This window comes from Denitratisoma sp. agr-D3, from assembly GCF_054658675.1.
Map to the genome: position 1 here is coordinate 1 of NZ_BAAGIA010000004.1, position 107,821 is coordinate 107,821.

Here is a 107,821-nt window from a genome sequence, read left to right on the forward strand (position 1 = left end):
CGCCGCAGCTGTACATCGCCGTGGGGATTTCCGGGGCGATCCAGCACTTGGCCGGGATGAAGGATTCGAAGGTGATCGTCGCCATCAACAAGGACCCGGACGCCCCCATCTTCCAGGTGGCCGACTATGGCCTGGTGGGCGATCTGTTTGACCTCGTGCCGCAATTGACCGCGGCGATCTAACGCAACGAACAGGAGAAGCGAGCAATGACCGTCTATGTCGCCCCGGTGAAGGACATGATGTTTGTGCTGGAGGAAGTGGCCGGCCTCGACGAGGTGGCTGCCCTGCCGGGTTGCGACGAGGTCGGTGCCGACCTGGTGGCCGCCGTGCTGGAAGAGGCCGGGCGCTTGGCCGAGGAGGTCATCGCTCCCCTCAACAAGACGGCGGACCAGCAAGGCGCCACCTTCGCCGACCACGCGGTGAAAACGGCGCCGGGCTTCAAGGACGCCTACCGGCAGTTCGCCGAGGGCGGTTGGGTGGGGCTGACCTGTGACCCCGACTATGGCGGCCAGGGCCTGCCCTATCTGCTCAGCATTCCCGTCAGCGAAATCTGGAACTCCGCCAGCACGGCCTTCGCCCTCTGTCCCATGCTCACCAGCGGCGCCATCGAGGCCCTGACCCATCACGCCTCCGCCGAGTTGAAGGCGATCTATCTGCCCAAGATGATCTCCGGCGAATGGACCGGCACCATGAACCTGACGGAGCCCAATGCCGGCTCCGATCTGGCGGCGGTGCGGACCAAGGCCGTGCCCAATGGTGATCATTACCTGATCAGCGGCACCAAGATCTTCATCACCTATGGCGAGCACGATTACACCGACAACATCGTCCATCTGGTGCTGGCCCGTCTGCCCGACGCACCGGCCGGGGTGAAGGGGATTTCCCTGTTCGTGGTGCCCAAGTTCCTGGTGAATGGCGATGGTTCCCTGGGCAAGCGCAACGACGCCAAGTGCGTGTCCATCGAACACAAGATGGGCATCCACGGCAGTCCCACCGCCGTCATGGCCTTCGGTGAGGAAGGCGGCGCAGTGGGTTATCTGGTGGGCGAGGCCAATCGCGGCCTGGAGTACATGTTCACCATGATGAACCACGCCCGCCTGGCGGTCGGCCTGGAGGGGGTGGGCATCGCCGAGCGCGCCTACCAGCAGGCCCTGGCCTATGCCCTGGAGCGCATCCAGGGCCGCGTGGTGGGACGTGAGGGCAATCTGCCCATCGCCTACCATCCCGACGTGCGCCGCATGTTGATGACCATGCGCGCCCAAACCGAAGCCATGCGCGCCTTGTCCTTCATCGCCGCCGCTGCCATGGACAAGGCGGGCCGCGTCGCCGACGGCGAGCAGCGCAAGATCCACCAGGCCCGCATTGATTTATTGATTCCCGTGGTCAAGGCCTGGTGCACCGAATTGGCCAACGAGGTGGCCTATGCCGGCGTGCAGGTACACGGCGGCATGGGCTTCATTGAGGAAACCGGGGCCGCCCAGCACCAACGGGACGCCCGCATCACCACCATCTACGAAGGCACCACCGGCATTCAGGCCAACGACCTGATGGGGCGCAAGGTGGCCCGGGATGGCGGTGCCGCGGCCTATGCCCTGCTGGCGGAAATGGATGCGGATGCCGCCAAGGCCGCCGGGCTGGCGTCGTTGTCCGTCCTGGGGCAGGCGCTGACGGCTGGCGTGGCCGACCTGAAGGCGGCCACGGATTGGATCGTGGCCCATTACGCCGGCGACACGCCGGGGACTTTGGTCGGTGCAGTGCACTACCTCAAGCTGTTCGGCACCGTGGCCGGTGCCTGGAGCCTGGTGCGTAGCGCCGTGGCCGCCCAGACCAAGCTGGACGGTGGTAGTGGTGACGCCGGTTTCTGCCGGCAAAAGATCGCCACGGCGAATTTCTACGCCGACCAGGTGCTGCCCTTGAGCGCTTCCTTGCTGACCATGATCCGTCGCGGTCCCGCCAGCCTGGCGGCGGCCGATGTCGCCTTGGGGTAATGGGGGCGCGCTAAGCTGATCCCGGTAAGATCGCGCTTTGCTCCTATTCTTCTTTTGTGCAAGGGAAAACCATGAATCCGCAGAACGGCTACGACATCGAGGACCTCAGCGTCGGCATGAGCGCCGAAATCGGCAAGACCATCACGGACGCGGACATCATCCTGTTCTCCGGGGTGTCCACCGACGTCAATGCGGTGCATCTGAACGAGGAATTCGCCAAGACGACGATGTTCGGCGGCCGCATCGCCCACGGCATGCTGACCGCCGGCCTGATTTCCGCCGTGCTGGGCAACCGCCTGCCGGGGCCGGGCTGCATCTACGTCAGCCAGAGCCTCAAGTTCAAGGCGCCGGTACGGCCCGGCGACACGGTGACGGCCAAGGTCACGGTGAAGGAAGTGCTGCTGGATAAGGGCCGGGTGGTACTGGACACGGTGTGCACCGTCGGCGGCAAGGTGGTCATCGAGGGCGAGGCGATGATGATGCCCACCTCCCGTAGCCGCCGCGAAGCCGGGAAATAAGCCGGACTGTTCTTGTCGCCCGTTGACGGTCGCCGTCAACGGGCGTTTTCTGGTCAACGATTCAGGGCGCGGCTTGCCGCGTATGGACCAGTTGCGTCGTGTCGAATCCCAGGGCCCGCGCCTTTTCCAGGAGTGCCTGTTGGCGCTGATCGTCCAGTTGGGGCGTGCGGGACAGCAGCCAGAGATAGCGGCGGTCCGGCGTGCCGATCAGGGAGGTGCCGTAGTCCGGTGCCAGGTCGATGATCCAGTAATCCCCCCAGACGAAGGGCAGGAAGCCCAGCCATGCCGGGGCGAAACGGACCTCCAGACGGCCCGGTTGGCTCGGCCCCTCGGCTTGTCGCGCTACCCCCTTGGCGTCGATGGTGCTGCCATCGCCCTTGCGGCAGGCATTCAGCACCTCGATCTTTCCATCCGGCAGAAGGGCGTAGGTGGCGGTGACTTCGCCGGCGCAGCGCTCTTGAAAGCGATTGGGCAAACGGAAAATTTCGAACCAGCGTCCGGCATAGCGCCCGACATCCAGTGTCGTCACGGTGGGCAGGGGATCGGCCGCCGACAGGGGCATGGCGAGACTGAGCAGGCAGAGCAGGGTGGCGATTTGTTTCATGGTGGGGGTGCGGGTGAATCGATGGCAATGGGTGGAAAGGATAGTGTGGGTCGGGATTGGCGGAAATGAAAAATTTTATTGCCGGTTTTGTTGACAGCTTTCGATGGAGCCCATAGAATGCGCGGCTCTTGAACGGCACGGTCTGCAACGCAGACGGGTCGTAACGACGAAGTCCCTATCGTCTAGAGGCCTAGGACAACACCCTTTCACGGTGTGAACCGGGGTTCGAATCCCCGTGGGGACGCCAAATAAAAACGGACACATTGATTTCAATGTGTCCGTTTTGCTTTTTGCGGTCGCCTTTTTTCATCTGCGGTGGCGATGCAAGACGGTAGCGGCGTGGCGATTGCCTGAACGGAACGGTGCTGAAAGTTCGGCCCGTGTCCGGGCCGGGGGCTAGCGGCTACTGACCCGCACTGCCGGCCAATGCGTCGGCCCAGCAGTTGGGTGTTTCGTAAAGGCGCACCCTTTCCAGGCTCAGTTGATTGCCGTAGCTGTCCCGATAAAGCGGGGCCAGGATGTCGAAGGCCAAGGCGGCGAGGTTTTCGGCGGTGGGCACGCGGTCCAGCAGGACGGTCTTATGGTCGGGCAGGGTGGCGAGGAAATCCACGATGGCATGGTCGTTCTTCCAGGCCAGGAAGGCGTGGTCCCACCGGTCCACCACATGGGTCTTGGCGATGGTTTTGACGTCACCGAAATCCATCACCATGCCGTCGGCAGGGGACTGGGTATCGCGGATGACGTTGCCGCGCAGGGTGATTTCCAAGACGTAGCGATGGCCGTGCAGGTGGCGGCATTGGCTCTGATGGTTGGGAATGCGATGGCCGGCATCGAACTCAAGGCGGCGGGTAATTTGCATGGGGCTGGGTGCTATGCTTGGGCCGCGCATTATAGCGATCACCCTTGAATCCCCTATTTTTCCCCTATCGCCATGGCCGAGACGGTTAGCCAGTCCAGTCTGCTCACGGTGGACCAGCATTCCCGCGACAGCGCCGGGATGACTTACGTTTATCCGGTGGTTTCGCGTCGGGCCGGCGGCGTGTCGGTCGGCATCAATCTCAACCCCAACAATGCCTGCAACTGGCGCTGCATCTATTGCCAGGTGCCCGACCTGAAGCGGGGCGGCCCGCCGCCCCTGGACCTGCGTCAACTCCGCGACGAGTTGACGCGACTCCTGGCCGACATTCAGCAAGGCGATTTCATGGCGCGGCGGGTGCCGCCGGAGGCGCGGCGGCTGATGGACGTGGCCTTTTCCGGCAATGGCGAGCCCACCAGTGCGGCGGAGTTCGGCTTGGCCGTCGTGGTGGTGGGAGAGGTTCTGGCGGAACGGGGCCTGGTCGGCCACCTGCCGGTACGCCTGATCACCAACGGCAGCTTGTTGGACCGGGCCGCGGTACGGGATGGCATCGCCGCCTTGGCTCGCATCGGCGGGGAGGTTTGGTTCAAGATGGATGGGGCCCGCAGCGAGGACGTGCGCCACATCAACGGCAGCCAGGCGGCGCCCGAGCGGCAGTTGGCGCGCTTATTGGCCTGTGCCGTGCGTTGCCCGACCTGGGTCCAGTCCTGTTTCTTCATGGAGGACGACGCGCCGCCGGCTGAGGAACGTATCGCCGCCTACGTGGCCATGCTGGAGCGGGTGTCCGCGGCGATTCGCGGGGTCCACCTCTACGGCTTGGCCCGGCCGTCTTTGCAACCCGGCGCCGAACGCTTGCGGGCCCTGCCGGCGGCCTGGTTCGACGCTTTGGCCGCGCGGCTCAAAGAAAAAGGGCTGACCGTAACGGTCAGCCCCTAAAAGACAACATCCTCTCTCAGGATTCGGTATCAGCCGGCCTTGCGCGCAGCCTTGGCCAGCTTCTTCAATTCTTTGAACAGGTTGGAGTCGTTGTTCTTCAGGTAGTCCACCACTTCGAAGTCATCGCGCTTGATTTTGCCGATGTCGATCTGCTCCACGTGCACCAGACGCAGCAGTTGCTGCACGGGGCGGGGCATGTTGCGGCCGCTTTCATAGCGGGAGCCGCCGCTTTGGGTGACGCCCAGCTTGGACCAGAACTGCTGCTGGTTGAGCCCCAGCTTGCGGCGGATTTCGCGGGCATCGATTTTTTCAACGGGTTTCATCGTATCTCTCCTATTACTTCAGATAAGTGTTTTGCAGTGACTAGCTAGCTGTTGGGCGACGCAATTTGGAAAACGGGTTTCCTATGTCTTCCAGGTGGAGGCGAGTATAACCGAAGTTATATGTCTTTGACTATACGGGATAGGCACATAACATACGGACACATCATTTTTCTCCCCACATGGCATAGGGGAAATGATTGGCTGAGAGCAATCGTGGTCCAGGACACGAAAAAGGCCGGATCGGGTAAAATCCCGCCTCTTTTCGCTCTAGTGATGAGTTCGATACGACAATGGCTCTGATAGTTCAGAAATACGGCGGCACGTCGATGGGTTCCCCGGATCGCATCCGCAACGTCGCCAAGCGGGTTGCCCGCTGGAAAGCCCAGGGTAACCAGGTAGTCGTGGTGGTTTCCGCCATGAGCGGTGAAACCAACCGCCTGATCGCCCTGGCCAAGGATGTTTCCCCCAGTCCCGATGCCCGGGAGCTGGACGTCATGCTCTCCACCGGCGAGCAGGTCACCATTGCCCTGCTGGCCATGGCCCTCAAGGACATCGGCGTCGATGCCAAGAGCTATACCGGAGCCCAGGTCAAGGTCCTGACCGACAGCACCTTCACCAAGGCCCGCATCCTCGACATCGAAGGCCACAACATCAAGCGCGACCTGGACAAGGGCACGGTAGTCATCGTTGCCGGTTTCCAGGGCGTGGACGAGTTCGGCAACATCACTACCCTGGGTCGCGGCGGTTCCGATACCTCCGGCGTCGCCCTGGCGGCCGCCCTGAAGGCGGACGAGTGCCAGATCTACACCGATGTGGACGGCGTCTACACCACCGATCCCCGCATCGTGCCCGAGGCCCGCAAGCTGGATCGCATCACCTTCGAGGAAATGCTGGAAATGGCCAGCCTCGGTTCCAAGGTGCTGCAAATCCGCTCGGTGGAATTCGCCGGCAAGTACAAAGTCAAGCTGCGTGTGCTCTCCAGTTTCGAGGAGGAGGGCAAGGAAACCAACGGCACGCTCATCACTCTTGAGGAAGACAAAACCATGGAACAACCCATCATCTCCGGCATTGCCTTCAACCGTGACGAAGCCAAGCTCACCGTGCTGGGCGTGCCTGACAAACCCGGCATCGCCTACCAGATCCTGGGTTCCATCGCCGATGCCAACATCGACGTGGACATGATCATCCAGAACGTCGGCCATGACGGCACGACCGATTTTTCCTTTACCGTGAATCGCGGCGAATACACCCGCGCCCTGGACATCCTGGAAAATAAGGTCAAGCCCCATGTGGGCGCCCGTGCCGTGGTCGGCGACAACAAGATCTGCAAGGTGTCGGCGGTGGGTGTGGGCATGCGTTCCCATCCTGGTGTCGCCAGCAAGATGTTCCGCTGCCTGGCCGAGGAAGGCATCAACATCCAGATGATCTCCACCTCCGAAATCAAGATCTCCGTGGTGGTGGACGAGAAGTACCTGGAATTGGCCGTGCGCGTGCTGCACAAAACCTTCGATCTCGATCAAGCGGCGGTTTAAGCCCCTTTCTTGAGTTGCTTTAATGGGGGGCGGCAGGTATCATCGCGCCCCTGTTGGAGACGTGGCCGAGTGGTCGAAGGCACTCCCCTGCTAAGGGAGCATACCCCATAAGGGTATCGGAAGTTCGAATCTTCTCGTCTCCGCCAAAAACAGGAAACCCCGCACAAGTGATGACCTGTGCGGGGTTTTCTCTTCTGGATGTCCTTGTTGTCGGACTGTCTAAAAAATCGCTATGTGGACCAATCTAATTCCCGTCGAACACGCCCCGGCCCGGGGCATGAATGTTGAGACCGTCGAACTCGCCCACGAAGACAAGCACCAACTGGAAGACCAGATCAAGGTCCAGGTGTCCCGCGGTTGGGTCGTGAAAAGCCGTTCCCATACGGCCGACGGTAGCCACACCGCCTTGCTCTTCCGCAAGAAGTCCGCCGAATAAGGCGAGTCACGGGACGGCGCCAGTCCGTCCCGATGCCCCCAGTGGGGCGGTTTCAACGCTGGAGCGTGGCCACCAGGTCGGCAAAGCGGTCCCCCTGCACGATCACGTGGGACCGCGTCCGTTCGGCCGCCAGGTCCGCATCCCCCATCAGCACGGCATCCACGATGCCGCTGTGTTCCCCATAGGAAGTGTTCATGCGATTGCGCACCCGCAATTGCAGCCGTCGATATGGCCTGAGCCGGCGGTGAAGTTGTGCCGCCTGTTCCGCCAGAAATTGATTGTGGCTGGCGGCATAAAGACACAGATGGAAGTCCTCGTTCAATTGGTAGTAGGCGTCGGGATCGTTGCGGTCCCGGGCCTCTTCGCAATTGCGATGCGCGGCCTTCAATTGCTCCTGTTCCTCCGGGCGGATCCGTCGCGCCGCGAGGCGGGCGCACATGGCTTCCAGTTCGGCCATCACCTCGAACATCTCGCATAGCCGCTGGGGCGGAATGTCGCAGACCACGGCACCGCGCCGGGGGCGGATTTCCACCAGGCCGGCGGCCTCCAGTTGGATCAAGGCTTCCCGGATCGGCGTGCGGGACACGCCGAACTGGTTGGACAACTCGGTCTCATCCAGTCGCGTCCCGGGCGGATAGCTGCCGGTGGCGATCATTTCCTCGATCTGGTCGCGCAGTTGTTCCGAGAGACGGCCGCTCGGCACGGGGGTGGGGTCGTTCATGGCGTTGCCTCCCGCAATAACATGAAAATATTATACAAGAAAACTTGACATCTAATATTTATGGCGTAATCTCGTATACAAGATTACCTCATAAAAATACATATGACGGGAAAGAGGTGACCCGGCGGGTAGTCGATCCAAGGTGTTTTCCCTGGTTAAGGAGGAGGTTCCCCATGAAGTTCGATCGTCGTACTTTCCTGTTGAGCATGGCCGCCGCACCGGCCGTCACATTGCTGGGCCGCGACGCCAACGCGGCTGCGGCCACCAGTCTCAAGATTTCCCACCAATTTCCTGGCGGTACCCTGACCGAAGGGGACTTCCGCGACCGTCTCTGCCGCAAGTTCGCGGCGGAACTGGAAAAACGCAGCAATGGCGCCCTTGGCGGCACGGTTTACCCCGGCTCTTCGCTGATGAAGACCAATGCCCAGTTCAGCGCCATCCGCAAGGGCGCCCTGGACATGACCCTGATCCCCCTTTCCTACGGCGGCGGCGAAGTACCGGAAGTGAACATCGGCCTGATGCCCGGCGTCGTCACCTCCTATGAGCAGGGCGCCGCCTGGCGCAACGGTGAAGTGGGCAAGGTGCTGTCGGGCATCCTCGCCGACAAGGGCATGTACGTGGTGAGTTGGATCTGGCAGGCCGGTGGCGTCGCCAGCCGGGCCAAGCCGATCATTGAACCGGAGGATGCCAAAGGCCTCAAGGTGCGCGGCGGCAGCCGGGAGATGGACATGGTGCTGAAGCAGGCCGGGGCAGCCGTGTTGTCCCTGCCGTCCAACGAAATCTACGCCGCCATGCAGACCGGCGCTTTGGATGCGGCCATGACTTCCTCCACCAGCCTGATCTCCTTCCGTTTGGAAGAGGTCGCCAAGCACCTGACCACGGGGCGGGGCAAAACTTATTGGTTCATGCTGGAGCCTCTGCTGATTTCCCGTCAGATCTTCGACGGACTGCCCAAGGCCCAGCAGGACCTGATCATGACCATCGGCGCCGAAATGGAGAAGTTCGCCATGGAGGCCGCCAAGGGCGACGACGTGGAGGTTGCCAAGATCTATCAGAAGGCCGGCGCCAAGGCTTACGACATGAGCGACGCCACGGTGAAGAAATGGCAGGCCATCGCACGGGAAACCGCCTGGAAGGATTACGCGGCCAAGAACGACAACTGTGCCCGTATCCTCAAACTGGTGGAGAAAATGCTGTGAGCCACGGCTTCGAACTCAACCCCGGCGGCGGCCAGCCGCCGCTCGCCTTGCCCAAGGCTCTGACGCCGGTGGATTGGCTGCTGCGCTGGGTGAACCGGGCGGTGATGGGCACTTCCATGCTGGCCTTGTTGGTGGCTTCGGCCATCCTCACCGCCAGCGTGTTCCTGCGCTACTTCCTGCACGTGCCCACCGATTGGCAGGACGAGGCCGCCGTGTTCCTGCTGGTGGGGGCCACCTTCCTCTGCGGTGCCCACGTTCAGGCCCAGCGCGGCCACGTGGGCATCGAGGCGGTGTCGTCCCTGCTGCCCGACGGCGTCAATCGGCTGCGCAGGACGTTTTGCGATTTGGCCTCCTTCGCCTTCTGCACCTTTTTTTCCTGGAAGTCCTGGACCCTGTTCCATGAGGCTTATGTGGACGGCCAGACCACGTCATCCTCCTGGGCGCCTCCCCTGGCCATTCCCTATGGGCTGATGGCGACGGGCATGAGCCTGCTCGCCCTTCAACTGCTGTTGCAATTCGTGGCTGGCTGCACGGCCAAGGGAGGACAAAAATGAGCGCAACCCTGATCGGCTGGCTCTACGGCCTGGGCACCCTGCTGCTGATGTTTTCCGGCATGCCCATCGCCTTCGCCCTGGGCGCCATCGCCGTGGTCTTCATGTTCTTTTTCATGCCCGGCTCCGCCCTGGATACCGTGACCCAGAACGTGTACGAGGAAATGGCTAGCATCACTCTGCTATCCATTCCCTTGTTCATTCTCAAGGGCGCGGCCATCGGCAAATCCAAGGCGGGGGAGGATCTTTACTCGGCGATCCACGCCTGGATGCACAAGATCCCCGGCGGCCTCGGCATCGCCAACGTGTTTGCCTGTGCCCTGTTCGCCGCCATGGCCGGCTCCAGCCCCGCCACTTGCTCCGCCATCGGCAGTTCCGGCATCCCCGCCATGCGGGCCCGGGGCTATTCGCCGGGCTTCGCCGCGGGACTGATCGCCGCCGGCGGCACCCTGGGCATTTTGCTGCCGCCGTCCATCACCATGATCCTGTTCGCCGTGGCGGCGGAGCAATCCCTGGGCCGCCTGTTCCTCGCTGGCGTCGGGCCGGGCTTGCTGCTGGTGGGCCTGTTCGCTGGCTATGCGGTGTGGCGCTACCGCTACGAGTACAACGTGGCCCTGGACGTGTTTTCCCGCTCCGGCGTCAAGTCCGCCTACCTGGACGAAATGAAGTACACCCTGCGCGACAAGACCCGCATGCTGCCCAGGGTACTGCCCTTCGTCATCCTCCTGATCGGCGTCATGGTGGCCCTCTACGGCGGTTACGCGACGCCCTCGGAAACCGCCGGCCTGGGCGGCGTGCTGGCCCTGGTACTGATCGCCACCATCTACCGCATGTGGCGTCCGTCGGAAATCAAGCCCATCCTGGCCTCCACCCTGAAGGAGTCCACCATGCTGATGTTCATCATCGGCATGTCCTTGCTGTACTCCTACGTGATGAGCTATCTGCACATCAGCCAGTCCACGGCGGAGTGGATCGTCGCCCTGCAATTGTCCAAGTGGTTGCTGCTGGTGACCATCCTGCTGATGGTGATCGTCCTCGGTTTCTTCCTGCCGCCGGTGTCCATCATCCTCATGACCGCGCCCATCATTCTGCCGCCCCTCAAGGCCGCCGGTTTCGACCTGATCTGGTTCGGCGTGGTGATGACCGTGGTCATGGAAATGGGGCTGATCCATCCCCCGGTGGGCCTCAACATCTTCGTCATCAAGAACGTGGCGCCGGACATTCCCCTCAAGGACGTGATCTGGGGCGTCATGCCCTTCGTCGGCCTGATGGCCCTGGCCGTGCTGCTGTTGTGCCTGTTCCCCGGCATCGCCACCGGCCTGCCGGACATGCTGATGGGAGGCAAGTGACGCCATGGGTGCCAACGACATCAATCCTCAGGACTGGGACCACCTGGCCCGCAACCGGGCCGAGCGTCTGTCCCGGGTGTCGGCCCTGGCGCTGGCTCGGGGCCGCCGGGTGGCGGCGGAGGACATCACCGCGCTGTTGGAAACCTTGATCGAACCCGGCGACCGGGTGTGCATCGAGGGCAACAACCAGAAGCAGGCCGACTTCCTCGCCCGGGCCCTGGTGCAGACCGATCCGCAAAAGGTGCGCGAGCTGCATCTGGTGCAGTCGGTGCTGGCCTTGCCCGAGCATGTGGACCTGATCGAGCGCGGGCAGGTGAGCCGCATCGACTTCTCCTTTTCCGGTCCCCAGGCCGGACGGCTGGCGCGCATGGTGGAGTCCAAGCGCATCACCATCGGCGCGATCCATACCTACCTGGAACTCTTCTCCCGCTACTTCGTGGACCTGACGCCGCGCATCGCCCTGGTGGCGGCCCAGGCGGCAGACCGGGAGGGCAATCTCTACACCGGCCCCAATACCGAGGACACGCCGGCCATCGTCGAGGCCACCGCCTTCAAGGGGGGCATCGTCATCGCCCAGGTGAACGAGGTGATGGACAAGCTGCCCCGGGTGGATATTCCCGCCGATTGGGTGAACTTCTACGTGGAGGCGCCCACGCCCCATTACGTCGAGCCCTTGTTCACCCGCGATCCGGCCCAGATCACCGAGACCCAGGTGCTGATGGCCATGATCGCCATCAAGGGGCTCTACGCCGAATACGGCATCACCCGGCTCAACCACGGCATCGGCTTCGATACCGCCGCCATCGAGCTGCTGCTGCCCACCTACGGCGAGGAGTTGGGCCTGAAGGGGAAGATCTGCACCCACTGGGCGCTCAATCCCCATCCCACCCTGATTCCCGCCATCGAGGCGGGGTGGGTGCAGTCGGTCCATTGCTTCGGCTCCGAGGTGGGCATGGAGCGCTACGTTTCCGCCCGGCCCGACGTCTTCTTCATCGGCGCCGACGGCAATCTGCGTTCCAACCGGGCCTTCAGCCAGGCCGCCGGCCATTACGCCTGCGACCTGTTCATCGGCTCCACCTTGCAGATCGACTTGCAGGGCAACAGCTCCACCGCCACCAAGGGCCGTATCGCCGGTTTCGGCGGCGCACCCAACATGGGCTCCGACCCCCGTGGTCGCCGCCATGCCTCCCCCACCTGGCTCAAGGCCGGACAGGAAGCGCGCCGCCATGGTGGCATGCCCCGTGGTCAGAAGCTGGTAGTGCAGACGGTGGAAACCTTCCGCGAGCACATGGCGCCGGCTTTCGTCGAGCGTCTTGATGCCTGGGACCTGGCCGAGAGCGTGGGCATGGACCTGCCGCCGGTGATGATCTACGGCGAGGACCTGACCCACATCATCACCGAGGAGGGCATCGCCAACCTGCTGTTGTGCGACAGCGCCGAGGAGCGGGAGCAGGCCATTCGCGGCGTGGCGGGCTACACCCCGGTGGGGCTGGCGCGGGACAAGCGGATGGTGGAAAACCTGCGGGACCGGGGTGTAATCCGCCGTCCCGAGGACCTGGGCATCGACAAGCGCCGGGCCACCCGCGACCTGCTGGCCGCCCGCAATATCAAGGAACTGGTGCAGGCCTCGGGCTATCTCTACGACCCGCCGCAGCGGTTCCGCAACTGGTGAGGATTGCATCATGGAAAGTTTTGAATTGATTCTTTCTGCCAAGGGACCGTTCCCCGTGGCGGCATTGCCCACCCTGCGCGGCGTGGTGTCCTCGGGCAACCTGGAAGTGTTGCTGGAGCCGGGCCAGACCCCGGACCGTTGCGCCATCACGGTCAATACCTCGGCCCACGGCTTTCGCACCATCTGGGAAGCGGTGCTCCAGGACTTCGCCGAACGCCATCCGGTGGGCGGCCTGCGCCTGTCCATCAACGACGCCGGGGCGACGCCGGCGGTGGTGAGCCTGCGCCTCGACCAGGCCTTCGACGCTTGCCGGAGCGCCCAATCATGAGCAGCGCCATCATGAGCACAGCGACCAAGCGCCGCATCAGCTACTACGAGGCCGAGGCCCGCCAGCGGGTGGCGGGGCTGGTGGACGAAGGCAGCTTCATCGAGTTCTGTCCTCCCGACCAACGCCTGACCAGCCCCCATCTCGCACGTCTCGACGCGCCCCTGGCCTTCGACGACGGCGTGGTGGTGGGCAGCGCCCGGCTCGGCGGGCAGACCGTTTTCATCGCCGCCCAGGAGGGCCAGTTCAACGGCGGTTCCGTCGGCGAAGTGCATGGCGCCAAGATTCGTGGCCTGCTGCTGCGGGCCGTCAAGGAAAAACCCGCCGCCGTCCTGCTGCTGGTGGATTCGGGCGGCGTGCGCCTGCACGAGGCCAACGCCGGCCTGATCGCCATTTCCGAAATCATGCGGGCGGTGCTTGCCGTGCGCGCCGTCGGCGTGCCGGTGTTCGCCTTGGTGGGCGGTTCCTGCGGCGCCTTTGGCGGCATGGGCATCGTCACCCGTTTGTGCGACCGGGTGATCATGTCCGAGGAAGGGCGCCTGGGGCTGTCCGGCCCCGAGGTGATCGAGACGGTAAAGGGCGTGGACGAATTCGATTCCCGCGACCGGGCCCTGGTCTGGCGCGTCACCGGCGGCAAGGAACGCTGCGCCCTGGGCGAGGCGGACCGGCTGGTGGACGATGACATGACGGCTTTCCGTGATGCCGTCGTGGCCCTGTTGCCGACAGCCGCTTCCCGCAATGGCGAATGCCTGACCCAGTTGTGGACCGCCCAGGCACGCCTGACGGCCCGGGCCGAACAATTCGCCGAAGCCCGGGACGGTCTGGAAATCTGGCACGCACGGGGGTTTGCTGAACCGAAAGGAGTGCCCACGTTGACCGCCGATCAATTCAACCGCCAATTGGCAGAGCGGACGCAAGGGGAGGTCGCCGCATGAGTGCGCAGAACATATTCGACCGACTGTTCGGCAGCGGTAATCACCGGGTCAGCGTGGACGGCCATTTCGTCCAAGGGGCGGCCCAGGTCGCCGGGGGCGACGTCGCCGTGATCGGCACCTGGGACAAGGCCGCCGTGGATGGCGCCCTGGCCCTGCGCATCGCCGATGCCATCCTGACGGTGGTGGAGGGGGACGAGGGGCGGACCAAGCGTCCCATCGTCTTCATCGCCGACACCCAGGGCCAGGCCCTGTCCCGTCATGAGGAGTTGTTGGGCCTCAACGGCTACTTCGCCCACATCGCCCGCTGCGTGGACCTGGCCCGGCGCCAGGGCCACCGCACCGTGACCGTGGTGCACGGCGAAGCGGTGAGCGGCGGCTTTCTTTCCTTCGGTCTCCTGGCTGATCAGGTGTTCGCTCTGCCCGAGGCCCAGGTGCGGGTCATGGACCTGCGCGCCATGGCCCGGGTGACCAAGATCCCCCTGGAAAAACTGGAGACCCTGGCCCAGGAGTCGCCCGTCTTTGCCCCAGGCGCCGAGAACTATTGGCGCATGGGGGCCCTGGAGGCCATCTGGTCCGAGACCGATCCCTGGCCGCAACGCCTGCAAGAAGCCCTGGCTCAGCAGGCGGGCGACGATGTGCGGGCGGCGCGGGGCTTGCAGCGGGGCGGCCGATTGCTGGCGGCGACCGTGGCGGAACGTATCGGCGCCGCGTGATGGCATTGCCCCGACGCCACGATCTGGTCTGGCTGGACCCGGACGCTCCCCGCACGGTGTGGGGCGCCGCGCCCGAGGTGGTGGCCGACTGGATCGCCGCGGGCTTGCCCTTCGTCGCGGCACGGCGGGAGGGCGGCCGGCAGGATCAATTGCGGCTGGGTTTCACTCGGCCCGGTCTTGGGCCGCGCCACCGGGTGACGGTGACGGCCCCCGTCGCCGCCCTGGAGCGTCAGGGCGACGCGCCCACTTTGTCGTCCTTGTTGCCCAGGCTACCCGCGAATTGGCAGCCGGCCTTGGCTGATCTCGACGTCGCCCTGAAAGCGGTGGATTGCGTGGCGCGCTTGTTCGGCTCCGCCGTCACCCATTGCCTGACTGGGCAAGCTACCCTGCGGGCGGACAGCGATCTGGATTTGCTGCTGGATTGTGTTGATGGCGAACAGGTGGCTGCGGTGCTGTCCATCCTGGCCGCCGCGGATGTCGTGGCCGGGCTGCCCCGGCTCGACGGCGAGATCCGTTTCCCTAGCGGCTGGGCCGTGTCCTGGCGGGAACTGGCCCAGGTCTGGCCGGTAAGCGAGGTTTCAACTGAGGTCCCAACGGAGGCTCAAGTGTTGGCCAAGGCCGATCAGGCCCTGGCCTTGATGCGGGTGGCCGATCTGATCGGTGAACCATGTCCCGCCTGAACGACCATTGCGCGGCATTGCTGTTGCATGCCCCGGTCCTGGGACAGGGGAGCGGTTTCGCCGAGGGCATCGACCGGCTCTGTCTCGACGCCCTGCACCGGGAAATCATGTCCTGGCCCAAGCCGGGGCTGGTGACGCCCCGGGATTCGGGCAGCCACAGCGATATGGATGTGAATACCTTCCTCGCCAGCATTGCTGCCTTGACGGGCAGCTTCGCCGCCATGGTCGATGCCGGTGGCGCCGATGCCGAGTTCTGTGACTTGCAGTCCATCGGCATCGACGCCGAGGCGGTCATGTTGGCGGCCACCGGCGGTGTGAACACCCATCGTGGGGCCATTTTCAATTTGGGTTTGCTGGCGGCGGCGGCCGGTTTGCGTCGGGAGAATCCGGCCTGGTCCGGCCTGGGCCTGGGCGAGATCGTGGCCCGCCGTTGGGGCGAGGCGATCCTGGCATCCCGCCCCGTTGGAACGGGTCGCTCCCACGGCGAGCGGGTGTTCTCCAGCCACGGCGTGGGCGGCGCACGGGCCGAGGCGGCAGCGGGATTCCCCACCGTTTATGGTGCCGCCTTGCCCTGTCTGCACGGCCTGTTGGCCCAGGGCGCGGACCAGGAGCGGGCCTTGGTGGGCGCGTTGCTGGCCCTGATGGCACGGGTGGAGGACAGCAACCTGGTCTGGCGCGGCGGTGGGGCCGGGCTCGAATACGTCTGGCGGCGTGCCGCGACTTTCAATGCCGACGGCGGCGTGATGCAGCACGATTGGCGTGAGCAGTTGCAGGATTTTCATGATGCCCTGGTGGCGCGCCGTTTGAGCCCCGGCGGCAGCGCCGACCTGACGGCGGTGGCGTGGCTGCTGCATGTGCTGGAGCCGGAGCGTTAGCCATGCGCCTGGTGGTGCTCTGTTCCGGCCAGGCCGGGCAACGGGCGGGCATGCTTGACCGCCTGTTGGGGCAGGCCGATGCCCATGGCGTCCTGGCTGCCGCCAGCGGCGTGCTGGGCGAGGATGTTGCCACCTGGTGGCATCGGCTGACGGAGCGGGACATTTTTGCCAACGCCAATGCCCAGTTCGCCATTGCCCTGTATCAGGTGGCCCGCTGGCAGGCCGTGGCATCCCGCTTGCCGACGCCTTGCCGCGTGGCGGGGTATTCCCTGGGCGAGTTGATCGCCTGGCATGTGGCCGGCGCCCTGGATGTGGCGGAAACCTTGCGCCTGGCCGCCTTGCGGGGACGCTTGATGGACGCCGCCGCGCCCGAGGGCGGTGACAACGGTTGTCTCCTACTTTGGCGCGGGCGGACGCCCACCGCCCTGGCGGCGCAACGAGACCGGGCCCTGGCGGAACTGGGCCTAGAGATGGCGATTTATCGCAACGATGAGGAGTTGGTGATCGGTGGCCCGGCGTCGACCGTGGATCGTTTCCTGGCGCTGCCCGACGGTTTCGGCGAGCACTGCCTGCGCCTGCCGGTGACCTTGCCGTCCCATACGTCCTGGCTCAAGGGGGCCGTGGCTCCCTGGGCCGAAGCGCTGGGCAATTCTTCTTTGACCCAGGCCCGGATTCCCGTGGTGGCGGGCATCGACGCTTCCCTCGTGCAGGGCCGGGAGCAGGCCATCAACGCCCTGTCCCGCCAGGTGGCGCAAGCCCTGCGCTGGGACTGGATCGTCGAGGACCTGGCCGGCCTGCGCGCCGACGTTTATCTGGAACTGGGGCCGGGCAACGATTTGTCCAAGCAGTTGCAAGCTCTGCTGCCGGACGCCCGCAGCCGCTCGGCGGAAGAGTTCTCCTCCGCCGAGGCGCTGGTGGATTGGGTGAATGCCTAGCCGGCCCTGGCCGACATCCCCTCCGTTTCGCGTCGCTTACTTCTTGATCCGCTCCAGTTGGACCACGGTGGCTTCGCCGTTGATTTCCTCCAGAACGACCCGCAGCTTGGTGGCGGGTTTCAGGTCCGCCAACCAGGTCGTGTCCCGCACCGGGAAAACCATGGTCATGGCGCCCATGCCCAGATTGGGGATGGGGCCGTGGGAGATCATGATGCGACCGCCGGCCACGTCCACCTTGCGCACGATGGCGTCCACCCAGGGCTGGGCATCCGCCGCCGGCTCGGCGTTTGTGGTTGAGGTGGCAGCGGTGGCAGAGGTGGCGTGATGGCTTTCGTGTCCGCCATCCTGAACCGGCTCAGCGTAAACAGTTGTCGTGCCGAGCAGGAGGGCGGCGATGAGAAGGGATTTGAGGTGCATGGATTTCATCTTGGTACCTTTCTATTGTCGATGTCGGGTCAGAACCAGAAGCGAAGGCCGGCGACCCAGCGGGTTTCCTTGCGGGGCTTGCCGTCGGCCGCGGCCATGTCGCCGCTCTTGCCCCACTTGTCGCTGCGCTCCACGCCCAGATAGGGGGCGAACTGGCGGGAAAATTCGTAGCGTAGGCGTAGGCCCAGGGCGCTATCGCTCAGGCCGTGGCCGATTTCCCGCCTCGGGTCGTCCTTGCCATAGGCGTTGAACTCCAGGCGCGGTTGCAGGATCAGGCGCTGGGTCAACAGCAGTTCGTACTCGGCCGAGAAACGCAGTGCCGTGCGGCCGTTGTCGCCGACGTAGGCCGTGGCATCCACCTCGAACCAGTAGGGCGCCAGGCCCTGGACGCCGAAGGCCAGCCAGCTCCGGCCCGGGCCGCTGCCGCCGTCCCGGCGCAGGCCGGCTTGCAGGTCCCAGTAGGGGGCAAAGGCGTGACCCCAGAGCAGTTCGTTGCGGCTGTCGTGCAGCTTGCCCCCTTCGTATTCACCCTCGGCCTTGATCACCAGCCGGTCGAAGTCGCGGCCGAACCAGGCCTGGGCGTCGTAGCGGGTGGCGTTGCCCTGGTGGCTGTGGCTGCGTTCTAGGCGGTCCACCAGCAGGGATCCGAAGTTGGCCTCGTCGGCGAGTTTCAAGGTGCGCGGGCCGGGCAGGGCGTAGGCGCCGCTATCCAGGATGTAGCCGTCGGCGTAGGCGTGGGGATCGCGGGCATCGGGCGGCGCCGTGCCGCCGGAGGCGTCGGACATGTCGTGCACCATGTCCATGCCGGTGTTGCCGGCCTCGGCCTGGGCTGTGGTGGCGAAGGCGGATAGCGCAAGGAGGAGTGCGGCGGTCAGTGTCTTGTTCATGATCATTCTCCTCAGGCCACGACGACTTCGCGGAACATGCCCGCGTCCATGTGCAGCATCAGGTGGCAGTGCCAGGCCCAGCGCCCCACGGTGTCGGCACTGACGCGGAAGGTGATCTGCTGGGCCGGTTGTAGGGGCAGGGTGTGGCGGCGCACCTGGTACTTGCCCTCGGGGCTTTCCAGTTCCGACCAGAAGCCGTGCATGTGCATGGGGTGGGTCATCATGGTGTCGTTGTGCAGCACCACCCGCAGTCTTTCACCGTGCTTGAAATGGACCGGGGTGGAGTCGCCGAAGGCGAGACCGTCCATGGACCAGGCGTAGCGCTCCATGTTGCCGGTGAGATGCAGTTCGATTTCCCGTTCCGGTTCCCGCGCATCCTCCGGTGCGGCGAGGCTGTGCTGGTCGGCCAGGGTCAGCACGCGGCGACCGTTGTCGCGCAGACCGATGCCCGGGTCGTCCAGGTTGATGCGGGGCACGTCCACCCGCATGTCGGTGCTCGGCCCGTACTCGCTGCGGGCGTGGTTCACCGCCCGTTCGGTGCCTTGGCCGCCCATCATCGCCCCCATCATGTCGTCCATGGTGAGCCATTGGACCGGGTCCAGGGCCGGCACCGGCGCGCTCAACCCTTCCTTCACCGCCAGGGTCGCCCGGGCGTAGCCGCTGCGGTCCATGGTCTGGGCGAACAGGGTGTAGGCGTCGTCCACGGGCGTCACCAGGGCGTCGTAGGTCTCGCCGGGACCGATGCGGAATTCGTCCACCGTCACCGGCTCGATGTCGCCGCCGTCGGCCTGGACCATGGTCAGCTTGAGGCCGGGAATGCGCACGTCGTAGAAGGTGTGGGCAGCGCCGTTGATGAAGCGCAAGCGCACCTTCTCGCCGGGCTTGAACAGACCGGTCCAGTTGCCGTTTTCGCCATGGGGCGTCTTGCCGTTGACCAGATAGCTCAGGGTCGCGGCGGACAGGTCGGCCAGGTCCGTGGGATTCATGCGCATCTGGTGCCACATGCGGCGTTTGGCGATGGCTTGGCGCCAGCCGTGGTCCATCACGTCGCGCAGGAAGTCCGGCGCCGTGGGCCGGTGGTAGTTGTAGTAGTCGCTCTGTGCCTTGAGCTTGGCGTAGACCCGCATCGGGTCCTCGTCGGTCCAGTCGCCCAGGTGCACGATGTGCTCCCGGTCGGCGCGGATGCGTTCCCCTCCGGCCGGCTCGATCACGATGGCGCCGTAAAGGCCCAGCAGTTCCTGCATGCCGGAGTGGCCGTGGTACCAGTAGGTGCCGCTTTGGCGCACGGTGAAGCGGTAGGTGAAGGTTGTTCCGGGGGGAATGCCGGCGAAGCTGATGCCGGGTACCCCGTCCATCTCATAGGGCAGCTTGATGCCGTGCCAGTGGATGGAGGTGTCTTCCCGCAGCCGGTTGGTGACGTGGAGGGTGACGGTGTCGCCTTCCTTCCAGCGCAGGGTGGGGCCGGGAAAGCAGCCGTTCACCGTGGTGGCGAGGCGCGGCTGGCCGGTGAAGTTCACCAGGGTTTCGGCGATCGTCAGGTGGAACTCGCGGCCGCGCAATTCAGGCGCGGTGCCGGTGCTGCTGCGGGGTGCCGAGGCTGGGTCGAGGCCGTGGTCCATGGCGCCATGGGCAAGTCCCAGGCGTGGCAAGGAGAGCAGCAGGCCGCCAGCGGCGAGTCCCTGGACGAAATGGCGGCGGCTTGGGTCGGGTATGAGCAATGGGGCCGTGGCCGAGGGGTGGTCGGCCTGGCGGCGAGTGGGTGCGGACATGTGTGTAACCTCGTCTGGGCGCCGTTCCCGTCATGGGAGGGCGCGGGTAATCCATGGGAAGGGCGCGACCGAGAACGGCGCGCGCCGGATGGGATCAGGCGAGGAAGGGTCTGGGCGGCCGTTCGAGGCCGTCCGGTTGGTAACCGATGAAGCGGGAGACGGTGGCGACCGGATGGTCGGCGCGGGGCAGGGCCGGGGTTGTCAGCGTCATGCTGGCCGGCAGGGAAAAGGCGTAGCAGGCGGCGCAGGCGGCCTTATGTTTGTCCTGTTTGTCGGGCGAGCCGTGGTGCTGGTGATCCTGCGCGAACGAATGGTCATGTTGCGCCATCACGGCATGGTGGTCGTGGTGATCGTGGTGCTGTTCAACAGGAACGCTGGCCAGGGGGGCGGTAACCCCATGATGTTCGCCGCCGCAAATACCCATGGTCACCGCCGCCAGGCCCTGCAAGGGCAGGGCGATGGCCACGAGGATCAGCAGCAGTTGGCGAACGAGGGCTTTCATGGGGTCAGCGGGTGGCGTTGATGCATTCCTTGATCAGGTCGGGACCGCGATAGATGAGGCCCGAGTATAGCTGCACAAGGCTGGCGCCGGCATCGAGCTTGGCCTTGGCCTTGGCGCCGTCGGTGATGCCGCCGGCGGCGATGATGGGCAACTCCCCCGCCAGTTTGGTGGCCAGGGCGCGGACCACCGCCGTGGATTTTTCATAGACCGGCGCCCCCGATAGGCCGCCGGTTTCCTCGGCGTGGGGCAGGCCTTCCACACCGTCCCGGGAGAGGGTGGTGTTGGTGGCGATCACCGCATCGATACGGTGGCGGCGCAGGGCGTCAGCGATATTGGTGATCTGGGCCTCGTCCAGGTCCGGTGCAATCTTGAGGGCCATCGGCACGTAACGGCCATGCTGGTCGGCTAGGGCGGTCTGGCGGGCCTTGAGGCTGCCGAGCAGGGCATCCAGTTCCGACTCGCCTTGCAACTGGCGCAGGTTCTTGGTGTTGGGGCTGGAGATGTTCACCGTCACGTAGCTGGCGGCGGTGTAAACCTTGTCCAGGCAGATCAGGTAGTCGTCCACCGCCTTTTCGATGGGGGTGTCGGCGTTCTTGCCGATGTTGATGCCCAGCACGCCCTTGAAGCCGGCGGCCTTGACGTTGTCCAAGAGGGCATCCACGCCGTGGTTGTTGAAGCCCATGCGATTGATGATGCCCTGCTTCACGGGAATGCGGAACAGGCGGGGCTTGGGGTTGCCTGGCTGGGGGCGGGGAGTGACGGTGCCGATTTCGACAAAGCCGAAGCCGAGACGGCCCCAGCCGTTGATGGCTTCGCCGTTCTTGTCGAGGCCGGCGGCCAGGCCGACCCGGTTGGGAAAGTGGAGGCCCATGACCTCGATGCCTTGGTTGGCGAAAGTGGCGGGCGGCATCAGGCCGCCGAGCCGCTTCATGCTGGCGATGGTGAGTTCGTGGGCGGTTTCTGCGTCCAGGGAAAAGAGGACGGGCTTGATTAGGCAGTAGGGAAGCATGGCGGGATTTTAATCCAGCGATGCTTCCCTTCGGGAAGAGAAACACGCCCTCGCGGACTCCCTCGTCGGGTGAGGGCGGTGACTGGTTTGTCGCCTGACGGTGGTGCGAACGCTTAAGGAGCGGCCTCGATCCAACTGCCGTCCCGATAAACCTCCAATGGCTGGAAGTTGATCTTGTAGGCCATCTTGCGGCTGTCCTTGATCCAGTAGCCGAGGTACAGATAGGGCAGGTTCAGGTGCTGGCACTGGGCGATCTGCCACAGCACGGCCCAGGTGCCGTAGCTGGTGCCAGCCTCGGCGTCGGGCTCGTAGAAGGTGTAGACCGAGGAGAAACCGTCGGACAGCAGGTCGATGATGCTGACGCCGCGCAGCACGCCGTTGTCGCGGAACTCGATGAGGCGGGTGTCCACGTGGCTTTGCAGCAGGAAGTGGGCGTACTGGTCGCGGCTGTCCTGGTCCATGCCGCCGCCCTGGTGGCGGGCCGCCTGGTAGCGTTGGTAGAGCTGGTAGTGCTCCTCGCGGAAGCCCAGATAGCGCTCGCTGGCGACTAGGTTGGCGTGGGCCTTGAGCACGCGGCGCTGGCTGCGGTTGGGGCTGAAGTCGTGCACCCGCACCCGGGCCGGCTGGCATTCCTGGCAGGAGTCGCAATGGGGGCGGTAGGTGAACACGCCGCTGCGACGGAAGCCGACCCGCACCAACTCGCCGTAGGTGGCGGCGTCGATCAGGTGGGTGGGGGTCGCCACCTGGGAACGGGCCACCCGCCCCGGCAGATAGGAACAGCCATAGGGCGCCGTTGCATAGAACTGCAAGAGGGGAAAGGGCGGCAGGTCCTTCAGGTAGGTCATGGACGTGGGGCGTGGTCGGTCTTGAAAGCGTTGAGAATACCGTCCGTCGGCCAGGGTGCCGGGTTTCCGCCCTGGGCGAGTTCGTCGAGTTGCGCGGCGAACGCGTTACGAGCGATGGGCTTGGCGCCGAGGCTGGCCAGATGGGCGGTCTCCATCTGGCAATCGATTATGCCGAATTCCTGACGTTTCAAGTAAAGGCAGAGGTGGGCCAGTGCGATTTTTGACGCATCCCTGCCATGGCTGAACATGGACTCGCCGAAAAATGCCCGGCCCAGGGCGATGCCGTAGAGCCCTCCCACCAGTTGTCCGCCGACCCAGGTTTCCACGCTGTGGGCGTAACCCAGTTGATGCAGGCGGATGTAGGCTTGCTGCATTTCCGGCAGGATCCAGGTGCCGCGCTGGCCGTGGCGCGGCGTGTTGGCACAGGCGGCGATGACCTGGGAAAAGGCGCCGTCCAGGCGGACTTCGTAGTCGCCGTTGCGCAGGGTGCGGGCCAGGGACTTGCTGATGCGGATTTCGTCCGGAACCAGCACCATGCGCGGATCGGGGCTCCACCAGAGGATGGGGTCGCCGGCACTGAACCAGGGGAAAATGCCGCGCCGGTAGGCGGCCAGGATGCGCTGGGGAGAAAGATCGCCGCCGGCGGCCAGCAGGCCGTTGGCGCCGTCGGCCGAGGTCAGGGCGCTGTCGAGCGGGGGAAACACCAGCTCCTGGGGCAGCCAGGGGATCATGGGCTGCGGCCCCTCAGATGTCGTAGCTCTGGGTGCCGTCGGCGCTGGCGGTGGAAATGAGTTCCGGCGTCAGGCTGGGGGAGAGCAACTGGGCGAAGACCAGGGAGAAGCGGCGCGGCAGGCTGCCCTGGCGGAAGGCGATGCGGGTGGTGTTGGTGCCGAACAACTGGCCCGCAGGCAGGGCCTGGAGACCGGTGTCGCGCTGGGGATCGAAGGCCATTTCGGCGATGATGCCCACCCCCAGGCCCAGGTTGACGTAGGTCTTGATCACGTCCGAATCCACCGCGGTGAGCACCAGGTTGGGCGCCACGCCGGCCTTGTGGAAGCCCTGGTCGAGGCGGGTGCGGCCGGAGAAGGCCGGGTCGTAGGTGATCAGCGGATACTTGGCCAGGGTTTTCAGGGTGAGGTTCTTTTCCGCCAGGATGGGATGGTCCTTGGGGGCGATGATGCAGTGCTTCCAGGTGTAGGCGGGCAGGGAGACCAGGCCCGGCGTGTCGGCCAGGGCCTCGGTGGCGATGCCCAGGTCGGCGTCGCCGCGCCGCACCGTGTCCGCCACCCGGCCCGGGTCTCCCTCGCGGATGGAGAGCCGCACCCGGGGGTAGCGCTTGGTGAATTCGGCCACCACCCGGGGCAGCACGTAGCGGGCCTGGGTGTGGGTGGTGGCGATGGTCAGGGTGCCGGCTTCGTCGTCCCGCAGTTCCTCGCTGATGCGGCGGAAATTCTCCGCTTCCAGCAAGACTCGGCGCGAGGCCTGGATGATGGCCTCGCCGGCCGGGGTGATGCCGGTGAAGCGCTTGCCGGCCCGTTCGAAGATGCTGAAACCCAGTTCGCTTTCCAGCAGACGGATCTGCTTGCTGACCCCGGGTTGGGAGGTGTACAGACGCTCCGCCGCCAGAGTGACGTTGAGGCCGCTGTCGGCCACTTCGATCAGGAAGCGGAGCTGCTGGAGCTTCATGGCGCGCGGTCAGTGGTCCTTGGCGGCTTCCAGCAACTTGGCGTTGATTTCGACGCCATAGCGCTGGCGCAGGGTGGCGAGCCAGGCGGCCATTTCCTCCTGGGCCACGACGCGGGCGTACTGCTGGTTGAGGAATGCGGTTTTCTCCTGGCCCTTGTCCTCGTCGCCGCCGGCCTTCACCTTCTCGATGCGGTACAGGGCGTAGCTGCCGTCGGCCTGGGCGGCACCGGCGTAGGCCGGCAGCTTGGTGGCGTCGGCCTTGAAGATCGCGGCCAGGGCGGCCGGGCTTTGGCCCTGGGCACCGAGGCGGGCCACCGGCTTGGCGGGCGCCCACTTCAGGCTGCCGGCCTCGCCCTTGGCCAGTTTGGCCAGGGCTTCCTCACCGGCCTGGCGGGCCAGTTTGGCGGCTTCCTCCCGTTGCAGGCCCTTTTCAATCTCGGCCTTCACTTCGGCCAGGGGACGCAGGGCGGCAGGCTTGTGTTCCAGTACGCGGGCCGAGATCAGCACGCCGGGGGATACCTCGACGGCTTCGGTGTTGCGATGGTTCTTGATGGCGTCGTCGGAGAACAGGGCGGCCAGCAGCTTGGGATTGGCCAGGGGGCCGGCACCTTGGCCGCCCTTGCCGATCCAGCCGGTTTGCTGGGCGGTCAGGTGGTACTTGTCGGCGGCGGGCTTGAGGCTGTCGGCCTGTTCATAAACGGTGTTGCTGAAGCCTTCGGAAGCCTCGGCGAATTTCTTCTGGGCGTTCTGATCCTTGAGGCTGGCGGCAATGGCGGCCTTTACTTCCTCCAGGGGCTTGACCTTGCCGCCGCGCACGCCGGTCAGCTGGATCAGATGGAAGCCGAAATCGGAACGCACCACGTCGCTGACGGCGCCTTCCTTGAGGGCAAAGGCGGCATCCTCGAAGGGCTTGACCATGGCGCCCTTGGGGAACCAGCCCAGGTCGCCGCCCTGCTTGGCGGAGCCGGGGTCCTGGGAATATTGCTTGGCGAGGGCGGCGAAATTGCCCGGGGATTTTTTCAACTGGGCCTGGATGTCGGCGATCTTGGCCTGGGCGGCCTTTACCGCCGCCTCCGGCGCGGCCTTGTCCACGGTGATCAGGATGTGGCTGGCGCGACGCTCCTCGGCCTGCTGGTATTGGTCCTGGTGGCTGTTGTACCAGGCCTTCACTTCCTCGTCGCTGACGCTGGCCTGGGTGGCCAGGGCCTGTCGGTTGAGCACCAGGAATTCGGCCTTCACCTGTTCCGGCAGTTCGAAGGCTTGGCGGTTGGCGTCGTAAAAGCGTTGTGCGGCGTCGGCGGCCAGCTTCACCTGGGCCAGGTAGTCCTCGGCGCGGAGCTGGGCGGTGGCGACCTCGCGGCTTTCCAGTTGGGCGGCCACCCAGCGGCCGGCGGCGGTCTTACCCGGCAGCACGGCCTGGGCCACGGCGCCCACGGCCTGTTGCGCCACCATGTCCTGGCGCAGGCGTTGTTCGAAGGCGTCGATGGTCATGCCCTGGGCGGCCACCAGGGCCTCGTACTTGGCCTTGGAGAATTGGCCGTTCTCCTGCAACTCGGGCACGCTGGCGATGAACTGGGCCAGCACCTGATCGGGCACCAGCAGGCGGGACTTTGCGGTATGCACCGCCACCAGGCGCTGGTTCACCAGAGACTCGGCCACCGCCTTGCGCAGTTCGGGATTGTCCAGGGCGCTGGCAGGCAGTTCGCGGCCCACCGAAGCGCGCAGCCGCTCCTGCTGGGCTTGCAGGGCTTTCTGGAATTCCTGCTGGGTGATCTTGCTGTCGCCCACCTTGGCGACATCCTCGCCGGCACCCCGGCTGTTGAAGTAGGACTCGACGCCGAAGAAGGCGAAGGGCAGGGTGATCAGCGCCAGGAAAATCTGGACGATGCGACGGTTGTTGCGGACGGAATCGAACATGTCGGTAAAGCTCGCTGGAGAAGGAAAAAGGCGAACCGCCAGGTTCGCCCTTCAGGCCCGGAGGCCATCGGTCAAGGCGGGGAAATCCCCTCGCGCCAGGAAAAAACAGCCGCCCATGATACCAGTCCCGGCAACGGGAAGCGGACCGCGGCAGTCCTCAAAAAGCCAGTCCCAGGGTGGCGACGACGATGGTGAGCAGGCCGAGGATCAGATTGGTCAGCACCCGGCGCCGGATGCGCCCCTGGGCCTCGGCGGCGGCGGGGATGTCGTTGGTGGCCAGGGCGCGGCCCATGGCACGGTAGGGGCCGATCAGGATGCTGGCGAAGATGGCCGCCATGACCAGGCCCAGGGCCATCATCGTGTGCCAGGCCGGGGGCACGGCGCCGGGCAGTGAGCGGTGCAGCATTGCGAAGCCGCTGAGCAGCACCAGGGCCACGGCGACGGTAACCCAGCGGAAGAAGCGGGCATAGACCCGGAGCAGGAAAGGCAGGCGTTGGGTGGGTTCGAAGCTTTCCGTGGCGGCGGGGCGCAGGCACAGATGGGCGAAGAACATGCCGCCGACCCAGACGGTGACGGCCAGCAGATGGAGTAACAGGAGCAGGGCGTGGAGTTTCATCGGGGGCTTCCTCGGATTCGACAGGCGGCGATGGTATCCCGGAACGCGTCCGTGGCGGTGTTGCCTTTTTAAGCCGCTGGCATGGAAAAACCGTGCATTCCATCTGTTTGCCGGGTCCGCTCCTGTATATATTGGCGAAATCGACATTCGAATCCTGCGGACCCATGGCCACGCCTTTCGATTACACCTCCCAGCTCAGTGCCGAGGACAAGGTTGAACATTTCAGTGCCGGGCAAGTGATTTTTGCCATGGGCCAGCCGGGGGACGTGATGTACATCGTCAAGTCCGGCAAGGCGGAGATCCGGGTGGGGGACCGGGTGTTCGCCTGTATCGAGGCCGGCGGCACCCTGGGTGAAATGGCTCTGCTCGACGATGAGGTGCGCAGTGCCAGCGCCATCGCCCTCACCGATTGCGAGGTGGTGGCGGTGAACAAGGAGCGCCTGCTGGCCCTGGTGCGCAAGGAACCCCTGGTGGCCCTGGAGATGACCCGTTCCATGGTGCAGCGGCTGCGCTCCATGAACTACCACGCCCAGTACGACCTGCTGACCAACCTGCCCAACCGCACCCTGTTCCGCGAAAGCTGCCAGCGCTCCATGCAGCGGGCGATCCGCCTCGGCCGACGGGTCGGGTTGCTGCACCTGGACCTGGACCATTTCGAGAACATCAACGACTCCCTCGGCTATGCCGAGGCGGACAAGCTCCTGGCCGAGGTGGCCTTCCGCCTGCAATCGGTGGTGCGTACCACCGACGTCCTGGCCCGGCTCGGGGCCGACGAGTTCGCCCTGGTGGTGGACGTGGCCCGGGGCGAGGCCGAGCTGGCGACCTGCGCCGAACGACTGATGGCGGCCCTGGCGGAACCCTTCGACAGCAGCGGCGCGCCGGTCTATCTGACGGCCAGCATTGGTATCGCCTTCGACCCCGGCGATCTGCATGACGTGGAAACCCTGCTCAAGAATGCCGACACCGCCATGCACGCGGCCAAGAGCGGCGGCCGCAACCGCTATGCCTTTTTCTCCACCGACCTGAGCGACCAGGCCCTGGAGTTCCTCACCCTCAAGAACGCCCTGCGCGAGGCCATCAGCCGCAACCAATTGAGCCTGCACTATCAGCCCCGGGTGGATCTGCGCAGCGGGCGCATCGTCGGCGTCGAGGCCTTGATGCGCTGGCACCATCCGGAGATGGGCTTCATTTCCCCGGCCCGCTTCATTCCCATCGCCGAAGAGGCGGGCCTGATGCTGTCCCTGGGCGAATGGGCCCTGTGGGAGGGCTGTCGCCAACAGAAGCAGTGGATGGATGCCGGAATCGCGCCCCACCACATGGCGATTAACCTCTCGGCGCGGCAGATGGACCAGGGCGACCTGGTGGACATGGTGGCGACCATCCTTGCCGAGTGTGGCCTACCCGGCGACCGGCTGGAGTTGGAGATCACCGAGAGCGCGCTGATGGGCAACCTGGGGGCCGTGGTGGAAAAACTCAGTGAATTCCGCGCCAAGGGTATCGCCATCGCCCTGGATGACTTCGGCACCGGCTATTCCTCCCTGTCCTACCTGAAGCGGTTCCCCCTGGACTTCATGAAGATCGACCAGTCCTTCGTGCGCGGCATTCCGGCGGACCAGGATGACGTGGCCATCACCCGCACCATCATCGCCCTGGCCCGCAACCTGGGGCTCAAGACCGTGGTGGAGGGCATCGAGACGGCGGAACAACTGGCCTTCGCCAAGGCCGAGGGCTGCGACGAGTTCCAGGGGTATCTGTTCAGCAAGCCCCTGCCGGCGGACCAGGTGGAAGTCCTGCTGCGCGGCGGCGGTTGAGTCGGCCAGGTGGCGCGTGGGCTGCGCCGAGTTTGGGCGAGGAGGACCTGCCCAAACAACGTCATTTCCGCGCCAGCGTGATCCCGTGTCTTGTGCGGTCAGACGCCCCCTGGATTCCCGCCCAGGCAAAGCCTGGCCTGTCCTGAGTAAGTCGAAGGGCGGGGATGACAGACGAGGGCGCTAGGCCAGGTAGCGGGCGATGAAGGCGCCTTCCAGGCCGGTGGGGAGAGGAATCCGCACCGTGTGGCCGCTGCCGGGGGCGCAGTCGGCGGGGCTGCCGTCACGGCCGATCATGGCGTCCAGGCGGACCTCCCGATTGCCCGCCGGATGCACGATCTCCAGCCGGTCGCCGACGGAAAACTTGTTCTTCACTTCCACCTCCGCCAAGCCGTCGCTGCCGTAGCCCAGCACATTGCCCACGTAGATGCTGCGGTCCGATTCGGAATGGCCGCGCAGGTAGTTCTGGTAGTCCCGGTCCGGGTGGCGTTCGTAGAAGCCTCCGGTGTAGCCCCGGTTGGCGAGGCCCTCCAGTTCCCGCAGCAGGCGCGGGTCGAGGGACTTGCCTTGTGCCGCGTCGTCGATGGCCTGGCGGTAGCTCTGGCAGGTGCGGGCCACGTAGTAGGGGGATTTGGTGCGGCCTTCGATCTTGAGAGAGTCCACGCCGATTTCCACCAGGCGCTGCACGTGCTCGATGGCCCGCAGGTCCTTGCTGTTCATGATGTAGGTGCCGTGCTCGTCTTCCTCGATGGGCATCAGCTCGCCGGGACGTTGGGCTTCCTCGATCAGCCACTGGCGGCTGGTGAGTTCGCCGGGGGCCGCCTCCGTGGCGGCCTTGGCCAGTTCGTGCAGGTCGCCGCTGGCGTCTTCCGTCGCTTCCTTCACCTTGTAGTCCCAGCGGCAGGAGTTGGTGCAGGTGCCCTGGTTGGGGTCGCGGTGGCTGAAGTAGCCGGAGAGCAGGCAGCGGCCGGAATAGGCAATGCAGAGGGCGCCGTGGATGAAGACTTCCAGTTCCATGTCGGGGCATGCCTGGCGGATTTCAGCCACTTCGTCGAGGGACAGCTCCCGGGAAAGGATGACGCGGGAAACGCCCGCCTGTTGCCAGAAGCGCACGGCGGCGTGGTTCACCGTATTGGCCTGCACCGAGAGGTGGATGGCCATGTCGGGAAAGGCTTCCCGCACCATCAGGATCAGGCCCGGGTCGGACATGATCAGGGCGTCGGGCTTGAGGGCGATCACCGGCGTCATGTCGGCGATGTAGGTCTTGAGCTTGGCGTTGCGCGGGTAGATGTTGCTGACCAGGAAGAACTGCTTACCCAGTTCGTGGGCCCGGTCGATGCCCTTCTTGAGCATTTCCAGCTTGCCGAAGTCGTTGTTGCGTACCCGCAGGCTGTAGCGGGGCTGGCCGGCGTAGATGGCGTCGGCACCGAAACGGAAGGCGGTGTCGAGCATGTCGTAGGAGCCGGCAGGGGCGAGGAGTTCGGGGCGTTTCAGGGCCATGGCGAAAACGAAGTCAAGCAGTCGGCGAAGGGGGCGCAGACTACCACTACCGGGCGCGGGAAAGAACTGGTCGGCGTCGGGGTTGTTGTGCCGTGGTCGGCGGGAGCCGGCGCGGTCGGCCACCCCCCATTGGCGTGCCCAGTTGCCGCTTTGTGCCGGGAATGGGGCGGATGACGTCGCCAGCCGGTAAAATCGCCGGGTGAAAATTCTTGCCCTGGAAACCTCTTCCGCCCTCCTGTCCGTTGCCCTGTCCTGCGACGGCACCCTCCACCGCCGCAGCGAACACCACGCCAACGGTGGTTCCGACCGCATCCTGCCCTGGGTGCGGGAACTGCTGGCGGAGGCGGGCATCGCCCTGACGCAACTGGATGGCATCGCCTTCGGCGCCGGCCCCGGCGGCTTCACCGGCATCCGCTTGTCCTGCGGCGTCGCCCAGGGCCTGGCCTACGGCGCCGACCTGCCCGTGGTCGGCGTTTGCTCCCTCGAAGCCCTGGCTGTGGAAAGCGGTGCCGACCGCGTCTATGCCTGCCTGGATGCCCGCATGAACGAGGTGTATGCCGCTGCCTACGAACGGCGGGACGGCCAGCCCGTGGCTGTCGTGGCCCCCCAGGTGTGCCCGCCCGAGGCCGCGCCCCTGCCGCCGGGTTCGGGCTGGATCGCCGTCGGCGACGGTTTTGCTAGTTACGCTACGGCCCTGGCCGCGCGACTGGGCAGTGGGGTAACGCCGGAAGGCGAGAGCCGTCTGCCCACGGCCGAGGGCGTGCTGCGCCTGGCCTTGCCCCGCTTCGCCCGGGGCGAGGGCGTGGCGGCGGCCCAGGCCCAGCCTTTCTACGTGCGGGAAAAGGTCGCCCTGACCACCGCCGAGCGCCTGGCCCGGGGTGGAGTGCGCTGATGGCGCAGCCCTCTGCGGCCCTGTTGGCGGGCCAGGACGGTGCCTTCTTGCCCATGACGGAGGCCGACCTGGCCGCCGTGGCCGAGGCCGAGCAGGCCATTTATCCCTTTCCCTGGAGCGCCGGCAATTTCCGCGACTCCCTGGCGGCGGGGGATCGGGCCTGGTTGTGGCGGCAAGACGGGGCCCTGTTGGGCTATGCCGTGGTGAACCAGGTGCTGGACGAGGCGCAACTGCTCAATATCAGCATCCTGCCCGCCTGGCAGGGCCATGGTCTGGGCCGCCGGCTGTTGGAATACCTGTGCGCCGATGCGCGCCGCCATCGCGCCAGTCGGATGTTCCTCGAGGTACGCCCCAGCAACCAGCCGGCCCTGGCCCTTTATGAACGTTTCGGCTTCCGCCCCATCGGTCGGCGCAAGGGCTACTATCCCGCTCCTGAGGGACGGGAGGACGCCATCGTGATGGAGTTGACGCTGTGAATCAAAGACGGGAAGCCATCCTGCGGGAAATGGGGTTGGGCCCCCTGTGGAAGTTGCGCCAGCCCGCCGTGGGGGATGCTGCTGTGCCCGATGCGGTGGCCGAAATGTCCATGCATAGCCGGGACGAGATGGCGCCCGCGCCGTCCGTTCCCTCGCTCCTGGCTGCACCGGCCCCATCCGAGCCGACGCAGCCGGTGCAGGCGAGCAGCAGCGTTGCCGCCCTGGATTGGCCCGAGCTGGAAGCCGCCATCAAGTCCTGCACGGCTTGCCCCTTGTGCCGCGACCGTCGCCAGGCCGTGCCGGGCGTCGGCGACCGCCAGGCGGATTGGTTGTTGGTCGGCGAAGGCCCCGGCGCCGAGGAGGACGAAAAGGGCGAGCCCTTCGTCGGCCAGGCCGGCAAACTGCTGGACGCCATGCTGGCGGCCATCGACTTGAAGCGCGGCGAGGACGTGTACATCGCCAACGCGGTGAAGTGCCGCCCACCCGGCAACCGCACGCCGGAGCCGGAAGAAACCGCCGCCTGCTGGCCCTATCTGGAACGCCAGATCGACCTGATCAAGCCCCGCTTGATCGTCGCCCTGGGCCGCCCCGCCGCCCAGACCCTGTTGCAGCAGGAAGTGAAGATCGGTAGCGCCCGGGGACGGCTGCATGAATATCGCGGCATCCCCGTCATCGTCACCTATCACCCGGCCTATCTGCTGCGCAACCTGACCGACAAGGCCAAGGCTTGGGAAGACCTGGTGCTGGCGCGGCGCACCATGGCCGGGCTCAAGTCCCGCGCCTGAAGCGGCTTGGCGTGGCAAGGGGCCGACGTACCTGACGGTGCGTCGGCCCCTTGTTTTTGTCACCGGGTTGCGCCCAGCGGCCGTCTGGTGACGATTACTTCAGCCGCAGCTTCAGCTCCTCGGCCGCCTGGTGCAGGGCGGCCCGGGTGGCGGGCAAGTCATGCAGTACGTTGAGCAGGCCGAAGTCGTGGATCATGCCGTTGTAGCGGGTGGCCACCACGCTGACGCCGGCGGCATCCAGTTTGCGGGCGTAGGCCTCGCCCTCGTCCCGCAGCACGTCCTTCTCGGCGGTTTGCACCAGGGCCGGCGGCAGGCCCTGCAACTGTTCCGTCGTGGCCAGCAGGGGCGAGGCGTGAATGTCCTGGCGTTCCGTCGGCGAGGTGGTATAGGCGTCCCAGAACCACTTCATCATCGACTTGGTGAGGAAGTGTCCGTTGGCGTACTCGTCGTAGGAGGCGTTTTCCCGGTTGGCGTTGGTCACCGGCCAGAACAGGACCTGGGCACGCAGGGCGGGACCGCCCCGTTCCTTGGCCATCAGGGCCACCACCGCCGCCATGTTGCCGCCGACGCTGTTGCCGGCCACGGCCAGGCGCTTGCCATCCACGCCGATCTCGCGGCCATGTTCCGCCACCCAGCGGGTCGCGGCGTAGGCCTCATTGATGGCCACGGGGAAGCGGGCTTCCGGCGAGGGCGTGTAGTTCACAAAGACGGCCACGGCACCCGAATCCGCCACCAGGTCGCGGACGAAACGTTCGTGGGTCTGGAAGTCGCCGAGGATCCAGCCGCCGCCGTGGAAGAACATGAAGGCGGGCAGAGTGCCCTGGGCGTTCTTGGGGCGCACGATGGTCAACTGGATGTCGCGCCCGTCGACGCGGATGCCGCGCTGTTCCACGGTTGCCGGCGGCAGGGTCAGCTTGACGCCCGCCTGGGCTCCCACCAACACGGCGCGGGCATCGGCCGGGGAGAGGCTTTCGATGGGCTTGCCGCCACCGGATTCCAGGGCATTGAGGAAGGCCTGGGTCTGGTGTTCGACGCCGGGGCTGCCGGCGGCGAAGGTGGCGGAAGTGGCCAGGGCCAATGCCAGACCGGAGAGTTTTTGTTTGAATTTTTTCATGATGTTTTCCTTGGGGTTGGGGCTGGCGGCTTTAGACGATGACCAGATTCACGTCGATGTTGCCGCGCGTGGCGTTGGAGTAGGGGCAGACCACGTGGGCCTTGGCGACCAGGCTTTCGGCCAGGGCGCGGTCGAGGCCTGGGAGGGAGATGCGCAGTTCCGCCTCAATGGCAAAGCCGGTGGGGATGGGGCCGATGCCAACGCTGCCGGTGATGCTGGTGTCGGCGGGCAGGGCAATCTTTTCCTTGGCGGCGACGAACTTGAGGGCGCCGATGAAGCAAGCCGAGTAGCCGGCGGCGAACAACTGCTCCGGGTTGGTGCCGGCACCGCCGGCGCCGCCCAGTTCCTTGGGCGTGGTCAGCCGGACGTCGAGGGCGCCGTCGGAGGAGACGGCATGGCCGTCACGACCGCCGGAAACCTGGGCTTGGGCACGATAGAGGACTTTTTCGAGTGACATGGTGTTGCTCCTTTTCAGTTGAGAGGGTGTTGCGATCAAGGGTGCTGCTGTAAAAGTAACTAGCTATTAAATAGCGCACTATATAATGATCAAAAAAATCAGACGTTCTTCATGAGTCGGTCACGCAGGCTTTCCAACTGGCGTTTCATGGCGGTCAATTCCTCCAGGCTGCATTCGGCGGCGCAAAAGACACCTTGCGGCACGGCATCGGCCTTGTTCTTCAAGCGCCGCCCGCTGTCGGTCAGGCTGATCAGCACTTGGCGTTCGTCGCTGGTAGCCCGCTGCCGGCTGATGAGGCCGGCGACTTCGAGGCGCTTAAGCAGGGGGGTCAGGGTGGCGGAGTCGAGGAAAAGACGGGCACCAATCTCCGACACCGTACGCTGATCGTTTTCCCACAGCACCAGCATCACCAGGTATTGGGGATAGGTCAGGTCGAGGGTTTTGAGTAGCTTGCGATACACCTTGTTCATCGCCAGGGACGCCGAATACAGGGCGAAGCAAAGCTGGCTGTCCAGCAGCAGGGCAGGGTTGCTTGGCGGTGGGTTCGGTGTCGAGGTCATGGCTAAATAATAAATAGCGCGCTATTAAATTGCAAGTAATTTTTGAAAATTTTTCGGCGGGCGATTGAGCGCTTGGCAGGAAACCGCGGCGTGGCCTCAGGCGGCGGTTTGTCGCCACCACAGGCGCTGGGCGAAAAACATGCCGAGCAGGGGCAGCAAGACCGCGGCGGAGCCGAACACAGCGTAAATATGGGCGTGGTCCACCACCAGGGCGGCGAAAACGGTGCCCAGGGACTGGCCGAGGAAAAAACAGGAGGCGAACAGGGTCACCGCCGTGCCACGGGCCTGGGGAGCCATCTGGGTGGCGTTGATCTGCAAGGTGTTGTGCAGCATGTAGAAGCCGAAACCCATGGCCCAGCCGGCGGGTAGCACCCAAAGCCAATGCTGGGCGGCGACCAGGAGGAAAAAGGCCAGACCGAGGGCGCCACCCCCGGTGGCGGCCAAACGCGCCTCACCCAGGCGTTTCACCAGGCGCTTGGCAAAAACCGTGTAACTGAGGCCGCCAATACCGAACATGCCCACGACGCTGCCCGCCAGGGACAGGGAAATGCCGAAATTCTGGTGCAAGTAGGTGGGGATGAAGGCGAGGGAACCGAACAGCAAGGCACCTTCCAGGGCCACGCAGGCGAGGATCAGGCGCGACCAGGGAGTACGGAAAATCTCCACCAGACGGGCGACGAAACCGCCGATGGGCTGGTCGTGCTGTTCCCGTGCGTCGATCTCCGGGCTGGAGCGGAGTTCCCGCAGCAACAGGCTGGCCGCCAGGAGGAGGATGGCGAATTGGCCCCAGAAGGCGCCACGCCAGCCGGTGAGATCGGCCAGGATGCCGCCGATCATCTGGCCGCCGATGACGCCGAGGATCTGGCCGGAGAGGTAGTAGGCCAGCATGTGCTGGCGCTGTTCGTAGGGCACCTTGTCGGCGATCCAGGCCATGGACAGGGGAATCATGGCCGCCACCGTGGTGCCGGTGAGAAAGCGGAAGGCCACCAGCCAGTGGAAGTCCGTCGCCAGGGTGCAGCCGAGGACGCCCAGCAGGGAGAGCAGCGCGGCGAAGGTGACGATGCGGTATTTGCCGTAGCGGTCGCCGAGGGGACCGTAGAAAATTTGCAGGCAGCCGTAGGCCAGGGCGAAGGCGGAAACGACATGGGCGGCCTCGCCGGTGCTGACGGCGAAGCCCTCCGCCAGTTGCGGCAACAGCGGGTCGCAGAGGCGCGCCGAAACGCCGCTGGCGAAGGCGGCGATGGACAGGCGCAGAATGCGCCGCACCAGGTCGCGGTCGCCGCCAGCGGTGGTGGACGCTGGGGCGGTCAAGCCAGTTCTCCGCGCTGGTAGTCCTCGATGGCCTGCTCGATTTCTTCCCGGGTGTTCATGACGAAGGGGCCGTATTGGGCGATGGGCTCGCCGAGGGGACGGGCCGCCAGCAAGATGAACCGGGCCTCTTCAGCCTCGGCCTGGACGTCGACGATGTCGCCGGAAGAAAGCAGTCCCGCCTGATCCTTGGTCAGGGCGCGACGATCCTCGCCGATGCGCAGCTCCCCTTCGTAGGGATAGACGAAGGCGTTGTGGTCGGCGGGCAGGGGCTGGCGGAACGTCTGGCCGGCGGGCAACGTCACGTCGAGGAACAGGGGTGCCGTGGACAGGCCCTGGATCGGGCCCGCCAGCACGGTGCCGGCGCTGTCCAGGGTGCCGGCGATGACCTTGACCCGGATGCCGCCCGGCAGCTCGGTGGCGGGGATATCCTCGGGCTGGATGTCGCGGTAGGCGGCGGGCTTCATTTTTTCCTTGGCGGGCAGATTGATCCAGAGCTGGAAACCGCGCAGCCGGCCGTTCACCTGCTGCGGCATTTCCGAGTGGATGATGCCCCGGCCCGCCGTCATCCATTGGGCGCCGCCGCCGCGAAGATCGCCTTTGTTGCCCAGGTGGTCCTCGTGCAGCATGTGGCCGTCCAGCATGTAGGTCACCGTCTCGAAACCCCGGTGGGGATGGGGCGGGAAACCGGCGATGTAGTCGTCCGGATTGTCGGAGGAAAAGCAGTCCAGCATCAGGAAGGGATCGAACCGCTGACGGTGGCCCAGGCTGCGGCGCAGCTTGACGCCGGCGCCGTCCGAGGTGGCGACGGAAGGAATGATCTGTTGCAGGATGCGGGTGCTCATGACGGTCTCCCGGTGGTGGGGTTCAGGCGGCCAGGCTGACCAACTGTGCCTTGGCTTGGCTGAGGGCGGTCTGTTTGCTGTCGTCGCCCATGTTGAGGCCCTCGGCATAGACGAAGCTGACGTCGGTGATGCCGATGAAGCCGAGGAAGTCCTTGATGTAGGTTGTCTGGCTGTCCTTGGCGGTGCCCGCGTACTTGCCGCCCCGGGCGGCGAAAACGTAGGCCTTCTTGCCGGTGAGCAGACCGACCGGACCGGTCTCGGTGTAGCGGAAGGTCTGGCCGGCCCGGGCGATGTGGTCGAAGTAGGCCTTCAGGCCGGAGGGAATGCCGAAGTTGTACATGGGCACGCCCAGCACCAGCACGTCGGCTTGCTTGAGTTCGGCGATCAGGGCGTCGGAAAAATCCACGACGGCCTGTTGGGCCAGGGTGCGTTCCTCGGCCTTGGCGAGAAAGGCGCCGAAGCGTTCGCCGTCCAGGTGGGGCACGGGGTCGGCGGCGAGGTCGCGGCGCGTCACCTGGGTACCGGCGTGGCGCTGGCTCAGTTCGGCGACGAACTGGTCGGCCAACTGGCTGGATTGGCCTTGCTTGGAAAACAGACTGGCGTTGATTTGCAGAACGTGGCTCATGGTGGATTCTCCTTGGGGTTGGGGCGTCGATGCGCCATGGGTGCATTAAATAATTAATCAAAAAGATAAAAAAGTAGAAAATTCTGCTAAAAACTATCAATTAATTAGATTGATTGTGTGGCGCCATGACGGAAACCCTGCATATCACCCTGGACCAGTGGCGGGCCTTGATGGCCGTGGTGGAGGCCGGCGGCTATGCCCAGGCAGCGGAACGCCTGCACAAGAGCCAATCGGCGGTGACCTACGCCGTGCAAAGGATCGAGGAACTACTGGGCGTAAAGGCCTTCGTCTTGCAAGGCCGCAAGGCCGTGCTGACGCCCACCGGGCACATGCTCTACCGACGGGCCTTGGCCCTGATCACCGAAGCGGCCGAACTGGAAAAAGCGGCCCGCACCCTGTCCGCCGGATGGGAAGCGGAAATCGGCCTCGCCGTGGAAATCCTGTTCCCCACCTGGTTGCTGATCGACTGTCTGGCGGCCTTCGGCGAGGAAAGCCCCCAGACCCGGGTGGAGGTGATCGAATCGGTCTTGGGCGGCACGCCCGAGGCCCTGCTCAAGGGCCAGGCCGAACTGGCCATTTCGCCCCGGGTGCCGCCGGGCTTCGCCGGCGATCCGCTGATGACCATGGAGATCCTCGCCGTGGCGGCGCCCAGCCATCCGCTCCATCAGCTCGGACGCGAACTGACCTATCGCGACTTGAAGAACCACCGCCACCTGACGGTGCGGGACACCGGCGCCAACCGCGACCGCAAGGCGCTGTCGGTGGAGGTGGAGCGCCGCTGGACCGTCAGCCATCTGGCCACCGCCATCGAGGCGGTGAAGGGCGGCCACGGTTTTTCCTGGTTCCCCCGGGAACGGATACGGGACGAGTTGGCGGCGGGCAGCTTGAAGCCCCTGCCGCTGCGGGAAGGGGTGGAAAGACGGGTGGTGTTGTATCTGATTCTGGCCGATCCGGATTTCGCCGGTCCCGGCGTGCGACGCCTGGCGGAAATCATCCGCGCAAAAGTGAAAACCGTCTGTCAGCAGGCGATGGCGCAATAGCGCCGCAGGGCAAGGCGGATGAAGGAGCGTCCGCCCGGGCTGCGGGTGATGGTTGAGCCAGCCCGGATGGGCCGGCTCAGGACGGAGTCAGGGCCCGTTTAGAACAGGCTGCCGACGACGAAGCGATCGCGGGCGGCGAGCTTTTCCAGGCCCTTGGTCACTTCCAGGGAGGCGCCCCATTTCATGACGTGGGCGAAGAAGGTGGACAGCGCCATGGAGAGGGCGTAGCCCGTTTCGCGCCATTCCTGGCGGAACTCCTCGAAGCTGATGGTGCGGGCCTTGAGGCGGCCGCTTTTCATGGGAACCAGGGTGACCTTGTGACCATCGTTGCGAATGACGATGGCGGTGTTGCGGGTGTGATCGGTGACGACCATGGATGCCTCATCGAAGAAAGTCCTGCCGGTTCTAACGGCAGGATTTCGACTTTCTTGAAGGGTGCCCGCCAGCGCGGGCGACATCGCTCAATCCGGCTGATTGAGGATCAGGCGGGCCTTGCTCTGGGCTTCGGCTTTGTTGTTTTCGGACACCTGGCGGCCATAGGCCTCGCGCTCGGCCTGGGGCTTTTTGGTGGCCTCGATACTCTTGATGCAACGCCAACGGGAGCCGGTCTTGGTCACCATCAGACGCATTTCTTCTTCGGGGTGATAAGTGCGGCAGTGATAGCAGTAACGGGTTTTCTTGGTCTCGGTATTCACGGCAGAAACTTACTCAAAGGAACAACAGGCGATAGCTTCTAATTGATGGGCTTGATCTGTCAATGGTTTTTTGAAAAAAACATCGAGTTTAGGGCGTTGACAAGACGGTTTTATGTCGGCGGATTGCAATGTTCGATCATCAATTGCACCGTTTGCTGGCCCATGTAATCGTTGATGGCCAGGCGGAAAGCGGCTTCCACGCCGCTGCCGACGGTGCAGGCGGCGTTGAACCACATGGCCTCCACCTGGCCGTTGCCGCCCCGCGGGCGCAGGGTCAGGCGCAGGTGTTTTTCCTTGATCAATTTTTGATTCAGCACCTCGAAACGGTCGGCGAAGAGGGGCTGGGGGAAGCCCTGGCCCCAGACTTCCCGTTGCAGCAGGCGGGCCGACTCCAGGTTGTAGTAGGCCGGCTCGAGGGGGCCGTCGGTCTCCAGGGTGCGGGTCAGGTCGGCGGGGGAGAGGAGTTCCCGGGCCACTTGTTCGAAGGCTTCCTCGAAAATGGGCAGGTCGTCCTCCAGCAGGGTCAGGCCCGCCGCCGCCGCGTGGCCGCCGAAACGGATCAGCAGGTCCGGGTGGCGCTTGGCCACCAGGTCCAGGGCGTCCCGCAGGTGCAGGCCGGGAATTGAGCGGCCCGAGGCCTTGAGTTGTCCTTCCTCGCCGCCCCGGGCGAAGGCGAAGGTGGGGCGGTGGAAGCGCTCCTTGACCCGGCCGGCGAGGATGCCGATCACGCCCTGGTGCCAATCCGGGTCGAACAGCACGATGCTGGCCTGTTCGCCAGGGTCTACGTCCTCCAGCAGGCTTTCCGCCGTGGCCTTCATGTCGGCTTCGATGGAGCGCCGTTCCTTGTTGAGGTTTTCCAGTTCCTGGGCGATGTTCAGGGCCCGGGCCGGGTCGTCGGTGATCAGGCATTCGATGCCGATACCCATGTCGCCCAGGCGTCCGGCGGCATTGATGCGGGGGCCGAGGGCAAACCCCACGTCGAAGGTGGCCGCTGTGCGCGGGTCGCGACCGGCCACGCTGAACAGGGCGGCGAGCCCCGGCTTGAGCCGGCCTTCGCGCATGCGGGCGAGGCCCTGGGCGACCAGGATGCGATTGTTGCGGTCCAGGGCCACCACGTCGGTGATGGTGCCCACGGCCACCAGGTCCAGCAGTTCGCCCAGGTTGGGCTCGGGCTTGTCGGCGAAGGCACCGCGCTTGCGCAGCTCGGCACGCAGGGCCAGCATGACGTAGAACATGACGCCGACGCCGGCGATGGCCTTGCTCGGAAAGCCGCAGCCCGGCTGGTTGGGATTGACGATGACGGCGGCGGCAGGCAACTCGGGGCCGGGCAGGTGGTGGTCGGTGATCAGCACTTCCATGCCGAGACGGCTGGCCTCGGCGACCCCTTCCACGCTGGCGATGCCGTTGTCCACCGTGATCAGCAGGTCCGGTTTGTCGGGCAGGGCGGCAGCCAGGCGCACCACTTCCGGCGAGAGGCCGTAACCGGTTTCAAAGCGGTTGGGCACCAGGTAGTCCACTCGGGCGCCGAAGCTGCGCAGGGCGCGGATGCCCACGGCACAGGCGGTGGCGCCGTCGCAGTCGTAGTCGGCCACGATCAGCAGTTTTTTGCCGGCGGCGATGGCATCCGCCAGCAAGCGGGCCGCCTCGGCGGCGCCCTTCATCTGTTCGGGCGGGATCAGCGCCGCCAGCTTGGTCTCGGTTTCTTCCTTGCTGGCGATTCCCCGGGCGGCGTAGAGCCGCGCCAACAGGGGCGGCAGTCCGGCCTGCTCGAGGGCCCAGGCGGTCTTGACGGGCGTGGGACGGGTGACGATGCGGGTCATGGATGCAGCTCGCTCAAGGGGCAGGGGCGGCGCCAGAATTTGAGGCGATCCCAACGCCGGGTGGTGGCCGTTAGGCAATGGCTTTGCGCCTGGTCGTCGCCGAAGCCCACCAGGGTGAAGGCCTGCAAGGCGCCTCGATCCAGGGCCTGGAGGATGGGGGCGAACCAGTGTTGTTCCAGGGCCTTGAGGCCCTCGCGCCAGGTCAGGGCATTCCGTTGCCGGGTGGGCGCCAGCAGGGCCGGCACGTAGGCCAGGGTGCTACCCGGCAGGGGGCGGTAGTCCACCGGCAGGTCGGCGATGTCGATCCGCCAATGCCGGGCCAGGCCGCGCCATACGGCATCGTCGCCGATCAGGCGCTGGAAGGGCGCCCCTGGCGCCCCGGCGACCGGCATGGTGCCGCCGCCCCACAGGGCCAGGCTGTTGATCACGGGCTTGCCCGCCGCTTCCCGGGCCTGATTGACCGGATGCCCATGCAGGGCCATTTGTACCTCGTTGAACAGGCGCCGCCAGGGCCGGTGTTCGCTGCCTTCGGGCAACAGGGCCTGGGCCGCTTGCCCGATCAGGTCGCCGAGCAAGGGGGGGCATGGCGGTAGCGCCTCGTTGGGCTGCAAGTGCCATTGGCTCGGCGCGGTGACGTGGAGGACGCCGAAGCTCTCCAATAGGGGCGTCAGGGTGGCGGCCAGAGCGGTACTTTCGCTCGGGCTCAGTTGGATCTCGGCGGGATCGGCCAGGACCAGGGTTTGTTGTTCGAAGCGCAGGTGCACCGGGTCGGCGCAGAGCCAGGGCCCCTCGCCGGGGGCGACGTCGAAGGCGTGCAGGCGCAGGGGGGCGGCGGCCAGGGGCTGGCCGGCCAGGCGCGTCCACCAGGCGTTTTCCTCCAGGGCTTGCCGTTGGCGTCGGCTGCGGCCGAGCAGGGTTTGCAGGGCCGGCAGGGGCAGGTCGAAAACGGTGTCGCTGAGGGCCGGCTCGGGCCAGAGCAAGCCCGGCAGCAGCAGGGTCAGTTCGGCGGCGGAGGAAGCGGGGGCGGCGGGAGGCATAGGCGGCGGATGCTAACATGCAGCCCCCATGCGCTATGAACTGTTCATCGGTCTGCGATACACCCGCGCCAAGAAGCGCGGCGCCGGACGCAACCGTTTCATCTCCTTCATCTCCCTGATTTCCATGGCCGGCATCGCCCTCGGCGTGGCGGCCTTGATCGTCGTGCTCTCGGTGATGAACGGCTTCCAGCAGGAGCTGCGCAGCCGCATCCTCGGCGTGGCGGCCCACATCCAGATCATCGGCGAGGGCGATGCCCTGGCCGATTGGCCCGCCGCCATGGCCGCCGCCGGGCAGCATCCCAAGGTGCTGGCGGCGGCGCCCTACGTGCAGGAGCAGGGCATGCTTTCCTTCGACAGCCAGGTACGGGGCGCCATCGTGCGCGGCATCGTGCCCGAGGCCGAGGACAAGGTGGCGGATTTCGCCCAGCACATGAAGATGGGGCGTTTTGCCGACCTGCGCTCCGGCGAGTTCGGCATCATCCTCGGCACCGAGCTGGCCCGTAGCCTGCACGTGGTCCAGGGCGACAAGGTGACCCTGATCGCGCCCCAGGGCCTGGTGACCCCGGCGGCGGTGCTGCCCCGGCTCAAGCAGTTCACCGTGGTCGGCATTTTCGAGGTGGGCATGTACGAGTTCGACTCGGGCCTGGCCCTGATCCACATGAACGACGCGCAAAAACTCTACCGCCTCGGTGACACCGTGTCCGGCGTGCGGCTCAAGGTGGCCGATCTGTTCGAGGCGCCGCGCATCGCTCGCGAGCTATACCGCTATCTCGACCCGCGCCTGTTCGTCACCGACTGGACCCGCAACCACGCCAACTTCTTCCGCGCCGTGGCCATCGAAAAGAACATGATGTTCCTCATCCTGCTGCTGATCGTGGCCGTGGCAGCCTTCAACATCGTCTCCACCCTGGTCATGGCGGTCACCGACAAACAGGCCGATATCGCCATCCTGCGCACCATGGGCGCCAGCCCCGGCAGCATCATGGCGGTGTTCGTCGTGCAGGGCGTGGTGATCGGCTTGGTGGGCCTGCTGGCCGGCGTGGCGGGCGGGGTTTCCCTGGCCCTCAACATCGACGTGGTGGTGCCATTCCTGGAGCGCATGCTGGGCTTCCAGTTCCTGGCCAAGGACGTGTATTACATCTCCGAACTGCCCTCGGACCTGCATTGGTCCGACGTGGGCATCATCGCCGGGGTGTCCTTCCTGCTGACGCTGCTGGCAACCCTCTATCCGAGCTGGCGGGCATCCCGCGTCAATCCGGCGGAGGCCCTGCGCTATGAGTGAGACCGCCATGAACGAGGTCGTGCTGGCTTGCCAGGGCCTGGGCAAGTCCTTCTGGCAGGGGGACCTGGAAGTGCCCGTGCTGAGGGGCGTGGATTTCTCCCTGGCCAAGGGCGAGTCCGTCGCCATCGTCGGCGCCAGCGGTTCCGGCAAGAGCACCCTGCTGCAATTGTTGGGCGGGCTCGACGCGCCTTCCAGCGGCACGGTGACCCTGCTGGGCCAGGATCTGGCGCTGGTCTCGGAAAAAGAGCGGGGCCAGTTGCGCAACCAGCGCCTGGGCTTCGTCTATCAGTTTCATCACCTGCTGCCCGAGTTTTCCGCCCTGGAAAACGTCGCCATGCCGCTATTGATCCGGCGTCTGGACAAGGCCGAGGCCCTGGCCCGCAGCGCCGCCATGCTGGAACGGGTGGGCCTGGGCCATCGCCTGCACCACCGTCCCGGCGAACTGTCCGGCGGCGAGCGCCAGCGCACGGCCATCGCCCGCGCCCTGGTGACGGAACCGGCCTGCCTGTTGGCCGACGAGCCCACGGGCAACCTGGACCGGCATACCGCCTTGGAAGTGTTCGACCTGATGCTGTCCCTCAACGAAGAGCGTCAGGCCGGTTTGGTGGTGGTGACCCACGACCTGGAACTGGCGGGGCGCTTGGCCCGCCGCTACCGCCTCAGCGACGGCGGTCTCGTGGCGTTGGCCTGAGGGCCGGGAGCGGGGCGCGGCCCCGCTTTACCAGACGAAGAAGACCAGATACCAGATGCCCACCATCAGGGCCGTGGGCAGGGCCATGATGGCCTGGGTGGCGATGCGTCGGCCCCAGCCCAGCGCGGCGACCCGGCCCAGGCCCCAGACCAGCCACAGGCTGCCGAGACTGCCCAGGGTCAGCAGCGTGGTGCGGAAATAGGGCAGCCAGCCGAGCCAGAAGCCTTCGGCCTTGAGGTGGGTCACCGTCAGCATCGATAGCCCCAGGATCACGCTGGCGGCGGCCATGGGGGCCAAGGCCAGGGTGTAGCGCTGCCAGGTGAGGGCGGTGTGTCGGGCCGCCAGGCTGGCTAGGCGCGCCCCCAGCCAGAGCAGGCTGCCGAGGAGGAAACCGCCGCCCAGCAGGTAGCCCAGGACCAGGGCGCCGTCCAGCCAGGTGAACAGGTCGTTGGCGTCCGGGTAGTGGGTGAGCAACCACCAGGGCACGTCGCTGTCCAGCAGCAGGAAATAGTTGTGCTCCACCAGCCAGTCGGCGAGGAATAGCTTGACTGACAGCAGCCAGGGACTGACGGTCCATTGGAAGGCGGCGGTGGCGACGCCGAGCACGCCGTAGAGCAAGGTCAGGGCGTCGGGCGTCCGCGCCTGGGTGCCGATGTCGAGCACCTCGGCGAAGGGCGAGCGCCAGGAGTAGGCCACCGCGTCCCGCTGCCCGGCGCAACGGCCACAGGCATGACATTCGGAGGCACTGGTCATGCGCCGCACGTCGATCAGGGGTGCGCAATTGACGGGCTCGAAGGCCTCGTGGTGCTTGTCCCAGGCGGCCCGGTCCACCTTGTAGTGCAGGGGGGCGATCTTGGCCAGCACGGCGAAGACGCCGGAGGCGGGGCACAGGTAACGGCACCAGATGCGCTTTTCCCGACCATAGAGCAGGCCGATGACGATGGCGGCGATGGTGGAGCCGCCCAGCACCAGCAGGGCGGCTTGGGGATATTCATAAACGCTCACCAACTGGCCATACACCGTGGTGCAAACGAAGGCGACGAAGGGCCAACCGGACCACTTGAGCCAACTGGGCAGGGCCTTGCCGCGGCCGTACTTGCTGATCCATTCGGAGATGAAGCCTTCCGGGCAGAGCATGCCGCACCAGACCCGGCCCAGACTTACCGTGGCGATCATGACGCCGGGCCACCACAGGCCCCAGAAACAGAACTGGGCGAAGAGCCGCAGGTTGTCCCAGATATGCGCGCCTTCCGGCGGCAGGGGGAGAAAGGCGGGCAGGATCACCAGGGCCGCGTAAACGACCACCACCACCCATTGGGTGGCGATGATGGGGGTGCGATGGCGACGTAGGAACAGCCCGAGTTTTTCCAGGCGTCCCTTGGGGGCTTGCGGGTGGAAGGTGATTACCTGTTCATTCACGGCGTAGGCGACGGGAAGCAAAGAAGACGGCGGACCAGTACAAGGCCCAGGCCAGCAGGGTGCTGAGGGCCGGACGGGCACGGTAGCCGGCGAAATCGGCCACCAGCTTGCCGGCGGTGGTGGTGTCGTCGACGATGGCCGAACTGTCCCATACCGGGTCCATCAGGGGGGGCAGCCAGCCGCTGCCGATCAGCCGGTCCACGGCGGAAACGAGCAGGGCCGAGGCCAGGACCAGCAGCAAGATGGACGACAGGCGCAGCAGCAGGCCGATGTTGAGGCGGGCCAGGCTCTTGGCGGCAAGCAGGGCGGTCACGGCGGCGGCGGCGAAGCCGACCACGGCGCCCACGGCGAGGGCGCTCAATTCGCCGCCCTGGGCCAGCCCGTAGAGGAAGATCACGGTTTCCGCGCCTTCCCGCGCCACGGCCAGGGCCGCCACCACGGCGACGCCCCAGTAGCCGGATTTCTCGGCGGCGCTGCTGAGGTCCTGGTGCAGTCGGGTCTTCATTTGCCGGCCGTGTTTTTTCATCCACAGCACCATCTGGGTGATGAGGGCGGCGGCCACGAACAGGGTGGCGATCTGGAACAGTTCCAGGGCGTTGCCGGTGAGTTCGTCCTGCACCGTCAGCAACGCCCAACCCAGCAGCAGAGCGAGGCCGACGCCGGCGGCCAGGCCGGCAAACAGGGCGTGGCGGCCACGGCCGGAGTCGTCGTTAACCTTGAGCCAGGCGTAGAGGATGCCGGCGATCAGGAAGGCCTCGAGACTTTCGCGCCACACCACGAAGAGGGCGTTACCCATGGCAGCCTCCTTACCTCGCCACGATCCGGCCCTGGCCGGTGTCGGGATGGAAGTCGTCGAAGAACTTGTAGGTGCCGGGTTTCATCGGGAAGAACACCAGGCTGCGGGTGACGCCGGGGGCCAGCACCAGTTCCTTCTTCAGTTCGAGACTCTCGAATTCCGTGGCCCCGGGGCCTTCGTTCTTCACCTCCAGGCGAAACCGGGTGTTGGCGGGCACTTCGACGGTTTCGGGATAGAAGCGGCCGTTCTTCATCAGCAACTGGAAGGTCGGCAGATCGTCGGCCATGGCACTGAATGTCGGAAGCAGGACAGCGAGGGCCACGGAAAAGAGCGTTTTTTTCATGATGAGGCCTTAGTAAGCAATATTCGCACGCAGGGCGAAGACCTTGACCGCCTTGGCATCCGGATTACCCGCCGCGTTGGTGATGTACTGGAAGTCCGGCGACAACTCGAACTGGGGCGACATGCGGTAGCGGTAGTAAAGCTCGGTGACCTTTTCCGCGCCTTCCGGCGTGAAGGTGTAGGCCGCCTGGCTCTTGTTTCCATCCAGCCAGGCGGTGGCCGTGCTGTTGCGATAGCCCTTGCCCGATTGCAGCCAAGCGGTGGCTACGCCGATGGAGTCGGCGCCCCGGCTCCAATAGCCGCCGGAGAATTCCGCGCCCAGGGTCAGGGCCTGGTTGAACTTGAGTTCGCCCTTGACCAGCTTGCCGTAGCGGGTGAACAGGTTCACGCCATCCCCCACGCGCTGGTCGATGGAAATGCCGACGCCGGTGTGGCGGGCCTGGGTGTCGTCGAAGTCGTTGCCCTGACTGCGGTTCCACAGATAGGCCCGGTAATTGCCGTTGAGGCCGCCGAACAGCTTGAGCTGTTGTTCGGCCTGGAGCATGACCAGGGGCGAGGACAGACTGCGCTGGTAGTTGGCGCCCTTGCTGCCGGCGCCGAAGATGCCCAGGGACAGCTTCCAGGGCTGGGTCTTGTCGAAGTAGTTGCGATAGGCGGCGATGAAACCCGGCTGGAAACCGTTGGCATCGACGCCAACTTCGCCACCCGCATCGAGCAGGGGGTTGTGGACGAAGATCGAACTGAGGAACTGCTTGGACTCGTCGCCGGCGGCGGTGTTCTGGTCGAAGAAACCGAAGATGTCCATCTTGCCGAAGGTCAGCTCCAGGGTTTCCCGCGAGTAGGGCTTGAAGCCGCCGTAGGGCAGGGGAATCGCCGCTTGGTACCAGGCCTGGCCCAGAATGGCCACCGAGTTGTCGGGGTCGAGACCCGAGGCGCGGAAGGCCATGGCGTTGGGGGCGCTGGCGAAGTGGCCCAGGTTGGTGAAGGCGTTGTTGAGGCCCTGACCCTGGCCGAAGCGGATGTGGGCGAACAGCTTGTGCTCGATGTCGCTGATGGGCGCCAGGGGCAGTTCCACCGACATGTCGGCCCGGTAGTTGAGCTGGCTGACGCCGTTCTCGACGCCGCGCGGCAGGCCCCGGGCGGTCTGCGCCACGGTGACGAGGGAGGCGCCCACCTTGATGCCGTCGAAGGACTCGGCGATCTTGGCGGCCTTCTTCATGTTGAGGGCGTCCTTTTCAACGGCCTTCAGGCGCACGGTCAGGTCGGGCTCCTCCTCGGACAGGCGAGGGCTGTCCAGGGCGACGGCAATGCGCTCGTTCTCACCCTTGAGGGCTTTGACTTCCTTTTCCAGCGCGGCGTTCTGGGCTTCGAGCTTTTCCAGCCGGTTCATCAGCTTTTCCAGCAGGGCCGGGCTGGGCGCGGCGGTCGGGGCGGCGAAGGCAGGCAGCACCACCCCTGCTGCCATCAGGGCAGCAGTCAGTCGTGTCAGCTTCATGATCAGTACCCGCCTTTTTTGCCGATGCCGACGTAGGTGAATTCGTATTCAACCTCGAAGGGCTTGAACCAGGGGCGAACGCCAGTGGCGCGGTCGGTGTGGCGACCGAAATGGGAATGGGGATTGGCGGAAGGCGGCAGGATGGTGTACTTCACCTTGTACTTGCCCGGGCCGGCCAGCTTGATGTTGTCGCCGTAGTGGGGACCGTCGTTGGCCACCATGGGCATGAAGTCGCCGGCGACCTTGTAGTCGCCGCCGATCTTGCTGACTTCGAACTTCACGGCCAGATAGGGAATCCAGGCGCCTTCCTCGAAACCGTTGGGGTTGTTGGACAGGGCGTGGATGTCGGCTTCGATGTGGATGTCGGATTCGGAGGCCTTGCGCATCATGCCGTCCGGTTCCATTTCGATGGGTTGCAGGTAAACCGCGGCGATTTCCATGCCGGCCCGCTGCTGGGGCACCCCGATGGGGTATTCCAGGGCCAGGGCAGGGGCGGACAGGGTTGCGGCGAAGGCGAGCACAGCAAGGATTTTTCGGGTGGACGACATGTTCAACTCCTGAAATCTCTGGCTGGCTGACCGGGAGCGCCGTGGCGCTGCGCCTAGGTGACTGGCTGGCTTGAGGACTGCATTGATAGAGGGCGATGCCTGTCGAAATCGTGGCCGGGAAAATGCCGCCATCCCGAGAGTCCACCCTTCTCCCGCATCAAGGAGGTTCCGACCGCGAACCATGGCGGCAGTATATCAATAAGAATTATTCTTATTAAGAGGCCGCGATCATCACAGGGTCAAGTGTTGTTTGGACGGCACGAGGGCCCATAGGGGCCGGCCGGGGCTTGGCAGGCCGCCGGGCCAAGGGGAGGGCGGGATTATTCGGTGGCGAGGTCGTCCACGACGGGCAGCAGGGCCGTTTCCATCTCCTGGCGGCCCTGGGGCGAGGCCATGGCGATCAGGGCGTAGCCCGGTCGCAGCAGGAAATCGCCGGTGGGATTGAACATCCACTCGCTGCCGGTGCGGACCGCCAGCAGGATGAAATTGGGGCTGTGCAGGCTCAGGTTGGCGAGGGGCGTGGGCTCGAATTCGCGGGGCACCACTACTTCTTCCACCCGCAGCCGATGCTCGGAGCGCAGCATTTCGTCGAGGAAGGACACCACCTGGGGCCGGATCATGGCCGAGGCGATGCGCATGCCGCCGGTGAAGTCGGGGGACACCACAGTGTCCGCGCCGGCTTTTTTCAGTTTTTCCACATTGCGCACCTCGTTGCAGCGGGCGACGATACGGATGTTCGGATTGAGCTGCTTGGCGGTGAGGGTGATCATCAGGTTGCGGCTGTCGTCGCCGGTGACGGCGAACACGCCCCGGGCGTCGGCCAGATAGGCGGCCACCAGCAGGTCGTCGTCGCTGGCGTCGCCGGCCAGATAGAGCAGACCGGGATATTTTTCCTGAGCTTCCTCCAGCCGGACCTCATCCGGGTCGATGGCGACGAAGTGGCGGTTGGTCTGCACCAGCTCGTGGGCCACGTTGCGGCCGACGCGGCCGAAGCCGCAGATGATGAAGTGGTTGTGCAGTTTGCGTATCTGCTTTTCCATGCGCCGTCTCCGCAAGGTGTCGTCCAAGTCCCCTTCCAGGAAGAAGACCGAAAAACTGGTGAACAGGAAGGTGAGGGTACCGAAACCGCCCAGGGCGACGAAGCCGGCAAACAGGCGCTCCCCCAGGGTGTCGATGCGCACCATTTCACCGTAGCCCACGGTGGTGATGGTGATCAGGGTCATGTACAGGGCGTCCGACCAGTCGGCGATGGGTTCCGTCAGGTAACGGAAGCCGAGGGTCGAGGTGGCGATGAGGAACAGCAGGATGCCCAGGGAAATATAGATGCGCACCAGGATGCGGGGCAGCTGGTTGTTCCTGACCTTGGGCTTGATGTGCTCGAAGCGGTTGATCCTGGGTTCCACGGCTGGGGAGTTCCTGTGTTGCACGGGCGCCGCCTTGGCGGGCGGGGTGCAGTGTAACCCGTAACGCCCGGCCTGGCGCTCGTCGGGGGCGCCCCGTGACCGTAGAATCCCAAAATATGACAACGGGAATCATTGCCTTCGCCCTCGGCATTGCCTGCCTGCAATGGCAAGCTACGCTGCCCGGCTGGACCGGGTTGACGGCGGCGGGTGCGCTCGGTGTCGCGCTGTGCCTGCCGCGGGCCTGCCGTCGCCATCGGCTGATCCTCTGGGGCGGCGCTTTCCTGCTGGGCCTGGCCTGGGCCGGACTCTGCGCCCAACAGCGCATGGCCGATGCCCTGGCCGAGGCGTTGGAGGGCCGCGACGTGGCCGTGGTCGGGGTGGTCGCGGCCATGCCCCAGCGTTTCGAGAACGGCTGGCGTTTCGTCTTCCGGGTCGAGCAGGCGCCCGTCGGTGTTCCCGGCTTGATTTCCCTGGCCTGGTACCAAAGCCGGCAACTGGACGAGGCCGGCGAATCCCTGCCCCTGGAGACCGTCCATGCCGGCGAGCGTTGGCGCTTTACCGTGCGCCTCAAGCGGCCCCATGGCAACCTGAATCCCCACGGTTTCGATTACGAGGCCTGGCTGCTGGAGCAGGGCCTGCGTGCCACCGGCTACGTCCGCGCCAGCGCCGGTTATGAGCGTCTGGCGACCTTCGTGCCCAGCCCCATGAACCGCATCGAGCGCTGGCGCGAGGCCGTGCGCGGCCGCTTCGAGGCCATCCTCGGCGACAGCCCGGCCAAGGGCGTCCTGGTGGCCCTGGCCGTGGGCGATCAACGCGGTATCGCCCAGTCCCAGTGGCAGGATTTTTCCCGTACCGGGCTGACCCACCTGTTCAGCGTTTCCGGTTTGCACATTACCCTGGTGGCCGGCCTCGTCTATAGCTTGACGGCTTTCTTTTGGCGTCGTTCGCCGCGGCTGGTCCATTGCCTGGCAACCCCTCGGGCGGCGGCCTTGGCCGGCATGGTCACGGCCTGGGGATATGCCCTGCTGGCGGGTTTCGCGGTACCGGCGCAGCGCACCTTTTATATGCTGGCGGTGGTGGCCGCCGCCCTGGCGGCGCGGCGTACCGTGGCCAGCCACCAGGTGCTGGCCTTGGCCCTCGGCGTCGTGCTGGTGCTCGACCCCTGGGCCGTGTTGTCGGCCGGGTTCTGGCTGTCTTTCGGTGCCGTGGCGCTGCTGTTTTACGTCGGCAGTGCACGGGTGGGGGAAGAGCCACGCGGGCATGGCTGGCTGTCCGCTTGGGGCCGCGCCCAGTGGGCCATGACGGCGGGCATGGTGCCCCTGCTGTTGGCCCTGTTCCAGCAGTTTTCCCTGGTGTCGCCCCTGGCCAACGCTTTCGCCATTCCCCTGGTGAGCTTCATCATCACCCCCTTGGCCTTGGCCGCCATGGTGCCTGGGTTGGGTGGCTTGCTGCCCCTGGTGGCCTGGCTCACCGATCGGCTGCTGGACGCGTGCCACTACCTTGCGGCCAGTCCCTGGGCCGTCTGGCAGCAGGCCGCGCCGCCGCCCTGGGCCCTGGCCTTCGCCTTGCCCGGCGTGCTCTGGCTGCTGGCGCCCCGGGGGGTTCCCGCCCGTTGGCTGGGGGCGGTGTTGTGCCTACCCCTGTTCCTGCTACCGCTCGAACGGCCGGTGGCGGGCATGGCGAAAGTGGTGGTGTTGGACGTGGGCCAGGGCTTGGCGGTCCACGTGCAGACGGCGCGCCACGATCTGCTGTTCGACACTGGTCCCTTGTTTTCGCCCGAGGCCAACAGCGGCAATCGCATCATCGTTCCCTATCTGCGGGCGGTCGGCGTGACGCGTCTCGACGGGCTGGTGGTGAGCCATGCCGACAAGGACCACTCCGGTGGCGCCGCCTCGGTGTTGGAGGCGGTGTCCACAACCTGGATGATCCATGCCCTGCCGGCACACCATGAACTGCTGGCCCAGGCGTCGGCTGCCCGGCCTTGCTTCGATGGACAGGAATGGACTTGGGACGGTGTGCATTTCAGCGTGCTGCATCCGGTGTTCGCCCGCCATGACGAGCCGACACGCAAAAGCAACGACATGAGCTGTGTGCTGAAAGTGACGACTTCGTCGGGCAGCGTCCTGATTCCCTCCGACATCGAGGCAGCTTCGGAAGCGGAACTCCTGGCGCGGCACGCGGACCTGGCGGCGGACGTGCTGGTGGTGCCCCATCACGGCAGTCGCACGTCCTCCACCGAGGCCTTCATCACCGCCGTGACCCCGCGCCTGGCTTTGTTTCCCGTCGGCTATCGGAACCGCTTTGGTCATCCCAAGGAGGACATCGTCGCCCGCTACGGTGCGGTGGCCCAAGGGCGAACCGATTTTGATGGCGCCCTCACGGTCACCTTCGACCAAAACGGTCCGCTCCTGGTGAGGGAACGCGAGGGGCAACGGCGCTATTGGCATGGGCGGTGAACAACGGGCCGGTTGCTCACAGAACTTGTGGACAAGCCTGGGGGCCGTTGTTGAGAACCCGGTTTAAGTGATTGCCGGTCCTGGGCTTTTTCGCTTTGCCCGTTTTATGGGCAACGGCGGTGTCGGGAGCCCCGGCTGGGCGTTCTGGTTCTTTTTGTCGTGAAAAAGCCGCCGCCATCCCCGGCGTTGAGGGCCTGGACGAGGGGGATTGGGCACTTCTACACAGAAGCTGTGGACAACCCTGGGGGGCGTTGTTGAGCAGGCGACTTAAGTGGCTGCCGAGGCTGGGCTTTTTGTGCCTGCTCGTTTTCCGGGCAAGGGTGGCGTGCCTCAGCTAGCCGTGTGTTCCCGGTACTCCAGGTGGAAGCTGGCGCTGTCGTCTTGGGCCAGGGCTGCCACGATCAGGGGTAGGCATTCCTTGAGGGTGGCCTCCAGGGTCCAGGGCGGATTGGCGATGAACATGGTGCTGCCGTGCATGCCGAAGCCGTCTTCTGCTGGGGCTGCCACGGTGATGCCCACGGTGAGGTGGCTCTTCATGGGCAGCTTGGCCAGCTTTTCCGGCAACTGGCGGGCGTCGCCCCGTTGCAGTTGGGGCACCCACACCGCGTAGGTGCCAGTGGGGAAACGGGACAGCCCTTCCTTGAGGGTCATCAGGGTGCGCAGGTAGTCCCGCTTGTCCTCGTAGGAGGGGTCCATCAACACCAGGCCGCGTCGGGGCGGCGGCGGCAGCACCGATTTGATCTCGGCAAAACCGTCGGCCTGGCGGATGGCGTAGCGCTTGTTCTGGTCGGGGAAGCGCCGGGCCATGGTGTTGGCCAGGTTCTTCACGTCGGTGCTGTGCAGCTCGAACAGCCGCAGGCGGTCGTCGTCCCGCATCAGGCGCAGGGCCAGCCAGGGCGAGCCGGGGTAGTAGCGGGGGCGGTCGCTCTTGCCGTTCAGTTCCTTCACCAGGGCCACGTAGTCGGCCAGGGCCGGGGGCAGGTCGTCCCGCTGCCAGAGGCGGCTGATGCCCGTCTCGTATTCCGCGTTCTTGGCGGCATGATCGTCTTGCAGGGCGTAGAGCCCGGCGCCGGCATGGGTGTCCACCACCCAGTAGGGCTTGTCCTTCTGGTTGAAATAGCGCAGCAATTGCACCAGGACGAAGTGCTTGAGGACGTCGGCGTGATTGCCGGCGTGGAAGGCGTGACGATAACTAAGCATGCTCGAAAAGGCGGCAAAGGGTGGGGATGACGGGGCGCAACAGTACCACGGGTAAAATCCCCGGATGAACTCTTCCGACAATCAGCCCCCCAAGCCCCGCTTCCGCAAGGTGGCGGCCGCGTCCGCCGCCGCGCCCTCATCGTCCTCGTCTGCTTCCCGTCCGGCGGGAGACAATCCCCTCGGGGTGCGGGTTTCCAAGCTCATGGCCGAGCGCGGCCTGTGTTCCCGGCGCGAGGCCGACGGCTACATCGAGCAGGGCTTGGTGTTCGTGGACGGCAAGCGCATCACCGAGCTGGGCACCCGTGCCGATCCCAAGGCCGTTATCACCCTCGACAAGGGGGCCAAGGTGCAGCAGGGGCGGCGCGTCACCATTCTGCTCAACAAGCCCATCGGCTACGTCTCCGGCCAGGCCGAGGACGGTTACCAACCGGCCGCCGTGCTGATCAAGCCGGAAAACCAGTTCGGTCAGGATCGGGACATCCGCTTCAGCGCCGCCCACTTGCGCGGCCTGGCGCCGGCCGGTCGGCTGGACATCGACTCCACCGGTCTGCTGGTGCTGACCCAGGACGGTCGCATCGCCCGGCAATTGATTGGCGACGACTCCGAAGTGGAAAAGGAATACCTGGTCCGGGTCGAGGGCAAGCTGGTGGAAAACGGTTTGAAACTCCTCAATCACGGCCTAAGCTTGGATGGCAAACCCCTGCGTCCGGCGAAGGTTTCCTGGTCCAACGAGGACCAGTTGCGTTTCGTCTTGCGGGAAGGCAAAAAGCGGCAGATTCGCCGCATGTGCGAGTTGGTGGGGCTGAAAGTGGTGGGCTTGAAGCGGGTGCGCATCGGGCGCATCCCCCTCAGCGACCTGCCCCTGGGACAGTGGCGTTATCTGCGGGAAGGCGAGAAGTTCTAAGAAAAGGTCGCGCTGTTTTAATCGGCGTCAAAACCTGTTGTCATGCCCCGGCGGATAATTGCCTCTATGCAAAGGAGGAGCGGCCATGACAAATACAAGCAGACTGACCATGATCGAGTTGATCGAGCGGGAGTTCGACCTGCGGCTGAGACTCGAGGAACTGGAAATCCAGCGGTGCGAGGAAAACGCCCAGGAAAGGGCCCACACCGGCGCCCAGTACGCCAAGGTCAAGGCCGACTTGGCCGAGGTGCGCAAGGCGGCTGAAGTGGCGACTAAAGTATCCAGTGCGCCCAGCACCGGCAAGTAAGTCCGGCCTGTCGCACGTGTCCTAGACGGTCCACGCGCCGTCGCGGTACACCACCGCGTCGTCGAGGCGGAAGCACTCGGTCAAGACGAAGACGTCCACGTGGTACTTGGCGTCTGCGCGCTTGATCTGGGGCTTGTCGTAGCTCATGTGCTTGCAGCCGAGGGATAGGTGGATGCCGCACATGCGTTCGTAGGTGCCGATGTCGTGCACCGTCACGGTCGGGCTGAAGGCCCGGTTGAGGCCGAAGCCCAGTTCCCGCACCCAGATTTCGCCCTCTTCGGCGCGGATGTCCTCCAGCACCGCCGCGAAGGCCGGGGTGGCGTCCTCGGTGGCGACGACCCGGCCCCGGCGCACGGTCAGCGTGATGGGCTGGGGCGGCAGGTTCACGGAAAAATCCTGGTCGCCGAAGGCGTAGATGCGCACCTTGCCATCTACTGTTTCCAGGTCGAGGGATTCGGTGAACACCTCGCCGATGGGAAACTGGCCGCCGACGTTCTTCATTTCCCGGTAGTTCCCCACGTTCAGCTTGGCCCCTTCCAGGGGCCCCGCCAGGGTCAGCAGAGCGCCGTTGCCGCTGTCGATGACGCCGCCACGGGCAGTGTCGATGTGGCGCTTGAGGGCCAGCCCGGTGGTGCGGAAATAATCGCCCTCGTAGGCCAATGAGGCCACGTAGCGGTCGGCCTCGTCGGCCTTCATCCGCGCCAGGTGGGGGTGTTCCACCACCTTGAGGCCGCGTTTGAACAACTCGACGCGGATGCGGAAGGCCTCCAGGCGGAAACTGGTGGATTGGATCAGCACCACCAGGTCGCCGGCCGACAACGCGGCGAAGGCGGCCAGCACCGCGTCTGCCGTCACCGCGTCGAAATCGATGAAGCGGGCGGTGGGCAGGCTGCGGCGATAGGCTTCCGTCACCGTGGCGGCCAGGGCGCATTGCCGGTCGAAGACCACGACGGCCCGGAGCTCCGGGCTGTGCTCGATGGCCTGGGCCAGGATGTCGGCCACGTGACCCGCCGCCGTTGCCACGAGGGCGGGGTCGATCGGGATAGAAGCGTCGGTCGCGGGAAGGGCAGCAGTGGCGGACATGGCGGAAAACAAGATGGACAGCCCGCCATTATCGCCCCGATGGGGTCATGGCCTCTGCTTTTTAGGCGGCGACAGCAAAGCGAAACGAAACTGGCGGTAGAGTACCGCCTTTGTTTTCCCGACACCCTTGCCATGATGCGTACGCTTTTTTGCTGTCTTTCCCTGTCTAGTCTGCTGGTGGCCTGCGGCCCGGTGCAGGACACCCGCCCCGGTCAGCCCGTGGCCCATCGCCAGGCCGCCTTCAAGGCGATGCTGAAAACCTTCGAACCCATGGGCGTGATGTTGCGGGAAGAGGATTTCAAGGCCGACCGCTTCCGCGAACTGGCCAAGGACCTGGTAACCAAACGCGAGGGACCATGGCAGTACTTCGGTGCCGACACCAACTATCCCCCCAGTCATGCCAAGGCCGGCGTTTGGGAAACGCCGGAAAAATTCGAGTCGGCGAAGCAGGAATTCATGACCGCCACCGACCAATTGCTGGTCGCGGCGGAGAAGGGCGAGCGCGGTCCGGTGGAAAAGGCCTACAGCCGGGTGCATGAGTCCTGCAAGGCCTGCCACAAGCAGTTCAAGGACTGAGCCGGATCGTCGGTGTGCCTGAGAGGGGGCCGTAGGCACATCTTGAAGCATTAAACTTAAGTATTAAGGCCCTATTTGTGTTATGGTCGGCTAATATAGTTTGAGAGACGCGCCGGACGGGCATTGCACCGTTTCCGGCATGGGAATCCCATCACAACATGACCTGGTCCCCAATGTAGGGATCGGGCCTGCCATTAGCCCCCATGAAACGCCATATCACCCCGACCGCCGTAGAACGTCGCATGCGCGACGGAGATTTCATCGTTTCCAAAACCGATGCAAAGGGGCGCATTCTTTACGGCAATCCGATCTTCATCGAATTTTCAGGCTATACCGAAAGCGAATTGCTGGGCGCGCAGCACAACATCGTGCGCCATCCCGACATGCCCCGTTCCGTCTTCAAGCTTGCCTGGGACACCATCGGCCAGGGCAAGGAATTCTTCGGTTATGTCAGGAATATGGCCCAAGACGGTAGCTACTATTGGGTATTGGCCCACATCACCCCGGACTATGATGATCGAGGTCAGATCGTGGGGTATACCTCGGTGCGGCGCTGCCCCACGCCCAAGGCGATTGCGGCGGTAGAGCCCTTGTACAAGGCGATGCTGGAAGCCGAGCGCCAGGCCGGCGCCAAGGATGCGATTGCTGCCGGCACGGCGGTACTCATGGACTTTTTGAAAAAGGCAAACCTGAGCTATGACGAACTGGTCTTCTCGCTTTAAGTTCCTGGCGCTGGTGCCCTTGGCGGCAGCCGGTGCGCTGGCCTTTTATCAGCCCTGGGCCAGCGTCGGGTGCATCGTGGCGGGCATTGTTCTGGTCCTGGCCGGTTCGCGGCAAGGGGGCAACGATGAAACCCTGGTCAATCTGAACAAACTGCTGCAAAAAATCAACGAAGGGGATCTGGTGCACCGCCTGCCCGAAACGGTGGGCAACCCCGTGTTGGACGAGATCCGGATCAACCTCAATTCCGTGCTCGACCAGACCGAAACCACCTTCCGCGAAATCCTTGGCGGCATGAAGGCCTCCGCCGAGGAGCGCACCTTCCGCCGGCTCCAGTCCGGGGGCCTGCACGGCACCTTCCACGACGTGCTGGAAAAGATTCAAGTCATGTTCGACCAGGTGAACCAAAGCCGCGAGGCCACGGCCCGGGAGGCCTTGCTGTCGCGGATTTTCCTGCGCTCGGAAAAGGGCCTGACCAAGGCCATCGACCATACCGTCACCTCCCTGGCCAAGGTGGGCGAAAACTCCGCCCATTCGCAGGAATTGGCGGGCACCTTCGCCGCCTCCGCCACCCGCATGTCGGAAGCCGCCGGTCGCATGTCCTCCGCCCTGGGCAAGGCCCAGGAATCGGCCACCAGCGGCGTGTCTTCCCTGGCCGACCTCAACGTCAAATCGGAAGGCATCCAGCGTATCACCGCCCAGATCGACAGCATCGCCAAGCAGACCAACCTGCTGGCCCTGAACGCTTCCATCGAGGCGGCCCGGGCAGGGGAGAGCGGTCGCGGTTTTGCCGTGGTGGCGGACGAAGTGCGCAAGCTGGCGGACCAGTGCCAGCAGTCCGCGGAACAGATCACCCAGGCGATCGAGGAAATCCTGGCGGCCCTGGGCAGCACCACCGACACCATCGGCCAACTCAACGTCTCCGTCACCTCGGCGCGGGAAACTGCCGACGAGTTCGGCTCCGAGCTGTCCCAGTCGGCCTCCTCGGCGGCCCACGTGGAGGACTTGGCCAGGGAAATCAGCGACGGGGCGCAGGGGGTCACCACCTCCATCGGCCTGGTGGAACTGGCGCAAAAGGCCCGTTCCGACGTCACTGCGATCCTGCACGGCGAGAACGTGCAGATTTCCACCCTGGGCGACATGGAGAAGGAAGTGGTCTCCCTGGTGGAGTCCAAGCGTTGGGTGCGGGGCAGCGAAGACCGGGAAACCCTCATCGGCATCTACGACGCCCTGTTCGCCAACATCGAAAGCCAGATGCATTAAGCGTCTATTTCGGTCGGGATCGCCTGCCGCGCAGCGGGATGTCAGCCTGGTCCATCGCTTGTGCGGATCCAGGCGTCGGGTGCCTTTCTTGGTATTTTCCCTCTCGCAGACCTTCGGCGTGCGGTCACGATTTCATCTGAAATAAGTGAGTGCAAGTCCCCTGACGGCGGATCTTCAGCCCGCCATTGCTGCCCCTGAGGGCAGCGCCTCCCGCCGAAACAAGGCCTGCGCCAGGGCCACGCCCAGCCGGGCCGTGGCGTCCTGGCGCTGCCGGTCCCGCAGTCCATCGCATTCGACGATTTCCAACGCCAGGCAGTCGGGCAGCAAGGCCAGCCCGGTCAGTTGGGCCAGCCATTCATCCGCCGGCTGGCCGCCGGGTACCGGCGAATTCACCCCCGGCGCGACCGTGGGATCGAAAACGTCCAGGTCGATGGAAAGGCCGAACCCGCCCGTGCCCTGACGGACGATGGCCAGGGCCTCTTGTAGGACCGGGCCGAGGCCCCGCTGGCGGATTTCCTCCTGGTCGACAACCCTCACCCCGTAGCGCCGTAGCCGCACCTGTTCCGGCAGTTCCCAACTGCGGGCGCCGATCAGGCAGACGTGGGCGGGGTTGAGCACCGGCCCGGCCGTGCCCGCCGGCCCATCCCCCAGCAGCAGCGCCAGGGGCATGCCGTGGGGATTGCCGCTGGCGCTGTCCTCCGGTGTGTGGGCGTCCAGGTGGGCGTCGATCCAGAGCAGCCCCATGGGCGTGGCGAGGCGGGCCGCGACGGCACGCCAGGTGGCGAAGGCGATGGCGTGGTCGCCGCCCACCACCAGGGGCTGGTGGCCTTGTTCCAGGCTGGCGTCGACCCGTTGTGCCAGGGCGGACCACAGGGTTTCCAGGGCCGCCCAGCGCTGTGCCGCGTCATGGCCCGTCGCCAGGGCGGGCGGCGTCACCGGCGCCTGCCACGTGGCGGTCAGCCCCGCTTGCGTCAGGGCGGTGTGCAAGCCCGCGCGGCGCAAGGCGGCGGGGCCTTGGGCGGCACCGGCATCGGGCGCGCCGAGGGCGCTGGGAACGGGGATCAGGTCGATAGGGCGCATGGTTGGGATGGCAGGGTGGGGGAGGGTTGGGCGCACTCGCCTACATAGCGCAAAGTCATGCCGTTTTGATGACGGCCATTATCGTCCGTCGCCGGCCAGGCAAGGCCCGGGCAGCGCGGCCTTTCTTCGGGTATTTTCGGGAACCTGGCCGTCGTGCCGGGGGTCTTTCTTTCCTTTCATCATCTCGCCAACGCCATCATGCCCCATAGCATCAGTCTGATCACCACCATCGCCGCCGGTCTCGGCATGGCCCTCGTCATGGGCTTCATCGCCGTCCGCTGCAAGTTGCCGGCCCTGGTGGGCTATCTGCTGGCGGGCATTGCCATCGGCCCGGCCACGCCCGGCTTCGTGGCCGACGTGGAACTGTCGGGCCAGTTGGCGGAAATCGGTGTCATGTTGCTGATGTTCGGCGTCGGCCTACATTTTTCCTTGGAAGACCTGCTGGCGGTGCGGCGTATCGCCCTGCCGGGGGCCGTGGCGCAGATCGGCGTCGCCACCCTGATGGGCATGGGCCTGGCCGCCTTCTGGGGCTGGCCTCTGGGGCAGGGCGTCGTGTTCGGCCTGGCCCTGTCGGTGGCCAGCACGGTGGTCCTGCTCAAGGCCCTGGAAAGCCAGGGCGTGCTCGAATCCATGAACGGCCGCATCGCCGTGGGCTGGCTGGTGGTGGAAGACCTGGCCATGGTGCTGGTGCTGGTGCTGCTGCCGCCCCTGGCCGGCTGGCTGGGAGGCATTGCCCCCGCCGGCGGCGAAGGCGGCGAGCTGGGCTGGGCCCTGGCCAAAACCCTGGGCGCCGTCGCCCTGTTCGTCGCCCTGATGCTCATCGTCGGGCGCAAGTTCTTCCCCTGGCTGCTGTGGCAGGTGGCCCGCACCGGCTCCCGCGAGTTGTTCACCCTGTGCGTCATCGCCGCCGCCGTGGGCATCGCCTACGGCTCGGCCAAGCTGTTCGGCGTCTCCTTCGCCCTCGGGGCCTTCTTCGCCGGCATGGTGCTGCGCGAATCCGAGTTCAGCTATCGCGCCGCCGAGGAATCCCTGCCCTTGCAGGACGCCTTCTCGGTGCTGTTTTTCGTGTCCGTGGGCATGCTGTTCGACCCGGCCATCCTGGTCCAATCGCCCCTCAAGGTGGCCCTGGTGGTGGCGATCATCCTGGTCGGCAAATCCGTCGCGGCCTTTTGCATCGTGCTGTTGTTCCGCTATCCCCTCAACACGGCCCTCACCGTTTCCGCCAGTCTGGCCCAGATCGGCGAGTTCTCCTTCATCCTCGCCGGCCTGGGCATGCAACTGGGGCTGCTCACCGGCGAAGGCCAAAGCCTCATCCTGGCCGGCGCCTTGATTTCCATGGCCCTCAACCCCCTCGTCTTCCACAGCGTCGCCCCCTTGCAGCGCTGGATACGGGCCCGCTCCAGCCTGGCCCGCCTGTTGGAACAGCGCGACGATCCCCTCGCCACCCTGCCCACGACCACCAGCGAGGCCTATTTGCAAAACCAGGTGGTGCTGGTGGGCTACGGCCGCGTCGGCCGCCGCATCGGCGAGGCTCTTCTGGCCGCCAACATCCCCTTCGTGGTGGCCGAGCGCAACCGGGAAGCGGTGGAATCCCTACGCGCCAAGGGCCTGCAAGCCGTCAGCGGCGACGCCGCCGATCCGGCGGTACTGATCCAGGCCCACATCGCCCGTGCCCGCCTGCTGGTGGTGGCGACCCCGGACGCCTTCGACGTGCGGCAGATGGTGGAAACCGCCCGCACCTTGAATCCCGGCATCGAGATCGTGGTGCGCACCCACAGCGATGACGAAGCCGAATTGCTGATGAAGGAAAAGGTGGGCAAGGTCTTCATGGGCGAGCATGAACTGGCCTTGGGCATGACGCGGTTTGTGTTGGAGCGGATGAGGGCTTAAGGCCTTTGGGACAGCAGCAATCGGCCAATTTCGGTCAGTCTTAAATGGCAGCTCCGGGATGCGTGAAACATGTTGGTTATGCATCATTGCTCTTCTGAAGTTGAGCAGAAAAGATGACTAGCTGTGAGATGATAAGCAGATAATCCACTGGCATGAACGATCGATACATCGAGGAAGGCAGTAGGCATGAGAACCGTTTATGGCGTTGCACTAGAGATCGGCGATCAATCCGACGTTACAGCCTCGCTGAGCTACGTCGGCCAGTGGATACAGGACTGGTACCTGCGCCAACGACTCTCCGTTGACGTGTTTCAGAACCTTGGGGAAGGAGACTTAGAGATCAGTCCCGCTGAAGGGCATCAGTTCTCCATTCGACACCACGCCACTAAGGAAGCTCCAGGCGAACAACTGATTGACCTACGGTGGGCATATCCAGATCAATACGACAAGAGCCTGGGATGGGTCATCACCCTATCCCTGCTCCGGCAAGGTGATGAACTGCTGTTGTCGCTGGACTTGGCCGTGACAGGCTTACAACTGATGATAGCGCCTGCAAATGTCAAGCTCGGTTCGCCGCGGGTCATCCGTGACATTGCACGTCTTCGCTCAATACGCCTTGAAGGCCACCCTTACAACCTCACTCCCGAGCTTGTTGGCGCAGAGCACGTCGAGTTGCTTGTGAGTGAAATGACGGATTCAACTCGTCCATACCCCATCGTTCTCGTGTCGAGGCGCGTGCATGATGACGTGCCCTTGGTTAACTCAAATGAGCTAGCAGAACGTCTTGCAGGCGTGGCCAAGGTTTATGAGTTGGCCGACAAGTGGGCAGCGTTCAGTCTGACAGAAGAAGTCGGCAAGACCTTGTCTTGCTTTGGCGGCGCTGTTCGCCTCTACTGGCCTCGCTTCAATGACAAGGCTGATCCGGTCACGCATCCGCTCTGGATGCCCTGGCAGTTCAAAGATGCAGATGCTACCGAGCGTACGCTCGGTAGCATCTGCAATATGGTCTTTGACGCGGCTGCCTTCAGGCATGTAGAGCCCATCGCTATCTCGCGAATTCGCTCGGTGGCAGAGCGAGAAGCACGTGAGACAGCTCGCAACAGCGGAACGAAGTCTGAACACGAACTCCTCGACGACCTCATTGAGGTGGAGCGGAAACTCACGGCAGCACAGGCCAGCAACGCAGAGCTGGTGCAAGAGAACAAGATCTTGCGCGAGAATGCCGCAGCCATCGTGGCGCATACCGCTTGGAAGGACCTGACGCCTCCTGCCTCACAGGTACAAGCACCAGTTTCCGTCCCGGAACCTGTAGTTCCAGCGAATGTCGAAGAGGCCGTGCAACAGGCAGAAGCTAGATTCAAGAACGTCCGCTTCCTACCGTCTGCCCATTCTTCCGCTTCTGCTTCCCCCTACAAACAGCCCGAGCGTGTGCAGGAAGCGCTTGCGGCTCTGGAGGAAGTAGCGTCGATCTGGGCCAATACTGTCGGCTCAGGAAAAGCAGGTGGCTCCCTTCGCCAGCTTTTCAAAGCGCGAGGCTTTGACTATGCAGATGATGTATCGCAGACATCTAAGAGCAAATGGGGCAGCGAGTACACTGCAACTTACAACGGGCAGGAGTTGGACATCTCACCACACATCACCCTGGGCGCTAAGCAGCCCGACACTTGTATCTCTATTCACTGGGCGTGGCACAAGGAGGAGAAGATTGCGCTGGTAGCGCACGTGGGGCGCCACAAGACCAATACTAAGACCTAGATTTGGTCTGCTTCCGGGGGCTGGAGTCGCAGGCGGCGAAGTCTGCTTAGTGTCGTAAGAAGCCAAATCATTGAATGAAGAAAGCCACCCTCGGGTGGCTTTTTGTTAGGGAGTTACCAGCCTCACGCGTAAGCCGGTGCAAACGCCGCTTCGGGGTTTTCCACCGGACCATTCCCGCTCCAGTAGGGGGACAGCTTGCGCAGCTGAGCCACAATGGGGGGCACGGCCTCGATCACGCGGTCGATTTCTTCCTCGGTGTTGTAACGGGAGAGGGAGAAACGGGTGGTGCCGTGAGCGGCGGTGTAGGGGATGCCCATGGCGCGCATGACGTGGGAGGGTTCCAGGGAGCCGGAGGTGCAGGCGGAACCTGAGGAAGCGGCGATGCCCATCTTGTTCAGCAACATGAGGATGGCTTCGCCTTCAATGTACTCGAAGGCGATGTTGCAGGTGTTGGGCAGGCGGTTGCCGTTGGGGCCGGCGTCGCCGGTGGCGAAGGCGTGGGTGACGTTGGCCAGGATGCCGGCTTGCAGCTTGTCGCGCAGGCGCTTCACTTCGGTGTTTTCGTGGTGCAGGTTCTGCATGGCCAGTTCACAGGCGACGCCGAGGCCGACGATGGAGGCGGCGTTCTCGGTGCCGGCACGACGGCCACGCTCCTGGTGGCCGCCCCGCAGCAGGGGACGGAAGCGGGTGTTGCGGCGCAGGTAGAGCACGCCGATGCCCTTGGGGGCGTGGAGCTTGTGGCCGGACAGGGACAGCATGTCGATCTTGGTGTCCTTCAGGCTCATGGGAATCTTGCCCACGGCCTGCACGGCGTCGGTGTGGAACTGGATACCCTTGGCGTGGGCCAGTTCGGCCATTTCCTCGACGGGGAAGATGGTGCCGGTTTCATTGTTGGCCCACATGGCGGAGACGATTGCGACCCGGTCGTTGAGCAGGGACTTGTATTCGTCGATGTCGATGCGGCCGCGCTTGTCCACGCCCAGCTTTTGGACGATATAGCCTTCTTTTTCCAGGTATTCGCCCAGGCTGAGGATGGCCGGGTGCTCGACGGCGGTGGTGATGATCTGGTTGCGCTCGGGCTGGGCCTTGATGGCGGAGAGGATGGCGGTGGAGTCGGATTCGGTGCCGCAGGAAGTGAACACGATTTCGGAATCGTGCTCGGCGCCCAGCAGGGTTTGCACCTTCTTGCGGGCTTCCTTGATGGCGCCGCCCACCTTGTTGCCGAAGCTGTGCATGGAGGAGGGGTTGCCGAACTGCTCGGTGAAGTAGGGCAGCATGGCTTCCACCACGGCGGGGTCACAGGCGGTGGTGGCGTTGTTGTCGAGGTAGATGGGTTTCATGGCGCGCTCTCTGAAGGAGCCCGTTCGTGCTGAGTTTGTCGAAGCATGAACGGGCGGGATTCTTGTCTAGCCGTTCGCCCTTCGACAAGCTCAGGACGAACGGAAACCCTAAACGTTTTTTAGTGAATCTCGGTCAGCAACTTGGCGGGCAGCAGGCGGATGAACTCGCCCAGGGCCTCGATCAGCTTCTGCTGGACGCCGCCCAGGGTGGCTTGTTCCATCATGCAACCGGCGCAGGCGCCCTTGAGGTTCACGTAGATGTCCTTGCCGGACACCTCGACGATTTCGATGTCGCCGCCGTCCTTGATCAGCATGGGGCGGATGGACTCCACCACTTCCTCGATCTTGCGCATGCGTTGGTAGCTGGTCAGCTGGGGCTTGGCCTCGGGCTTGGGCTCCGCCTTGGGGGCCGGTGCGGCAGCGGCGGCGGGCGCGGTTTCCTTGACCACCTTGGCGATGATCTCTTCGATCTGCTCGTGGCAGGCGGAGCAGCCACCGCCGGCCTTGGTGTAGTTGGTGACTTCTTCCACCGTGGTCAGGCTGTTGGCGCGGACGGTGTCTTCGATCATCACGGCGTCGATGGCGAAGCACTTGCAGACCAGGGCGCCTTCTTCGTGGTCGTCGGTCCACACTTCGCCGCGGTAGTTGGCCACGGCGGCTTGCAGGGCTTCACGGCCCATGACGGAGCAGTGCATTTTTTCGGGGGGCAGGCCGTCCAGGTAGTCGGCGATGTCCTGGTTGCTGACCTTGAGGGCCTCGTCCAGGGTCATGCCCTTGATGATTTCGGTCAGGGCCGAGGAGGAGGCGATGGCGGAGCCGCAGCCGAAGGTCTGGAAATGGGCGTCGAGGATGACGTCGGTTTCCGGGTCCACCTTGAGCATCAGGCGCAGGGCGTCGCCGCACTTGATGGAACCCACGTCGCCGACGCCATTGGCGTCTTCGAGGGGGCCGGAGTTCTTGGGGTCGAAGAAGTGTTCGCGAACTTTGTCAGAGTAATCCCACATGATGCGTGCTCCCTATTAAGCCGAGAAGGATTGGCCACAGGCGCAGGAGGCGGTGGCGTTGGGGTTGTTGAACTTGAAACCGGTATGGGTCAGGCTGTCCACGAAATCGACGGTGATGCCTTCGATCATGGGCCGGCTCATGGGGTCCACCAACAGGGTGAAACCATCAACTTCCACGGCGAAATCGTCCTCGCCCTTTTCCTGTTCCAGGCGCAGGCCGTATTGCAGGCCGGAACAACCGCCGCCGGAAACGAAAATGCGCAGCCCCGCCACCGGGTTCTCCGAACCCTTGATGAAGCGGTGGATGGCCTTGGAGGCATTGGGTGTCAGGTTGATCATTTGGGTCTCTCCAGTCACTGTTGGGGGTTTATTGGGATATTGTTTGCCGCTGGTTGCCAGTGTTTTTGCAATCCCCATACCACCATGACGTTAATAGGGACTTGGCTTAACCATGCCCCTTGGCTGGCTGCCAGGGCGCAAAGGTGGCTTGTCGCGTTTGCGACAATCGACATTTTCTTGAGGGATTTACTCGGGTTTGTACCGAGTCGTACGGCGCCAGGGTGCGGGCCGCCGAGACGTCCCGCGTCAGCCCAGGATCAGCTCATAGGCCCGGCGGGCCAGGTCGAGTTCGATGGGGTGCAGGCCCCGGGCCTCGGTGAGGCTGATGAACTTGCCCTCGAGGCTTTCCGCCTCGGCAAAAGGGGGATCGATGGCGGTAAAGCGTGCCAGCAGCACGGGCACGACGCCCTCGGGGGTGTCGATCTCGGCGTAGAACTCGGCCTCGGCCTCCAGGCTGCCCGGTGCCAGGCCGAGGCGGTTTTCCGCCGCCCGCAGACAGGCGGCGGGATGGGGGCGGATGCTGGACTTGGCTTCATCCTCCTCCTTGAGGGAGGAGAGGACGGGCATCGGGTCGAAGGCCAGGATGCCCGTGGGCAGGCGCAGGTAGCGGGTGCGGCCGCTGGTGGACTGCTTGTGATAGAGGATCAGGCGGGGCGGCAGCGGGGTGGAGACGGACATGGGGGGCGGACGGTATCTGTGAAACCGTCATTCCCGCTTGCGCGGGAATGACGTTATGACGAGCAGCAGTGCAAGTGACTCACATCGGCATCACATCGGCGTGTCGATCAGGCGCATTTCCATCTTGATCTTGTCCACGTGGCCCCAGGCCACGACGGCTTCCATCCACTGGCCGGGCTTGGTGGGGTGGGGCTGGCAGACGTCCACCTCGCCGTAGATCCAGCCGCCGGGGCGGATGCTGAGGGTGCCGCGCACCTTGCCGGCCCAACGGGCCACCAGGCTTTCCTCGCCGGAAAAGGGATCCTTGGCCGAGGAGAAGTTGGCCTGGTCCCAGCCCAGGCCGGTGAGGCCGATGCCGTGCTTGTCGGCCAGCGCGGTCATGGCGGCGACCACCGTTTCGCCGGCGGTCCGCTCGGCGGCGATCCGTGCCGTCAGGTCGTCGCCGACGATGGCTTGGCTGAGCGGGGCGTTCATGCCGGAGCGTAGGTGTAACAGTCCTTGGGACAGACCCGACCACAGGAACCGCAGCCGATACAGTCCTCGCCGTGGGCGATGGTCATGACCATCATGTTGTCGTCGTCGTCCATATCGTCGTCGGCTTCCATGTCCTCGCCGCGTTCCACCAGGTCCAGCACGTCACGGGGACAGACCTTGTAGCAACGGCCGCAGCCGATGCATTTCTTGGCATCGATGGCAATGGCGAACTCGGGAATCCATTCGGTTCCCCCCTTGGTTTTTCCGGTGATCGAGGCCATGGCATTTATCCTTTCTGCGCGGCGCTAAGTTTGGCGTTGGCTTCCGCCCACAGCTTGCAGGCGTCGTAGGTTTCCTGGGCGATGCCCGGGAGTTTTTCAAAAGCGGCGGGCAGGGAATCCTCGATCAGGTCGTGGAGGACCGAGGCCTTTTCCGTGGCGATGCGCTTGAGCTTCTTGACCTCCTTGTCGAGGTCCTTCAGTTCTTCTTCACTCATGACGGTTCCAATATAAAACCGGACAAAGTCCGCTAATCAGTACCCCCGCCCGGGCGGGGGATTGGGGGTGGGGGCTTGGTTTGCCAAGAGGCTTTGAGCTTCGCTCAAAGACCCGCCACCTCGGAGTGCTTGCCGATCAATTCCAGCGCCACGGCCAAATACTTGTCGGCTTCGTCCTTCATCTTGGACACGCTCTCAAAGCTGAAGCGGTGCACGTCGCGCAGGGTCTTGTCCATCACCACCAGCTTGCCGACGATGATCAGGGCGCGGCCGAAACCTTCGTGGGTGATCTGGATGAAGGGCACGGCCATCTTGCCGCACTCGGTTTCGATCATGACGGCGATGGCGTTGTAGAAGGCCTTGACCCGGGACAGCAGGACGTCGTCGGGATCGCCGATGATGGGGATTTCGCGCTTCTGTTCCTTGGTCAGGATGAAGGGGGCGAGGATGGCTTCGATGGGCTTGCCGTCCCATTGGCCGTAGCTGTCCAGGGCGCGGGTCTGACGGCTGATTTCCTTGGCGAAGGCGGTGGTGTAGATGGGGTCTTGTTCGACGGGGGCGTTCATGGCGTTGTCTCCGGTGGAGTCAGAGGGATGGGTGGGAAGTGGATAAGGGTTCGCAGTGGGCCGAGAGCAGGCCGGGCAGGCATTTGCCGACGACGCGCACCAGGCCCAGGCCCAGCGCCAGGCCGCCGAACAGGCCCAGGGCCGAGGCCGCATCGCCGGCGGGGGACAGCAACATCGCGCCGAGCAAGGTGGTGACGGAGGGCAGCAGATAGGCCAGCAGGGCGCCGGTATGGAAGCCGCCGGTGGACACCAGCACCGTCACTTGGTCGCCGGCACGGGCGTGGAGGGGCGCCTCCATGGACACCACCTGGGTGCGGCCCTGGTCCTGGCTGCTGCTGCAACTTTTCTTGGAGTTGCAACTGGTGCAGGCGGTGGTCTGGGCCAGCTCCACGTCGGCCTTGCCGTCATGGATGGCGATGATGCGTCCTTGGGTCTGGATCATTCTTCCCACCCCTCTTCGGCCATTTTGTCGAAGCGGCTGTCGTCGCCCGTCTGCTTCTTGACCGCCTTGTCCACCCAGGGAATGCCGCCGTCCTTGATGGCCTTGCGCAATTGGATCAGCACCGGCTCGATGGGTGCCTCGTCGTCGAGACGCACGGGCTGCACGCCGGCGGCCAACAACTGGCGCACGGCGGAGGCGCCGGCGGCCAGGCAATACACGGCGGCGCAGCCGGCCAGGGACTGGATCTTGGCCGGCAGCTTGTTCTCGTTGCCGTCCATGGTTTCCGGCGGGAACTCGATCACCTCGAGCAGTTGGGCACGTTCCTCGTCCAGGGCGTAGACCACGAAGCCCTCGGCGGCGCCGAAGTGCTGGTCGATGGTGTTCCGGTCGCCGGAGGCGAAAGCCACTTTGAGCATGGTCGGCGCGGTTTCAGTGGCCGACCAGGCCAGGGCCAGCCGCCGGGAAGCCGGTGCCAGCGGATGCTCCGGCTTCGTACTGGCGGGGTCCGTCGGTCCAGAAGAGGGATCGGTAGGGTTGGGCGTCATGATGATGTCCCAGGAAAAGGTTGGCCAGATCGAACAGGGCCTGTCGCGCGCCGCGATAGCCCACCCAGGTGCGGGCGTAGCCGCCCACCCAGTCGTACTGCGGGAAGCCTGCCCGCAACAGGGGCACGCCCAGGCGTTCGGCGGCCTGGGCGGCGTGGGAATTGGAAATGATCAGTTGCACGTCGCCGGCCCGGGCCAGGTTTTCCAGGTCCTCCAGGTCACCGATGCGGACTTCGCTACAGGGCATGTCGGTGAGCACATCGGCCTTGGCGGGAGAAACCGCCGCCACGATCTGGGCGCCGACGCCGGTGAGGAACTGGCCGAGGGCCACCAGCAGGTCCGGGTCGGCGGCCAGGGCAACCCGGTAGAAACCGGTCATGAAATGGGTGTCCACCATGGCGTCCTGCAACTGGGCGCGCTGGCGGTCGATGCGGTCCGGCACCGGCTGGCCGCTGATTTCCGCCAGGGCCAGGGTGAAGGCGTCGCAGGCGTCCAGGCCGAGCAGATGGTCGAAGCGGTAATCGGGAACGAAGGTGCGCGCCTTGAGCAGGTCGGCGGCCTTGTTGAGAGAGCGGCCGATCACCAGGGTGGCGACGGACTCGCCCATGATCTCGATTTCGGCCCGGGGCGTGCCGCCCAGGGTGAGGGGCGAGGTCTCCCGGTCCACCAGGTGGCCGTCGAGGGAGTCGCCCACGTCGGGCAACATGATGGGACGCAGGCCGAAGGCCTCGATCCATTCCTTGATGGCTTCGGTGTCGCCAGGGGTGAGCATGGACGAGGCCAGCACGTTCACCTGTTTCTTGCGCCGCCCGGCATGACGGGTTTCGGGCACCATCGCCTCGATGATGGCCTCCAGGGCCAGGGCATAGCCGGACTCCAGGCAGCCGGTGAAGTCGGGGGTATTCACCGGCACCACGGCGATCTTGTCGAATTGGGGATGCAGTTCGCGGAACTGCTTGACCAGGCGCTTGATGTCCGTGCCCTGGGTTTCCGACAGGCCCGTGGTGGGCAGGCCGATCACGTCGGGGCTGTTCTTTTCGCAAATCACCTTGAGGCCTTCGATGACGTTGTCGTCGGCGTTCATGACCGTGGACACCTGGTCCATGGCGGTGGTCTGGAGGGGAATGGGTTCGCGGAAGTGGCGGACGAAGAACACCTTGCCAAAGGCGGTACAGCCCTGGGAGCCGTGCAACATCGGGATGGCGTTCTTCAGGCCGAGAAAGGCCAGGGAAGCCCCCACGGGCTGGCTCGCCTTGAGGGGATTCACCGCCAGGGGTTTTGCACGTTTGAGGATCTCGGCCATGGCATCAGTCCGGGTACGGGGTCGTACATAACCGTGCAAGGTTTGTGCCGCTAGCTAAGCTTTTGTTTCTTAATGCATGCCGACAGGGTTTTGTCTGGGATGCGACAGGCATCCGCGACATGATTCAAGGCCGGGGAGCGGTTTGGCTGGCTTGGTAGGCGGCGGTGAGTTTTTGCGAGACGTACTCGGCCCGGGCCGCGGCGTTGTTGGGTTGTTGGTTGTGCTCCCGCCAGTCGGCGAACTCCTGGGGTTCCACCTGGCATTCCAGGGCGACGATGCCGGAACGCTGGAATTCGCGACGGGCGGCCACGGCGGCGGCTTTCCATTTTTCGAAACTGTCCTCGAAGCACTCGGGGTCGAGGGCGGTGGCCTTGACCTGGGCCCAGGTTTCCTCGGTGTACCAGGTGACGCCGACCACCAGGGACTGGCTGCGGTTCTTGGCCTTCAGCCGCTGGGACAGGGTGGGTTTTCTCATGGGGCGGATGGCGTGGAAATGAAGCAGCCACCCGAAGGTGGCTGATGGGGATGACAAAGTGGCGATCAGGCCACCAGGGGCTGGCCCACGGCCTTTTGCACGGCCCAGGGGGCAGGGGCGCGGACCTTGTTCCAGACCGGGCTTTCCAGGGTCAGGGCCAGTTGGCGCACCAGTTCCAGCATGCCGTCGTAGCCGGCGTAGCCGAATTCCCGTTCCTGGTTGATGTCGAGGAAGGGGATGCGGGCCTTGAGGGCGGTGTAGAGGTTGCGGCCGCCGGCGATCAGGATGTCGGCCTGGTAGTCCTTGTAGCACTGGAGCAGGGCCTTGGGGCTGCCGTCGGTGATCATCTTGACGTCGTCGCCCATGATCTCGCGGATACGCTGCTTGTCTTCCTCGGTGGACTTGTTGGTGCCGGTGGCCACCACATGCATGCCCAGGTCTTGCAGGGCGGAGACCACGGACCAGCTCTTGACGCCGCCGGTGTAGAGCAACACGCGCTTGCCTTGCAGGCGCTCGCGCCAGGGTTCCAGGGCGGCGCGAATCTTGGCTTCCTCGCGGGCGATCAGGGCTTCGGTGCGGGCGGTGAGGTCGTCGTCACCGATCAGGCGGGCGAAGTCGCGGAAGGCTTGGGACGTGTCGGTGATGCCGTAGAAGCTGCCCTCGAAGAAGGGCACGCCGAAGTTGTCTTGCAGCTTGCGCGCCACGTTGAGCAGGGCCTTGGCACAGACCACCATGGACACCTCGGCCCGGTGCATGGTCTGCACTTCATGGAAACGGGTGTCGCCGGACAGGGTGCACAGGATGCGCAGGCCCAGTTCGTCGAAGATCGGGGCGAGATACCAGAACTCGCCGGCGATGTTGTATTCGCCGATGAGATTCACGTCGTGGGTTTTGACGCCGGGGGGCAGCTTGGCCTTGGTGGCCTCGGAAACGGGCTCGGGCTCCCGGGTACCGATCACGTGCTTGAACATGGCTTCGCCGGCGATGCGGTTGCCCAGGTTCTTGGTGCCGTAAAAGCCGGCACAGTCCACCGGCACCACGGGCACGCCCCAGCGCTCGGCGGCGGCCTTGCAGACGGCATCCACGTCGTCGCCGATCAAGGCGGGGACGCAGGTGTTGTAGATGAACACGGCCTTGGGAGCATGGGTGTCGATGGCCTGCTTGATGGCGTGGAACAGGCGCTTTTCGCCGCGACCCATGATCACGTCCTGCTCGGTGAGGTCGGTGGTCATGCCGTAGCGGTAGAGGGTGGGGCCGCTGGAGCGGGTGCCCCGGTTGTCCCAACTGGAGCCGGCGCAGGCGATGGGGCCGTGGACGATGTGGGCGACGTCGGCGATGGGCAACAGGGCGATCTGGGCGCCGTCGAAGGAACAACCGCCGGCGGTGGCGCCGGGCTTGGTCTTGGCGCAGCCGGATTTTTCTTTCTTGTTGTGCGCGCAGGCGGGCTCGTCGAGCAGGGCGGCGACTTCATTGGCTTTCATGGCGGCTCCTTGGGGCGGTGTCAGGCATCAATTGCAATCGCCGTGCCAGTGGTCAAGGGAGCGTGGTTGAGCGGTGGTGGCCGGCATCTGGCGGTAAACCGCCGTCAAGACCGGGGCGCCCTGTGGCGATTGCGCCGCAAGGAAAAAACCATGGCGACAATCGACAGGGGACGGTGGAAAGAAAACCGCCGATTGTCGCAATCGCGACAATCGGCGGAAAAAGGAACAAGCGAGGCGGGAATCGACCGTGCTTGTCTCTCAGGATGAAAGCGGGATCAGACCGGACCGCGGCCGGCGCGCTTGAGCTCGACGACGCGGGTCATGGCTTCGTCGAAGCTGACCTTGTCGCCCTTGGCCTTGTAGTCCTTCAAGGCGTTGTAAACAGTGACGATTTTTTCCAGGGGGGACTGGCCCTTGAAGTCGCCCTTTTCCAAGGCGGCCAGGTCGATCAGTTCGTTCCAGATCAGGCCTTCCTGCATGGAAATGGCGGAGAAGCTGAAGCCGTCCATCTCGATCACCAGGGGCTTGGCGATGTTCACCACGAAGATGACGAAGCGCACGTCGGCGGCCAGATCATCCTTGTAGTACTGGAGCACGCGGGGCAGGTCGGCCAGGTCGTCCAGGCTGCCGGCGTAGAGCTTGATCTTGTCGCCTTCGGCCAGCACCACGGTGTTCTTGATGGTGTGGGTGGGGGGCAGCCTGTGGCCGTGGGCATCGCCCACTTCGCCCAGGCCCAGCACCAGGTCGCCACGGTAGGCGGCGTATTTGCCGTCGCCTTCCTTGAAGTTCATATTGAACAGAAGGCCTTTGGTTTCGTAGGTGTCGAACAGCATGATTGCCTCGTTTTGTAGGATGGGAAAGGTTTTTTCCTCTTCCAGCAAATAGGGTGCCTGCTTTTAGGGTTATTGCTCCCAGGGGGCCAAACGGAAGGAGAAAAGCCCGGGTTTTTGCTTGCGATAGCGGCTCAGGCTGCGTAGGGTGTGGGGCACCAGTTCGGTCATGGCCGCCCACAGGGCGCTGCGCTGCCGGCTGCTGCGGGCCGCCAGCAGGGACTCCATGGCGCGCAGGGCGGGCCAGTCAATGCCGGGCATCAAGGCCTGGATGGCGGGCGGCAGATCCTTGGCGCTGTTGGCCATGACCCGCAGGCATTGCAGTACCTGTTGGCAGGTCAGGTGGGAGGCGAACAGGTCGTCCTGTTCCTGGCCGGCGACGCAGGTGTCCACGGCGAAACCGGCGTCGTGCAGGTTGCCGAGCAGGCCTGCTACCCACAGTTGGTAGCCGAAGCCCGGCGGAACGGGCACGGCGGGGCGGGGAGCGGGTGGGGCGGAGCGATGGGGAGCGGTCATGGCGGTCACCTCTGGGGAGTTTTTCTTCACCTAAGCAAAAAGCGTGTGCAGGTGTCGGCGGTGGTAACAGCATGATGGGCTTGGTGCGGTATTTGCTGCAATGGCATCAGGGCCCGAGGGGCGACAATGTTTTTGCGAGGAAAGGGGCATGGCGATGATGGCACTGCCGACGGAAGCAGCAAGCGGCCGGGACTGCCCGGAGTATGGAACGCTGATGGCGGCCGCCCGCTTGCCCGATGCGCCGCTGACCCTGGCCCTGGCGGGCGTCTTGGCCCAGGGCCTGGCTCTGGGACGGCGTCCGCTGCTGCCCGGTATGGACCGGGAGGATTTCCACGCCATGCTGGACACCTGTTTCCCCGGCATCGTGCTGGATGCGGCGGCCGCTGCCGGCCCCGCCCAGCGTAGCGACGAGTACGACGACCTGGTGAATCTGTTGCTCGACTACCGTGACGACGAGGGACGGGAAGTGCGTTGGCTCAGTCATGCCATCGCCACGGCCTGCTTGAGCAGCAACCATCTGTGGCAGGACCTGGGACTGCCGAACCGGGCCGTGCTGTCCTGTTTGATGACGACCTATTTCCCCCGCCTGGCGGCCCTGAACGTGGGAGACATGAAATGGAAGAAATTCTTCTATCGCCAATTGTGCGAAAAGGAGGAAATCCTGATTTGTAAGTCGCCCAACTGCATGGTGTGCGACGATCACGGCGTCTGCTTCGGCGCCGAGGAGGGGGAATCCCTGCTGCCGAAGTCCGTTTCCCTTGCCCTGTAATCCGCATTCATGCGCTCAAGCCTTGACGATGCCACCCTCCATGCCCTGCTGCGGGACGATGCGCCCCATGGCGACCTGACCACCAGCCAGCTCGGCATCGGCGCCAAGCCGGGGCGGGCATTTTTTTATGCGCGACAGCCGATGCGGGTCTGCGCCACGGAAGAGGCGTCCCGGCTGTTTCAGCTGACCGGGGCAACGAGCGAAGTGAAACGGGCCAGCGGCACTTTCGCCACCGAAGGCACCGAGCTGCTCCAGGCCGAAGGATCGGCGGCTGCCTTGCACCTGGCCTGGAAAGTGGCCCAGACCCTGGTGGAATACGCCTCGGGCATCGCCACCACGGCGGCTGCCATCGTCGGCGCCCTGCACGAGGCGGGCTGGGCGGTGCCGGTGGCCTGCACCCGCAAGAACTTTCCCGGCACCAAGGCCGTGGCGGTCAAGGCCGTGCTGTCCGGCGGCGCCGTGATGCATCGGTTGGGTCTGTCGGAAACCCTCTTGGTCTTCCCCGAGCACCTGGCCTTCCTGCCGGAACCGGAACGAGCGGCCGCCCTCGATGGACTGGCCAGACACTGTCCCGAGAAAAAGCGGGTGGTGGAGGTGAACAGCCTGGAGGATGCGCTGATGGCCGCCCGCTGCGGAGTGGAGGTGTTGCAGTTGGAAAAGTTTACCCCGGCCCAGGTGGCCCAGTGCAAGGCCGCCCTGGCGGCGGAAGGACTGTCGCCCAAGCTGGCCGCCGCCGGCGGCATCCATGCCGCCAACGCGGTGACCTATGCCCAGGCCGGCGCCGATTTGTTGGTGACTTCGGCGCCTTTCTTCAGCCGCCCCGCCGACGTGCAGGTGCGGATCTTCCCCGCCTGAGGCGGCGGGGCCGGTTACCGGTTACAAACGGAAGTAGGCGATATCGGTCTTCAAGCGGCCGGACACCTGCATCAACTGGCCGGCGGTGTCCGCCACCGAGGCAATGGCCGCCGAATTCTCCTCGGACATCTGGGCAATGGATTCCACGTTCTTCGCCAGCACGGTGGAGGCGGAGCGCTGTTCGCGGATGGCTTCGGAAATGCCGGAAATGGAATGCAGTACGACCTCCGTTGCGTCGCGGATGCCGTCCATGGCATCGCTGGTGTGGGCGGCGTGCTTGACCACGTCGCCGATCACGTCCCGGGTGCCCTGCATGCTGCTGACGGCGGCCGTGGCGCCGTTCTGGATGGTGCTGATGATGGTGGCGATTTCCTGCACCGAGTGGGTGGTGCGTTCCGCCAGCTTGCGCACCTCATCGGCCACCACGGCGAAGCCGCGGCCCTGCTCGCCGGCCCGGGCCGCCTCGATGGCGGCGTTCAAGGCCAACAGATTGGTCTGTTCGGCCACTTCCTGAATCACCACGGTGACGTTGCTGATCAGGTGCACCTGGTCAGACAGAACCTGGATCTGCTGTGCGGTTTGGTTCACCTGCTCGGCCACTTGGCGGAATTCACCAGTCGCCGCCTTGACCCCCGCGCCGCTGGTGACGGCGCTTTCCCCGGCCTGATGGGCCTGGTCGTTGGCATCGTCGGCGCTTTGACCGATCTGGTCGATGCTCACGGTCATTTGCTCCACGGCGGCAGCGGCGGAGGAGGTGGCTTCCGATTGCTGTTCGCTGCCGGTGGCGGCCTGGCTGGCGGCGGTGGATAGGTTGACGGCGGAGGCGGCGATCACTTCGGCCTGCTCGGTGATGTCGCGCAGGGTTTTGCGCAGACGCGTCGCCATGGCGATCAGGGCGGTCTTGACGTGGGCGATTTCGCCGGAGCCCCGTTGGTTGATGGTGACGGCGAGATTGCCTTCGGCCAGTTGGTCGAGTCCCGCGACCACGTCGCTCATCGGGCCGGTGATGCTGCGCACGGTCTGGATGGAATAAAGGACGGTGCCGATCACGATCGCCAGGATGACGGCGATGATCAGGCTGTTGGCCCGTTGCTCGGTGGTGACGGCGGCGGCGGCCCCTTCCACGCCCAGGGACTTGTTGTAGGCGATGTGCTGGTCGATCACGTTCATCAGCTTGTCGCCCTGGACGGCGAGTTTCGCCAGTTCCGCCTGGGCCTGCTCATTCTGGGATTTGTAGGAGTGCTCCAAGACCAGTCGGATGCTGGCGTCGTACTCCTTGGACATGGCCAGTTCCTGGTTGAGGAATTGGCGGTCCTTGTCGTCGGAAACGTATTTCTCGAAGTCCGCCAGGGCCTTGTCCCGTTCTTGCAGCGCTTGCTGAATCTGGCTTTCGATGTCCTTCATCTTGGCCTGGTCGGAGGAAATCAGGTGACGGTAGAGGCGGGTTCTGGCGTCGCCGAAGGCACGCGCAACACGGTCCAGGGTTTCCAGACTGGGCACGGTGTTGATATTGCCGTAGTTGGTGGCCTGGTAAACCCGGTCCATGGACAAAATACCGATGACACCGACGGCGATCAGGCCGAGGACGAAGACTGAGACGAGAAGATAGAGGCGGTTGGCGATTTTCATGGATGAACCTGTCGAGGAGGATGATCTTCTGCCGTGGATGAACCGTGATTCCTTGGCATGTGGGGTCCGAGTATCGCCGCAGGTTCTGTCGGAATCCTGACTTTCGTCATATTCCGTGTAAGTACTTGTAACGCACCTTCGTCATATAAAAGCCCTATGGAAAATGCGGTATAGGTAAGTACTTGTAATGACAGGGCTATTGTTTTTTTCAGTCATCCGCCACGGATGGCCCGTGGCGGATGACTGTCCGATGACAGTGATTCAGAGCGAGGCGATGAAGGCGAGCAGGGCCTGCCGTTCCTCCCGGCTGAGTGCTGCGTAGCGGCGGCGGGCCATGCTTCCCTCGCCGTTATGCCAGAGGATGGCTTCCTGCACGGTTCTGGCCCGGCCGTCATGAAGATAGCGCGGCTGTTCGTTGATCCGTGGCACCAGGCCGATACCCCACAGCGGTGGCGTACGCCAATCGCGTCCACCTGCCTGGTAGTCGGGGCGGTGGTCGGCCAGACGGGAGCCCATGTCGTGGATCAGCAAATCGGTGTAGGGGGCAATGGTCCGCCGCGACAGCAGGGGGAACTTCGGATGGTCCGAGGTGGCGAGGCTTGGCCGATGGCAGAGGGCGCAGCCGATGAGGGCAAACAAGGCCTCGCCGCGCTGTACCTGGGGCACATCCCGATCGCGTCGGGCGGGGACGGCCAGATGGGCCAGATAAAACTCCACCGCGTCCAGCTGCTCCGCCGATAGTTCCGGATGTCCACCGGATGGCGCGCTGTGGCAGGCGCTTTGTCCCTTGCCGCAGTTTTCATCGGGGAACAGGGGTGAGGTGATGCCTAAGTCGCCGATAAAGGCCCCCGCCGATTGCTGGCGGAGGTTGGGGGCGTTGGCCTTGAGGCCGAATCGGCCCGCCGTGGTGGCCTTTTGCGCGGCGTCCCAAACCCGGTTGACGCGGCCCTTGACGCCATCGGCCTTGCTTTCCCCGGCCAGGCTTTGCAGGGTTTCAGCCGACACGCTTTCCAGCAGGCCGAGACCGAATACGGCAGGGGAAATCCGTACGGAGGTTTGGGCGCCCGCCAAGGAACCGTAGGCAAGCTCACGGAATTCGAGCTTGGGATAGCGGAGCTGAACCCGTTCTCCATCCTTCAGGCGCACCGTGCGGTAGCGCCAATGAAGCACGGCACGGCCTTCGCCGGTGACGCCGGGGATGCCTTCCTCGTTCAGTTGGTCGCCATACACCGGGTGTGGCTTGGGGCCGCCATGGGCATTCCTGCCGGGGATCGAGAGGCGGACCAGCATGGACTGCATGCGCTCGCCGGGCTGCTCAGGCGCCGTGCCCCGGCTGTTTTTCTGGTGGCATGAGGCACAGGCGAGTCGGTTGTAGAGGGGGCCCAGCCCATCCACCGCCGACTCGGCCGATGGGGCCACCACCCAGCTTTGGCGGAACAGGGAGCGGCCATGGAAAAACAATTCCCGATCCTGCTCGGACAAGCCGGGCAGGGGGCGGGAATAGGCCTCGCGGCTGGCATCGTCGACGTTGGATGCGGGCTCCTGGGCCGTGGCGCTGAGGCTCAGCAAGGCCGTCAGGCCCAGGGCAATGGCAACAGAAATGGGGAGTCTCATGCGCCGGCCACCTTCAACAACTTGTCGGCTTCCTCGCGACGGGCCTGGGCGTAGCCGCGCCAGGCCGATTCCAGTGTCGTCCGGTTGTCGCTGGTCGAGCCTTCGAGGCGTTCGGCGAAGGGGCGGCGCAGGCTGTCGAGGGAGGCTTCGGCCTCGGTCAGGGGCGGCTTGGTCAGCACGGCACGGGCGGAGGCCACGTCGCGTCCCTGGGCTTCTGCGGCATGGATGCGCTGCCATAGACGGATCAGGGTGGGGTGATCGTTCATCAGCATCTGCTCGAACATCGCGGTACTCAATCCCAGGCGGCCTTGGGCCTGGCTGCTGTCATAGTCGAACACGCCCCGCTCGGCGGCGGCGAAGGGGTTGAAGTAGCTTCGCTCCAGGCCGGCATAGACGTCGGGACGCACGGGCAATTTGCGGATGTCGGGATGGGTGAGCAGGGTCTGGCCGGCCTTGGACAGCACGAACTCGACGAAGGCCTGGGCGCCTGCCGGATTGGGCGCCGAGCGGGTGAGGGCGATGTGGGCCGGATTGATGCCGCTATGGTCGGGGTAGATGAACTCCAGCGGCGCACCGTTGGCTATCGCGGAAGCGACGAAGAAGTCGATGGACAGCCCGATGGGGCGGCGACCGCTGCCCACTTCGTCGCTGACGAAAGTGGAGCCCCGCTCGATCAATCCCGCATTACCCGCGATTTCACTCCACAGCGCCCAACCGGCCTCCCAGCCGTAGGCTTGTAGCACGATCTCCACCAGGGGCGGCGCGAACCCCACCTTCGACGGCACGGGCAGGGCGATGAGCCCCTGGTAGCGCGGATCGGCCAAATCGCGCCAGGTGGCCGGTACGGGCAAGCCCCGTTGTGCCAGGGCGCCACGGTTGACGGCAAAGCCGAAGCCCGCCATTTCCGTGGCCCGATAGAAGCCCTGGGGATCCGCCAGGGAGGCGTTGCCGATCCGGTTCGGCAGACCGTCGCTAAGCGAGGGCAGGGGGCGGAAGGCGCCTTCCCGCGCCAGGGTCGCGTAGGTGCGCGGCGAGGCCGACCAGTAGACGTCGACGCCCGACTGCTGGGGTTGGCGCAGATAGGGCAAGGCGTCGTGGGGCATGCGCCAGACGATTTGCAGCCGGAACTCGGGATGGGCTTTTTCAAAGGCCGCCTCGAAGCGGGACACCACGTCGTCGGGGTAGGCGGTGAGCACCACCACGGGCCGTGGCTTGGCCGGGCGAGTATGTGCCATCAGCGGGATCGGTGCCGCCAGCACGGCGGCACCCGCCGCCAGACCCTTGAGCAGCCGGCGGCGCTTGAGGTTGTGAGGTGTGGTCGTCATGATCAGAAGGTGAATCGTGCGTTGGCGAAGTACATGCGACCAGGCATCGGGTAGCCGTCGCTCAAAGCGTAGTTTTCATCGCCGAGGTTGCTGACGCCGACTTCCAGGGTGGTATCGCGGCGGGGCTTGTAGGCCGCCTTGGCGCCCACCACGGCGAAGCCGGGCAAGGTGGTGTAGCCGGCGCTGTTGCCCGAGCCGTAGGCGACGCGGCGGCCAGTCTCGCCGTCCAGGGTGGCTTGGTATTCCCAGCTGTCGCTAGGCTTCCAGGTCAGGTAGGCGAAAAGCTTGTTGCGTGGGACGTCGGTGAGGGGGATGGCGGCATTGCTCAGGTTGTCCCGCTCCAGATACGTGTAGTTGCCGCCGAGGCTGACGGTGTTGCTGACTTGTTGGGTGAGGGAAAACTCCAATCCTTGGTGGCGGGCCGTGCCGACGTTCTGCATCTGTTTACAGTTGGTGGCGCTTGCGCCACAGGTCGTGACGGGAATGATGTTCACGCTCTGGATCAGGTCTTCGATCCGGCTGTTGAAATAAGCGACCGTGCCACGAGCACCCTGCCACGGCATCCCCTTGATCCCCAGTTCGAAATTGAAGGCCCGTTCCGGCTTCAGGTCGGCGTTGGGCAGGCCGCTGCCGAGAGAAGCCGAGTAGCGGTCCTTGATGGTGGGGAAGCGGGTTTTTCGGGACAGGCTGGTGAAAATCTCGGCACCCGGCTTTAGGGTATGGGTGAGCTCCGCCAGCCAGTTGTTGCCAGTGGCGCTGCCGGTGGGCCAGTAGTAGACCTCCTTGGCATCCCGTTTGTCGTGGCTGGCCCCGAGTCGCAAGCGCCAGTCGGTGGCCAGGGCAAAGGCATCCTCCACCGCGAGGGAGGTGGTGACGTCACGATAGCTTTTGACTTGTGAGAAGCCGCTGTCCTTGTGCTTGTCTTCCTTGTAGTGCATGGCAACGTGGAGGTCGTGGCCTTGAATGGCGGTGCTGGCCAGTTCCACGGAAAGGCCCTTGGTCACGTCGTCATACCAACTCGGGAAATTTCGGGTATCGCTGATTTCCGTCGTGTAGGTGCTGTTGGTGTAAGCCCGCAGGCTGTTGCTGTACTTGTCTTCGTACAAGCGGGCCTTGACGCTGTGGTTTTGTCCCAGGGCCACATTGGCGAGCACATAGGCACTTTCCACGTTCCAGTAGGGCCACTGCCAAAAACGGCTGTTGCTGCCGACCGGATTGCCGACATTCAGGTACTGGCCGGGGGCATTGCCGGCGTAGGGCGGATTACCCTTGACGCCCAGTTGGCTGACGTAGCCCAGGGCGTATTCGTCGCTGGCATTGGGGGTCAGGCCCAGTTTGAAGGAAACCTTGCGGTCGGAATAGTAGGAGTTTTCCCTGTTGCCACCTTCCTCAAGTACGTTGCGCGTTGCGTTGCCGCTGCTGGTGGGAACGGACACCGCCTTGTAACTGTCGGGAAGGGGGAAGAAGTCCGCGCCGGTATAGGACGCGCCGGCTTGCAGGTACCACATGCCCTGGTTGCTGCCCAGATTGACCGAGGTCTTGCGTCCGCCACCGCTGGCGAAGCCGATGACCACGTCTCCTTCCAGGCTGCGACTAGGCTTGCGGGTGACCAGGTTGATCGCGCCGCCCAGGGTGTTGGGGCCGTAGAGCAGGGAGGCGGCTCCCTTGGAAACCCGGATTTCCGACAGGTCGAAGGTGGTGAAGCGGGAAAAGTCCACGTAGCCGTCGTAGGGAACATAAGCCGGAATGCCGTCGATGTAGAGGGGCACCTGGCGTGAGTCGAAACCCCGCAGGTAGGCGATGTCCTCGTTGCGGGCATTGTGGCTAACACTGGTGCCGGGAAGGAGGGACAGGGCAGTGCTGACGGTTTCCTTGCCGAAGGATTCCAATTGTTCCCGGTCGATGCTGGCATCACCGCCTTGGTCGATCGCGTTGCTGACGACATTGACGGTGCCTAGCGTGAATACGTCTTCGGCAGCGTGGGCAGATGCCGCGGTACAGAATGCGGCGATCAGGCAGGGCAGGATTCGCTGTCGTCCCAGTGTTGGCAGGATCAATCGGTGGGTCATGGCAAGGCTCCTTGAGAGTTGAAGGCGAGAAGAGATGGTTCGTCAAAGTCGTCGGACTACGGGCGTGAGGGCACCGCAAGCAATCAAGCTCGAGTCGTGGGCGTTATGTCTTGGCGGCGCCGGCAAGTGCCGACCGCCGGGCGAGGTTCAGCGCGGCATGGTTTCGCTGAAGCTGTAAAAACCGCGCACGGTGCGGCAGTCCTCGTGGCAAAGGACGATGCGGTGAATCAGCCAGCGGCTATCCCGTAGTCGCCAGGCGGTGAGGGATTCGGCGTAGGTGGTCTCCTCATAGAGTTCCTCGCCGTCTTCGGAGCGAAGGTCGCTCAGTTGGAAACGATGGGAGCAAAAGCAGGGGCTGTCGTCTTCGTCATAGCCCACGCTGCGTTCCGCGCTGATTTCGTATTCCTGGTAGTGGCGGAAGTAGAGCGGCTCACTGGTCATGTCGCGCCATTCCTTCGGCAAGCCTTCCTGCCAGGGGTATTGCTCATGGTTCTTGGGGCCGAGGGCCAGGGCGGCCAGTTGATGGGGTGTCAGCGTATTCATGTTGGGCTCGTCAAAGGGCTTTGAAGACGGCGGGAACAGGGCTCATGTGTCGCGCCAGGGCGATGCCTGCGCCGGCATAGGGATAGCGGGCGCAGGTTTCCTGTTCGTCGGGGTGTCGGATCATGTGGAGGGAAAAAGCTTCGGCCCAGTCCCAGTAGTCCTGGCGCAGGTCGGCAGGGAAGCGTACGTCGGCCATGGCTTGCCAAAGCTCCGCCAGCCAGATGGCGCGATCTTTGGCCGTCAGCCAAATTGGAACTTCCGTACGCGGCGCTTTGTCGGCAGTGGCTTTACGGAGGGCACGGGCAGGGCCGCCGCAGGCGGCAATGGTGTTGTCGGCGATGGCGTCGACATAGGTCTGGAAATCCTTGTCCTGGTCCGGAAAGGCGTGGCCGAGATAGGTGAGCCGCAGTCGCTCGTGATGACGGCGTACCAGGCGGCGCAACAGTGGGGCGCCTGCTTCGCGGAAAAGCCGGGGATCGGGTTGTAGCCTCGTTTCAGGAGTGGATGCCTCCTCCTGTCCTGGCGATGTTCTTTGCACCTCGTGGCACAGGGAGCCAGGGGATTGCGTGGTCATGATGGCGGATCCCTTTGCCCCATCACCCCTGAGTCGGACGGTTTCAGGAAGGCCCTGGACGTTGAGGAAATGGCGGTGATTGCTCTGGTGCATGGCGCTTTCCTTTCTGGAGATTGTCCTGGGTAGTTATCAAAATATATAAATGTATATAGCGATAGGCGTGCCAGGTGAGACGGGAGTTGGGTATCCGTGCTATTTCTTTTTAACCAACTGTTTATTAAGTGTTAATGTTGTCTTTGTCAGTTCTTGCAGGTGCCGTATTGTTTTGTTTTCTACAATAGTTATGTTGTTAACTATACAGCGCTAAGTGAGAAGTTCTCGGTTGCTGGTCTACGAAGGAGGGGCTGCTGAGGATGGTTAGGCGGTGGAGGTGATGGGGCTGAGTCGTTATGTTGCTCAGGCTATAGATGTGGGAAAGGGGGAGGTCCCCCCTTCCTGAAAGCGCTATTACTTCGTGCCGTTAGGCGGGAACGCCAAGGATGACGGCGGAGGCTTTGAATACGGCGGTGGCGGAAGCCCCTTCCTTGAGGCCTAGCTCCACGACGGCATCGTGGGTGATGGTGGCATGTACCACGGCTCCCCCGTTCAGGGCGATGGCCACCTCGGCACTGACGGGGCCGTTGGTGATCTTCTTGATGGTGCCGGGCAGGCAATTACGGGCGGAAAGCTTGGTGCCGGCGCCATCGGTCAAGACCAGGATGGAGGAGGCTTTCACCAGTGCGGTGACGGGCTTACCGGCCGCCAAGCCCAGTGTCTTCACGCTCTCGTTGGTGACCACGGCGACCAATTTGTCGCCGCCGCCGATGGAGAGGTCTATTTCACTATTGACGGCACCGGGTTTGACGGCATCGATCTTGCCGTTAAAGACATTGCGGGCGCTGATTTTCATCGAGGGCAACTCCTATAAGTGGGTGGAACGTGGGAATGACGGCCTCACTTTACGGGCTTCTTCTGTGTCGCATCAACCATAGCGCCTGCTTTTTTGTGGCCCGTCTTTTGCTGGGAGTGTGGCAATATTCGTTATGTAGCAATTTATATAGGTTGATTATGGCAGCCCGTCGTCCTGTTCAGCACAAACTTGTCGGAAAGCTCACCGTGGATACCGAGTTCGGTGCCTTTCTTGGCGATACCCGGATCAAGCTACTGGAGTCCATCGAGCGTTACGGTTCCATTTCCCAGGCGGCGAAAGCCGTGCCGCTGTCCTACAAGGCAGCTTGGGATGCGGTGGATGCCATGAACAATCTGGCGGACGAGCCGCTGGTGGAACGTTCCGTCGGCGGCAAGCATGGCGGGGGCACCAATCTGACCGACTACGGAAGGCGCTTGGTGGCCATGTACCGTGCCGTGGAGCAGGAATACCAGGCGGCCCTGGATCGCCTTGCCCAGCGCATGGGGGAAGGCGGTGCCGGCGATGTGCGCCAGTTCCAGTCCATGTTGCGCCGGATGTCCATGAAAACCAGTGCCCGCAACCAATTTGTCGGCACGGTCACCGCATTGCGGGAAGGCGAGGTGAGTTTCGAGGTGGGCATCCGTCTTGATGAGGCTACCGAAATCGTCGCCATCATTACTCGGGAAAGTGCTGAGGCGCTGGAATTAACCATCGGCCAGGAGGTTTATGCCTTCGTGAAGGCCTCATCGGTCATTTTGCTGACGGAGCCCAATGTCCGCACCACGGCGCGTAACCACTTGTGGGGCGAGATCGCCCGCATCCATGAAGGGCCGGTGAGTTCCGAGGTGATCGTCGCCCTGCCTGGTGGCCGCAACGTCACGGCCATTGTCACTCACGACAGCGTGGACAACCTGGCCTTGGCGATAGGTAAGCCGGCCTGCGCGGTGTTCAAGGCGTCCAACGTGATTCTTGCCGTTTTCAATTGACCTATTCGCCAAGTCCTTAAAAGGAGATTCCCATGAAGTTGCTTCCCTGTTCCCTTTCGCGTCTGTTGTCCCGTCTTCTCGTGGCGGGGTTCGCCTTGGGCGCGGCCTCCGTCCATGCCGACGAATTGTCCGTGGCCGTGGCCGCCAACTTCACCGAGCCGATGAAGAAGATCGTTGCCGAGTTCGAGAAGTCCAGTGGCCACAAGGTGGCCCTGTCCTTCGGTTCCACCGGCAAGTTCTATTCCCAGATCAAGGCGGGTGCCCCGTTTGAGGTCTTGGTAGCGGCCGACGATGAAACCCCCATCAAGATGGAACAGGAAGGCCTGGCGGTGAAGGGCAGCCACTTCACCTACGCCATCGGCAAGCTGGTGCTGTGGTCCGCCAAGCCCGCCGTGGTGGATGCCAAGGGCGAGGTGCTCAAGGGCGGTGGCTTCGATCATCTTTCCATCGCCAATCCCAAGTTGGCGCCCTATGGCGCTGCTGGCGTCGAAACCCTGAAGAACCTGGGGCTCTATGATGGGATTGCGCCCAAGATCGTCCAGGCTGAGAACATCGGCCAGGCCTACCAGTTCATCGCTACCGGCAACGCGTTGATCGGCTTCGTGGCCCTGGCCCAGGTGGTGGATGAAACCGGCAAGCTCAAGTCCGGCTCCGTCTGGGTGGTGCCCGAGAAGTACTACACCCAGATCCGTCAGGACGCCGTGCTGCTGGACAAGGGTAAGGACAAGCCCGCCGCCGCCGCTTTGCTCAAGTATCTGAAGAGCCCCTTCGTCCTCAAGGTGATCGAAGGCTACGGTTACGCACTGAGCAAGTAATTGGGTGGATTCAATTCCGGGACTCCGAAGGAGTCTCGGAAACCTGCTGGGATTGAATGGTGAAGAAGCGTTTAACAGCCGGTTTTTTTTCTGGCTCGCTGATTGGCAGTCTGGGCGGATTGATCGGGCTTGGGGGAGCCGAGTTTCGCCTTCCTGTCTTGGTCGGGATTTTTCGTTTCTCCACGCTGGAAGCCGTCATTCTCAATAAAGCCATGAGCCTCGTGGTTGTGCTGATGGCCTTGCTGTTTCGCTCTTCGGCAATCTCATGGAAGGATGTCCTTCATCACTGGCCAATCGTGGCCAACCTTTTGATGGGCAGTCTGGTGGGGGCTTGGTGGGCAGCCGGTCACGCCATGACGATTTCCCGGCATTGGTTGAACCGCTTCGTCTTGATCTTGCTGGTTGCCTTGGCAGTTCTCATGATTTTCGAGTCATTGCACGGTATCAATGCTGACGCAGTGGACGTTGTCGAACAGGGTTTTTCCCCGTTGCTGTGGGGCGCCGGCATTGCTGCCGGGTTCCTGATTGGCATCGTGGCGGCTTTCTTGGGCGTTGCCGGCGGAGAGTTGCTGATTCCAACCATCGTGCTGCTTTACGGTGTGGACATCAAGCACGCCGGTACGCTGTCCTTGATGGTCAGTCTGCCGACGATGATCGTGGGATTTGCCCGCTACAGTCGTAGCGACGCCTTTGTTGTTCTACGACAAGAACGCGCTTTTTGTTTCTGGATGGCGGCTGGGTCGATTGCTGGCGCCTGGCTGGGTGTCATGATGCTTGGCTTGTTTTCTCCCCAGCTGCTCATGGCGGGGTTGGGTGCCATTCTGCTGATTTCGGCTTTCAAAACGTTTAAACACAGTCATTAGTAAGGTGCTCAATGACCCTGACGGATAGCGATATTCAGGCCATGTGGTTGACCATCAAGTTGGCCACCATCGTCATGTTCTCTCTGCTCGTGATCAGCACGCCGATCGCTTGGTGGCTGGCGCGAACGCAATCGCGCCTGAAACAATGGATCGGGGCCGTGGTGACATTGCCGATGGTGCTGCCGCCGACAGTCTTGGGGTTTTATCTCCTGGTCTTGATGGGGGCCGAAGGGCCGGTGGGGCATTTGACCCAATCCTTGGGTTGGGGCTTGTTGCCTTTTACATTCTCGGGTCTGGTCATCGCCTCGATTTTCTATTCGCTGCCCTTTGCCGTGCAGCCGATTCAGCAGGCATTCGAGACGATTGGTGAGCGTCCCCTTGAGGTGGCGGCCACGCTGCGCGCATCGCCGCTCGATACCTTCTTCAGCGTTGTGCTTCCTCTGGCCCGGCCAGGGTTCATCACCGCGGCGGTCATGAGCTTTGCCCATACCATTGGCGAGTTTGGCGTGGTGCTGATGATTGGCGGCAACATTCCAGGCAAGACACGGGTGATCTCCGTGCAGATCTACGACCATGTGGAGGCCCTGGAATTCGTCCAGGGCCACTGGTTGGCTGGCGGCTTGTTGCTGTTCAGTTTCCTGGTCTTGGTGGTGCTTTATCGCTTCAATCCGACCCATCGCAAGGAGCGGCAGGTATGAGCATCGACGCTTCCTTCGATCTGGCCTTTCCCGCATTCTCCCTCAAGGCGGACCTGCAACTGCCTGGGCGGGGCGTGACTGCCTTCTTCGGACCCTCCGGTTCCGGCAAGACCACGTTGTTGCGCTGTATCGCCGGGTTGGAAAAAGTGCCCGGTGGGCGCTTGGTGGTGAATGGCGAAGTCTGGCAGGACGGTCACGTCTTCCTGCCGGTGCACAAGCGGTCCTTGGGTTATGTTTTCCAGGAAGCCAGCCTGTTTCCCCATTTGTCGGTGCAACAGAACCTCGACTATGGCGCCCGCCGCAGCCGGGCCGGTGCCGCGAGCGGCGGCATCGACCGCCAGGGCATCCTTGACCTGCTGGGCATTGGCCATCTGCTGGAACGGGAGCCGGGCCATCTTTCTGGCGGTGAACGCCAGCGGGTTGCCATTGCCCGTGCCCTGCTGACAGCCCCCAAGCTGTTGCTGATGGACGAACCGCTGGCGGCCCTGGATACGCAGCGCAAGCGGGAAATCCTGCCCTACCTGGAACGGCTTCACGACACCCTGTCGATTCCCATCCTCTACGTCAGCCATGCGCCGGACGAAGTGGCACGGCTGGCGGACCATCTGGTGCTGCTGGAGCAGGGCACGGTGCTGGTCAGCGGTCCCTTGGCGGAAACCATGGCCCGACTGGATCTGCCCACGGCCACCGACGAAGAGGCGGCCGTGGTGATCGAGGCCCGTGTCGGTGAATACGACACCCGCTACCAACTGACCCGGCTCGATTTCCCCGGCGGCAATATCTGGGTCACCCGCAACGACCTGCCGGTGGGCCAGCGTTCCCGCCTGCGGGTGCTGGCCAAGGACGTCAGCATCGCCCTGGACAGTCGCCAGGAAAGCAGCATCCTCAACCGTATCGAGGCCCGGGTGGCCGAAGTGCTGGAGGCTGGCACGCAGCCCCAGGTCACGCTGCGCCTGGCCTTGAACCATACCGGTCCCTCGGTGCTGGCCCGCATCACCCGTCGTTCCTACGACCAACTGGCGTTGAAAGTGGGCATGACCGTCTGGGCGCAGATCAAGTCGGTGGCCCTGTTGGCATGAGGGCGGATGCTGCCGACGCCTGGCAGACGTTCCTACGCGGCGGGGTCACCCAGGCGAACGTGCATCGCGACTTCCCCGAATGGCACCGGGGGCGACCTCATTACGGCGTGTGGGTGATTGTTCCTGAGGACGAGGTTCTGACGGCGCGCCTGGACGACGCCCGCGAGCGTCTGGTCGGGCTGTTGCTGCCCGACTATCGGCGCCAGGCCCACGTCACGCTGCACGTATGCGGCTTTCCCGCGCCGCTGCGGCGTCACGATGACGACTTCCTGCCCGGCCAGTTCCATGCCCAGATCGCGGCGTTGAAGGCCCTGGCGCTTGCTCCCTTCACGCTGATGGTCGGCGGTTTGAGCAGTTTCGCCACTGCGCCCTTTCTGGCCGTCGCCGATCCGACGAACTCCCTGACCGCGCTGCGCGGCGCCCTGGCCCAAGGGGGAACGGAGGTGCGGGACGAGGGTTATGAGCCCCATGTGACGATCGGTCTCTATGACGGAACCCACACGCTGGAGCCCGTGGTGGCGGCGAGGCGGCATTGGGCGGCGAAGCCGGCCCTGGCATTGCCGGTGCGGCGCATCGCTTTCATGGTGTATGCCAGTACCGAGATCGGTGGTCCCTTGAGCCCAGTGGCCGAGTACGACCTGGCAGAGAATTTGCTGAAGCCGCTGGCGTCGACGTCTTTTGCCTATCTCTGGGAAGCCCCATGAAAATCGCCATCGCCTCCAAGGATTTCGCCACCGTCTCCAGCCATGCGGGGCAGACGCGCCACTGGCTGGTTTACGACAGCGACGTCCCCGGGGAGCCCCTCCGTGTGACCTTGGAGAAAGAACAGCTCATCCATTATTTCAAGGACGATGGCCCCCATCCGCTGGACGGGGTCGAGGTGGTCATCGCCGCCAGTGCCGGCGACGGTTTCATTCGCCACATGGCCAAGCGTGGGGCTGAGGTGTTGCTCACCGGCGAGACCGACGCAGCCAAGGCCTTGGCCGCGGTGCTGGCGGGGGAGGTGTTGCCCGACCAGCGCTTCGATCCGACCCGGGTCCTGTGCAAGGTGCGGGACTTGTTTTCCCGGCACTGAACCAACGTCGTCCGCCGGAAATATCCGGATCGTTGCGTGTCGGATGGCCCCGGCGAGGTGGGCCGGTGATTCATGCGGCTGTCCGAGGTCAGCTCAGGGATGCGAGGGCGGCCAGATAGTCGGGCTCCTGCTTGATTTCAGCGACCAGCTCGCTATGCAGCACCTTGTCGTTTTCATCCAGGACCACCACCGCCCGGGCCGTGAGCCCCGCCAGGGGGCCGCTCTGGATGGCGACGCCATAGGCCTCGAGGAATTCCCTCCCCCGCATCAGGGAAAGGGTTTGCACATTGGCGAGGCCCTCGGCGCCGCAAAAACGGTTCTGGGCAAAGGGAAGGTCCGCCGAAATACACAGCACGACGGTATTGGGCAGGGTGTCGGCTGTCTGGTTGAACTTGCGCACCGAGGTAGCGCAGGTGGGCGTGTCGATGCTGGGGAAAATATTGAGGACCTTGCGCTTGCCCGCGAAACTGGCCAGGGGAACGTCCGTCAGGTCCTTGCCGACCAGGGTGAATGCCGGCGCCTGTTGGCCCTTGACGGGGAAACGACCGGCAACGGTGATGGGGTTGCCGCCCAGGGTAACGGTAGTGGTCATGATCTTCTCTTGCACGGAAATCCCGCTCGTAACGGCGGTTGGGGTGGGTGGGGGACTGCCGGGCCAGTCTAGGGGGGCTCTCCGGCGTATGCCAGCCAATTGTGCCAATACCCCGGATAGAGTCTGTCTATGGATATAGCCGTCGCGGTGCTCTGCGGTTAAGATGCTTCTCCCACCTTCGTTAGATACCGCCATGGCCCGCATCCAGATCGATCTGCCCGAGGCATTCATCTTTGCCACGGAGCTGCCCATTTACATCGGCCACATCAATTACGGCGGGCACCTGGACAACGCCCTGTTGCTCACCCTGGTCTCGGAGGCTCGGGTCCGCTTCTTCAAGGCCCTGGGCTATACGGAGTTGGACGTGGAGGGACTGGGGGTCATCATGGCCGACGCGGCGGTGCAGTACCGCTCGGAGGCGTTTCACGGCGAGGTGATGCTGGTGGAGATGACGCCACACGACATCCACAGCAAGGGCTTCGACCTGGTGTACCGGGTCAGTGACCGGGCCTCGGGGCGCGAGGTGGCCCGGGGTAAGTCGGGCATGCTGTTTTTCGATTACCGGCAGCGCAAGGTCAAAACGGTGCCCGAGGGTTTCCTGCGGCAGGTCACGGCCCGCAAGCGGGAAAACGCCTAGGGCGCGAAGGCCGGGCTGGTGCCCGGCCCCCCTTTAGAACTGCTTGACCTCGATGTTGAGGGTCTGGATGCGATAGGCGATCTGGCGCGGCGTCATGCCCAGCAGTCGGGCCGCCTTGGCCTGGACCCAGCCGGCCTGCTCCAGGGCCGCCACCACCCGTTCCCGCTCACCGAGATTGGGATCGTTGACGTCGATCGCCTGACGGGCCGGTGGGGCAGGGGGCGCGGCCAGGTCGCCGCCGGCGAGATGGGCCATGTGGATGCCGGCGCCGTTGCGCGGGACTTGCGGGGTGACATGGTTGTCGCGGACCCGGTCGATGCGGATCTGGTCGGCGTCGATGGCGCCCGACTCGGACATGACCGAGGCTCGCTCCAGACAGTTTTCCAGTTCGCGGATATTGCCCGGCCAGCTATGCTGCAACAGGCGCCGCACGGCGGCCTCGGTGACGGTGACTTTGCGCCCCTGGCTGCCGCCGATGCGCTCGGCCAGGTGGCGGGCGATTTCCGGCAGGTCCTCCATGCGCTCGCGCAGGGCGGGCAGGGAGATGGGCATCACGTTGAGCCGGTAGTACAAGTCCTCGCGGAAGTCGCCGGTATCCACCGCTGCCTCCAGGTCGCGGTGGGTGGCGGCGATGAGGCGCACGTCCACCTTTACCGTGCGGCCGCCGCCGACCCGTTCCAGTTCGCCTTCCTGCAAGACGCGCAGCAGCTTGGCCTGGAAGGCCGGCGAGATTTCGCCGATCTCGTCGAGGAAGAGGGTGCCGCCGTCTGCCATTTCGAAGCGGCCCTTGCGGGCGCCGATGGCGCCGGTGAACGCGCCTTTTTCATGGCCGAAGAGTTCGGATTCCAACAGGTTTTCCGGCAAGGACGCACAGTTGAGGCGCACGTAGGGACCACGGGCCCGGGGCGAGTTGTAATGAATGGCGTTGGCAATGAGTTCCTTGCCGGTGCCGGTCTCGCCCCGGATCAGCACGGTGGTGTTCCACTTGGACACCATGCGGATCTGGTCGAACACCCGACGCATGTGGTCGGAATGACCGACGATGTTGTCGAAGCCATGGCGGTTGCGCACGGTGCGACGCAGTGTGTCGCGCTCCTCGGCGATGCTCTTCTTCTCCTGCTCGATGTCGAGGGAGAGGCGCACGCTCTGTCCGATCAGGTTGGCGATCATCTCGACGAAGCGGGTGTGTTCGGGCAGGCGACCGTCGTCCGGTTCATGGGGTTGGACGGCTAACACCCCTTGCAGGGTGCCGCCGACGTTGATGGGCACGGCGATGAAGGGCAGTTCCGGTTCGTAGAGATCGAGCCGGTTGAGGAAGCGGGCGTCGTCGCCCAGACAGGGAATGGCCAGGGTGCGGTTTTCCTCGAGGATCTGCCCGATCAGGCCTTCGCCGGGTTGGTAGCGGATGGGCTCGTACTCCGAGTCTTCCATGCCGTGCACGGCGTGGGCGCGTAGTTCGCCGGTATCCGGGTCCACCACGCTGACCATGCCCCGGGTCAGACCGCCGGTGATTTCCAGGGCGCGCAGCACTTCGCGCAGGGTTTGGCGGAAGTCGAGGGAGCGGGACAACACCTGGCTGACCCGGTACAGGGTGTCGAATTGGGTCCGCAGCAAAGTGGGCGGATGGGAGGAGAAGTGATCGCTCATGATGGTTCTCCTCAGCGGCTGACCGGTAGCAGGATGTGCATCGTGCAGCCCTGGGGCGGGCCGGATTCGATGGCGATGGTGCCGCCGTGGTCCACCACGATCTGTTGCGCGATGGCGAGGCCGGTGCCCATGTGTCGGCCCTGGGGCTTGGTGGTGAAGAAGGGCTCGAACACCTTGAGTTGCAGGTCGGCGGGAATGCCGGGGCCGCTGTCCTGCACCAGGATTTCAATGTCGTTGCCCACGGTGCGGGTGACCAGGGTCAACTCCCGCTCGCGCCAGCCGCGCGTGCTCATGGCGTCGATGGCGTTGTCCACCAGGGATTTGAACAAGGTGATCAGGCTGTTGGGGTAGCCGTTGATGGGCGGCAGCGTGGCCTGGGGTTTCCAGGCGACGCTGATGCCTGCCGCCAGCAGGCGGGGCGTGGACAGGTCGAGCACGCTGTGCAGCAGTTCGTTGATGTTGGCGGTGGCCGAGGCGGTGGAGGATTGGCGCGGAATCATGCCGCGCAGTTTTTCCAGCGCTTCCTCGCCGTTCTTGAGGGCTTCGGCCAGGGCCTGGGTCATGGGCTCATCCTGATTGCGGCGGGCCATCATGCCCACGGCGGAGGAGATCATGTTGAGGGGGCCTTCCAGTTGGTACACCGCCGCGGAGAGGCTTTCGCGCAAGGCGTTGACCCGTTCTTCCTCGGCCACCAGGGCTTGCAGCGCGGCCATGCGGGCCTTTTCCTGCTGGGCACGCAGGCTGGTGGTTTCCTTCGCCACCAAGAGCAAGTAGACATTGGCCTTGGCGGTGAAAAAGGCATCGGCATGGTCGTCGTCCACCTTGACCCAGACCCCGGAGCAGGAGAACCAGCGCGGCGTGCCATTCCCCTTGCGGTCAATGCGGACCTCCTGGTCGAGGAAGGCATAACCGTCCTTGGCCGTGGCCGGATCGCGGTTGTAGGCGCTGCCCAGGGCGTCCAACAACAGATGGGCGGGCTCGGCCATGTCCAGGTCGGTGAGCAGCTTTTTGTATTCCTGGTTGTCCAGCACCACCTTGTTGTTCTCGTTGAGCAGGGCCAGCACCATGGGGGCGCCGTCCACCACCGAGCTGATCAGGGCCATCTGATTGCGCACCTTGCATTCGAGCCGGTGTACGTCGGTCAGGTCGCGGTGCAGCCCCAGGTAGTTGACGATCAGGCCCTGGTCGTCGGTGACCGGGGTGATGGTCAATTCGGCCAGATAGCGGCTGCCGTTCTTGCGCCGGTTGATCAGTCGTCCGGTCCAGGCCTTGCCACGGGAAATGTTGCGCCAGAGGGCCTTGTACACCTCGGGCGGGGTGGTCTTGTTGGACAGCATCGATTCGTTGCAACCCACCGCCTCGCTGGGGGCATAGCCGGTGACGCGGCTAAAGGAGGGATTGACGTAGAGGATGTTGGCGTGGGCATCGGTGATGGAGATGGCGATGTCGGCCTGTTCCACGGCGTGGAGGAACACGTTGTCGCCGAGCAGGCCGGCATCGGGTTGGCAGTGGGCAGGGGTGGTGGGCAGCAGGCTGTCCGTTTCGGTTTTTTTCGTTTCCATGGCGCGCTGGCTCCTGAAAGACTGCCCACATCAAGGCACTATGGGCTTGATTAGCAGGTTCCGTGCCCTTTTGTCGGATATGCAACAAGAAGGACTTAGGCGCTTTTCGGTTTTTTGCCGACAGCGCCATTGTTGGGTATCCGACAAAACCTTGTGCGTCGGTGAATGCGTCGCGGTGGCCGCGCTTGGGGGAATAAACCCAATGATGGTGCGGACTTATGGCTGATGCACGAAAAGGGGGAGGAAAGGCGTAGGCGGATGGCACGGTTTCTGCACTTGGGGCATCAAGGAGACGCCGCCATGACCGCCTACATTCTGATGCTTGTTTCGACCGCCCTCATCAACAACGTGGTGTTGGTGAAGTTCCTCGGTCTGTGCCCCTTCATGGGGGTGTCCAAGCAAATGGACAGCGCAGTCGGCATGGGCCTGGCCACCACCTTTGTCATCACCCTGGCCTGCGCCTTCTGTTGGATGTTGGAAAACTGGATCCTGATTCCTTTCGACATCGTCTATCTGCGCATCCTTTCCTACATCCTGGTCATCGCCGCCGTGGTGCAGTTCACCGAGATGGTGGTGAAAAAGACCAGCCCCGACCTCTACCAGACCCTGGGCATCTACCTGCCCCTGATCACCACCAACTGCGCCGTGCTGGGATTGCCCCTGGTGAGCGCCCAGGAAAAGAGCCCCTTCGTTTATGCCGTGATGTTCGGCTTCGGCTCCTCCGTCGGCTTCACCCTGGTGCTGGCCATGTTCGCCGGCATCCGCGAGCGCCTGGCCTTGTCCCGGGTGCCGGCCACCTTCGCCGGCGCGCCCATCAGTTTCATCACCGCCAGTCTGCTGGCCCTGGCCTTCATGGGCTTCTCGGGCCTGCCAGTGAAATGAGTCGCCGTCAGTTTCAGGAGTTGCCAACATGATCGCCGCTATTTTCAGTCTCACCGCCTTGGGCTTGTTCCTCGGTTTGGTGTTGGGTGTCGCCGACCGGATTTTCAAGGTGGAGTCGAACCCCGTGGTGGATGAAATCCTGGCCATGATGCCCGGTTCCAACTGCGGCCAATGTGGCTTCCCCGGCTGCGCCGGCGCCGCCAACGCGCTGGCCGACGGCAAGGCCGCCGCCAGCGTCTGCCCGCCCGGCGGCAAGGATCTGGCCCTGGCCCTGGCGGCCAAGTTGGGTCTGTCCCTGGATCTGTCCCAGGTCAAGGACGAAGGCCCCCGCATCGCCCACGTGACCGAGGAAATCTGCATCGGTTGCTGCCGCTGCATCAAGGCCTGCCCCACCGACGCCATCATCGGCGCGGCCAAGCAGATCCACGCCGTGATCCGCGAGGCCTGCACCGGTTGCACCAGTTGCGTGGACCGCTGTCCCACCGAGGCCATGACCATGCAGCCGGTGCCCGTCACCGTGCAGCACTGGGTGTGGCCCAAGCCCCTGGCGGCCTGATTCAGACTGATCATTCGGAGAGCCGCAATGGGCTTCATGGAAAAAATCTTCAAGCAACCGCGCTGGGGCGTCCATCCCGACGATCACAAGCGTCCGGCCGCCGATGCGCCCTTGCGCCATCTGCCCACGCCGTCCCGTCTTTACATTCCCCTGGTACAGCACGTCGGTGCTCCGGCACGGCCGGTGGTGTTGGTGGGACAGAAGGTGCTCAAGGGACAGTTGATCGCCGAGCCCGGCGGCAACATCTCGGCGCCGGTCCATGCCTCCACCTCGGGTACGGTGGTGGCCATCGGCGACATCACCGCTCCCCATGCCTCGGGCCTGACCCTGCCCGCCATCACCATTGAGTCCGACGGCCGCGATGAATGGATCGCCACCGAGGGCGTGGCCGATCCCTTCAGCCTCAAGCCCGAGGAGATCACCAAGATCACCGCCGCTGCTGGCGTGGTGGGCCTGGGCGGCGCCACTTTCCCTTCCGCCGTCAAGTTCAGCCTGGGCAAGCGCCTGGAAGTGAGCACCCTGATCGTGAACGGCGGCGAGTGCGAACCCTATCTGTCCAGCGACGACGCCATCATGCGCGGCCATGCCGACCAGGTGATCGACGGCGTCCGTCTGATCATGTACGCCATCGGCGCCCGCCAAGCCCTGGTGGGCATCGAGGACAACAAGCCCGAGGCCATCGCCGCCATGCGCAAGGCCGCCGAGGGTTTCGACAACATCCATATCCGCCCCGTCCCCGCCTGGTATCCCATGGGTTCGGACAAGCAGTTGATCCAAGTGCTGACCGGCAAGGAAGTGCCTGCCGACGCCCGCGCCGCCGAACTCGGCGTGTTGGTACACAACGTGTCCACCTGCGCTGCCGTGCATAAGGCCGTGCGCCTGGGCCAGCCCCTGGTGGAACGCATCGTCACGGTGAATGGCGGCGCGGTGCAGAAGCCGGGCAATGTGTTCGTGCCCATCGGTACCCTGGTGGACGAGTTGGTGGCCTTTTGCGGCATCAAGGAAACTCCGTCGCGCCTGATCCTGGGCGGCCCCATGATGGGCACGCCCTTGCCCCATGGCCGCACGCCGGTGGTGAAGGGCGCTTCCGGCATCCTCGCCTTCAACGCCGAAGAGGCCGCCGTGCCCGAGGCCGGCCCCTGCATCCGCTGTGGCAGCTGCTCCAAGGCCTGTCCCATGGGATTGCTGCCCTTGGAAATGGCGGCCCACATTCGCGCCGACGATCTGGAAGGCGCCGAGGCCTATGGCTTGCAGGATTGCATCGCCTGCGGCTGCTGCTCCTTCATCTGTCCGTCCCACATCCCCCTGGTGCAGTATTTCAACCATGCCAAGGGTGAGCTGTACGCCCAGGAGCGCGCCAAGTTGCGCACCGACGCCACCAAGCGCCTTGCCGAGGCCCGCACGGCGCGGCTGGAGCGCGAAGCCAAGGAAAAGGCAGAAGCCGCCGCCCGACGCAAGGCCGAGCGGGAAGCCGCCAAGAAAGCCGCCGCCCAGGCGGCGACCACCGAAGGAGCCGCATCATGAGCCAGTCCCCCATGGTCCAAGTGGTGGCCGCTCCCTATACCTACATTGCCAAGAGCGTCGGCAACGTGATGAGCTGGGTCATGATCGCCCTGGCTCCGGCGACCTTGTACGGTTTCTGGCTCTATGGCTGGCCGGCGATTTTCCTCTGGACCATCACCATCCTGTCCACCCTGGGCGGCGAGGCCTTCTGCCTGCGCCTGATGGGCAAGGACGTGAAGCCGGTGCTGCGAGACTGTTCCGCCGCCCTGACCGGCTGGCTGCTGGCCGTTTCCCTGCCGCCCTGGGCGCCCTGGTGGATCGGCGTGGTGGGTGGCTTGTTTGCGGCGGTGTTCGGCAAGCAGGTGTTCGGTGGTCTCGGCCAGAACCCCTTCAATCCGGCCATGGTGGCCCGGGTGGCGTTGCTGATTTCCTTCCCCGTGCCGATGACCTCCTGGGTGGCCCCCTTGCCCATCACGGCCGTCGACGCACCCAGCCTGCACCAGGGCCTGATGATCACCCTGACCGGCGTGCCCAAGGCCTACGACGCCATCGCCAGCGCCTCCCTGCTGGGCTTTGCCAAGACCGAAATGAGCCGGGGCCTGGATCTGGTCCAGGCCTTTGCCGCGACCACCGCGCCGGGGCTATCCCTGGAAGGTTTCCGCCAGGGCAGCCTGGGGGAAACCGCATCGCTGCTGGTGGCGGGCGGCGGCTTGCTGCTGCTGTGGCTGCGCATCATCACCTGGCACATCCCGGTCGCCATGCTGGCGGGTGTGGCTGTGCCGGCCCTGATCGCCCACGGCCTGGACCCCACCCATTACCTGAGCGTCGGCGTCCACCTGCTGTCCGGCGGGGTCATTCTTGGCGCCTTCTTCATCGCCACCGACTACGTGACTTCCCCCAACACGCCCCTGGGGCAGATGGTGTTCGCTTTTTCCATCGGCCTGCTGACCTGGATCATCCGCACCTGGGGCGGCTATCCCGAGGGCGTCGCCTTCGCCGTGATGTTGATGAACACCTTGACGCCGGTCATCGACCGCGCCTTCAAGCCCCGCATCTACGGCCGCAACCGGCGCGGCAAGCCCATCGCGGCGGACAAGGTTAACTGAGGCGAATCGACATGAGTCTGCAAGCATTGCGCGAAAAACTCGGCTACCACGCCGCCGCCCTCGGGGTGATCGCCCTGGTGGCCAGCGTCACCCTGGCCTTTGCCGATAAGGGCACCCGCGAGGGCATCGAGGAGGCGGAAAAACGCGACCTCCAACAATCTTTGGCCCAGGTGTTGCCCGAGGGTTTTGCCGACAACGACCTGCTCAAGGACAAGGTTGCCATCAAGGATGACAAGGGCCAGGAGGTCCAGGTCTTCCGCGCCCGACTCAAGGGCGAGGCCAAGGGCGCCGTGTTTCAGCAGGCCAATCGCGGCTATGCCGACGACGTGGTGGTGCTGATGGGCGTGGATGTGAGCGGCAAGCTGCTCGGTGTCCGCGTCGTCAAGCATCGGGAAACCCCCGGCCTGGGCGACAAGATCGAAGTAGCCAAGGGCGACTGGATTCTCAGCTTCAACGGCAAGTCCCTGGGGGATCCTCCGGTGGAGAAGTTCGCCGTGAAGAAGGATGGCGGCATCTTCGACCAGTTCGCCGGCGCCACCATCACCCCCCGCGCGGTGGTGAAGTCTGTGCGCGAGGGCTTGCAGTTCTTCGCCGCCCACAAGGACGAAATCCTCGCCGCCTCCGGCAGCGAGAAGACCCTGACGCACGAGCAGTCCGGTCCCCACCAGGACCCGGCCAAGAAAGACCTTTAAGGAGCCCGCCATGAGCTACAGCAAAATCGCCAAGGACGGCCTGTGGGAACAGAACGTGGTGTTCTCCCAGTTGTTGGGTATGTGTCCCACCCTGGCCGTGACCACCAGCGGCACCAACGGTCTGGGCATGGGCCTCGCCACCACCGCGGTGCTGGCCGTGGCCAACATGCTGGTGTCCAGCGTGCGCATGTACGTCACGCCCCAGGTGCGGATTCCCGTGTACATCGTGTTGATCGCCACCCTGGTGACGGTGGTGGATTTGACCCTCAACGCCTACTTGCACGATCTTTATAAGGTGCTGGGCATGTACATCGCCCTGATCGTGGCCAACTGCTCCGTGCTGGGTCGGGCCGAGGCCTTCGCCGCCCGGGAGCCGGTGCTGCCCTCGGGCATGGACGGCCTGTTCATGGGCCTGGGGTTCACCATTGCCCTCACCGTCATCGGCTTGATCCGCGAACTGCTTGGCGCCGGCACCCTGTTTTCCCAAGCCAGCCTGTTGCTGGGGCCTTCCTTCAAGTTCCTGGAAACCACGGTGGTGAACGACTACGGCGGTTTCCTGCTGATGATCCTGCCCCCCGGCGGCTTCCTGGTCTTGGGCTGCCTGTTGGCCGCCAAGCGCGTCTATCAGGTGAAGACCGGCCAGGCCATCACCGAATCCGCCGGCCACGCCCTGGCCTGATCGAAAGGAACTCTGCCATGCAAGTCGGCGTCGCCTATTCCGAAGCGTCCCAGCAAATCTGGCTCACCATCGAGGTTCCCGACGAGGCCAAGGTCAGCGAGGCCATCGAGAAGTCCGGCATCCTCAAGATGTTTCCCCATATCGACCTGTCCCAGCAAAAGGTCGGTGTGTTCGGCCGCCTGGTGAAGTTGGACGCCGCCCTGCGGCCCGGCGACCGGGTGGAGATTTACCGGGGCATCACCTGTGACCCGCAAACCGTACCGCGCCGCGACGGCGTCGGCGGCGACGAGGACGAATAAGCGGCGCAACCAGTTTTGATGTTGTTTCTCCTCCAGTGGTGTACCGCAGCGGCATAACGGCGTAACCGCTTAACGCTTCTCTCTGCACCTTCGGCCGGGTCGGCATTGCCTTCCCGGCCTTTTTTTAGCTAAGGGAAGGGATCGCGATCACCGCCCGTCCATTGGGCTAGCGCTTTTCGAGTAAGGGAACACTATCACCTGCGTGCTTTTTCGCTTGCTTGACTGCTTTTTTCTCTTTTGGCGTCAGCAAGGCTTGTTTTTTCACTTCCTTGTTGCTTTGTCTGAGTTTTCCCATGACATGGCTCCTCTAAGGCACCGGCGAATGCCCGGTATCAGCCCACTATAGGCTGATATCACTCGGGTAGCAGGGCAGGGGTGAAATTAAGCTCTGCTGACTTTGCGCCGACGGGGCGATGGTGGCGCCTTGCTTTCTTGTTGAACGACGGATGGCTTTACGGCATCGGCGTCTGCTGTCATGCCCGGCGTGCTTGTTTTGCTGCTTTTGCTCCTGCGGGGTTTGGGCTTGGATTCCTCCGCAACGGTCGCGGAAAGGAGTTCTGTTGCCGGCGCCGGCAGACTTTCCCCATGAGGGAGCCTTTTCCCTGTGCTGCGGGAAATATAGGCGCCAGACTTTTCATCCCGTCCTAGCTCCAACTGGCCACGAAGCTGGGCCTCTTCCAGGAGGTTGCCAAAGCTGCGGAAACCGTAATAGGACTCGCTGAAATCGGGCTTGCGCCGTTTGATGGCCTGCTTCAGGGCGGACGCCCAAATTTTTCCGCTATCCCCCCGCTCGGCGACCAGGGCATCGAAAGTTTCCACCGCCATCTCGATGGCGGTGCTGCGTCGGATATCCAGGTCATCCTTGCGACTTTTGTCCTCCTCGCCGGGACGCTTGCCGACGGGGGCGCTATCCCTGGGTGCCTTTTTTGCCGCGGCTCTTTGGCTTTCTCTTACCAGATCGTCGTAGAAAAAGAACTCATCACAATTGGCGATCAGCAGGTCCGAGGTGGATTGCTTCACGCCGACGCCGATGACTTGCTTGGCGTTTTCCCGCAGCTTGGAAACCAGAGGGGAGAAGTCTGAATCGCCACTGATAATGACGAAAGTATTGACATGGGATTTTGTGTAGCACAGGTCCAGGGCGTCCACCACCAGACGGATGTCGGCGGAGTTCTTGCCCGATTGCCTCACGTGGGGAATCTCGATCAGCTCGAAATTGGCCTCATGCATGATGGCTTTGAAGCCCTTGTAGCGGTCCCAGTCGCAATAGGCTTTTTTCACCACGATGCTGCCCTTGACCAGCAGCCGCTCCAGCACCAGTTTGATGTCGAACTTTTCGTATTTGGCGTCGCGCACGCCCAATGCGACGTTCTCAAAGTCGCAGAATAGGGCCATGCTGGCGGTGTCGTGAGGGGATGCCATGGTGTCTTCTCCAGAAATACCTCGCCGGATGGCCGGCGCAGTTAGGCGCCCATGATAGTCGCAGCCTGCTGCCCTTATGCCAGGGCGGCCTTGATCTTTTCCGCCAATGCCAGCAATTGCGCCCGGTCAGCGGCTTCTCCCGCGTGACGACGCAAGGCTTCCCCGCCGCGGCGGGGAATGATGTGGAAATGCAGATGGGGCACGGTCTGGCCTGCCTCGGCGCCGTTGAATTGGGCAATCATCAGCCCCGGTGCCGCCGTGGCAGCCTTGACCGCCCGTGCCACGCGCTGGGTGGTGGCGATGGCCGCCGCCAGCATGGCGGGGGAAATATCGAGCAGCGTGGCGGCTGCTTCCTTGGGCACCACCAGGGTGTGGCCCTCGGCCTGGGGCATGATGTCCATGAAGGCGAGAGTGTGCTCGTCCTCATACACCGGAATGCAGGGCAGTTCCTTGCGCAGGATGCGGGCGAACACGTTGTTCGGGTCGTAGCTCATGGGGAATCTCCAAGTTGGCGAATATTGAGCCTATCATTCCCGCCTTGAAAATCGTCGTCGTGCCTCCACATCAGGCCTGCAACCATCTTTCTCGGGGGAGTCCCATGAAATTCCGTCTGCTGACTGTTCTTGCCCTTGCCGTCGCATTGCTTTCCGGCTGCGGTTACAACCAGATCCAGGTCAACGACGAAGCGGTGAACGCCGCCTGGTCCGAGGTGCTGAACCAGTACAAGCGCCGGGCCGACCTGATCCCCAATCTGGTGTCCGTGGTCCAGGGTTACGCCGCCCATGAGAAGGAAGTGTTGACCAAAGTAACCGAGGCCCGATCCAACGTGGCCGGCCTCAAGGCAACCCCCGAGCTGGTGAACGATGCCGCCGCCTTTGCCAAGTTCCAGCAGGCCCAGTCTCAGTTGAGCGGCGCCTTGTCCCGCTTGTTGGCAGTATCCGAGAACTATCCCCAATTGAAGGCCGACGCCAATTTCCGCGACCTGCAAGCCCAGGTGGAGGGCACCGAGAACCGCATCACCGTGGCCCGCAACCGCTACATCAAAGCCGTGCAGGACTACAACGTGTCGGTGCGGACCTTTCCCAACAATCTGACCGCCATGGTGATCGGTGCCAAGACCAAGGCGAATTTTGTCGTCGAGGATGAAAAGGCGATTTCCTCGCCGCCGACCATCAAGTTCGACGCACCCGCCGCGGCCAAGTAATTGCCTATCGTGCGTCGCTGGCTGATCGGATTCTGGTTTTGCCTGGCGGGCCTGCTGTGCCTGCCCCTGGCCGCCGGGGCGGAGGAAGGCGGACCCCAGGCCCTGCCGGCCTTGACGGGCCGGGTGGTGGACCTGACTGCCACCCTGACGGCACCCCAGGCCGCGCAACTGGAAGACGGCCTCAAGCGGATTGAAAGCGCCAAGGGCGCCCAATTGGCCATTCTGTTGCTGCCCAGCGTCAAGCCCGAGTCCATCGAGCAGTTCGGCATCCGCCTGGCCGATGCCTGGAAGCTGGGGCGCAAGGGCGTGGACGACGGCCTGATCATCATCGTCGCCAAGAACGACCGGCGTATGCGCATCGAGGTCGGCTACGGTTTGGAAGGCGTGGTGCCAGATGCCGTGGCCAAGCGCATCGTCAGCGAAGAGATGGCGCCCCGCTTCAAGCAGGGGGATTATTTCGGCGGTTTGGCCCAGGCCGTGGCAGCCCTGGATGGGGTTATCGCCGCCGAAGGGCCGGGCGTCCCCAGCAAGACCGAGACGGGTGGCGATGGCGGCATGCTCGAGCGCTGGGGCGTCGATCCGCTGACCCTCATTTTCGTCCTGCTCATGGCGGCCGCCGTGCTCCATGCGGTGCTGGGCTTTTTCGGCTATCTCGTCGTCTCCGGCATTGCCGGCGTCCTGATCTATCTGGCTACGGCTTCCCTGCTGTTCGGCCTTGGCGCGGCGGTCGCCGTGTTCGTCCTGGCCCTGTTCGGCGTCGGGCGTGGCGGGCCCGGCGCTTGGGTGTCCGGCAGCGGTTGGGGCGGCCATTCCGGTGGTGGATTTTCCGGTGGCGGCGGTGGGTTCGGCGGCGGTGGTGCCTCGGGGGATTGGTGATGGAACTGAAACGATTCTTGCGCCATGCACTGACGCCGGGCTGGCTGGCGCGGCGCCGCTTCGGCCAGGCCGATCTGCGCGCCATCGAGGCCGCCATCGGCGCGGCCGAGTCCGGTCATCGCGGCGAATTGCGTTTCGTCGCCGAAGGACCGCTGCATCCCCTCGACCTCATCGCCAGCCGCACTGCCCGTCAACGCGCCGAGGCACTGTTCGGCCTGCTGCGGGTGTGGGATACCGAGGACAACAGCGGCATCCTGATCTACGTCCAACTGGTGGACCGCAAGGTGGAAATCGTGGCCGACCGGGGCATCGCCGCCCGGGTGGCCCAGGTCGAGTGGGATGCCCTATGCCGCGAAATGGAGCAGGCCTTCCGCCAGGGCCACTATGGGCCAGGTGCCTTGGCCGCCGTGGCGCGAGCGGGACAACTGCTGGCGACCCATTTCCCCGCCCGCGACGGCGACAACCCCAATGAACTGCCGGACGCCCCGGTACTGATTTGATGCAACGAAAGACCCCACGATGAAACAACTGACTCCCGCCCGTCTCGATCAACTGGCGGCCGAGGCCAAGGCCTCGCCCCGTCGCCGCGCCAACTGCAACCTGCACGAAGACCTGGCCGATCCGGTGCAGCGCCTGGCGATCGCCATGGAGCCGGATACCCTGGTCCAGGTCCATCGCCATCCGCAGACCTTCGAGTTGCTCTATCCCTTGCGCGGTCGTTTCGTCGTGCTCCATTTCGACGAGGCGGGCACGGTCACGGCCCGCACCGTACTCGGGGAAGACTGCCAGGTTCAGGAAAACCCCGCCGGCTGTTGGCACGCGGTGCTTTCCCTGGATGAAGGCGGGGTGATCTTCGAGGTCAAGCACGGTCCCTATCAACCGGTCGGTCCGGCCGACACGGCCCCCTGGCAGCCCCTCGATGCCGACGGCGCGGGGGCATTGCGTCAGTGGTATGCCGTCGCCCAACCCGGCGAACGCTGGCAGGGGCACAGGACTGGCGCCTGAATCGGGGTTGTTTCGGCGGTCTCAATCACCGCCAGCCATCGCCTGCCAAAGAAAAAGGCGCCCTCGGGCGCCTTTTCGTTTTGCTTGCTCCGTGCCTTAGCTGCGGATCGCCGACACCGCCTGATACTGCTCCACCGGCTTGGCGTTGCGGTTGGTGGTGTCGGGCTGGGGCGGTTGCTGGCTGATGGTGACCCGGGTCTGGTTGTTGTCCTCGGGCTTGGGCGCGGCTTCGGTCTTGGCAGCGGCCTTGGCCTCGGTCCGGGCATTGGCCGACACCGATTGGGTGGTGCTGGAGGAAGCCTGGTTGCTGCTGCTGTTGTTGACGCTATTGCTCCTGTTCGCCTGGGTGGCGGAGGTCAGGGAACTGATGGCGCTGTTGGCGGCCATCGATGCGCTTTGAATGGTTGAGGCCATGATCGACTCCTTGCAGGGCGGCATCATCCGACGCCACTAGCCAACCTTAGCACGATATGGCGGTTTTCTCCAGTTTTTACAGGGGCTTGGCCGTTTTTGCCGGGACTGTGAAAGCGTTTTGACGGCGTCGCCCCATGCTACCATCGCCGGCCCCATGCCCGATTTGAACGACGTTTTCTCCGCCGACGGCCTGCTGGCCACGGCGATTCCCGGTTTCCGCTTGCGTGCCCAGCAACGGGAAATGGCCTTGCGCATCGAGGCCGCCCTCAAGGACAACAAGGTCTTTGTCGCCGAGGCCGGCACGGGTACGGGCAAGACCTACGCCTATCTGGTGCCGGCCCTGCTGTCCGGCGGCAAGATCATCGTTTCCACCGGCACCAAGACCCTCCAGGACCAGCTCTACAACCGCGACCTGCCCATGGTGCGGGATGCCCTCAAGGTGGGTGCCACCATCGCCCTGCTCAAGGGCCGCGCCAATTACGTCTGTCCCTACCACCTGGCCCGGGCCCAGCAGGACGGCCGCCTGCAAAGCCGCGAGGACGTGGCCCATCTGCGCACCATCGCCCGTTTCGCCAAGACCACCCGCAGTGGCGACAAGGCCGAGCTGGCCGCCGTACCCGAGGATTCCCCGGTGTGGAACCTGGCCACCTCCACCCGGGACAACTGCCTGGGTCAGGACTGCCCGGACCTGAAGGATTGCTTTGTCGCCAACGCCCGGCGCGAAGCCCTGACCGCCGACGTGGTGGTGGTCAATCACCATCTCTTTTTTGCCGACGTGATGCTGCGCGACGAAGGCCTGGGCGAGCTGCTGCCGGCCTGCAACGCGGTGATCTTCGATGAAGCGCACCAATTGCCCGAAGTGGCCAGCCTGTTCTTTGGCGAGAGCCTGGGCACTTCCCAGTTGATCGAACTGGCCCGGGACAGCCGTAACGAGGCCCTCGCCGAGGCCAAGGATTACCCGCCCTTGCAGGAAGCCTGCCGTACCCTGGACAAGGCGGCTCGCGATCTGCGCCTGGCGGTGCGGGCCGAGAACGCCCGGCTGCCCTTCGAGCGCGTCGGCAACGACAAGGATTTCAACGATAACCTGATGGGCGTGGCCCAGGCCCTGGCCGGGCTGGCGCGCCACCTGGAGGCCCAGGCGGGCCGCAGCGAGGGCATCGACAACTGCGCCCGGCGCACCGGCGAGATGATGCTGCGCCTCAAGCGTTGGCAGGCGAGTGGGACGGTACCCGCCGGTACCGAGGCGGAGGCCGCCGAGGACGAGGCCTGGGTCAAGTGGATCGAGGTCTACAGCCAGTCCCTGGCCCTCAACATGACGCCCTTGTCGGTGGCGGAGATTTTCCAGCGCCAGCTTGAAGGCCATCCCCGGGCCTGGATCTTCACCAGCGCCACCCTGGCCGTGGGCAGCGATTTCGGCCACTACTGCGGCGAACTGGGCATCACCGACGCCGACACCGGCCAGTGGGGCAGCCCCTTCGACTACGGTAGCAACGGCCTGCTTTATTGCCCCACCGGCATGCCCGAGCCCAACACGCCGGAGTACACCGACGCCGTGGTTGAGACCGCCTGGCCCGCCATCGTGGCCGCCGGCGGGCGGGCCTTCGTGCTGTGCACCTCCCTCAAGGCCATGCGCCGCATCCATGAGTTGCTCAAGGACAAGTTGGAGCGGGCCGCCCTCGACTTTCCCTTGCTGTTGCAGGGCGAAGGTTCCCGCAGCGAGCTGCTGGACCGCTTCCGTCGCCTGGGCAACGCCATCCTCGTCGCCAGCCAGAGCTTCTGGGAGGGCGTGGATGTGCCCGGCGATGCGCTTTCCCTGGTGGTGATCGACAAGCTGCCCTTCGCCCCGCCGGACGATCCGGTGCTGTCGGCCCGGATCGACCACCTGAAGAAGCAGGGCCGCAACGCTTTCTTCGAATACCAATTGCCCCGGGCCGTGATCAGCATGAAGCAGGGCGCCGGTCGCTTGATCCGGGCAGAGACCGATCGGGGCGTGCTGATGATCTGCGACCCGCGCCTGGTGGAAAAACAGTACGGCAAGGCCATCTGGCGCTCCCTGCCGCCCATGAAGCGCACCCGGGACGTGGCCGAGGTGGAAGCGTTCTTCGCCCCGGAGGAGGCCGTCGATGCGGCTGGATAAGTGGCTCTGGGCCGCGCGCTTTTTCAAGACCCGCAGCATGGCCGCCGACGCGGTGGACGGCGGCAAGGTGAAGCTGGGCGGTGTCCATGTCAAGCCGGCCAAAGAGGTGAGGGTGGGCGACCGCCTGCATATCCGGGCCGGGGAGCAGGACTACGAGGTGATGGTGTTGGCCCTCAACGAGCAGCGCCGGCCAGCGCCAGAGGCCAGGCTGATGTATGAAGAGTCGGAAGAAAGCGTGGAGCGACGACGCCAGGCTGCCGAATTGCGTGCACTGGCACCTGCACCCGGGGCCGACAGTAAAGGGCGGCCAACGAAAAGGGATCGTCGCCTGTTGTCAAGACTACGGGGCTGAGGTCATCGGCCGACTAGTGTTTTGCGAGCTGCCGGCGGTAGCTTGGCGAGTTTATGGTTAAACGCGACCCGCGATACTCAATGCTCTTTCCCGTATGCAGTTTTGTGTTCAGGATTTCGACAATGTCCGCCCAGTCAGAATCTTCCAGAATGGCTTCGCTGAGAAAGGCCGATTGGGAGGGCGACCAGAAAGCCGCTTCATCCAAGCGAAGTGCCGATGGCATCGGGCTGTGTTCATGAATAAATCGATCGATGGCTTCTTCATCGCCAGCGCGCCCTAATTGGGCAAACAGGTTGCCCATCGTGATGATTGGTCTCTGCATGGTCGTTTCCTTTGCGATGGGATGGGGAGTGCGGCCTAGTGCTCGGGAAGCCCGGTAGCTTTGTAATAGGCAGGTGAACCGTTGGCCTTGATGAAAATGGCTTTCGCCACGGCCTCGTAAGGCATGAGACCGTCACCTGCGAACTTCTTCTCTGGAGCCGCGGACGTAAGTTCGGTGATGGCGTGACTGATGCTGGATTTCCCCGCCAGCCATGGGGGAATGCGTGTATTGATTCGGAGGGGGCTCAGGGGGGACATGGTGTTTTCCTTGTATTCATTGCTCACAAACCGCAGTTTCGATTCGAGCAGCGGGCATATATGACTCATCATGGACCTCCCAGGCGGAATAGCCAGCAAAATAAAAACATAAGTGCCTTGACTTTCCTGGTAGGCACAATTATCGCTAGTTGACCAGGGTACGGCCGCCCTTGTCGCTTCCACGACAAGTCCCTATTCCTTGCGCTTGATAAGCCAACGACCATGAGCAAAATCGGCATTTTCTTCGGTACTGAAACCGGCACCACCCGTCTGGTAGCCAAGAAGATCCACAAGCAGTTGGGCGACGATATCGCCGATAAGCCGGTCAACGTCAATCGCATCGCCCCGGCGGACATGCTGCATTACGACGTCCTGATCCTGGGCACCCCCAGCTACGGCATCGAGGAAATCCCCGGCAAGACGGCGGG

The 107,821-nt window shown here is 64.4% G+C and carries 119 protein-coding genes, 2 tRNA genes and 1 pseudogene (1 of these 122 cut by a window edge); 57 read left to right on the forward strand and 65 right to left on the reverse strand.

Annotated elements, in window-relative coordinates:
- The 3 genes from ACYQ2U_RS11760 to ACYQ2U_RS11770 form a co-directional block, all read left to right on the forward strand.
- Positions 1–182: electron transfer flavoprotein subunit alpha/FixB family protein (locus tag ACYQ2U_RS11760; protein WP_459948281.1), on the forward strand; the 182-nt coding region annotated here is incomplete at its 5' end.
- A gap of 24 nt (positions 183–206) precedes the next feature.
- Positions 207–1,988 (forward strand): acyl-CoA dehydrogenase, encoded by a 1,782-nt coding sequence (locus ACYQ2U_RS11765; RefSeq protein ID WP_459950572.1) that lies wholly within the window; start codon positions 207–209, stop codon positions 1,986–1,988.
- Positions 1,989–2,059: 71 nt separating this feature from the next.
- Positions 2,060–2,506 carry a MaoC family dehydratase gene (locus tag ACYQ2U_RS11770; RefSeq protein WP_459950573.1) on the forward strand — a complete coding sequence of 149 codons (447 nt, stop codon included), beginning with the start codon at positions 2,060–2,062 and terminating at the stop codon, positions 2,504–2,506.
- Between the two features lie 61 nt (positions 2,507–2,567).
- On the opposite strand, the gene ACYQ2U_RS11775 is transcribed toward ACYQ2U_RS11770, so the two are convergent.
- Complete coding sequence (locus ACYQ2U_RS11775; RefSeq protein ID WP_459950574.1) at positions 2,568–3,110, reverse strand: lipocalin family protein; 543 nt, start codon at positions 3,108–3,110, stop codon at positions 2,568–2,570.
- A gap of 171 nt (positions 3,111–3,281) precedes the next feature.
- Here ACYQ2U_RS11775 and ACYQ2U_RS11780 point away from each other — a divergent pair.
- Positions 3,282–3,357 (forward strand) — tRNA-Glu (locus tag ACYQ2U_RS11780).
- 156 nt (positions 3,358–3,513) lie between these two features.
- Here the strand turns inward: ACYQ2U_RS11780 and queD are convergent.
- Entirely contained in the window at positions 3,514–3,969 is a 456-nt protein-coding gene (gene queD / locus ACYQ2U_RS11785; RefSeq protein ID WP_459950575.1) for a 6-carboxytetrahydropterin synthase QueD, read from the reverse strand.
- 72 nt (positions 3,970–4,041) lie between these two features.
- Between queD and ACYQ2U_RS11790 the strand changes: the two genes are divergently transcribed.
- Positions 4,042–4,902 (forward strand): radical SAM protein, encoded by an 861-nt coding sequence (locus ACYQ2U_RS11790; RefSeq protein ID WP_459950576.1) that lies wholly within the window; start codon positions 4,042–4,044, stop codon positions 4,900–4,902.
- Positions 4,903–4,931: 29 nt separating this feature from the next.
- Here ACYQ2U_RS11790 and ACYQ2U_RS11795 read toward each other — a convergent pair whose 3' ends face one another.
- Positions 4,932–5,225 carry a helix-turn-helix domain-containing protein gene (locus ACYQ2U_RS11795; RefSeq protein WP_459950577.1) on the reverse strand — a complete coding sequence of 98 codons (294 nt, stop codon included), beginning with the start codon at positions 5,223–5,225 and terminating at the stop codon, positions 4,932–4,934.
- Positions 5,226–5,515: 290 nt separating this feature from the next.
- On the opposite strand from ACYQ2U_RS11795, the gene ACYQ2U_RS11800 reads away from it, so the two are divergent.
- The 3 genes from ACYQ2U_RS11800 (at position 5,516) to ACYQ2U_RS11810 (ending at position 7,193) form a co-directional block, all read left to right on the forward strand.
- On the forward strand, positions 5,516–6,757 hold the full coding sequence (locus tag ACYQ2U_RS11800) for an aspartate kinase (protein ID WP_459950578.1): 1,242 nt from the start codon (positions 5,516–5,518) through the stop codon (positions 6,755–6,757).
- A gap of 55 nt (positions 6,758–6,812) precedes the next feature.
- Positions 6,813–6,903 (forward strand) — tRNA-Ser (locus tag ACYQ2U_RS11805).
- Positions 6,904–6,989: 86 nt separating this feature from the next.
- Complete coding sequence (locus ACYQ2U_RS11810) at positions 6,990–7,193, forward strand: hypothetical protein (protein ID WP_459950579.1); 204 nt, start codon at positions 6,990–6,992, stop codon at positions 7,191–7,193.
- A 52-nt stretch (positions 7,194–7,245) separates the two neighbouring features.
- On the opposite strand, the gene ACYQ2U_RS11815 is transcribed toward ACYQ2U_RS11810, so the two are convergent.
- Positions 7,246–7,914, reverse strand: coding sequence for a GntR family transcriptional regulator (locus ACYQ2U_RS11815; RefSeq protein WP_459950580.1), 669 nt, complete (start codon positions 7,912–7,914; stop codon positions 7,246–7,248).
- A gap of 173 nt (positions 7,915–8,087) precedes the next feature.
- Between ACYQ2U_RS11815 and dctP the strand changes: the two genes are divergently transcribed.
- The 10 genes from dctP to ACYQ2U_RS11865 are packed head-to-tail and all read left to right on the forward strand — an operon-like array spanning position 8,088 to position 17,148.
- Positions 8,088–9,113, forward strand: coding sequence for a TRAP transporter substrate-binding protein DctP (gene dctP / locus ACYQ2U_RS11820; protein WP_459950581.1), 1,026 nt, complete (start codon positions 8,088–8,090; stop codon positions 9,111–9,113).
- The gene (locus tag ACYQ2U_RS11825) at positions 9,110–9,667 is read left to right on the forward strand and encodes a TRAP transporter small permease (protein WP_459950582.1); all 558 of its coding nucleotides are present in this window, start codon (positions 9,110–9,112) and stop codon (positions 9,665–9,667) included. Before dctP ends, ACYQ2U_RS11825 begins: the two co-directional genes overlap by 4 nt.
- Positions 9,664–11,013, forward strand: a complete 1,350-nt coding sequence (locus tag ACYQ2U_RS11830) for a TRAP transporter large permease (protein WP_459950583.1) — start codon at positions 9,664–9,666, stop codon at positions 11,011–11,013. The genes ACYQ2U_RS11825 and ACYQ2U_RS11830 overlap by 4 nt, the downstream gene beginning before the upstream one ends.
- Positions 11,014–11,017: 4 nt before the next feature.
- Complete coding sequence (mdcA, locus tag ACYQ2U_RS11835; RefSeq protein WP_459950584.1) at positions 11,018–12,685, forward strand: malonate decarboxylase subunit alpha; 1,668 nt, start codon at positions 11,018–11,020, stop codon at positions 12,683–12,685.
- A gap of 10 nt (positions 12,686–12,695) precedes the next feature.
- Positions 12,696–13,013: a malonate decarboxylase acyl carrier protein gene (mdcC, locus tag ACYQ2U_RS11840; protein ID WP_459950585.1), complete on the forward strand. Its 318-nt coding sequence runs from the start codon at positions 12,696–12,698 to the stop codon at positions 13,011–13,013.
- On the forward strand, positions 13,010–13,945 hold the full coding sequence (locus ACYQ2U_RS11845) for a biotin-independent malonate decarboxylase subunit beta (protein ID WP_459950586.1): 936 nt from the start codon (positions 13,010–13,012) through the stop codon (positions 13,943–13,945). The genes mdcC and ACYQ2U_RS11845 overlap by 4 nt, the downstream gene beginning before the upstream one ends.
- The gene (gene mdcE, locus ACYQ2U_RS11850) at positions 13,942–14,658 is read left to right on the forward strand and encodes a biotin-independent malonate decarboxylase subunit gamma (RefSeq protein ID WP_459950587.1); all 717 of its coding nucleotides are present in this window, start codon (positions 13,942–13,944) and stop codon (positions 14,656–14,658) included. The genes ACYQ2U_RS11845 and mdcE overlap by 4 nt, the downstream gene beginning before the upstream one ends.
- A complete protein-coding gene (mdcG, locus tag ACYQ2U_RS11855) occupies positions 14,658–15,338 on the forward strand; it encodes a malonate decarboxylase holo-[acyl-carrier-protein] synthase (RefSeq protein WP_459950588.1) in 681 nt (226 codons plus the stop codon). Before mdcE ends, mdcG begins: the two co-directional genes overlap by 1 nt.
- Positions 15,326–16,213, forward strand: coding sequence for a triphosphoribosyl-dephospho-CoA synthase MdcB (gene mdcB / locus ACYQ2U_RS11860; RefSeq protein ID WP_459950589.1), 888 nt, complete (start codon positions 15,326–15,328; stop codon positions 16,211–16,213). The genes mdcG and mdcB overlap by 13 nt, the downstream gene beginning before the upstream one ends.
- Positions 16,214–16,215: 2 nt before the next feature.
- Positions 16,216–17,148: an ACP S-malonyltransferase gene (locus ACYQ2U_RS11865; protein ID WP_459950590.1), complete on the forward strand. Its 933-nt coding sequence runs from the start codon at positions 16,216–16,218 to the stop codon at positions 17,146–17,148.
- Positions 17,149–17,184: 36 nt separating this feature from the next.
- Here ACYQ2U_RS11865 and ACYQ2U_RS11870 read toward each other — a convergent pair whose 3' ends face one another.
- From ACYQ2U_RS11870 to ACYQ2U_RS11915, 10 genes are all read right to left on the reverse strand, one after another.
- Positions 17,185–17,574 (reverse strand): copper-binding protein, encoded by a 390-nt coding sequence (locus ACYQ2U_RS11870; protein ID WP_459950591.1) that lies wholly within the window; start codon positions 17,572–17,574, stop codon positions 17,185–17,187.
- Positions 17,575–17,603: 29 nt separating this feature from the next.
- Positions 17,604–18,461 carry a copper resistance protein B gene (locus tag ACYQ2U_RS11875; protein WP_459950592.1) on the reverse strand — a complete coding sequence of 286 codons (858 nt, stop codon included), beginning with the start codon at positions 18,459–18,461 and terminating at the stop codon, positions 17,604–17,606.
- A gap of 11 nt (positions 18,462–18,472) precedes the next feature.
- Positions 18,473–20,230 (reverse strand): copper resistance system multicopper oxidase, encoded by a 1,758-nt coding sequence (locus tag ACYQ2U_RS11880; RefSeq protein WP_459950593.1) that lies wholly within the window; start codon positions 20,228–20,230, stop codon positions 18,473–18,475.
- A 94-nt stretch (positions 20,231–20,324) separates the two neighbouring features.
- Positions 20,325–20,732 (reverse strand): hypothetical protein, encoded by a 408-nt coding sequence (locus ACYQ2U_RS11885; RefSeq protein WP_459950594.1) that lies wholly within the window; start codon positions 20,730–20,732, stop codon positions 20,325–20,327.
- Positions 20,733–20,736: 4 nt separating this feature from the next.
- The gene (locus ACYQ2U_RS11890; RefSeq protein ID WP_459950595.1) at positions 20,737–21,741 is read right to left on the reverse strand and encodes a quinone-dependent dihydroorotate dehydrogenase; all 1,005 of its coding nucleotides are present in this window, start codon (positions 21,739–21,741) and stop codon (positions 20,737–20,739) included.
- A gap of 113 nt (positions 21,742–21,854) precedes the next feature.
- Positions 21,855–22,586 carry an arginyltransferase gene (locus ACYQ2U_RS11895; RefSeq protein WP_459950596.1) on the reverse strand — a complete coding sequence of 244 codons (732 nt, stop codon included), beginning with the start codon at positions 22,584–22,586 and terminating at the stop codon, positions 21,855–21,857.
- The gene (gene aat, locus ACYQ2U_RS11900; RefSeq protein WP_459950597.1) at positions 22,583–23,317 is read right to left on the reverse strand and encodes a leucyl/phenylalanyl-tRNA--protein transferase; all 735 of its coding nucleotides are present in this window, start codon (positions 23,315–23,317) and stop codon (positions 22,583–22,585) included. Before aat ends, ACYQ2U_RS11895 begins: the two co-directional genes overlap by 4 nt.
- 13 nt (positions 23,318–23,330) lie before the next feature.
- Positions 23,331–24,272 carry a CysB family HTH-type transcriptional regulator gene (locus ACYQ2U_RS11905; RefSeq protein ID WP_459950598.1) on the reverse strand — a complete coding sequence of 314 codons (942 nt, stop codon included), beginning with the start codon at positions 24,270–24,272 and terminating at the stop codon, positions 23,331–23,333.
- A 9-nt stretch (positions 24,273–24,281) separates the two neighbouring features.
- Complete coding sequence (locus tag ACYQ2U_RS11910; RefSeq protein WP_459950599.1) at positions 24,282–26,189, reverse strand: SurA N-terminal domain-containing protein; 1,908 nt, start codon at positions 26,187–26,189, stop codon at positions 24,282–24,284.
- Positions 26,190–26,346: 157 nt separating this feature from the next.
- Positions 26,347–26,805 (reverse strand): CopD family protein, encoded by a 459-nt coding sequence (locus ACYQ2U_RS11915; RefSeq protein ID WP_459950600.1) that lies wholly within the window; start codon positions 26,803–26,805, stop codon positions 26,347–26,349.
- Between the two features lie 164 nt (positions 26,806–26,969).
- Here ACYQ2U_RS11915 and ACYQ2U_RS11920 point away from each other — a divergent pair, with 164 nt between their 5' ends.
- Positions 26,970–28,616, forward strand: coding sequence for an EAL domain-containing protein (locus tag ACYQ2U_RS11920; RefSeq protein WP_459950601.1), 1,647 nt, complete (start codon positions 26,970–26,972; stop codon positions 28,614–28,616).
- 180 nt (positions 28,617–28,796) lie between these two features.
- On the opposite strand, the gene trhP is transcribed toward ACYQ2U_RS11920, so the two are convergent.
- On the reverse strand, positions 28,797–30,113 hold the full coding sequence (gene trhP / locus ACYQ2U_RS11925) for a prephenate-dependent tRNA uridine(34) hydroxylase TrhP (RefSeq protein WP_459950602.1): 1,317 nt from the start codon (positions 30,111–30,113) through the stop codon (positions 28,797–28,799).
- Between the two features lie 199 nt (positions 30,114–30,312).
- On the opposite strand from trhP, the gene tsaB reads away from it, so the two are divergent.
- The 3 genes from tsaB to ACYQ2U_RS11940 are packed head-to-tail and all read left to right on the forward strand — an operon-like array spanning position 30,313 to position 32,266.
- Positions 30,313–31,005 (forward strand): tRNA (adenosine(37)-N6)-threonylcarbamoyltransferase complex dimerization subunit type 1 TsaB, encoded by a 693-nt coding sequence (tsaB, locus tag ACYQ2U_RS11930; RefSeq protein ID WP_459950603.1) that lies wholly within the window; start codon positions 30,313–30,315, stop codon positions 31,003–31,005.
- Entirely contained in the window at positions 31,005–31,481 is a 477-nt protein-coding gene (rimI, locus tag ACYQ2U_RS11935; protein WP_459950604.1) for a ribosomal protein S18-alanine N-acetyltransferase, read from the forward strand. Before tsaB ends, rimI begins: the two co-directional genes overlap by 1 nt.
- Positions 31,478–32,266, forward strand: a complete 789-nt coding sequence (locus ACYQ2U_RS11940) for a uracil-DNA glycosylase (RefSeq protein WP_459950605.1) — start codon at positions 31,478–31,480, stop codon at positions 32,264–32,266. The genes rimI and ACYQ2U_RS11940 overlap by 4 nt, the downstream gene beginning before the upstream one ends.
- Before the next feature lie 94 nt (positions 32,267–32,360).
- Here ACYQ2U_RS11940 and ACYQ2U_RS11945 read toward each other — a convergent pair whose 3' ends face one another.
- The 6 genes from ACYQ2U_RS11945 to ACYQ2U_RS11970 all read right to left on the reverse strand — a co-directional run bounded on the left by ACYQ2U_RS11945 (position 32,361) and on the right by ACYQ2U_RS11970 (position 37,175).
- On the reverse strand, positions 32,361–33,380 hold the full coding sequence (locus tag ACYQ2U_RS11945; RefSeq protein ID WP_459950606.1) for an alpha/beta hydrolase: 1,020 nt from the start codon (positions 33,378–33,380) through the stop codon (positions 32,361–32,363).
- 31 nt (positions 33,381–33,411) lie between these two features.
- Positions 33,412–33,837: an organic hydroperoxide resistance protein gene (locus ACYQ2U_RS11950; RefSeq protein WP_459950607.1), complete on the reverse strand. Its 426-nt coding sequence runs from the start codon at positions 33,835–33,837 to the stop codon at positions 33,412–33,414.
- Positions 33,838–33,935: 98 nt separating this feature from the next.
- Positions 33,936–34,397 carry a MarR family winged helix-turn-helix transcriptional regulator gene (locus ACYQ2U_RS11955; RefSeq protein WP_459950608.1) on the reverse strand — a complete coding sequence of 154 codons (462 nt, stop codon included), beginning with the start codon at positions 34,395–34,397 and terminating at the stop codon, positions 33,936–33,938.
- A 96-nt stretch (positions 34,398–34,493) separates the two neighbouring features.
- A complete protein-coding gene (locus ACYQ2U_RS11960; RefSeq protein WP_459950609.1) occupies positions 34,494–35,708 on the reverse strand; it encodes an MFS transporter in 1,215 nt (404 codons plus the stop codon).
- Positions 35,705–36,550 carry a pirin family protein gene (locus ACYQ2U_RS11965; RefSeq protein WP_459950610.1) on the reverse strand — a complete coding sequence of 282 codons (846 nt, stop codon included), beginning with the start codon at positions 36,548–36,550 and terminating at the stop codon, positions 35,705–35,707. Before ACYQ2U_RS11965 ends, ACYQ2U_RS11960 begins: the two co-directional genes overlap by 4 nt.
- 22 nt (positions 36,551–36,572) lie before the next feature.
- Positions 36,573–37,175, reverse strand: a complete 603-nt coding sequence (locus ACYQ2U_RS11970) for an FMN-dependent NADH-azoreductase (RefSeq protein WP_459950611.1) — start codon at positions 37,173–37,175, stop codon at positions 36,573–36,575.
- Positions 37,176–37,300: 125 nt separating this feature from the next.
- Here ACYQ2U_RS11970 and ACYQ2U_RS11975 point away from each other — a divergent pair, with 125 nt between their 5' ends.
- Positions 37,301–38,215, forward strand: a complete 915-nt coding sequence (locus tag ACYQ2U_RS11975) for a LysR family transcriptional regulator (protein ID WP_459950612.1) — start codon at positions 37,301–37,303, stop codon at positions 38,213–38,215.
- 98 nt (positions 38,216–38,313) lie between these two features.
- Here ACYQ2U_RS11975 and ACYQ2U_RS11980 read toward each other — a convergent pair whose 3' ends face one another.
- From ACYQ2U_RS11980 to ACYQ2U_RS11995, 4 genes are all read right to left on the reverse strand, one after another.
- Positions 38,314–38,589, reverse strand: coding sequence for a hypothetical protein (locus ACYQ2U_RS11980; RefSeq protein ID WP_459950613.1), 276 nt, complete (start codon positions 38,587–38,589; stop codon positions 38,314–38,316).
- Between the two features lie 87 nt (positions 38,590–38,676).
- Positions 38,677–38,910: a hypothetical protein gene (locus ACYQ2U_RS11985; protein WP_459950614.1), complete on the reverse strand. Its 234-nt coding sequence runs from the start codon at positions 38,908–38,910 to the stop codon at positions 38,677–38,679.
- Positions 38,911–39,020: 110 nt separating this feature from the next.
- Positions 39,021–40,730, reverse strand: a complete 1,710-nt coding sequence (gene recJ / locus ACYQ2U_RS11990) for a single-stranded-DNA-specific exonuclease RecJ (protein WP_459950615.1) — start codon at positions 40,728–40,730, stop codon at positions 39,021–39,023.
- Positions 40,727–41,767: a hypothetical protein gene (locus ACYQ2U_RS11995; protein ID WP_459950616.1), complete on the reverse strand. Its 1,041-nt coding sequence runs from the start codon at positions 41,765–41,767 to the stop codon at positions 40,727–40,729. The genes recJ and ACYQ2U_RS11995 overlap by 4 nt, the downstream gene beginning before the upstream one ends.
- Positions 41,768–41,795: 28 nt before the next feature.
- Between ACYQ2U_RS11995 and ACYQ2U_RS12000 the strand changes: the two genes are divergently transcribed.
- Both ACYQ2U_RS12000 and lolD read left to right on the forward strand, forming a co-directional pair.
- On the forward strand, positions 41,796–43,049 hold the full coding sequence (locus tag ACYQ2U_RS12000) for a lipoprotein-releasing ABC transporter permease subunit (RefSeq protein WP_459950617.1): 1,254 nt from the start codon (positions 41,796–41,798) through the stop codon (positions 43,047–43,049).
- 7 nt (positions 43,050–43,056) lie between these two features.
- Positions 43,057–43,740: a lipoprotein-releasing ABC transporter ATP-binding protein LolD gene (lolD, locus tag ACYQ2U_RS12005; protein WP_459950941.1), complete on the forward strand. Its 684-nt coding sequence runs from the start codon at positions 43,057–43,059 to the stop codon at positions 43,738–43,740.
- Between the two features lie 27 nt (positions 43,741–43,767).
- Here lolD and ACYQ2U_RS12010 read toward each other — a convergent pair whose 3' ends face one another.
- The 6 genes from ACYQ2U_RS12010 to ACYQ2U_RS12035 all read right to left on the reverse strand — a co-directional run bounded on the left by ACYQ2U_RS12010 (position 43,768) and on the right by ACYQ2U_RS12035 (position 49,743).
- Positions 43,768–45,159 carry a 4Fe-4S binding protein gene (locus tag ACYQ2U_RS12010; RefSeq protein WP_459950618.1) on the reverse strand — a complete coding sequence of 464 codons (1,392 nt, stop codon included), beginning with the start codon at positions 45,157–45,159 and terminating at the stop codon, positions 43,768–43,770.
- Positions 45,152–45,955, reverse strand: coding sequence for an FTR1 family iron permease (locus tag ACYQ2U_RS12015; RefSeq protein ID WP_459950619.1), 804 nt, complete (start codon positions 45,953–45,955; stop codon positions 45,152–45,154). Before ACYQ2U_RS12015 ends, ACYQ2U_RS12010 begins: the two co-directional genes overlap by 8 nt.
- Before the next feature lie 10 nt (positions 45,956–45,965).
- Positions 45,966–46,298, reverse strand: a complete 333-nt coding sequence (locus ACYQ2U_RS12020) for a cupredoxin domain-containing protein (RefSeq protein WP_459950620.1) — start codon at positions 46,296–46,298, stop codon at positions 45,966–45,968.
- 9 nt (positions 46,299–46,307) lie between these two features.
- Complete coding sequence (locus ACYQ2U_RS12025; RefSeq protein WP_459950621.1) at positions 46,308–47,792, reverse strand: carbohydrate porin; 1,485 nt, start codon at positions 47,790–47,792, stop codon at positions 46,308–46,310.
- A gap of 2 nt (positions 47,793–47,794) precedes the next feature.
- Positions 47,795–48,340 carry an iron transporter gene (locus ACYQ2U_RS12030; protein ID WP_459950622.1) on the reverse strand — a complete coding sequence of 182 codons (546 nt, stop codon included), beginning with the start codon at positions 48,338–48,340 and terminating at the stop codon, positions 47,795–47,797.
- 320 nt (positions 48,341–48,660) lie between these two features.
- Entirely contained in the window at positions 48,661–49,743 is a 1,083-nt protein-coding gene (locus ACYQ2U_RS12035) for a potassium channel family protein (RefSeq protein WP_459950623.1), read from the reverse strand.
- Between the two features lie 116 nt (positions 49,744–49,859).
- Here ACYQ2U_RS12035 and ACYQ2U_RS12040 point away from each other — a divergent pair, with 116 nt between their 5' ends.
- Entirely contained in the window at positions 49,860–52,199 is a 2,340-nt protein-coding gene (locus ACYQ2U_RS12040) for a DNA internalization-related competence protein ComEC/Rec2 (RefSeq protein ID WP_459950624.1), read from the forward strand.
- Positions 52,200–52,529: 330 nt separating this feature from the next.
- Here the strand turns inward: ACYQ2U_RS12040 and ACYQ2U_RS12045 are convergent, their stop codons facing one another.
- On the reverse strand, positions 52,530–53,399 hold the full coding sequence (locus tag ACYQ2U_RS12045) for a 23S rRNA (adenine(2030)-N(6))-methyltransferase RlmJ (RefSeq protein ID WP_459950625.1): 870 nt from the start codon (positions 53,397–53,399) through the stop codon (positions 52,530–52,532).
- Between the two features lie 202 nt (positions 53,400–53,601).
- On the opposite strand from ACYQ2U_RS12045, the gene ACYQ2U_RS12050 reads away from it, so the two are divergent.
- Both ACYQ2U_RS12050 and ACYQ2U_RS12055 read left to right on the forward strand, forming a co-directional pair.
- Positions 53,602–54,303 carry a pseudouridine synthase gene (locus tag ACYQ2U_RS12050; protein WP_459950942.1) on the forward strand — a complete coding sequence of 234 codons (702 nt, stop codon included), beginning with the start codon at positions 53,602–53,604 and terminating at the stop codon, positions 54,301–54,303.
- An 85-nt stretch (positions 54,304–54,388) separates the two neighbouring features.
- A complete protein-coding gene (locus ACYQ2U_RS12055) occupies positions 54,389–54,610 on the forward strand; it encodes a hypothetical protein (RefSeq protein WP_459950626.1) in 222 nt (73 codons plus the stop codon).
- 21 nt (positions 54,611–54,631) lie between these two features.
- On the opposite strand, the gene ACYQ2U_RS12060 is transcribed toward ACYQ2U_RS12055, so the two are convergent.
- Positions 54,632–55,693, reverse strand: coding sequence for a hypothetical protein (locus ACYQ2U_RS12060; RefSeq protein WP_459950627.1), 1,062 nt, complete (start codon positions 55,691–55,693; stop codon positions 54,632–54,634).
- A 132-nt stretch (positions 55,694–55,825) separates the two neighbouring features.
- Between ACYQ2U_RS12060 and ACYQ2U_RS12065 the strand changes: the two genes are divergently transcribed.
- From ACYQ2U_RS12065 to ACYQ2U_RS12075, 3 genes are all read left to right on the forward strand, one after another.
- Positions 55,826–56,269 (forward strand): c-type cytochrome, encoded by a 444-nt coding sequence (locus ACYQ2U_RS12065; protein WP_459950628.1) that lies wholly within the window; start codon positions 55,826–55,828, stop codon positions 56,267–56,269.
- Positions 56,270–56,472: 203 nt separating this feature from the next.
- Entirely contained in the window at positions 56,473–56,991 is a 519-nt protein-coding gene (locus tag ACYQ2U_RS12070) for a PAS domain-containing protein (RefSeq protein WP_459950629.1), read from the forward strand.
- Between the two features lie 595 nt (positions 56,992–57,586).
- On the forward strand, positions 57,587–58,252 hold the full coding sequence (locus ACYQ2U_RS12075; RefSeq protein ID WP_459950943.1) for a methyl-accepting chemotaxis protein: 666 nt from the start codon (positions 57,587–57,589) through the stop codon (positions 58,250–58,252).
- A 174-nt stretch (positions 58,253–58,426) separates the two neighbouring features.
- Here ACYQ2U_RS12075 and ACYQ2U_RS12080 read toward each other — a convergent pair whose 3' ends face one another.
- Positions 58,427–59,332, reverse strand: coding sequence for an arginase (locus ACYQ2U_RS12080; protein ID WP_459950630.1), 906 nt, complete (start codon positions 59,330–59,332; stop codon positions 58,427–58,429).
- A gap of 198 nt (positions 59,333–59,530) precedes the next feature.
- Between ACYQ2U_RS12080 and ACYQ2U_RS12085 the strand changes: the two genes are divergently transcribed.
- Both ACYQ2U_RS12085 and ACYQ2U_RS12090 read left to right on the forward strand, forming a co-directional pair.
- Positions 59,531–61,222, forward strand: coding sequence for a cation:proton antiporter domain-containing protein (locus ACYQ2U_RS12085; RefSeq protein WP_459950631.1), 1,692 nt, complete (start codon positions 59,531–59,533; stop codon positions 61,220–61,222).
- A gap of 186 nt (positions 61,223–61,408) precedes the next feature.
- Entirely contained in the window at positions 61,409–62,977 is a 1,569-nt protein-coding gene (locus ACYQ2U_RS12090) for a hypothetical protein (protein ID WP_459950632.1), read from the forward strand.
- Between the two features lie 122 nt (positions 62,978–63,099).
- On the opposite strand, the gene nifS is transcribed toward ACYQ2U_RS12090, so the two are convergent.
- From nifS to ACYQ2U_RS12165, 15 genes are all read right to left on the reverse strand, one after another.
- Entirely contained in the window at positions 63,100–64,317 is a 1,218-nt protein-coding gene (gene nifS / locus ACYQ2U_RS12095; protein ID WP_459950633.1) for a cysteine desulfurase NifS, read from the reverse strand.
- 119 nt (positions 64,318–64,436) lie between these two features.
- Entirely contained in the window at positions 64,437–65,321 is an 885-nt protein-coding gene (gene nifU, locus ACYQ2U_RS12100) for a Fe-S cluster assembly protein NifU (RefSeq protein ID WP_459950634.1), read from the reverse strand.
- A gap of 15 nt (positions 65,322–65,336) precedes the next feature.
- On the reverse strand, positions 65,337–65,660 hold the full coding sequence (locus ACYQ2U_RS12105; RefSeq protein WP_459950635.1) for a HesB/IscA family protein: 324 nt from the start codon (positions 65,658–65,660) through the stop codon (positions 65,337–65,339).
- Between the two features lie 246 nt (positions 65,661–65,906).
- A complete protein-coding gene (locus ACYQ2U_RS12110; RefSeq protein WP_459950636.1) occupies positions 65,907–66,338 on the reverse strand; it encodes a hypothetical protein in 432 nt (143 codons plus the stop codon).
- A gap of 90 nt (positions 66,339–66,428) precedes the next feature.
- A complete protein-coding gene (locus tag ACYQ2U_RS12115) occupies positions 66,429–66,812 on the reverse strand; it encodes a hypothetical protein (RefSeq protein ID WP_459950637.1) in 384 nt (127 codons plus the stop codon).
- On the reverse strand, positions 66,809–67,093 hold the full coding sequence (fdxB, locus tag ACYQ2U_RS12120) for a ferredoxin III, nif-specific (protein WP_459950638.1): 285 nt from the start codon (positions 67,091–67,093) through the stop codon (positions 66,809–66,811). Before fdxB ends, ACYQ2U_RS12115 begins: the two co-directional genes overlap by 4 nt.
- Before the next feature lie 5 nt (positions 67,094–67,098).
- Positions 67,099–67,308, reverse strand: coding sequence for a CCE_0567 family metalloprotein (locus ACYQ2U_RS12125; protein ID WP_459950639.1), 210 nt, complete (start codon positions 67,306–67,308; stop codon positions 67,099–67,101).
- A gap of 104 nt (positions 67,309–67,412) precedes the next feature.
- Positions 67,413–67,874, reverse strand: a complete 462-nt coding sequence (locus ACYQ2U_RS12130; protein ID WP_459950640.1) for a NifX-associated nitrogen fixation protein — start codon at positions 67,872–67,874, stop codon at positions 67,413–67,415.
- Positions 67,875–67,893: 19 nt separating this feature from the next.
- Positions 67,894–68,316: a SoxR reducing system RseC family protein gene (locus ACYQ2U_RS12135; RefSeq protein WP_459950641.1), complete on the reverse strand. Its 423-nt coding sequence runs from the start codon at positions 68,314–68,316 to the stop codon at positions 67,894–67,896.
- Positions 68,313–68,732 carry a NifB/NifX family molybdenum-iron cluster-binding protein gene (locus ACYQ2U_RS12140; RefSeq protein ID WP_459950642.1) on the reverse strand — a complete coding sequence of 140 codons (420 nt, stop codon included), beginning with the start codon at positions 68,730–68,732 and terminating at the stop codon, positions 68,313–68,315. Before ACYQ2U_RS12140 ends, ACYQ2U_RS12135 begins: the two co-directional genes overlap by 4 nt.
- A 13-nt stretch (positions 68,733–68,745) precedes the next feature.
- On the reverse strand, positions 68,746–70,164 hold the full coding sequence (gene nifN, locus ACYQ2U_RS12145; RefSeq protein ID WP_459950643.1) for a nitrogenase iron-molybdenum cofactor biosynthesis protein NifN: 1,419 nt from the start codon (positions 70,162–70,164) through the stop codon (positions 68,746–68,748).
- 124 nt (positions 70,165–70,288) lie between these two features.
- On the reverse strand, positions 70,289–70,639 hold the full coding sequence (locus ACYQ2U_RS12150) for a hypothetical protein (RefSeq protein ID WP_459950644.1): 351 nt from the start codon (positions 70,637–70,639) through the stop codon (positions 70,289–70,291).
- A gap of 65 nt (positions 70,640–70,704) precedes the next feature.
- Positions 70,705–72,120, reverse strand: a complete 1,416-nt coding sequence (nifE, locus tag ACYQ2U_RS12155) for a nitrogenase iron-molybdenum cofactor biosynthesis protein NifE (RefSeq protein WP_459950645.1) — start codon at positions 72,118–72,120, stop codon at positions 70,705–70,707.
- A 275-nt stretch (positions 72,121–72,395) separates the two neighbouring features.
- Positions 72,396–72,953: a hypothetical protein gene (locus ACYQ2U_RS12160; RefSeq protein ID WP_459950646.1), complete on the reverse strand. Its 558-nt coding sequence runs from the start codon at positions 72,951–72,953 to the stop codon at positions 72,396–72,398.
- 69 nt (positions 72,954–73,022) lie between these two features.
- On the reverse strand, positions 73,023–73,466 hold the full coding sequence (locus tag ACYQ2U_RS12165) for a hypothetical protein (RefSeq protein WP_459950647.1): 444 nt from the start codon (positions 73,464–73,466) through the stop codon (positions 73,023–73,025).
- Between the two features lie 148 nt (positions 73,467–73,614).
- Between ACYQ2U_RS12165 and ACYQ2U_RS12170 the strand changes: the two genes are divergently transcribed.
- Together ACYQ2U_RS12170 and modD are read left to right on the forward strand one after the other, a co-directional pair.
- Complete coding sequence (locus ACYQ2U_RS12170; protein WP_459950648.1) at positions 73,615–74,235, forward strand: nitrogen fixation protein NifQ; 621 nt, start codon at positions 73,615–73,617, stop codon at positions 74,233–74,235.
- 9 nt (positions 74,236–74,244) lie between these two features.
- Positions 74,245–75,090 carry a ModD protein gene (modD, locus tag ACYQ2U_RS12175; RefSeq protein ID WP_459950649.1) on the forward strand — a complete coding sequence of 282 codons (846 nt, stop codon included), beginning with the start codon at positions 74,245–74,247 and terminating at the stop codon, positions 75,088–75,090.
- A gap of 21 nt (positions 75,091–75,111) precedes the next feature.
- Here the strand turns inward: modD and ACYQ2U_RS12180 are convergent, their stop codons facing one another.
- The 7 genes from ACYQ2U_RS12180 to ACYQ2U_RS12210 form a co-directional block, all read right to left on the reverse strand.
- The gene (locus ACYQ2U_RS12180) at positions 75,112–76,719 is read right to left on the reverse strand and encodes a methyl-accepting chemotaxis protein (protein ID WP_459950650.1); all 1,608 of its coding nucleotides are present in this window, start codon (positions 76,717–76,719) and stop codon (positions 75,112–75,114) included.
- Between the two features lie 261 nt (positions 76,720–76,980).
- On the reverse strand, positions 76,981–78,333 hold the full coding sequence (locus ACYQ2U_RS12185) for a di-heme oxidoreductase family protein (RefSeq protein WP_459950651.1): 1,353 nt from the start codon (positions 78,331–78,333) through the stop codon (positions 76,981–76,983).
- Positions 78,330–79,658, reverse strand: coding sequence for an ABC transporter substrate-binding protein (locus ACYQ2U_RS12190; RefSeq protein WP_459950652.1), 1,329 nt, complete (start codon positions 79,656–79,658; stop codon positions 78,330–78,332). Before ACYQ2U_RS12190 ends, ACYQ2U_RS12185 begins: the two co-directional genes overlap by 4 nt.
- A gap of 2 nt (positions 79,659–79,660) precedes the next feature.
- Positions 79,661–81,727, reverse strand: a complete 2,067-nt coding sequence (locus tag ACYQ2U_RS12195) for a TonB-dependent receptor plug domain-containing protein (protein WP_459950653.1) — start codon at positions 81,725–81,727, stop codon at positions 79,661–79,663.
- Between the two features lie 147 nt (positions 81,728–81,874).
- Positions 81,875–82,270, reverse strand: coding sequence for a hypothetical protein (locus tag ACYQ2U_RS12200; protein WP_459950654.1), 396 nt, complete (start codon positions 82,268–82,270; stop codon positions 81,875–81,877).
- 10 nt (positions 82,271–82,280) lie between these two features.
- A complete protein-coding gene (locus tag ACYQ2U_RS12205; RefSeq protein ID WP_459950655.1) occupies positions 82,281–82,844 on the reverse strand; it encodes a globin family protein in 564 nt (187 codons plus the stop codon).
- A gap of 460 nt (positions 82,845–83,304) precedes the next feature.
- The gene (locus ACYQ2U_RS12210) at positions 83,305–83,733 is read right to left on the reverse strand and encodes a TOBE domain-containing protein (RefSeq protein WP_459950656.1); all 429 of its coding nucleotides are present in this window, start codon (positions 83,731–83,733) and stop codon (positions 83,305–83,307) included.
- A gap of 206 nt (positions 83,734–83,939) precedes the next feature.
- Between ACYQ2U_RS12210 and ACYQ2U_RS12215 the strand changes: the two genes are divergently transcribed.
- The 7 genes and pseudogenes from ACYQ2U_RS12215 to ACYQ2U_RS12245 all read left to right on the forward strand — a co-directional run bounded on the left by ACYQ2U_RS12215 (position 83,940) and on the right by ACYQ2U_RS12245 (position 89,249).
- Positions 83,940–84,719: a TOBE domain-containing protein gene (locus tag ACYQ2U_RS12215; RefSeq protein ID WP_459950657.1), complete on the forward strand. Its 780-nt coding sequence runs from the start codon at positions 83,940–83,942 to the stop codon at positions 84,717–84,719.
- Positions 84,720–84,751: 32 nt separating this feature from the next.
- A complete protein-coding gene (modA, locus tag ACYQ2U_RS12220; protein ID WP_459950658.1) occupies positions 84,752–85,534 on the forward strand; it encodes a molybdate ABC transporter substrate-binding protein in 783 nt (260 codons plus the stop codon).
- A 56-nt stretch (positions 85,535–85,590) separates the two neighbouring features.
- A complete protein-coding gene (locus ACYQ2U_RS12225) occupies positions 85,591–86,397 on the forward strand; it encodes a sulfite exporter TauE/SafE family protein (RefSeq protein WP_459950659.1) in 807 nt (268 codons plus the stop codon).
- An 11-nt stretch (positions 86,398–86,408) separates the two neighbouring features.
- A complete protein-coding gene (gene modB / locus ACYQ2U_RS12230) occupies positions 86,409–87,095 on the forward strand; it encodes a molybdate ABC transporter permease subunit (protein ID WP_459950660.1) in 687 nt (228 codons plus the stop codon).
- Positions 87,092–88,174: a molybdenum ABC transporter ATP-binding protein gene (gene modC / locus ACYQ2U_RS12235; protein WP_459950661.1), complete on the forward strand. Its 1,083-nt coding sequence runs from the start codon at positions 87,092–87,094 to the stop codon at positions 88,172–88,174. Before modB ends, modC begins: the two co-directional genes overlap by 4 nt.
- Positions 88,171–88,710, forward strand: a pseudogene (locus ACYQ2U_RS12240) (2'-5' RNA ligase family protein); the annotation flags it as partial. The gene modC and the pseudogene ACYQ2U_RS12240, both read left to right, overlap by 4 nt.
- 164 nt (positions 88,711–88,874) lie before the next feature.
- Entirely contained in the window at positions 88,875–89,249 is a 375-nt protein-coding gene (locus ACYQ2U_RS12245) for a NifB/NifX family molybdenum-iron cluster-binding protein (protein ID WP_459950662.1), read from the forward strand.
- Positions 89,250–89,337: 88 nt separating this feature from the next.
- Here the strand turns inward: ACYQ2U_RS12245 and tpx are convergent, their stop codons facing one another.
- Positions 89,338–89,841 (reverse strand): thiol peroxidase, encoded by a 504-nt coding sequence (tpx, locus tag ACYQ2U_RS12250; RefSeq protein WP_459950663.1) that lies wholly within the window; start codon positions 89,839–89,841, stop codon positions 89,338–89,340.
- Between the two features lie 193 nt (positions 89,842–90,034).
- Here tpx and ACYQ2U_RS12255 point away from each other — a divergent pair, with 193 nt between their 5' ends.
- Positions 90,035–90,478, forward strand: a complete 444-nt coding sequence (locus ACYQ2U_RS12255; RefSeq protein WP_459950664.1) for an acyl-CoA thioesterase — start codon at positions 90,035–90,037, stop codon at positions 90,476–90,478.
- 33 nt (positions 90,479–90,511) lie between these two features.
- Here ACYQ2U_RS12255 and nifA read toward each other — a convergent pair whose 3' ends face one another.
- The gene (gene nifA / locus ACYQ2U_RS12260; RefSeq protein ID WP_459950665.1) at positions 90,512–92,125 is read right to left on the reverse strand and encodes a nif-specific transcriptional activator NifA; all 1,614 of its coding nucleotides are present in this window, start codon (positions 92,123–92,125) and stop codon (positions 90,512–90,514) included.
- 11 nt (positions 92,126–92,136) lie between these two features.
- On the reverse strand, positions 92,137–93,687 hold the full coding sequence (nifL, locus tag ACYQ2U_RS12265) for a nitrogen fixation negative regulator NifL (protein ID WP_459950666.1): 1,551 nt from the start codon (positions 93,685–93,687) through the stop codon (positions 92,137–92,139).
- 300 nt (positions 93,688–93,987) lie between these two features.
- Here nifL and rsxA point away from each other — a divergent pair, with 300 nt between their 5' ends.
- Genes rsxA through ACYQ2U_RS12300 form a run of 7 tightly spaced genes read left to right on the forward strand, consistent with a single transcriptional unit; the run spans position 93,988 to position 99,404 of the window.
- Entirely contained in the window at positions 93,988–94,569 is a 582-nt protein-coding gene (rsxA, locus tag ACYQ2U_RS12270; protein ID WP_459950667.1) for an electron transport complex subunit RsxA, read from the forward strand.
- Positions 94,570–94,597: 28 nt separating this feature from the next.
- On the forward strand, positions 94,598–95,125 hold the full coding sequence (locus ACYQ2U_RS12275) for an RnfABCDGE type electron transport complex subunit B (RefSeq protein WP_459950668.1): 528 nt from the start codon (positions 94,598–94,600) through the stop codon (positions 95,123–95,125).
- A 36-nt stretch (positions 95,126–95,161) separates the two neighbouring features.
- On the forward strand, positions 95,162–96,649 hold the full coding sequence (rsxC, locus tag ACYQ2U_RS12280) for an electron transport complex subunit RsxC (protein WP_459950669.1): 1,488 nt from the start codon (positions 95,162–95,164) through the stop codon (positions 96,647–96,649).
- Complete coding sequence (locus tag ACYQ2U_RS12285; protein WP_459950670.1) at positions 96,646–97,734, forward strand: RnfABCDGE type electron transport complex subunit D; 1,089 nt, start codon at positions 96,646–96,648, stop codon at positions 97,732–97,734. Before rsxC ends, ACYQ2U_RS12285 begins: the two co-directional genes overlap by 4 nt.
- 11 nt (positions 97,735–97,745) lie before the next feature.
- Entirely contained in the window at positions 97,746–98,426 is a 681-nt protein-coding gene (gene rsxG / locus ACYQ2U_RS12290) for an electron transport complex subunit RsxG (protein WP_459950671.1), read from the forward strand.
- 10 nt (positions 98,427–98,436) lie between these two features.
- Positions 98,437–99,105 (forward strand): electron transport complex subunit E, encoded by a 669-nt coding sequence (locus ACYQ2U_RS12295; protein ID WP_459950672.1) that lies wholly within the window; start codon positions 98,437–98,439, stop codon positions 99,103–99,105.
- A 17-nt stretch (positions 99,106–99,122) separates the two neighbouring features.
- Positions 99,123–99,404, forward strand: a complete 282-nt coding sequence (locus ACYQ2U_RS12300) for an RnfH family protein (protein WP_459950673.1) — start codon at positions 99,123–99,125, stop codon at positions 99,402–99,404.
- Positions 99,405–99,570: 166 nt separating this feature from the next.
- Here ACYQ2U_RS12300 and ACYQ2U_RS12305 read toward each other — a convergent pair whose 3' ends face one another.
- The 3 genes from ACYQ2U_RS12305 to ACYQ2U_RS12315 form a co-directional block, all read right to left on the reverse strand.
- A complete protein-coding gene (locus tag ACYQ2U_RS12305; protein ID WP_459950674.1) occupies positions 99,571–99,699 on the reverse strand; it encodes a hypothetical protein in 129 nt (42 codons plus the stop codon).
- An 86-nt stretch (positions 99,700–99,785) separates the two neighbouring features.
- A complete protein-coding gene (locus ACYQ2U_RS12310; RefSeq protein ID WP_459950675.1) occupies positions 99,786–100,826 on the reverse strand; it encodes an NYN domain-containing protein in 1,041 nt (346 codons plus the stop codon).
- Between the two features lie 74 nt (positions 100,827–100,900).
- Entirely contained in the window at positions 100,901–101,320 is a 420-nt protein-coding gene (locus ACYQ2U_RS12315; RefSeq protein WP_459950676.1) for an HIT family protein, read from the reverse strand.
- Positions 101,321–101,424: 104 nt separating this feature from the next.
- Between ACYQ2U_RS12315 and ACYQ2U_RS12320 the strand changes: the two genes are divergently transcribed.
- The 4 genes from ACYQ2U_RS12320 to ACYQ2U_RS12335 are packed head-to-tail and all read left to right on the forward strand — an operon-like array spanning position 101,425 to position 103,911.
- Positions 101,425–102,030, forward strand: coding sequence for a LemA family protein (locus tag ACYQ2U_RS12320; protein WP_459950677.1), 606 nt, complete (start codon positions 101,425–101,427; stop codon positions 102,028–102,030).
- Positions 102,031–102,039: 9 nt separating this feature from the next.
- A complete protein-coding gene (locus tag ACYQ2U_RS12325; RefSeq protein WP_459950944.1) occupies positions 102,040–102,906 on the forward strand; it encodes a TPM domain-containing protein in 867 nt (288 codons plus the stop codon).
- A complete protein-coding gene (locus ACYQ2U_RS12330; protein WP_459950678.1) occupies positions 102,906–103,406 on the forward strand; it encodes a TPM domain-containing protein in 501 nt (166 codons plus the stop codon). Before ACYQ2U_RS12325 ends, ACYQ2U_RS12330 begins: the two co-directional genes overlap by 1 nt.
- Before the next feature lie 19 nt (positions 103,407–103,425).
- Positions 103,426–103,911: a WbuC family cupin fold metalloprotein gene (locus ACYQ2U_RS12335; protein WP_459950679.1), complete on the forward strand. Its 486-nt coding sequence runs from the start codon at positions 103,426–103,428 to the stop codon at positions 103,909–103,911.
- Between the two features lie 96 nt (positions 103,912–104,007).
- Here the strand turns inward: ACYQ2U_RS12335 and ACYQ2U_RS12340 are convergent, their stop codons facing one another.
- Positions 104,008–104,325, reverse strand: a complete 318-nt coding sequence (locus ACYQ2U_RS12340) for a hypothetical protein (RefSeq protein ID WP_459950680.1) — start codon at positions 104,323–104,325, stop codon at positions 104,008–104,010.
- Between the two features lie 154 nt (positions 104,326–104,479).
- On the opposite strand from ACYQ2U_RS12340, the gene ACYQ2U_RS12345 reads away from it, so the two are divergent.
- On the forward strand, positions 104,480–106,462 hold the full coding sequence (locus tag ACYQ2U_RS12345; protein ID WP_459950681.1) for an ATP-dependent DNA helicase: 1,983 nt from the start codon (positions 104,480–104,482) through the stop codon (positions 106,460–106,462).
- Positions 106,449–106,814: an RNA-binding S4 domain-containing protein gene (locus ACYQ2U_RS12350; RefSeq protein WP_459950682.1), complete on the forward strand. Its 366-nt coding sequence runs from the start codon at positions 106,449–106,451 to the stop codon at positions 106,812–106,814. The genes ACYQ2U_RS12345 and ACYQ2U_RS12350 overlap by 14 nt, the downstream gene beginning before the upstream one ends.
- A gap of 13 nt (positions 106,815–106,827) precedes the next feature.
- Here the strand turns inward: ACYQ2U_RS12350 and ACYQ2U_RS12355 are convergent, their stop codons facing one another.
- The gene (locus tag ACYQ2U_RS12355; RefSeq protein ID WP_459950683.1) at positions 106,828–107,136 is read right to left on the reverse strand and encodes a DUF2789 family protein; all 309 of its coding nucleotides are present in this window, start codon (positions 107,134–107,136) and stop codon (positions 106,828–106,830) included.
- Between the two features lie 35 nt (positions 107,137–107,171).
- Positions 107,172–107,465, reverse strand: coding sequence for a hypothetical protein (locus ACYQ2U_RS12360; protein WP_459950684.1), 294 nt, complete (start codon positions 107,463–107,465; stop codon positions 107,172–107,174).
- Between the two features lie 150 nt (positions 107,466–107,615).
- On the opposite strand from ACYQ2U_RS12360, the gene ACYQ2U_RS12365 reads away from it, so the two are divergent.
- Positions 107,616–107,821, forward strand: the start of a protein-coding gene (locus ACYQ2U_RS12365; RefSeq protein ID WP_459950685.1) for a flavodoxin. 352 nt of this gene lie beyond the right edge of the window; the window shows 206 of its 558 coding nt (coding positions 1–206); its start codon is at positions 107,616–107,618; its stop codon lies beyond the right edge, outside the window.

Bases quoted from the DNA above. Each gene is read 5' to 3' on its own strand.
- ACYQ2U_RS12075 (WP_459950943.1), top strand. From the start codon at position 57,587: ATGTCCTCCGCCCTGGGCAAGGCCCAGGAATCGGCCACCAGCGGCGTG.
- ACYQ2U_RS11800 (WP_459950578.1), top strand. From the start codon at position 5,516: ATGGCTCTGATAGTTCAGAAATACGGCGGCACGTCGATGGGTTCCCCG.
- ACYQ2U_RS11795 (WP_459950577.1), bottom strand. From the start codon at position 5,225: ATGAAACCCGTTGAAAAAATCGATGCCCGCGAAATCCGCCGCAAGCTG.
- ACYQ2U_RS11830 (WP_459950583.1), top strand. From the start codon at position 9,664: ATGAGCGCAACCCTGATCGGCTGGCTCTACGGCCTGGGCACCCTGCTG.
- ACYQ2U_RS12305 (WP_459950674.1), bottom strand. From the start codon at position 99,699: ATGGGAAAACTCAGACAAAGCAACAAGGAAGTGAAAAAACAAGCCTTG.
- ACYQ2U_RS12245 (WP_459950662.1), top strand. From the start codon at position 88,875: ATGAAAATCGCCATCGCCTCCAAGGATTTCGCCACCGTCTCCAGCCAT.
- ACYQ2U_RS12065 (WP_459950628.1), top strand. From the start codon at position 55,826: ATGATGCGTACGCTTTTTTGCTGTCTTTCCCTGTCTAGTCTGCTGGTG.
- mdcC (WP_459950585.1), top strand. From the start codon at position 12,696: ATGGAAAGTTTTGAATTGATTCTTTCTGCCAAGGGACCGTTCCCCGTG.
- ACYQ2U_RS12255 (WP_459950664.1), top strand. From the start codon at position 90,035: ATGGCCCGCATCCAGATCGATCTGCCCGAGGCATTCATCTTTGCCACG.
- nifS (WP_459950633.1), bottom strand. From the start codon at position 64,317: ATGAAACCCATCTACCTCGACAACAACGCCACCACCGCCTGTGACCCC.
- dctP (WP_459950581.1), top strand. From the start codon at position 8,088: ATGAAGTTCGATCGTCGTACTTTCCTGTTGAGCATGGCCGCCGCACCG.
- ACYQ2U_RS12180 (WP_459950650.1), bottom strand. From the start codon at position 76,719: ATGAAAATCGCCAACCGCCTCTATCTTCTCGTCTCAGTCTTCGTCCTC.
- ACYQ2U_RS11885 (WP_459950594.1), bottom strand. From the start codon at position 20,732: ATGAAAGCCCTCGTTCGCCAACTGCTGCTGATCCTCGTGGCCATCGCC.
- ACYQ2U_RS11950 (WP_459950607.1), bottom strand. From the start codon at position 33,837: ATGTCACTCGAAAAAGTCCTCTATCGTGCCCAAGCCCAGGTTTCCGGC.
- modD (WP_459950649.1), top strand. From the start codon at position 74,245: ATGCGCTCAAGCCTTGACGATGCCACCCTCCATGCCCTGCTGCGGGAC.
- ACYQ2U_RS11910 (WP_459950599.1), bottom strand. From the start codon at position 26,189: ATGTTCGATTCCGTCCGCAACAACCGTCGCATCGTCCAGATTTTCCTG.
- rsxG (WP_459950671.1), top strand. From the start codon at position 97,746: ATGAGTCTGCAAGCATTGCGCGAAAAACTCGGCTACCACGCCGCCGCC.
- ACYQ2U_RS12190 (WP_459950652.1), bottom strand. From the start codon at position 79,658: ATGACGACCACACCTCACAACCTCAAGCGCCGCCGGCTGCTCAAGGGT.
- ACYQ2U_RS12015 (WP_459950619.1), bottom strand. From the start codon at position 45,955: ATGGGTAACGCCCTCTTCGTGGTGTGGCGCGAAAGTCTCGAGGCCTTC.
- ACYQ2U_RS11870 (WP_459950591.1), bottom strand. From the start codon at position 17,574: ATGAAATCCATGCACCTCAAATCCCTTCTCATCGCCGCCCTCCTGCTC.
- ACYQ2U_RS11965 (WP_459950610.1), bottom strand. From the start codon at position 36,550: ATGAGCACCCGCATCCTGCAACAGATCATTCCTTCCGTCGCCACCTCG.
- ACYQ2U_RS12030 (WP_459950622.1), bottom strand. From the start codon at position 48,340: ATGTCGTCCACCCGAAAAATCCTTGCTGTGCTCGCCTTCGCCGCAACC.
- rsxC (WP_459950669.1), top strand. From the start codon at position 95,162: ATGGAAAAAATCTTCAAGCAACCGCGCTGGGGCGTCCATCCCGACGAT.
- nifN (WP_459950643.1), bottom strand. From the start codon at position 70,164: ATGGCCGAGATCCTCAAACGTGCAAAACCCCTGGCGGTGAATCCCCTC.
- ACYQ2U_RS11765 (WP_459950572.1), top strand. From the start codon at position 207: ATGACCGTCTATGTCGCCCCGGTGAAGGACATGATGTTTGTGCTGGAG.
- ACYQ2U_RS12050 (WP_459950942.1), top strand. From the start codon at position 53,602: ATGGCCGAGCGCGGCCTGTGTTCCCGGCGCGAGGCCGACGGCTACATC.
- ACYQ2U_RS12135 (WP_459950641.1), bottom strand. From the start codon at position 68,316: ATGATCCAGACCCAAGGACGCATCATCGCCATCCATGACGGCAAGGCC.
- ACYQ2U_RS12310 (WP_459950675.1), bottom strand. From the start codon at position 100,826: ATGGCATCCCCTCACGACACCGCCAGCATGGCCCTATTCTGCGACTTT.
- ACYQ2U_RS12195 (WP_459950653.1), bottom strand. From the start codon at position 81,727: ATGACCCACCGATTGATCCTGCCAACACTGGGACGACAGCGAATCCTG.
- ACYQ2U_RS12340 (WP_459950680.1), bottom strand. From the start codon at position 104,325: ATGGCCTCAACCATTCAAAGCGCATCGATGGCCGCCAACAGCGCCATC.
- mdcA (WP_459950584.1), top strand. From the start codon at position 11,018: ATGGGTGCCAACGACATCAATCCTCAGGACTGGGACCACCTGGCCCGC.
- ACYQ2U_RS12125 (WP_459950639.1), bottom strand. From the start codon at position 67,308: ATGAGTGAAGAAGAACTGAAGGACCTCGACAAGGAGGTCAAGAAGCTC.
- ACYQ2U_RS12185 (WP_459950651.1), bottom strand. From the start codon at position 78,333: ATGAGACTCCCCATTTCTGTTGCCATTGCCCTGGGCCTGACGGCCTTG.
- ACYQ2U_RS12335 (WP_459950679.1), top strand. From the start codon at position 103,426: ATGAAACAACTGACTCCCGCCCGTCTCGATCAACTGGCGGCCGAGGCC.
- mdcG (WP_459950588.1), top strand. From the start codon at position 14,658: ATGGCATTGCCCCGACGCCACGATCTGGTCTGGCTGGACCCGGACGCT.
- ACYQ2U_RS11915 (WP_459950600.1), bottom strand. From the start codon at position 26,805: ATGAAACTCCACGCCCTGCTCCTGTTACTCCATCTGCTGGCCGTCACC.
- lolD (WP_459950941.1), top strand. From the start codon at position 43,057: ATGAACGAGGTCGTGCTGGCTTGCCAGGGCCTGGGCAAGTCCTTCTGG.
- ACYQ2U_RS12285 (WP_459950670.1), top strand. From the start codon at position 96,646: ATGAGCCAGTCCCCCATGGTCCAAGTGGTGGCCGCTCCCTATACCTAC.
- ACYQ2U_RS12315 (WP_459950676.1), bottom strand. From the start codon at position 101,320: ATGAGCTACGACCCGAACAACGTGTTCGCCCGCATCCTGCGCAAGGAA.
- modB (WP_459950660.1), top strand. From the start codon at position 86,409: ATGACCCTGACGGATAGCGATATTCAGGCCATGTGGTTGACCATCAAG.
- ACYQ2U_RS11970 (WP_459950611.1), bottom strand. From the start codon at position 37,175: ATGAGCCACGTTCTGCAAATCAACGCCAGTCTGTTTTCCAAGCAAGGC.
- ACYQ2U_RS11865 (WP_459950590.1), top strand. From the start codon at position 16,216: ATGCGCCTGGTGGTGCTCTGTTCCGGCCAGGCCGGGCAACGGGCGGGC.
- recJ (WP_459950615.1), bottom strand. From the start codon at position 40,730: ATGACCCGCATCGTCACCCGTCCCACGCCCGTCAAGACCGCCTGGGCC.
- ACYQ2U_RS12130 (WP_459950640.1), bottom strand. From the start codon at position 67,874: ATGAACGCCCCCGTCGAACAAGACCCCATCTACACCACCGCCTTCGCC.
- ACYQ2U_RS11980 (WP_459950613.1), bottom strand. From the start codon at position 38,589: ATGGTCGTCACCGATCACACCCGCAACACCGCCATCGTCATTCGCAAC.
- tpx (WP_459950663.1), bottom strand. From the start codon at position 89,841: ATGACCACTACCGTTACCCTGGGCGGCAACCCCATCACCGTTGCCGGT.
- ACYQ2U_RS11790 (WP_459950576.1), top strand. From the start codon at position 4,042: ATGGCCGAGACGGTTAGCCAGTCCAGTCTGCTCACGGTGGACCAGCAT.
- ACYQ2U_RS11880 (WP_459950593.1), bottom strand. From the start codon at position 20,230: ATGTCCGCACCCACTCGCCGCCAGGCCGACCACCCCTCGGCCACGGCC.
- ACYQ2U_RS12170 (WP_459950648.1), top strand. From the start codon at position 73,615: ATGGCGATGATGGCACTGCCGACGGAAGCAGCAAGCGGCCGGGACTGC.
- ACYQ2U_RS11875 (WP_459950592.1), bottom strand. From the start codon at position 18,461: ATGAACAAGACACTGACCGCCGCACTCCTCCTTGCGCTATCCGCCTTC.
- ACYQ2U_RS11815 (WP_459950580.1), bottom strand. From the start codon at position 7,914: ATGAACGACCCCACCCCCGTGCCGAGCGGCCGTCTCTCGGAACAACTG.
- aat (WP_459950597.1), bottom strand. From the start codon at position 23,317: ATGATCCCCTGGCTGCCCCAGGAGCTGGTGTTTCCCCCGCTCGACAGC.
- ACYQ2U_RS11945 (WP_459950606.1), bottom strand. From the start codon at position 33,380: ATGAAAAAATTCAAACAAAAACTCTCCGGTCTGGCATTGGCCCTGGCC.
- trhP (WP_459950602.1), bottom strand. From the start codon at position 30,113: ATGGCCCTGAAACGCCCCGAACTCCTCGCCCCTGCCGGCTCCTACGAC.
- ACYQ2U_RS12070 (WP_459950629.1), top strand. From the start codon at position 56,473: ATGAAACGCCATATCACCCCGACCGCCGTAGAACGTCGCATGCGCGAC.
- ACYQ2U_RS12300 (WP_459950673.1), top strand. From the start codon at position 99,123: ATGCAAGTCGGCGTCGCCTATTCCGAAGCGTCCCAGCAAATCTGGCTC.
- ACYQ2U_RS12110 (WP_459950636.1), bottom strand. From the start codon at position 66,338: ATGTCCGTCTCCACCCCGCTGCCGCCCCGCCTGATCCTCTATCACAAG.
- ACYQ2U_RS12330 (WP_459950678.1), top strand. From the start codon at position 102,906: ATGGAACTGAAACGATTCTTGCGCCATGCACTGACGCCGGGCTGGCTG.
- ACYQ2U_RS11955 (WP_459950608.1), bottom strand. From the start codon at position 34,397: ATGACCTCGACACCGAACCCACCGCCAAGCAACCCTGCCCTGCTGCTG.
- ACYQ2U_RS12090 (WP_459950632.1), top strand. From the start codon at position 61,409: ATGAGAACCGTTTATGGCGTTGCACTAGAGATCGGCGATCAATCCGAC.
- ACYQ2U_RS12350 (WP_459950682.1), top strand. From the start codon at position 106,449: ATGCGGCTGGATAAGTGGCTCTGGGCCGCGCGCTTTTTCAAGACCCGC.
- modA (WP_459950658.1), top strand. From the start codon at position 84,752: ATGAAGTTGCTTCCCTGTTCCCTTTCGCGTCTGTTGTCCCGTCTTCTC.
- mdcB (WP_459950589.1), top strand. From the start codon at position 15,326: ATGTCCCGCCTGAACGACCATTGCGCGGCATTGCTGTTGCATGCCCCG.
- ACYQ2U_RS11810 (WP_459950579.1), top strand. From the start codon at position 6,990: ATGTGGACCAATCTAATTCCCGTCGAACACGCCCCGGCCCGGGGCATG.
- ACYQ2U_RS11920 (WP_459950601.1), top strand. From the start codon at position 26,970: ATGGCCACGCCTTTCGATTACACCTCCCAGCTCAGTGCCGAGGACAAG.
- ACYQ2U_RS12200 (WP_459950654.1), bottom strand. From the start codon at position 82,270: ATGAATACGCTGACACCCCATCAACTGGCCGCCCTGGCCCTCGGCCCC.
- ACYQ2U_RS12225 (WP_459950659.1), top strand. From the start codon at position 85,591: ATGGTGAAGAAGCGTTTAACAGCCGGTTTTTTTTCTGGCTCGCTGATT.
- ACYQ2U_RS12140 (WP_459950642.1), bottom strand. From the start codon at position 68,732: ATGCTCAAAGTGGCTTTCGCCTCCGGCGACCGGAACACCATCGACCAG.
- mdcE (WP_459950587.1), top strand. From the start codon at position 13,942: ATGAGTGCGCAGAACATATTCGACCGACTGTTCGGCAGCGGTAATCAC.
- ACYQ2U_RS12020 (WP_459950620.1), bottom strand. From the start codon at position 46,298: ATGAAAAAAACGCTCTTTTCCGTGGCCCTCGCTGTCCTGCTTCCGACA.
- queD (WP_459950575.1), bottom strand. From the start codon at position 3,969: ATGCAAATTACCCGCCGCCTTGAGTTCGATGCCGGCCATCGCATTCCC.
- ACYQ2U_RS12085 (WP_459950631.1), top strand. From the start codon at position 59,531: ATGCCCCATAGCATCAGTCTGATCACCACCATCGCCGCCGGTCTCGGC.
- ACYQ2U_RS11775 (WP_459950574.1), bottom strand. From the start codon at position 3,110: ATGAAACAAATCGCCACCCTGCTCTGCCTGCTCAGTCTCGCCATGCCC.
- nifU (WP_459950634.1), bottom strand. From the start codon at position 65,321: ATGTGGGATTACTCTGACAAAGTTCGCGAACACTTCTTCGACCCCAAG.
- ACYQ2U_RS11895 (WP_459950596.1), bottom strand. From the start codon at position 22,586: ATGACCTACCTGAAGGACCTGCCGCCCTTTCCCCTCTTGCAGTTCTAT.
- ACYQ2U_RS12045 (WP_459950625.1), bottom strand. From the start codon at position 53,399: ATGCTTAGTTATCGTCACGCCTTCCACGCCGGCAATCACGCCGACGTC.
- ACYQ2U_RS12355 (WP_459950683.1), bottom strand. From the start codon at position 107,136: ATGCAGAGACCAATCATCACGATGGGCAACCTGTTTGCCCAATTAGGG.
- ACYQ2U_RS12115 (WP_459950637.1), bottom strand. From the start codon at position 66,812: ATGAACGCCCCGCTCAGCCAAGCCATCGTCGGCGACGACCTGACGGCA.
- ACYQ2U_RS11890 (WP_459950595.1), bottom strand. From the start codon at position 21,741: ATGCTTCCCTACTGCCTAATCAAGCCCGTCCTCTTTTCCCTGGACGCA.
- nifA (WP_459950665.1), bottom strand. From the start codon at position 92,125: ATGAGCGATCACTTCTCCTCCCATCCGCCCACTTTGCTGCGGACCCAA.
- modC (WP_459950661.1), top strand. From the start codon at position 87,092: ATGAGCATCGACGCTTCCTTCGATCTGGCCTTTCCCGCATTCTCCCTC.
- ACYQ2U_RS11770 (WP_459950573.1), top strand. From the start codon at position 2,060: ATGAATCCGCAGAACGGCTACGACATCGAGGACCTCAGCGTCGGCATG.
- ACYQ2U_RS12160 (WP_459950646.1), bottom strand. From the start codon at position 72,953: ATGCTGTTCGACACCTACGAAACCAAAGGCCTTCTGTTCAATATGAAC.
- ACYQ2U_RS11975 (WP_459950612.1), top strand. From the start codon at position 37,301: ATGACGGAAACCCTGCATATCACCCTGGACCAGTGGCGGGCCTTGATG.
- ACYQ2U_RS12295 (WP_459950672.1), top strand. From the start codon at position 98,437: ATGAGCTACAGCAAAATCGCCAAGGACGGCCTGTGGGAACAGAACGTG.
- nifE (WP_459950645.1), bottom strand. From the start codon at position 72,120: ATGAAAGCCAATGAAGTCGCCGCCCTGCTCGACGAGCCCGCCTGCGCG.
- rimI (WP_459950604.1), top strand. From the start codon at position 31,005: ATGGCGCAGCCCTCTGCGGCCCTGTTGGCGGGCCAGGACGGTGCCTTC.
- ACYQ2U_RS12150 (WP_459950644.1), bottom strand. From the start codon at position 70,639: ATGAGAAAACCCACCCTGTCCCAGCGGCTGAAGGCCAAGAACCGCAGC.
- ACYQ2U_RS12025 (WP_459950621.1), bottom strand. From the start codon at position 47,792: ATGAAGCTGACACGACTGACTGCTGCCCTGATGGCAGCAGGGGTGGTG.
- ACYQ2U_RS12320 (WP_459950677.1), top strand. From the start codon at position 101,425: ATGAAATTCCGTCTGCTGACTGTTCTTGCCCTTGCCGTCGCATTGCTT.
- ACYQ2U_RS12275 (WP_459950668.1), top strand. From the start codon at position 94,598: ATGATCGCCGCTATTTTCAGTCTCACCGCCTTGGGCTTGTTCCTCGGT.
- nifL (WP_459950666.1), bottom strand. From the start codon at position 93,687: ATGGAAACGAAAAAAACCGAAACGGACAGCCTGCTGCCCACCACCCCT.
- fdxB (WP_459950638.1), bottom strand. From the start codon at position 67,093: ATGGCCTCGATCACCGGAAAAACCAAGGGGGGAACCGAATGGATTCCC.
- ACYQ2U_RS12345 (WP_459950681.1), top strand. From the start codon at position 104,480: ATGCCCGATTTGAACGACGTTTTCTCCGCCGACGGCCTGCTGGCCACG.
- ACYQ2U_RS12000 (WP_459950617.1), top strand. From the start codon at position 41,796: ATGCGCTATGAACTGTTCATCGGTCTGCGATACACCCGCGCCAAGAAG.
- ACYQ2U_RS11845 (WP_459950586.1), top strand. From the start codon at position 13,010: ATGAGCAGCGCCATCATGAGCACAGCGACCAAGCGCCGCATCAGCTAC.
- ACYQ2U_RS12210 (WP_459950656.1), bottom strand. From the start codon at position 83,733: ATGAAAATCAGCGCCCGCAATGTCTTTAACGGCAAGATCGATGCCGTC.
- ACYQ2U_RS12080 (WP_459950630.1), bottom strand. From the start codon at position 59,332: ATGCGCCCTATCGACCTGATCCCCGTTCCCAGCGCCCTCGGCGCGCCC.
- ACYQ2U_RS12165 (WP_459950647.1), bottom strand. From the start codon at position 73,466: ATGACCGCTCCCCATCGCTCCGCCCCACCCGCTCCCCGCCCCGCCGTG.
- ACYQ2U_RS11995 (WP_459950616.1), bottom strand. From the start codon at position 41,767: ATGCCTCCCGCCGCCCCCGCTTCCTCCGCCGCCGAACTGACCCTGCTG.
- ACYQ2U_RS12105 (WP_459950635.1), bottom strand. From the start codon at position 65,660: ATGATCAACCTGACACCCAATGCCTCCAAGGCCATCCACCGCTTCATC.
- ACYQ2U_RS12060 (WP_459950627.1), bottom strand. From the start codon at position 55,693: ATGTCCGCCACTGCTGCCCTTCCCGCGACCGACGCTTCTATCCCGATC.
- ACYQ2U_RS12055 (WP_459950626.1), top strand. From the start codon at position 54,389: ATGACAAATACAAGCAGACTGACCATGATCGAGTTGATCGAGCGGGAG.
- ACYQ2U_RS11905 (WP_459950598.1), bottom strand. From the start codon at position 24,272: ATGAAGCTCCAGCAGCTCCGCTTCCTGATCGAAGTGGCCGACAGCGGC.
- ACYQ2U_RS12360 (WP_459950684.1), bottom strand. From the start codon at position 107,465: ATGATGAGTCATATATGCCCGCTGCTCGAATCGAAACTGCGGTTTGTG.
- rsxA (WP_459950667.1), top strand. From the start codon at position 93,988: ATGACCGCCTACATTCTGATGCTTGTTTCGACCGCCCTCATCAACAAC.
- ACYQ2U_RS12205 (WP_459950655.1), bottom strand. From the start codon at position 82,844: ATGACCACGCAATCCCCTGGCTCCCTGTGCCACGAGGTGCAAAGAACA.
- ACYQ2U_RS12040 (WP_459950624.1), top strand. From the start codon at position 49,860: ATGACAACGGGAATCATTGCCTTCGCCCTCGGCATTGCCTGCCTGCAA.